Here is a 115343-nt window from a genome sequence, read left to right on the forward strand (position 1 = left end):
CATTTCATACGGGAAATCTTCTTCAAAGCCCCAATCTTCCTCGAAACCAGGAGGAGCATCTTCTGCGATAAACTCAACGTCATCCGCTGAGGCCGTCAGTAAATTTTCCAACTGGGCTGGTGAAAGAAACGGATTGATCGATTTCAAGACACCTGCAACGGCCGCGACGTGAGGAGCTGCCATCGATGTTCCAGACATCAACGTAACATTGCCGTCCGGCAGCAAGCTCGGGATGTCTGTACCCGGTGCGACGAGGTCAAGATCTTTGCCATAGCTCGAGTAATCCGATACCAGGTCAAGTTTGTTCGTTGCGCCGACTGCGATCGCGTATTTCGATGACGCCGGGTAAGAAACTTCTTCCCATCCGTCATTTCCTGAAGCTGCGACGATTGTAACGCCACGCTCGTTTGCGTATCTCATAGCGTATTCCAAGACACGGCTATAGCCGCCGCCAAGGCTCATGTTGATAACATCGGCTCCTTGGTCTGTTGCGTACAGGATGCCGTATGCAATTTGTTCTGTATCGCCGTAACCTGACGCATCAAGCACTTTCACCGGCAGGATTTTCGTCGACTGGTTAATGCCCGTCATCGAATAATCGTTGTCCGCTTCCGCTGCAATGATGCCGGAAACGTGCGTGCCGTGTCCTTGGTCATCGAATGCCTCATTGTCATCATTGATGAAATCGTAGCCAGTGCTGATCATTTGGTTCTTCAAGTCAGCCAGCGTGTAATCAACGCCGGTATCGATGACCGCGGTGACGATTTCTGCATGCTTTTGAGGAGCTGCCAGCTTCGTCATTTCCTCGAAATCGATGTCAGCGTCTTCGATGCCAAAGCCGCCGCCTTTGTTTTCAAGCGACCATTGCTCGTCATAATAGATATCTTCTGAATGAAGCTTGTATTGCTGTACCGGTTCGATGAATTCAACTTCCGGCAAGTCTTCAAGCGACTGCAAAGTTTTATTCGTTGAAGCAGCTGACATGCCTGACTTCAAATCCACCACGAAGAACTGGTCGAATTTCGGCGCTTCGGCGTCAAACCCAGAAACCGACTGGATGCCAGCCGTTCCAGCTTCCGCTTTTGTCAGCGTTTCGCCTTCTTTTACTTTTACAATGACTTTGTTCATGGAAGCATCTTTTACGACGTATGGAGTCGGAAGCATTGCCGACATGACTGATTTTCCAGCCAGTTTGTTAATGTTGATTGCTTGTCCTGCCGCTTCCACATCGTCTTTCAAATTCGCAGGCGCTGTTTTCAACGCGAGCGTGTACAATTCGCTGATCGCTTTCTGGTCAGCTACGGTGATCGTTTTCGAACTTTGGAAGCCATTTTCCGCAATGCTCGTGATCAAGCCGTCGAGCTGATTGAGGTTTTTCTTCAATGAATCACGGACAGATGCTTCCGTCACGGCCTGATAACCGATAAACGGCGCCAGTTTATAGTAAAGCTTCGTCAATTCTTTGCCGCTTTCTGTTTGCGAAAGCACTTCGCCGCGGATCACGCGCAATTGGTCAAGCAGCGCCTGGTCTCCAGCTGCGTCGCCCATGACAAGTTCTGCCGGGCATTGCTCGTCGTTTGTCGGTTTTGATGCTTTTACAGTGACGCCGTCAAAGCCGATTGTGTAGCTTGCTTCTTCGGCTTCTTCGCCTTCAGGCAAATCCACCGGCAATTCTTCAGCGTATGAAGATACCTTTATGTAATAAGGGCCTTCCCAAGCGATCGGGAATTTAACAGTCGATTTCATTTCTGCAAAACTGTAGTTGCTAAATGGGTCAAATGGCTGGTCGGCGGTCGCGCGTTCTGCGTCCGGGTAGACGGTAAAGGTCAATTCATCTTCTGACTGAAGAGAAACTTCGAAATGCGTATGCGCTGCGACTTGTGCAGGATCGACATCGATCTTGTACCAATGTTCATTGTCCTCTGCAGAAAACGTATCGCTTACGTCATCTCCTTGCACCAATACGTCTGCATCCACTAAATCTTCGGCTTGCGCCGTTTGTGTAGCCGGTAAAACGCCAAAAAGTGATACACCCATCAAAAAACTCGTCGCAATCTTGAACGCGCGGTCCATCCTACCATCCCCATTTCAATTTTTTTACATTTACTTTAAATCCATTAAAGCACATCGGAAGACATAAAAATAGATGGTTTTAAAAATATTTTTCCGGGACTATTGATGTGCTTAAAATTTGGTGTCTCGATCACAAAAAAGAGGGAAAATCATACCCGAATCGGCATGTCTTCCCCTCGTTTATTACTTTATTTTTTGGCGCGTTGTTCAGGCATATCAAGCGGCGTAAAATAATACGAACAGTCCGGCCAGCCCAATTCTTCGCTAAGGATGTCAAAAGTCGAACGGAAAAATTCCTGCATCGCCCGCGTAGGCTGCGGTGAACCTGCGACTTTGTCGAGCATCAGGAAATACTCGCTCAGCGACGCTTCAAAATACGCATCGGCAGGCTTTAATCGCTCGCTGTCGAGTTCTTTGTTGACGAACGGATACGGCAGCACGAAAAATGCGGGTACATCGACATGGCCGTCGCCGAGCCAGAACCCGTACTCGATAAAATGTTCATCGAACGCCGCTTTTTCGATGACTTTGTCTTCCGGATACGGCTGGTGGATGCCGGGCAAAACGAGCGAGGAAACGTCAAAGGTTCCCCAAAACAACGCGGGCTTCATTTTTCGGGAGCGCAACGGGCCGATAAACTTCAGCTGTGCTGCGGCCGCAAAATGAAAGAGTTTGAGCCCGCGTATCGCCTGTTCCCAATTGAAGGTCAGCGGCGTGGCGTCTTCGTTGAGATTGTTCTTATACGCCATCTCCTGCGGCCTCGGGTTGATTTTCAACTCGACGCCTTTCGATGCCAGCGCTTCGAAGATCTCTTCGAAATAGGTTTTGATCGACTTGGCCGTTTCGATCAGCACAGCTTGCATATTGCCCTCGACATTGATAAGAATGCGGCTTTCGTAAATGTCCAAGTCGACTTGAAACGCCTGATCCTGATGGAACAACAAACCCGTTGTGAATCCGTTCGGCGTGATGGCGAGCGTCACATGTGCCCATTGTGGCTCCTGCTCGGCGGTTTCGAGCTTGATCTTGCCGAGGATCTGTGACAGCAAATGCAAAGTGAACTTCGTATCGGCCCATTCGGAATGCTTGATCACGTCCATTTTATTTTCCTCCTCTGGATTTCAAATCCATAAGCGTCGGCAGTTTCTATTCCTCCTTGTATTCGACATGCGTGCTGACTTTCCTATCTTTTCTTTAGAGAGACATCAATTAACTGATTCACGACAGAAAAACCGCTTCAGCTGAAAGTGCTGAAGCGGTTTTCCACAATGCTTACCCCCACCACATCGCTGTGACAAAAAAAGCCCATAATGAAGCAGCTGGTGCCACAGTGAATAAAACGATTGCATATAATTCCCGATGAGTGCGGACTTTTTCCTGCCGTTTAATCAACAAAAGCAATAAGAGCCCTGACACGACGTATAAAAATATTCCCGCCACCGTCAATCCCGTCAGATAATAGATAGGAGCAACCGATACCGCATACTCACTCAAAAAATAAGCCATACCTTGGCCGAATATACAAAAACAACTAGCCAATAAAAAACTCAGCAGTAAACTCCAGTGAAGTTTCTTCACTCGCGCACCCCAATTTTCTATATTCTATTTTTCATACTCTGCTACTGATTTCTTACAGAAAAAGAAAGACAGAATATCTTATAAAATTATCCAGCATTATTGAATCTCCCAATACATCGATGAGCCTATTTCTTTTGTTCTTTTCATCTTTATTTTTTCAAGCACGCGAATGGATGCCTGATTGTCGCGATCGGTTTCCGCATGCACTTTTTCTACCTCTTCTTGTGCCAGCGCCCATTGCATCAAGGCGTTCATCGCTTCAGTCGCATAGCCGTTATTCCAGTACCGTTCGAGCAACCCATATCCGATCTCCACTTGCTTCTGGTCATCAGGTTTACCTTTAAATCCGGCATCACCAATTACCTGGCCATCTGATTTGCGGATAATCAACCAGCTCCCCCATGTAAACAGGCTGGGGTCTTTCCGCAACTCTTGTAAGTGGTGGGCAATTTCGGGGCCGTTGTCGTACTGCTGGGTTTGAAGCAGCTGAGTCACTTTTGCGGTGCAAGGAATGATTTCCAATCGGTCGGTTTCCAGTTTCTTCATTGCTTATTTTTATCCGCCGCTGCAATATACTTCTCAGTCAGCTCCAAATACTCTTCAATGGCAGAACTCAATGATTTCTGTGCATCCTGCCAAAATGCCACTTGCGTGATGTCTGCCCCCAGATAACGTTCGCCCAATTGTTCGACGGTCATTTTTCCGGAATCGCGCAATAACGCATCGTATCTCTCCGGGAATCCATCCGGCTGCTGTTTGGCTTGTTCATATACGCCGTTGCTGAATAAATAGCCGATCGTGTACGGAATGTTGTAGAACGCTTTTTCGGCATCGTAGAAATGGCCGATGAACATCCATTTGTGAAGCGCCAGTTCCTCAACCAATCCGCCGTAAATATCATTTTCCACATCGGCGATCATCGTTTTGATATCGTCCGCAGAAATCATGCCCTGTGCCCGTTGATCGTAAAATTTCCGTTCGAAGCGGAACATATTCGGCACGCTCACGACGTACTTCAAGCCGTCACGGATCTTCATTCCGAGCATGGCGAGCCGTTCGTTTTCGTCTGTCGTCTGTTCGATCACTGCATCCAACACCAGATTCTCCATGAACGTAGAGGCCGTTTCCGCAACACTCGTGCCTTTTTGCTGCGCCAGCGCCGGTTCGTCGTGAATGATGTGGTTATGATAGGCGTGGCCCAGTTCATGCGCCAAGGTCACCAAATCCTGATACGTGTCGCGATAGGTCACAAAGATCCGGCTTTCCTTGGCCAGTGGCATCGAAGCACAAAAGCCGCCTTCTGCTTTGCCCGGCCGGTTCTCGGCTTCGATCCAATCCTGTTCAAATGCACGGTCAGCAAAATGCCCGAGCTTGTCGCTGAAGTGGTGGAATTGCTTGCTGATGACGGTTTTCGCCGAAGCAAAATCCACTTTGTCCGAAAGCGAGAACGCCGGAGATTCCAGATCAAACCAACTGGCTGAATCTTGGCCCGCCACTTTCAACTTCCGTTCGATATACGCTCTGTACAAATCCTTATTGCAGTCGATGGCTGTGAGCATCGCATCGATTGAGGCTTCCTGGATCCGATTGTGCTCGAGCATCTCTTTCAATTTATTGTCCCAGCCACGCTGTTCGTAAATCGCCAAACGAGATCCCGCCACACGGTTCAAAATCGCTGCCACTGTATCCGCGTGTGCTACGCACGTTTCGTCAACGGCTTCAGCTGCCCGCTTTCGGCTGGCACGGTCTTTGCCGTTTATCGTTTCATTCAATGCCTGGCCGATCGATACGTGCTGCAGTTCCCCGTCTACTTCAATCGGAACTCTCAATTTAGTCAAAACCAATTCGTGCTGCTGTTCCCAGCCCGACAAGCCATTGACGGACAGTGCGCTAATCATCCGCTCCAGTTCAGCCGGCAAACGGTCTTTGACCATCCGTCTTCTTTCATTCAAATAAAACGACGAAGCTTCAACGCGGCCGGAAGCAGTGAACGTTTGCCACTCTGCCTCGGTAAATTCAGCAAATACTTGGTCCAACTCGATCTGCAAGGAAGCGAGTTTTGCTTTTAGCACGGCGCTTTCATCCATCAAAGCGATCGCCGCCTGATCCGCCACATTTTCTGCGTATGCACAGATGGCGAAATCATCGAGCTGCTCCCAGGCTAGCAGAGCATACTGAAATTGATCGATGATTTCCAACAAGGCATCGTTATCGCGCACGTCCATCTCACGGTAGTTTTGCAATTGCCCAGCTGCCTGCTCGAGCGTATTTTGCAAGTCTTTCATGAACGCTTTCAGTTCTTCTGATCGGCTCGTTCCGGCATATAAAGAAGTTAGGTTCCACGTTTGTGCAGTTGTCTGTTCCACGAATAATCCCCTTTTTATCTGCGGCAGCATCCTACTGCCTTATTTGCGCATCTTTATACTCATTCTTCTTTTTCCTGAAAATCCCTTTTGTAAATGAATATAAGACAAACAAAACTATTGCGGCTCATTGCCTGGACGTGTGGCTTCGCTTTCCACTTCTATCATCCAGGACAAAATCGTGGTGCTGTCCCGGACATTTTTTTCTTTGACTTCTTCCAATAAAGTCGTCACGCCTTCAGCGTTTGACACCGCATCAAAGCGTTTTGCCACTTTCAGCGGATCCGAAAAATCGGTATTCGGGCATTCCACAAGCCCATCGGTCGTCAGCAGGATGTGATTTATGCCTTTTCTTAATTCTTTGGCGCCTGTGCTAAAGCAAGGCACCGGCAAATCGAAGGTATTCACTTTGCCGATCCATTCATAGAAACTGCGATGATTTTGCTGCATCTCCCCAAGCGCTTTGAGTTCAGGATGAAACAAGTACAATAGGCAGTCGCCGACAGAGAACCACCAAAGAAACTTGCCTTTTCTTGCGGTACATAAGACGGCCGTCTCGCCTTGCACTTCGCTGCACGCTGCTTTAAAGCGTTCGCTGTCAAAGCTTGCCAACAAAATTTCCGATAGCTGACTGAATGCTTGTTTTACCGGCAGCTTTAAAGCTTCATTGATCGAAGGTTCCAAACCGCCAATTTCCGCAACGACGAGCTCCGCGCTTTCGGCTGTTTGATGGGCGTCGAGCAAGACAGTGAATTCCCAGTCTTCCTCTGCGTTCGCCCAAATCATACAGCCATCTTCGTTTTTCGTTTGCCCGGCCGCTGAATTGCCGCCAAACCGCCCTAGCGTCACAGGACCGATTTGCTGAATGTCCAGCTGGTCGACAAAAGACTGCTCGCTTCCGATCCAGCTGAACGACATTTGCTCTTTGCTATTTTTCATATGTATTTGCCTCCTGTTACTTATTGAAACGACTCATATTATTTGTCCAGTATACGTGAAGCTCCCCTTTGTCTGCATAAAAAAAGAAGAGTCTGCTTGTGCAGACCCTTCGTTTAACATGACGCGCTATTCTTTTCTCCGGTACAGATACATGGTCAGCGGCGCAAAAATCACCACGAAAATCGCGGATACGACCACCACCCAGCCGATTTGTTCCCACGTGCCGTTGCCATGCATCAAGCCGCGCACCGCTGTGGCGAGTATGGAAATCGGATTGATGTTGACAAATCCTTGCAGCCAGGACGGCAAAGTCGACGGGTCGACGAAGACGTTGCTGACAAAAGTGAGCGGGAACACCACCAAAAAGCTGACCATCATTAAGGATTTTTCGGAACGCATGATGATGCCGGCAGCCGTCCAGATCCACGAAAAGCTGAACGAGAACAATAAGATGACCAATACTGCACCCAATACGCCCATGGCACCGCCTTCCGGGCGAAATCCGAGTGCTAGCCCGAGGCCGATCATAATTGCCGAAGCCAGCGAGTAGCGGATGACGTCGACGAGCAATGCCCCGACTAAAGCAGAGGGCAGCCAGATCGGCAAGGTACGGAAACGGTCAAAAATACCTTTTCGGATATCATTGTTCAAGTCGATGCCGGTGTACATCGTAATCTGCGATACCGTCATAACCAAAATGCCAGGCAACAGAAACTGCAGGTATTCGCCTGTCGAACCAGCGATCGCCCCGCCGAACAAATAGGTAAACATCAATAGAAAAATTATCGGAAATACTGTCACATCAAACATTTGCTCTGGGACATGCTTGATTCGCAGCAATGCGCGGTGAGCAAACGCCATCGTCGAGGCCAAGGCATTCGGCGGATCCGGCCGTCTGCCCCCCGCGATGGCGTTCGACGGATGCACTTCCTCGTACGCTGTTTTGTCGTGTTCGATCTGCACGCTCATGAGTTCTCCTCCTCAGTCGGTTGATCGCTGGCGGATTGTCCGGTCAATGTCAAAAACACTTCATCCAAGCTCGGCCGCCCGAGCGAAAAATCGCTGATGCCGATTTTTTCTTTGCCCAGTTCGCCGAGTGCTTCTGCAACGATGGAAGAGTCTTTCGCCTGTGCACTCAACGTCACGCCGTCTGTCGATACGTGAACCGGGACACTGAGCTTCTGTTCAAGAATGGCCGCTGCTTGCGCCTGATCGGCTGCATCGAGCAATTGCACATTCAATGTGCCGGTCCCGACAGAGGCTTTCAATTCACTGCTTGTGCCTTCTGCGATGATTTTGCCTTGATTGATGACCGCAATACGGTCTGCCAGCTGGTCCGCTTCCTCCAAGTTCTGTGTGGTCAACAGCACGGTCGTTCCTGCCTGAACGAGTGCGCGCACAATCTCCCATACTTGGTTGCGACTGCGCGGGTCAAGGCCGGTCGTTGGCTCATCGAGAAACAATAAGTCCGGCGTCACGACAATGCTTGCGGCGATGTCGATGCGCCGTCTCATGCCGCCTGAATACTTTTTCACTTGCCGTTTCGCTGCCTGTTCCAATCCGAATGCCGACAGCAATTCCGCTGCACGCTGCTTCGCTTCCTTGGTCGTGTAGCCCATGAGCCTAGAGATCAGCACCAAGTTCTCAATCCCGGTCAGGTCTTCGTCGATCGATGCATACTGGCCCGTTAAACTGATGCGGCTTTTGATGGCGGCGCTTTCGGTCTTCAAATCATGCCCGAAAATGGTCGCGCTGCCGCTGTCCGGCTGGATCAACGTGGCGAGCATGCGGATCGTCGTCGTTTTTCCTGCCCCGTTCGGCCCTAAAAATCCGTACACTGTGCCTCTTGGAATCGCTAAATCCACGCCGTCTACTGCCCGTTCTTTCCCGTATACTTTCACCAGTCCCGCTGCTTCTACAGCCAATCCGTTCGCTTGCCGCTCCACATTTCTTGTTTCCATGCTCCTCACCTTTTTCTTTGCAGGATACATTCACGTGATTATGGCTTTCATTATAAACCCATTGGCGGAATATTCACTCTTTTTATCTCATTATAGAACAAACGTTCCTATTAATCCACTATTATTTTTCCCATAAAGAAAAACTCCTGCATCTTGGCAGGAGTTTAAAAATTCCATTATTAAATCGACCATTTCACTAGCATCCCGGCATGGGTCAAGCCGCCGCCGAATCCGTACAGCAGCAATTGATCGCCTGCTTTGATGCGGCCGTCTTTCACGCCTTCAGCAAGCGATAGCGGAATTGAACCGGCAGAAGTGTTGCCGTAATACTCAAGTGAATACACCGTCTTGTCGAGCGATAGCCCGCTTCTCGTGCAAATCGATTCGATGATTCGCAAATTGGCGCTGTGAGGCACGAACCAATCTACGTCGGATGGTGCTACGCCTGCTTTTTCCATCAAGGCGTTGACGCCTTTTGGCACTGTATTGACCGCCCATTTGTATACTTCGCGGCCATTTTGCCAAACGACATTGCGGGCAGCCAAATCTTCTCCGAACATTTCGCCCGCCAGGTCTGTACAGTACAGGTTGTTCGCTAATGCGCCGTTGGTTCCCATATGCGACTCGACAAAGCTTGGATTGTCAGCGTCGTGCTCGACCAGCACTGCCCCGCCGCCATCCCCGAACAAGATGCACGTCGAACGGTCGCCGTAATCGAGGATCTTCGAGAAAGTCTCTGCCCCGATCACCAGGATTTTCTTATGCAATCCGGAAGTGATCAAGCCGTTTGCCATCTGCAAGCCGTAGGAAAAGCCTGCGCAAGCCGCGTTCAAATCGATTGCGCCGGCGTTCGGTATGTTCAGTTTGGCTTGAACCATCGCGGCTACGCTCGGCGTTTTGAAGTCAGGCGTCATCGTGCAAGCAATGATCAAATCGACATCGTCGAACGATTTTCCATAGCGCTCCGCCAAATCCTGTACTGCACTCACACTTATATCACTCGTAAATTCGTGTTCTCCCGCAATGCGGCGCTCTCTGATGCCGGTGCGCTGGAGAATCCACTCGTCATTTGTTTCAACCAATTGTTCCAGGTCTAAATTCGTCAGCCTCTTTTCGGGTACATACGATCCGATGGCTGTGATTCGTGCTGCTGATCTGCTCATTCATACACCCCTTTAGCTTACTCACCTCATTTTAGCACCTAACATTAGTATTAGGTACCAATAATTTAAATGAATGCACAAATACTTTTACTTGTATAGTATTTATATCTTTATTCCAATCCATAAGACTCACAAGAAATAGGTAAAAAGAACACCTCAATTGGCAGGTAACCCCCCTGTCATGACAGCCTTTTTAGCGTGACATTACCGACCATTATAAACATGTAAGTAACATACTAGTTTCGAGAGGTTTTAAATAATATTAAATCGTGAATAGTAAATAGCAGAAAGGAGAAAACTGGCAAAAGGAATTTACTGTAAGATTAAAAAATAGACTTGGAGATGAACTATGAAAACTCGCAGAAATTTTAAATCGTATCTCGCCCCTGAAACGGACGATGCAGGCCGCAACATTTCCTGGAGCTCCATTTTCGCTGGAGTCGTGACGTTTATCGCATTCTTAATTATGTTTAGTTTGATCGGTACTGCTATTGGCCTTGGGGTAACAGACGCTACTTCAAATGATCCATTTGCCGGTGTAGGAACCGGATTAGCCATTTGGGGCGTTTTGACACTGCTGATTTCGTTATTGGCAGCCGGATTTGTCACTGGGATCACGGCGGCGCGCGCTGGTTTGGTCCACGGATTCTTAACTTGGGCGACTAGCGTGATCATCCTGTTTGTACTATTAACATTCACGACCATCAACACATTCCAGACAGTCGGTTCGATTTTCGGCAGCGTCGGAAGCGCAGTCGGCCAAGGGGCTGGATCTGTCGCATCTACTGCCGGTGACGCAATTCAAAGTACATTCGACAACGTTACGGAAAACTTCTCTGGCGTTGATACGGCTGAATTGGAAGGCAATGTGAACGAAATCCTCGCTGATACGGATATTCCTGAATTGCAGCCTGGCTATTTGGAAGGCGAATTGGAAGAAAGCCGCAATGAAGTGCTTGATGCAGGGAAAGAGTTAGCTGTAAACCCTGAAAACTCAGATGCCATTCTTCAAGACCTAGGTGATTCCTTGACGGCCAGAGCCGAAGAAATCCAAGAGTCTGTCGATGAAGATGCCGTTGCGGAAGCTGTTGCTGCCAACACTGAATTAAGTGACGCAGAAGCAGAAGAAGCAACCAATAATATTGTCGATGGCTTAAACCAAGCGACGACTGAAGCCAGCCAACAGATTGAAGATGCACAAGTTGCCTTGGAAGACGCATCTCAAGAATTGGAAAGCACCATCGCTGATGTACGCCAGTCTACAGAGGAAGCGACTCAAACCGCTTCAACTATCTCCATCTGGGGATTTGTCGCTCTATTGTTGACAATGGTCGTCACTTCCCTCGCAGGAATTTTCGGATCTAGCTTTGTCCGCAAAGAACGCACTGTAAACAAATAATCTTGAAACCGACACCCTTCCGCTTCTACGCGGGAGGGTGTTTTGCGCGGCCAAAGACCCTCGAATTTTGGGTAAGCGGACGGCTGGGAGTCGCCCTTCAAAAACAATCTGTGGAATAATAGCCATATGAGAACTTATTCGTCAGGAGGCGCTGGAATGAAACGAAACCGAACCGCAAATAATAGTGAATTCCGCCAGCTCCTCAAGCAGGCTTTTGCCATCAACCAACGCCCGCTGCCATGGGCTAAAGCTTTGGCCGCAGGCGTCAGCTCAGGGCTTCCCGTGCTGATCGGCGTCTGGTTGGGGCAGTTGCAATACGGGCTGATTGCAGGGCTCGGCGGCTTGGCATTTCTTTATATGTTCAATGAACCTTACGCGCTGCGATCGAAAAAAATATTTTTCGCCGCCCTTGGCTTAGCGTTTTCAGCGGGCCTTGGCGTCCTGCTGTCACAGCAGCCGTTTCTCGCGGCCGCAGCAGTCGGTGTCATCGGCGCTTTGGCGGTCTTCATCTTCGGCGCCTATCAATTCACAGGGCCCTCCGCCATTTTCTTCGTGTTGGTATTTTTGATCAATAATAATATGGCCGACAACCCGGCCTTGTTCTTACTGAACGCATTCCTGGTCTTTCTGGGCGGCATGCTGTCCTGGCTGATGGCAATGTGGGCTTATCCTTTCAAGCCTCACGCCGCCGAAACGAAGGCAGTGAAACAAGAGTATGCTGAATTGGCGGCGCTCGCTGAATCTGCCGGCTCCGCTGAATTCTACGCCATGCGCCAGCGCACCTGGTCCGCTTTGAAATCTGCCGAAACGGACCTCGGCTACGCCTCTGCCAAATGGACACGCTCGAACCGGCTCGTGCAGCTGAACTTGCTGCATCTGCAGGCAAAAGCGGTCTATGCCGAAATCATTAAACTCGGCGACCGCTATTCCGCTGTCTCGAAAGAAACTGCTGATAATTTGCGGCTCATCGCTTCCTCGGTTGAAGCGTCCGGCAAAAAATCCTTTGCTGCCGCACCGCGACTGCAGACTGAAACCGGCGATGCTTTAACTGAAAGCACACGGAAAGCCTACGATATCCTCAGCGGCCAGCGCGATAAACGAACGCGCGATACGGAGCTTACCGCAGAGCCATTCAAAGCTGTCTTTACGGGTTCCTTCAATAAACATTCAATGGTATTTTTTGCAGCCATTCGTTTTGGCATTGTCTTGGCATTTGCCGCATTGATCGCCTATTTTCTCCCGATCAATCCGTCTTATTGGGTTCCGTTATCGGCCGCAGCAGTGATGTCCGGCGCTACCATCCTGTCGACATTCAACCGCTCCATCCAGCGTTCAGCCGGCACCATTGTCGGCATTGTAGTGGCGGCGATCATCCTGTCTTTCCAACCGGATGGGCTGTCTATCGCATTGATCATTTTCGCATTGACGACACTGACGGAGCTCGCCATCGTTTTAAACTATGCCGTTGCGGCATTCTTCATCACGCCAAATGCTTTGATGATTGCGGAGAGCACTTCACAGATCGGAGACCTTTCCTATTTTGCTTCTGCGCGCATTGTCGATGTCTTGATCGGTTCAGCGATTGGGCTCCTCGGGGTCTTATTGATCGGCCGGCGACGTGCTTCCAGTTTGATTCCCCAGCATTCGGCGAAGACATTGCGAAGCCAGCAGCGCTTCATGAGCTTGCTGTTTTCACCTTACAGCCCGGACCTTGAAGCGCAGCCGATTGAATTGAAGAAAATGCGCACCAATTTAACCAACTTGAAACTGGTGCTCGATACGACACAAGGCGAATTGCCACAGCGGCCGGAAAATCTCGAGCTCTTGCAGCAAGTATTCTTTGCAGCCGAACAACTGGGCTTCCTGCTCGAGAACGCGGCGCAAAAAGACAGGCTCGCCTTGTCTCCCGTGCAACTCGGACAGCTCTACCTGTTCTTTGAAATGATGGCCAATACGATGGAAGGCAAATGGCCGTTTGCGGAGCATGTGATTCCTGAAATTCCGGGATTCCCCGAAATCGAGCAGGAACTCGCTGCCTTGCAGGAAACGGTTCGAATGAGCCGCCGCGAGCCTGATCTACCCCAACAAGACGAAGCCCTGGAATAGGCTTCGCCTTTTTTTGTGTGTAGAACTTCTGGCAATTCTCTGTAAAGTTAACTTGACGTAAAGCAAACTTTACACATAAAATAGAGCCATAACTACGAGGACGTGATTGAGTGGATAATAAATTGAAGGAATTGCGGGAGGCACACGGTTATTCACAAGACCAACTCGCCCAAAAACTAGGCGTCTCGAGACAGACGATCATTTCAATCGAAAAAGGGCGCTATAATCCTTCCTTGCCTCTTGCCCTGCAGATGGGCCGAATTTTCACTACCCCCGTCGAGAACATCTTCTTTTTAGAAGAAGGATCGGATTGAATTATAGGCACTGGGTTCAGCACCTTATTTATACCTTGGATTCTCCTGAGTAGGCGTTATAGATATAACGATCACGACCACTTTATAGCAAAAATGTATAGTACACTAGATAAAAATAAAAACGAATCAGCTGTGCTTGAAAAGGAGCGGATTAGGGATGGATCCTTTAACATCGATCAAAGAAAATTTGTCGAAACTGACGACTGGCCAACGTGCTATTGCAGATTACATTATGAAAAATTCCTCAGAAGTCGCTTTTTTAACAGTGTATGAATTGGCGCAGCGTGTAAATACCAGCACTACAACCATTATGCGGCTGACCGCAAACCTCGGGTATAGCGGCTACAGCGAATTTCAAAAAGGCTTACAGCAAATTTTGCGGGATCAAACCGCTCCGCAGAACCGCCTGAAATTAAACCTTGAAAGTCCTACTGAAGGCGACCTGTGGGAAAATACCATCGCTCATCACTTGCATCATATCCGCAACTTAGCAGAGCAGCTGCCGAAGGCCCAACTTGATGCAGCTGTCCAAAAGATTATATCTGCACGCCACATTTACTGCACCAGCGTTCGCAGCGGACTGCCGGTTGGCCAATACTTAAGCAACGGCTTGAACCGAACATCCGGAAACGCAAAGCTTGTCATCGCCGATACGAGCGATTGGGTGGATGAAGTCATCACCATGAATGAAGGTGACTTGATCATTGCCACCAGTTTCCCGCGCTATGCCAAGCGCATTATTGACTTTGTAAAAGCGGCAAAATCACGGAAGGTCCAAATTGTGGCCATCACCGATAGCTTTTCTTCGCCTATTGTTGAGTTCGCCGATCTCACTCTCATCTGCGAATCGGATAGCCTCGCTTTTCATAATTCACCTATCTCGGCGATGGTTGTCGCAGACTACTTGATCAATGCGACAGCCATTACACAATCCGAACAAACAAAAGAACGATTGGACCTTATTAACGACGTACTAACCGGCATGGATTACCACTACAATAATTCCTCGAAAGATTCATAACACTGACTTTGTGCAGGCATCTAAACTTTTCAGCAGACCTCAGCCGTCTTCTGAAAAGTTTTTTTATTTTGTGATTTTCTCAATGAAAGGGTTTACACAAGAAAAATCAATTGGTATAGTAATAAAAATTACTTTAAATTAATTTTAAGTAATAAATATTACAAAGGTGGTTTTTCATATGACTAAGCCTTCACTGGAACAGGATTCACAGTTGATTGAACAGATGGCCAATATAAGCTCTTCCATCTTCGCGGATGTAATGGATATGAACAATGCAATGGATTACCGTTTAAAGCCGATGAATTACAAAAAGCCGCTAGTTGGTCGGGCACGGACGGTCTCCCTGCCAAAAGGCGATAATTTGTTTTTGCACCACGCTATTTATGAAGTGGAGCCGGGCGACATCATCGTGGTGGACGGGCAAGATCATAAAGACTCTGCTTACTTAGGGGAGTTAATGGCTGGGGCTGCAGAAGCATTAGGAATCCAGGGAATCGTGATCGATGGCTTGGTGCGTGATAAAAAAGAGCTCGAGCAACTGGATATTCAAATTTACGCAAAGGGATTCTTGTCGACAGGCCCCAAAAAAGAAGGCCCCGGTTCGTTCGATACAGACATCACATGCGCAGGGGTATTTGTCTCTTCGGGCGATTATATTGTGGGGGATGAGGATGGCGTCGTCGTTATTCCACGTGCACTTGCTTCCGAAACTATAAAAAAAGCTGAACAGAAATTGGCCTATGAACAAAACCGCCTGGACGTCATTCGCCAATACAAACAGCAATCCGGGACAAAGCAAAAATCCGCGATCGCCCCGAATTGGCTGGAAGATAAATTAAAAAAACACGGCATACCAGAAAGGGTTTGAGTTTATGAAAATAGGATTTATCGGCTTCGGTGAAGTTGGATTCGAGATGTCAAAAGGGTTTCATCATCTCGAGAGCGGCCTTCAACTTTTCGCCTTCGATCAACAGCACACAGACCCCAGAATGATTCAGCGAGCTGAGGAAGCGAATGTGTCCTTGCTCGACAGCCCTTTGAAAGTGGCAGAGCAAAACTTAGCGATCCTTTTTGTCGCAGTTCCCGCCCAGTATGCAGAAAGCGCGTGGGAATCTATTCTGCCGGCGTTAAATAACTCTACACTGTACGTAGATTTAACGACCGCTTCCGCTAATATTAAACAAGGCATCAGCGATAGATTGGCGGCCACGCAAAGCCTGTTCGTAGACGCGGCCATTATGGGGCCTTTAAAAGGCAACCAGCATAAAGTGCCGATGATTGTCAGCGGCACTGCAGCGGAAGCCTTCATAAGCCAGGGAAAGAATCTGGAGATGAACTTGGAGTATGTCAGCGAAGCCGCAGGTGACGCTACCAATATTAAATTCATCCGCAGCATCTTCACTAAAGGCCTATCGACCCTCCTCCACGAAGTGATGGAAGTGGCAGAGAAATTGGACCTTGATGAGACGATTACCGCGTCGATTACTGACACCATCGACAAGGAACCGTTCGAAAATGTGATCAATCGCTTAATCACCGGCAACGTGCTCCACGCAGAGCGGCGCGTCAAAGAAATGGACAATGTGCTTGAATTTCTGAACGAAAATAAAGTGGACACCTTAATGACTAAAGCCACACGCGATAAATTGCAGTTGCTTACCGATTCAAAACTCAAAGAACGATTCAGTGGAGAAGCGCCTCAAACTTGGAAGCAGGTCATGGAGAAAATCAATCATTCCGATTGAGACATAGAAGGGAGACCGCATAATGGGAATTATTGCACTCGTTATTTTTGTAAGCGTTTTAGTTTTCTGGAGCGTGAAACTGAAAAGAAACTTGGGAGAAGCGGCCCTGATTGGGTTTTTGGCCATTGTCCCCCTCGGAGGATCTCAAGCCTTTGCGCTGTTCATGCAAGGCATCGAATTCGCTTCTACATTTTCAGTGCTCTACGCAGCTATCGCTTTCGTGTTTATGGCTTATGTGATCGACAAATTCGGTATCGTCGAGCGTTTATTGGCTATTTTGAACTCGCTGGTCGGCCGTTTGCCCGGCGCTCCTGCTCTCATGGATGCCGTGGGTTCTTCCGTGATGGGCACTTTATCTGGGGGAGACTCCGGCAATACGGCTGCCACAGGCTCCATCACAGGCCCTTGGATGATGCGCAATAATTGGAACAAAGAAATCGCCGCATCGGTCATGGTCGGAAATGGCGGAATGGCGTCTGCCCTCCCTCCCACTTCTTCCATGTTCATCATTTTGGGGTTTGCTCCCGTCGCTGCCGCCATTACAACCGGTGAATTTTTCATCGCTTTATTGATTGCCGGTGCTTATCAATTTTTACACCGCTTGATCATGATTGGGTATTTCGTCAAGAAACAAAACATTAAAGCATTTCCGCCGGATTCGCTTAACCCATTAAGCGTTTCATTAAAAGATGGCTGGACATCGATTTTGATTTATTTAGGCGCTATCATCCCGTTAGTGTTAACGATCGGGCCAATCAGTGAATTCATCATGAATGTCCCTACACTCGGTGAAGAAGCACTCGACAGCATTGACATCGTCATCTGGATTCCAACCTTGATGATCGCAATTGCTTTCTTGTTGGCTGGCAAATCAGCGCCACGTTCTTTTTCGGAGGTATCTGCCTTCATACAAAAATCAATTCCACGTTTTACCGTGATTGGAGCACTGATATTTTTTGCCGTGGCGTCCAGTGAAGTTCTTACTTCACTTGGCCTATCCGACAATATTGTCTACATGATGAGCTCTGTTGACACGCCCGCTTGGTTGACGCTTCTGTTGATCGGAATCGGCGTCACCGCCATTGCCGGCCCATTGACCTCAACGGGCACATTGACCGCAGTGGGGCTAGTCTCTTACGAAATATTGGCCGCATCCGGCTTCTCGCCACTTATTTCCGCTGTAGCTGTCATGACGTTCGCTTCTACTTCAGCACAAATGCCGCCGGCTTCAGGATCCATCTACATCGCTTCCGGAATTGTCGGGGCACGGCCTGAAAAAACCTTCGTCATGCTAATTGTGTATTATGCTTGCCCTGTGGTGTTGATTGGTTGGCTCATCGGCATGGGCATTCTACCAATATAAGGAGGATGAATAACAATGCAAAATTTATTTGAACGCCTTTTCACGATTTGCTTATTGCTGTCGATTTCATTGGGGCTCATCATGGTATTAAGCCAATTAGTGGGCCTTGCGATCGGCAACGGAGAATTTGTCATCAAAGTCGGTGAAACGTTGAAACAACCGACGATTGTGTTGGCAGCGATTTTCTCGGCTTTCGCATTTATCTTGGGGTATTTCCCTAAATACCGCGAAGCCGCAAATAAAGAATAAATCTCAAAAACGGCCCCGCTGCTTATTTGCAGCGGGGCCTTTCTTCATCATTTGGTAGAACGAGCCGAATTTTGTTCCATGCGAGCTTGCTTTAAATCCGAGATGCCGATCAATGGGCAAATAATGAGGCCTGCCACCATAATCCATGTCAGCACCCAATTATTCCCCCATGAAATGATGAGGACGATCAAACAGTTGAAGGCAATGATGAAGCTTCGGTATTTTTCGGTTGCGGCCATATATGATTTGAACATGTTTGCCTCATTCTCCTGTCATTTTTTTATCTTAGTTCTGTTGTATGCCTAGTGGGATGTCCATGTATTTCCGATAGGCGCCACTACCGTTTTCCTGATAAATCCGAATAGACTCAACCTTAAAGCGGCAAATTTCCAGCTCTTCGTTAGCAAGTTGCGCCATCTCTTTTAACTGTCGTACCGACAATCCGTAACTCGTTTTTGCCAGAGTCAGATGGGGAACGAATCGATCAAGTTCGAAGTACTGTGCAATCATTTCATCTGTTGGTTCAACTACCGCAACAAGCCGTTCGTGCAATTTCTTCAGCCCCTGCGATTCAACCTGTAAATACAGAATTTCTTCCCCAAAAAATGCCGTTCTTCCAATAATCACTTCAAAACGCTCAGTTTCCTTACTGGCTTTTCGCACATCTTCAATCCAGCTCTCATCGGTTGTTAAGCCCCCTTGTGCCTTTAAGGTAATATGCGGTTCAACTGCTTCATCAATTTGGTTATCCGGCCATTTCTTTCTGAACCGACTCACTTAGTTCGCAAAATTTCTCGGTGGTGAAATTCCGATAAAATACTGCATTGCCTTTTCCCCTTTTGCAAATCACTATGGATGCACGTAGATTTCTTTAATTGATATTAACATTAATTCCCATCAATTTGGATTTCTTTTATATTCCTATTACAAAAGCGGAAACTTTTAAAATCCACAGTGATGAATTCAAAAGCGTTTTTGTCAAAAAAACAAAGCGCCTGGAAGAACGCATTCTTCCGGGCGCTGTTTTCAATTGACGAAACGGAACTGCTGGCTCGAAATGAGCGGGTAAGAGACGAGTTGTGCGCTGTCCAGATCTTCGGCGTGCATATCCACCGCCGTAATCTGGCTATTGTCGTACGTTGTGTAATAGTAAATCCCTTTGTCCATATTGCAGCAGGAAGAGTACAAAGTGTATTCGAATTTCCCGTCCTCTAGCGCATTGAGCCCTTTCGGCTGCGCCACCGAATTCAGGATATGAAAGAACTGCCCAACACTGTCAGCTTCGCTGCTGCCGGATGCCGAGTTGAATTTGGCGAATGTGGCCCTTACAAAACGCGAAGTCGAGGACAAATCCCCCGGCAAGCCGATGCCGCCCATCCCAAGACTGTATGGCTGGAGGTCTAATAGTTTTGAAAAGCGATTTTCAGGAGCGGAAGCTGTCACAGATAAATACTGGTTCAAATTGAACAAATGGTAGCCGAATTCGGGATTATTCGCCAGCACGCCGGGCAGATTATCATAAACTTTCAGCCCTTCTTTTACAGACTCCACGACGATCGACTGCTGCTGGTCGGAAATCATCCAGTGAAGCGGTGCGATTGGGAGCTGTTCACTGAAAGGAATGTCAGCCAAATTCAGTTTCGACAACAACATTCTTGCTTCCTCGACCGTTTCGCATTGCCCTAAAATCCATGGAATGAATTCAAAAGGCGCGATATTGTCTTTGTCCGGGTCCTCCCGATGGAAATGAGCATTTCCCGGGAAATTCAACCCCGCCATGCTCAAGCCCTTTTCATTGGTGGCGTCGTAGTATAACGGATAATGGTCGATAACCGCTGCCATGCCAATCAAGGCGTAATGATTGCTCGTGTCCTGGGCTTTACGAAAACGAAAATGAAAATTCCGCGGCGTGATGGTCACCATTTCGTTATAGGAAATATCTAAATCGAGATTTCGGCCAAAATAATGGTCTTTCGTTTCGAAACTGATCGCTGTGCACATAACTGTCCGCCCCGCTTTCTAGTTTGTGGCATTGTTCGCTACTCTCTTTATACCCAAAGTTCCATTGACTAACTATTCATTCGTTTTCCCTTCCGAAACTTTTTTTCCTCTCTCCTTTTCAGTTGCTATACTGAAAAAACTTTGCCATAGACACACTCGATTTCGGGGTGGTATCCTACTCAAGTACTTGCAGGACGGGGGAATTAAAGGTGGAACAGGAACGATTCGACAATCTGAAATTAGGCGAGCGGGGCGCGATGCTCAGCATTGCTACATATATTATTTTATCCATCATTAAATTATGGGTTGGCTACCTGGCTGGGTCGGAAGCGTTAAAAGCGGACGGCTTGAACAACGTCACCGATATAGTTGCGTCAACGGCGGTTTTGATCGGCTTGAAATTATCCCAAAAGCCAGCGGATGCCAACCATCCTTATGGGCATTGGCGGGCAGAAACGGTGGCTTCCTTGGTGGCGTCGTTCATCATTGTCGCAGTCGGGCTACAGGTCACCTACTCAGCCGTCGTGTCGGTTTTCCAAGGGACCAGCGAAACGCCTGGGCTGCTTTCGGCCTGGACCGCAGGATTTTCGGCTATCGTGATGTATTTGGTATATCGATATAACAAAAAACTAGCCGAGCGCATCAATAGCAAAGCCGTTGCAGCAGCCGCTAAAGACAATTTATCCGATGCCTGGGTCAGCATCGCCGCGGTCGTCGGAATCGTCGGTGCGCAGTTTTATCTGCCATGGCTCGATCCGCTTGCAGCGCTTCTTGTCGGCGTGTTGATCGTCAAAACGGGCTGGGGCATCTTCTGGGAAGCGACACACGAACTGACGGACGGCTTTGATGAAGAGCTCATCAAGTCGTTCAAAGAAACTGCGCTTAATACAGATGGCGTCACCGAAGTCCGCGAAATCCGCGCCAGAAACTACGGCAACCGGGCCGTCGTCGATGTCACCGTCTTAGTGCCGGGCGATTTAGACATTGCCGTTGCACACGATATCTCGACCAAAGTGGAAGTCAAACTCATGAAACGCTATGATATCTCGGCAGTCCATGTGCATGTGGAGCCAAATTAAAAACACCAGCAGCCGCTGGTGTTTTTGTCATTCTTCCTGTATATCTATGCTCGCGAGATACGCTTGAAAATCCTCTTTCCGAAAAACATGTAAAACGCATGGCTGTTTTTCCTTGTTCTCGAGTGCTTGATGCTCTTCCGGAAATTCACCTTCTACATGCAGACTGATAAAAGGCAGTTTTTCCTGCGCTTTTTGAGAGCGGATGTTCACCGTTCTTGCTCCTGCAAAAACACGCGATAATCCCAGATCTTCAAAAGCGATTTTCAATATCTCGACTTTGGATGCTTCGTTAAACCCTTGCCCCCAATATTCCTGCCCGATCCATGTCCCGATATGGCAAGACCTTTTAGCGTGGTCGATGAACATCAAATCCGTCAGGCCGACCAATTGGTTGTGCTCGTTTAAAATGACGCGCGCTATTCGTGTTCCCGCTTTTTCCTCTTCCCTCACCAGGCGGCTGAAATGGATCGTATCGTCCAGTGTGCCGTCCGGCAACCCTAGAGCGTCTTTTATCGCCGGCATCGAAGACAAGCGGAAAATTTCTTCGCAAAATTCTTCTTTATGCGCAACCAATTTCACTTTCTTCATATTCATCGCCTCCACTTGTTCAAACCTTCTCCACAATCCTTCTACGAGTTTATCTTGAGAAAAGTTTCTTGGCTTCTGTTGGCGCAGCCGCATTGCGGTAGCGCGGATGCTCAGGCAGCATGGCGTCCACCAGGTTCTTCACGGCAGGCTGCTGTGAAGTAAACACAGCGTCCTTGTCCTGGAACACTTCAGCTATTTGCCCCTTGTGCATGATCGCCATCGCATCTGAAATGGCATAAGCAGCGCGGATATCGTGCGTGATGAATAAATACGAAAGGCCATACCTCGTTTTCAAGTCCTGCAATAATTCTAAAATGGTCGTTTGGGTCACCATATCCAAACTGCTGACGGATTCGTCCAACACGATCATTTTTGGTTTTAACGCAAGCGCCCTTGCAATATTGATGCGCTGCAATTGCCCGCCGCTGAATTCGCGCGGGTATTTTTTCATGTCGCTGCTGCTAAGCCCGACCTGCTCCAGTAAACTTGCAATGGCCCGGTTCTGCTCGCCGGCGGACAACTTTTCGTAATTCTCCAAGGGTTCTGCAATGATTTTCTCAGCCGTCAGGCGCGGGTTTACGGAAGAATAGCTATCCTGGAACACGACTTGTAAATTCCTGCGCATTTGCTGGCGGCTTTTGGCATCCATGGCGTATACGTCCTGCCCTTGAAAAATCACCTGTCCTTGTTGCGGCTTCTCAAGCCCTAGAATGACTTTTCCGAGCGTGCTTTTTCCAGCTCCGCTCGATCCAAGAAGCCCCAGGCACGTTCCTTCTTCTATCGCCAAGGAAACGCCCGAAAGCACCGGCTTCACTTCTTTTTTACGCCAGAAAGAACGGGAGGCGCCATATGAATGGGTAATCTCTTTCACTTCCAATAAACTCATGGCTTGCTCCTCCTTGGCGGCTTTTATATAACGAGCCGGTTTAAGCTGTCGGTAAATGGCATTACAGGCCTTGCCTGCAGCAATTTCTTGGTGTATTCATGTTGCGGGCGATCAAACAAATCGCACACTTCCGCTTGTTCGACAATTTCTCCGCGGCGCATGACCGCCACTTCATCTGCCAGCTGTGAAATCACGCCTAAATCGTGGGAAATCAGCAGAATCGCTGTTCCGCATTCTGTCCGCAACCGGTCCAGCTCCTTCAATACTTGCAGCTGATTGGTTACGTCGAGTGCGGTGGTCGGTTCATCGGCAATAACGACAGCCGGGCGCAAAGACATGGAGATCGCGATCATGACACGTTGAAGCATGCCGCCGCTCAATTGAAACGGATATTTTTTCATCAGTTTAGCCGGTTCTTCTAAATTCATGCTCTCCAGTGAAGCGATTGCCAATTCGACTGCTTGTTTTTTTCCAAGCCCTGTATGTGTACGAATCGTTTCGACGAATTGATTGCCGATTGTGTAGACCGGCGTAAAGGCGTTCATGGGGTTCTGCATGATAAAGCCGATTTCCTTGCCGCGAATCGCACGCATCGCTTTCGTCGGCATGCCATTCAGCTCCTGACCATGCAGTTGGATGTTTCCTTGGACTTGCATTGCCCGCTGATCCAATAACTGCATTAAAGCCATGGAAGTGACCGTCTTGCCGCTTCCGCTTTCCCCGATCAGCCCGAGCACCTTGCCCGGCGTTAATTCCAAATTTACGTTCCGCACCAAAGGAAGAGCCCCTCGGCTGGATTTGGCAGCGATATTCAAGTTGTCGACTTGCAGGACATTTGGTTGTGTATGCATACGTCTTCTCCTTTCAGTAGCGCCGTTTGACGCCGAACTGCTCTGATAACGATTCACCAATAACATTGAACGAAATGACCACGAACAAAATCATCAATCCCGGATACAGCATCAGTTCTGGATTGCTTCTCATAAAGCTGGTGCCTTCGTGAATCATCGCGCCCCATTCCGGTGTAGGCGGCTGGATGCCGAGCCCAAGAAACGATAGCGCTGAAATGTCCATGATGGCCCAACCCATCTCAAGTGTGCCCATGACCATGATCGGCGGCAGCACATTCGGTACGAGATGGCGCCTGATGATTTTCCAATTGGACGACCCGCTGATGCGCGCCGCCGTAATGAAGTTCTGTTCTTTCATCGAGACGACCATGCCGCGGATCATGCGTGCGTAATACACCCATTGCACCATCATCAACGCCACGACCACTTGCCATAGCCCCGGCCCAAGAAGGCCAACGATCCCTAACACCAATACTAAATTTGGAAAAGCCATGACGCCGTCGCAAAAGCGCATCAATAAAGTATCGATCCAGCCGCCGCGATAGCCTGATAAAGTTCCAATGACCAGCCCGATGCCGAGCGAAGCCACAAAAATTAAAGTCGCAAACCCGAGCGAAACACGGGCTCCGAACAACAACCGGGACAAATTGCAGCGTCCGAGCTGATCCGTGCCGAGCGGATATTCGAGGGATGGCGGCATGAGCTTAAGTGCCAAGTTTACTTGTATCGGATCATTCGGGGCAATCCACGGCGCCAGGATGCTTACGAGGAAGAACACCACCAAAATGCCTGAGCAAATCGCGAATGGCCATTTGCCTTTTAATGCAGTTCGTATACGTGTCATCAAAATTGCGCCCTTCCTTCCCGTGAAATGCGCGGATCCAAATACAGCTGGATGATATCCACGATCAAATTGCAGACGATAAACAAGCATGCGGCAAGTACAACATAGCTTTGGATCACCGGAATGTCCCGGTTAAAAATGGCTTCGATGAAAAATCGCCCGAAGCCCGGCCAGGAAAAGACTTGCTCGACGATAATCGTCCCCGTGAGCAATTTCCCCAAGTTCATCCCAAGACCTGTCAGCATCGGCGAAATGGAAATTCTCAATACGTGTTTGGCCATGATGCCTTTTTCTTTTAAACCGCGCGTTCTGCCGTATAACACGTAGGCTTCTTCCAGTTCCTCCAGCACACTGGCGCGCAACAGACGCGTATAAATGGCGATCAAGGCAAGCGACAGCGTGATGCTTGGCAACACGAAATGCTGCCACGTTCCCCTGCCCTCCACTGGAAACAAGTCCAGTTTGACGGCAAAGAAGAAAATCAATACATAGCCAAGCCAGAACTGTGGAATCGATGCGCCTAAATAGGAAAGCAGCCGGCTGAAATGATCCAGCCAGCTGTTCTTATAGACCGCTGATAAAAATCCGAGTGGCACACTTACAATGATGGCGACTAAAATGCTGCTTAAGGCCAGTTGAAGCGTTGCCGGCAAACGCGTTGTGATTTCTTGCCATACTGGCGTGTTCGTTACGTAAGAGTTGCCGAAATCAAACCGCACAATATCTGCGACTGTCTGGAAATATTGGACAATCAGCGGACGGTCCAAGCCGAATTCCTGGCGCTTTTCAGCCAGCAATTCTTCTGTCGGATGAATATTGGAAGCTGCCAGATACGCTTGTGCGGGATCTACCGGCGACAAGCGCACCAACACAAACATCAAGAAAATCGCAAAAAGAATAATTGGAACAACCGCAAAAAGCCGTTTTATGAGATAGATGACCATTGGATTGCCCTCCTGTTATCACTTGCTTACTGAAATATCGTTGAATGGATGTTCGTCGCGGTTTGCCGGGAATTCAAAGGATTCGATATTGTTTTGATAGGCCACCGTCTTTTTCATATAAGAAATCGGAATGAAGACCGATTGTTCCTGTAAAGTCGTTAAAATAGTGCCATATAATTCTTGGCGTTTTGTTTCATCGGTAGAGGCCAGCGCTTCACGCACCTGCTCGTCCAATTCCGTTTTCATTGGCAGATTGGAATGCGCTTCTGCCACACCCCAGCCGTCTTCAGCGACGACATTGATCATGGAATGCGGATCATAAGGCGCCCCGTAATTGTACCAGAAATCCAAATCGAAGTTGCCCGCTTTGCGGCGCTCGATTTGCTCGGTCAATTCCAATCCTGCAATGTTCAATTTGACGCCGATTGCTGACCATTCCGCCTGAAGCGTTTCGGCCATCGCTTTTTGGATCGGGTCGGTCTTATCGTAGATCAATTCCAGTTCGAGCGGCTGTCCGTCTTTTTCACGGATAGCGCCGCCGGACTCCAGTTTCCAACCAGCTTCGTCCAAATAAGAAGCCGCTTTTTCCACGTCATACTCGATTGCTTCGATATCTTCTTGCGCATATGGGAAGTTGGATGACAGAATCGAATCCGCTTTTTCCTCAAGGCCAAGCGTGATGCCTTCGACCATCGCTTGTTTATCGAATCCATGATGGAGCGCCAGGCGCACATTCAAATCAGACAATTTTTCGCTCGTTGAATTCACAAGCATCGTTCTCGTCGCCACCGGATCAGATAGATCAGTCGTGTATTCACCGGTTTCTTTCAAATAATTAAACGAATCCATGCTGACGACGCCTTCACCGTAAATCAAGTCAAGCTCGCCTTTTTCAAAAGCAAGGACGCGCGTTTCCGCATCCGGAATGATTTTGATGGTCACTTCTTCTAATTCCGGGCTTTCTCCCCAGTAATCAGGATTGCGTTTGAAAACCGCATATTCATCTGTTTTGTATTCGTCCAATACCCAAGGGCCGGTCCCTACTGGTTCTGTGATTCCTTTGGATGTATCGCCATCTTCCGGGAAGCCTGCTTCACCAAGCATCCGCACCGGGCGCACGACCGCTAAATCCTGCAAAGCCGGATAATAAGCTTGTGTCAGCACCATTTTGAATGTCAGTTCATCCACGACTTCGATCTTGTCGAGCACATTGATGACGCCAAGCCAGCTGTGGGAATTTTTATTGGCCAGGACTGCATCAAAATTCTTTTTGACAACTTGGGAAGTGAGCGAAGAACCATCCGTAAACTTGACGCCTTCGCGCAGCTTGAACGTATATTCACGGCCGTCTTCCGACACGGTCCACGACTCGGCCAAATGGGGTTTTACCTCTCCGCCTTCTTCGTAGCTGACAAGCGGCTCGTAAATCATCGATTGCGTGATCAATTGTGACGGATTATAGACATGTGGATTCATCGGACCGATATCACGCGGCCAAGACATCGTAATGGAATTCGGGTTATCGCTTTCTGCATCAGCCGAACCCGCAGCATTGTCATCCGAGCAAGCGGACAATGCAAGCGCGGCACAAGCGGCCAGTGCTAAAAACAAGTTCTTTTTGCTGTTATGTATTTTCATGGTTAATGTATTCCTCTCTAATTTCAATTACTGATAATGATTCTCAATTTCACTTAAGTAAATATAATAATATATCGGCCGTTTGTCAATGTACATTTGTATTAATATGCACCATTGAACAGCTGTTTCATCTCCGGCAATGAAAAATCCCTCCAATTTTAAGGAAGGATTTCAAAAAGGCTATTTAATCTGGAGTGTTGAGCAGCAACTCGACTTCATCTCGCAAATAGTCTCGCACTGCCGATAAATCGTTTTGCACAAAAGCAGCTTCCGGACAATCCAACTCATAAGCTTCTGCTGCTTGTCGAATAACCGCCGTGAATGGTTTCGGTAAATTCAACTGCCCCCACTTGCCCGCTTCTTGTTTTGAGCAAATTTTGCCTTCTTTTACATACCGATACACACGAACTAAATTCAATGTGCAATACACTGGTTTTTCGTGTATCTTTTCCAAGCATTCTTCATAGTCTTCCAAAATGGAAGCCAAGTAGTCCTGCTGAGGGATACTCGGAAAAATTTCTTCAATCGGACGACCCGCCAGGCAAATGCCGCGATGCTTTAAGATTACGAAATGCGCAGCCAAATCGCCATCGGTCTTTTCTTTATTATTTATGTACTTGTTTAACTCAGTCTCATAGCGCTCACGCCAATACTCGCTGAAATGAAAATCATACGGCGTTGGATGACTCCAGCTTTCTAATTGCTCGAGAGTCAATGAACTGATCTCAATTGGGAAAGGCTTGCTGGATTTCTCCAGAAAGAAATGCGCCAATTCCTGCTTATGATGCATAGATAAGGGCCGCTTCGTCACCAACAGCAGATCAATATCGCTTCTGTTCGGATTGAATCCGCCCATTGCCAGGGAGCCGTGCAAATACATGCCCACTGGCGGTTGTTCAATCATATCGTTTATCCCGTCCATCAAATCAGCTATAAAATTTTTTAACTCCTGCGGGCAATTATTCCAATCATAACTCATTCGACTCGCTTCCTTTTATAGAGACATTCTTAAAATTCCACCTTATATACACAGCGGAATCGTTCAACTCCTGGATACTTCTCCCCTAAACTGGCAATAGAAAATCCATAGTTTCTGTAAAACCCCACTGTTTGCCGATCGGTTTCAGCAAAGATTTGATCCGGGTGATACAGCCGGCAGATTGCATCGATCATTCCACTCGCGATATTTTCCTCGCGCTGCTCAGGTAACACGGCGATATGCCGGATTTCGCAGTTGCCTTCTTCTAACAATGCGATTCCGATGCAAGCAAAAAATTCATCTGCAGCCGCTTCGCCGTATAGTTTGAGGTTTGGAGAAGCCATGTATTTCTCATACTCCCGCTCTACTTTTTCAGCAGAAGTGGCATAAGACAATAGCTTGTTTACGGAAGGATGCATTTTGTCCGAATCAATTTCTCTCACATCCTCACCTCCCACTTTTCAGTTTTTCGTCAACCATCCAATTCCATTTTCACAAAATCGAAATGCCCGCCATTCGTCGCCTGCACGAACGTTTCGACTTCCTTGAATCCAAGGTTTTCGTATAGCTTGATGGCCCGCTTATTGAAAGCCGCTACTGACAAAGTGATTTCTTGCGGATGGTAATTGCTTTTGGCAAAGTCTAACCCTGCCCTCAAAAACGCAGAACCTTGTCCGCGACCGGTCAAATCCGGCTTCATGCCGAGCCCGATATCCACCGTCTCTTGGTCCATTTGCCCGAAACTGTAGAAACCCACGGCTTCATTACCCCGAAAAACCATGAAATAACTGTCCTCACGTTTCTCAGAATCCAGAAACTCAGCCAAGTCTTCCGGATCTGCGTCCATATCGTAGAAGGAATAGTCTCCTTCATAACGCCAGTTTTCCGCAATGTCCTGCGCTTGCTCTTGCGTCATTTTTTGGAATCTGTATTCCATTTTTCTTCACCTCTTTGCACAAAATCGATTGTTTTATGTCGACCAGTGTATCTTATGGTCCTGCTCGCCAAGATTTTTCAGTCCTGCTTTTTCCAATACACGGATAGAAGCCTGGTTATCATTGTCGCAGCTCGCGATAATCCTTTTAATGCCGTCTTGTGTCAATCCCCAAGAGATAATCGCCTGCGCCATTTCCGTTGCGTATCCATGCCCTTGGTAAGCAGGCACAATACTATAGCCCAGCTCCAGCTCTTCCGGATTGTCCGTGCTTCGCCTAAAGCCCATGTCTCCCATAATGATTTGATCTTGTTGATGCACAATCAAGCCTTCCCATTCATTTTCTTCAGGATACTGGCTGTAGCGCTGAATTTTGAAAGGGAGGATTTCTTTATAGTCATCAGAAGGATAGCCATCGACGGCTTGATAACCGGCAGCTTGTTCTAACTCACGCTCGTTTAACATCGCAGCTTGCATCATTTCTGCAGTAAAAGTGATAAGCATCAATCTATCTGTCTTTATGTGCGTCATTTTCTATTCTCCTTTTCGTGCTTTTACAACCAGAAAGTTCGGCGCTTTCATCAAGCGTTCATAACGCTCCGTGTCCAGCTCTTTGAATTTTTCTGTCGGCTTCGGTTCGATGATATCTTCCAGTGAGAAATATTGAAGCGTTTTCGCTAAAATGTCGCCAAGCGGCCTTCTGAAAAACGGGACTTTATAGACTTTTCCTTCCTTTTTCCATTTGTCCACGATCAATTCAGTTGAAAAATAATTCATTTCCCGTGATAGCTTGATATCGGTGAATGGATGATGGACCGAGAACAGCAGAGTTCCTCCAGGTTTTAATATGCGCTGAAACTCTTTGAATGTGAAATCCCAGCCTTCTATGTAATGGAGCGTCAACGAACTGACGATACAGTCGAAACCCCCGTCTTCAAAGGGCAATTCACATGCCAAATCCAAACAGATGACATCCGCTTTATCGCCCACACGTCTCTTTGTAGCTTCGACCATTTCCGTGCTCATATCCACAGCGGTCACCTGCGCTCCTCTATCCATCAATTGCTTTGTGTACCACCCGGCTGCACATCCGGCATCCAATATTCTTTGTTCCCTTAAATCCTTTGGCAGCTGAGCCAGCATGGCCGGCCTTTCGTATTCGCTATTGTATAGGTTTTCTGCGTCTACTGAATGTTCGTATGCGTTAGCGAGACTGTTGAAGGTTTCTTCGATTTTGTCTTTCATGAGTCACCTCTGCTATTCATTCAATTAGCGTATTCAACTTGCTATTTGGGTTGAACCGATTTGTATAGCTCTTTAACTTTATTAATCACATGTTCAGAAGTCGATTCCTCCGGCGGCATCCACAAGTTTGTAATTGGCCCGTACACAACCGGATTTAATTCAACCTCGTATCCACCTTCTGGATAGGCTTCCTTTATAGGCAAATAGCCGAGATAACCGTTGGTATAGCCGCCAAAAAAGAATAATTCATTTTTCACTTCGTTTTTCAATTCAATAGCCGTCTCCACAAACGGCTCCATTGGAATTCCTGAAAACGCTCCTTCATTAATTTGAAAAAGTTGCAGTTCTAAATCGATTTCCAACTCGTTAATACTTTGGTTATGCATGTCGGTTAAAACATTTCGCCATTTCTCCGTCTTTACTCCCCACTCGACTTCCGTTACATCTGCGATTTCGTGTATTTTTTCCGGGACCGGTATGTCTTTTAGCCTCATCGGCAATTTGGCAGTTGCACATTCTAATGAAAAAATCGGCTTAAACTGGACTTCTGGAAGCATCTTTAAGACACATTCACTCAAAATAGTCCCCATCTTATTCAATGCTTCAACAGATCCGCGGTATTTTGCATTCACATTCCCTGCAGCCCCTTGGATCACCACGACTGGACAATCCAATGATTTTTGCAAGAGCTGTCTAGCGCGTCCTGGATAATCAGCGGATAAAATTTCACTTTCGCCTTTCAGCACATTCGGATGGGCTGTACAAAAAATGACAAGTCCCCCGATTTGTTCAGTCTGCCTATTCTTTATGGCCATTAATCCAATTCGCGAGTCCACTGCGCCCGCATCATTTACACCCATTTTCACTTTGCCGTTTGCCGTTCTTTCTCTTCGATTTACTCCCAAGTCCGCCTGGTTAACCTTCCATCCAATCTCTGAAGTGAACTTCTCTTTGTCTGCCAGAACTGCAGCTTTCACAGCATTAGAGATTAGTTGGTCTCTGTATGCTTTGATGGCGGGATTATTCCCGGCAGTTGCAGGGCCAGAGTGTGTGTGGGTAAAAGCCACCATGATATTGTCAGTTGCAACCTTCAATGCATCTGCAGTTTGCTTACGAATTTCATCTGTATCTTCGATTAGCATGCCGATATTATCGATGCTAATCAACACTGTTTTATCCTGTGCCGACTCAAAAACAATCGCCGTTGCATATATTCGTTCGTTGATATTTCGAATTCCGTTTTCTCGATGGTAACCGATAAACTCCATTCCGATCGGCGGAGTGATATCCACCGCATAAACGCCCGCTCTACTCATTTTCTCCAACTCCATATCTTGGTCTTTTAAAATTTTTTCTCGATTTTCGGTTCTTTTCTGAAGTTGTCTCTTTCATTTATTACACCAATAATTCCCACAAATTATTTAAAATAATTGAATGTTGTGTCTTCCCAAAATTTCTTAAGATATTCTCCAATAAAAAAAGACATTCGCATGGAATGTCTTTTCACTGAGTATGTTCTTTTGCTTCAATATCTTTCACGATGTCTTCAAGCGTCAGGTTCTGAAACACTTTTTCCATTGCCGACTGGGCGGCCATGAAGATTGGTTCGATGGTGCTTTGGATGTTTTTACCGACTACGCAATCGGGATGCGGCTTATCGTGGATGCTGAATAATTCGTTCTCCTCAACCACGTTCACTGCCTTGTATATATCGAATAGCGTAATCTCCGACAATTCTCTCGAAAGTTTAGCGCCCGCCACCCCTGGCTGCACGTCGATCAACCCCGCTTTTTTCAGCATTCCCATAATCTTTCGGATGACCGCTGCATTGGTATTGACACTGCCCGCGATAAATTCGGAAGAGGAGGCGGTTTCTTTATTCAAATCAATTAACGCCAGTATGTGGATTCCGACGGCGAATCGGCTGCTGATTGACATGTTGAGCCCTCCATTGCTTATTTATGTTGAATTTCACATGATGTAATTGTTCCGGTTACAAGTAATTGTATCAAATTTCGAGCTGAAAATATATTAAATCCAACCTGCTGACAAGATGGTTACAAGTGAATAAACTAAACATGTAATCAATGCAGTTACAACAAATGAACAGAATGAACAGGAGGAATTATTGATGAAAATTTTGGTAACAGGGGCTACAGGAAAACTGGGCTCAAAAGTAGTGGCATCTTTATTGAAACAAGTACCTGCTAGCGATCTTGCTGTAAGTGTCCGCAATCCCGAAAAGGCTGAAGAGTTGCGCGCTCAAGGCGTAGACGTTCGCCACGGTGATTTCGATGCTCCGGAAACATTGGATCAAGCTTTTCAAGAAATCGACCGCTTATTGATCATCTCAACTGACGGCGACAACGAGACAAGAATCCGCCAGCACGAGAATGCGGTTCACGCCGCTGAGCGCGCAGGCGTTAAATTTATCGCCTATACGAGCCTCGCCAATGCGACAGAAAGCCAAAACCTGATGGCCCCGCCGCATGTAGCGACAGAAGCGGCCATCATCAAAACGGGCATCCCTTATGCATTCCTTCGCAATAATTGGTATTTGGAAAATGAACTGGGCAGCATTCAAGCTGTAGAAGCAGGCGCGCCTTGGGTCACTTCGGCTGGAGAAGGAAAAGTCGGCTGGGCTCTGCAGCAGGATTATGCCGACGCAGCTGTTTCCGTATTGACTGGCAGCGGCCATGAAAACAAAACTTACGAACTTTCTGGTCCCTTGTTAACACAGGAACAGCTGGCTTCGGCACTTGGTGAAGTGCTGAAAAACCAAGTTTCGGTCCAACAAGTAAGCGACGAAGAATACGCAGAGGTCATGAAGGGTGCAGGCGTTCCAGACTTCGCCATCCCGATTGTCGTCGGCATCCAGGAAAGCATCCGCAACGGTTCGCTCGAAGTCGCAAACAGCGATTTTGAACAAGTGCTCGGCCGCCCGCTAACACCGATCAACGATGCCCTCGCACAACTGGTTTCAAAATAAAAAGCAATACAAAAAACGGAGCTGATCTTGTCGATCGGCTCCGTTTTTTATTTATTATTGTTGAGCTGCCAGCTCAGCTTCAAACTGTTCTTTCAACTCGATCAATGCGGTTCTGTTTGCTGAGAGATCTTCGGGGTATCTTGCTAAAACGACATCGATCAAGTTCGCTTTTTCGTTTGTAGAAAATAATGCAGTTACAGTATCTTCTCCTTCTAACACACCACGATAACCTTCGAGTGGCTGGCCACTTTCAATGTCGTTTGCCAACTCCGATACTTCGGCAAAGAGCTTTTCACTCCAAGCACGCTCCCATTCCCCCGCTGAATCAACGCCCATTTCCGCATACTTTAATGCTTCGGAAACGTCCGTAAATAACAAATCCTGAGTAATGTAATTATAAGCACTTGATACTCCTGTTATGCTCTCTGGATTGACGAGCCTCAGCTCATTCTGTCGATAAAGGTTTGTATTTTCGTAGTCGCCTAACTCCCTATACTGGCTTGCAATCTGATGGTTAAGCGTTTCTAAATTAGGTGCAGATTCTGCAATTTCCAGAAAAATCTCCAATGCTTCTTCTGACTTCCCTTGTTGCTGCGCTAATAAATCTGCTCTTTTCCATAAATCACTCAGCTGTTCAAAACTCACAAAAAACTTAGCCTCGTAACTTTCTAGAGTTTTTCCGGTCGCTTTTTTAAAACTCGATTCGAACGAAGAATGTTCCATCTCTGCGAAAATTCCTGGAAGAACGCTTTCTCCCTCCTCTTCTAGCACGAATTCTAAAAAGGCACGGCTTTGAATATACGGATTAAAGGGATCAGACAAATGATTTTCCCAACCACCTGGGTTCTCCAAGTTTTCAAAAGCCACATGTTCATATGGGTCATGTGCATTGAATGGCAGTCCCTGCTCTTTTTCCGACAAATAAGTAGCCACACCCTCTATAAACCAAACAGGAATTTCAGTACTATACATCCCCCGCTCTTCGGCGATTCCGAAGAACAGATGGTGTGTATATTCATGCATAGCCGATACTTTGTCGATCGGCAGAGGCAAATGAATCGTCTGATCGTGTTCTTTGTAAAACCCGCTGTACTCCGCCTCAATCGTTTCCCGAATCGGCATGTCGAGATTCTCTCCATAGAGAACGAAAGACACTGGGGCGTCGGTTTCACCGCCCAGCTCATGCTGCAGTTGTGGACGATTGGTTTCTACAAGGCCTACCAATAGTTCCATTTCTTCTAATGGCTCGCTTCCCGGCGCAAAATAGAATGTGATTCCATTGATTTCTTTTGAATCCAGTGTAGCTAAATCAATGGAATCGTCCTCTCCTGTGATCATTCGGCGGTAATAAGTTACCTTCTCTTCAGGCGTCAGCTCCGTTGCTTCTGTCATGTCGTATTCGACATCATAGAGCAGAAAGTTTGTGGCGAATAAAAAGAGCGTAAAAATCCAGAACAAAATAGAAGAAGCTATCAGAAAGACAGCATTCGTTATTTTTTTCTTGCTATCCCCCGCTTTTGCAATCCAGACAATCGCCAACACAATGCCCGCGATTACGAAGACACTTACACCAAGCCAGGCAATCAAGCTTTGCCCTACATCCAAATACAGCAGCAAAACCCCGAATCCACCCGTCAGCAAAAACAAACCAAGGAAGCTCAAAATAATATTTTTCAATATGTGCATAACTCACCTCTAATTAAATTGAACATCCTAATTTGATTTCTTCGTAGGTTTTAGTAAGAAAAAGGAGCTGCTCCCCATAAACCACCCACCTGCTACAGCAAGCGCAGTACCAACAGCCACCGCAAAAGTGGATAAGTATGTGGATATATACATACCAGCCATAAACATTAGTAAGCCTGTGGAAAACATAATTATGCTTTTTGTCATTTTTACAGCTCCTTCAACAGTTTATCCACCGTTTCAGGGGAAAAGCAGCTCGATTTCGATTGCCAAGCTGCCCCATTCTTGTTCACGCGCTGGTGAATAGAGGGTGTGGATGGATTCAACGCGTTTTTCAATATTGTTATCCACAATTCCGAATTTCTCAGCGGGAATGTCTTCGAACATTTCTCGAAACGTCGGATATGTGCATAACTTTGTGATTTTCACTAGTAGTTTTTCGTCTTCGCTGGGCAGTTTCGTGAATTCTATCGTGTCGTTCTCTTTTAATTTTCTTCTCTTTGGATCATGAAGCCTGATTTCCACCGTTTTCTTTCCGGACTGGATTGCCCGGAAAGGTTCTTCGTAAAGTTTCATTTTGTGCTCCATCGCTATCCTCCAAAGTCATTGTTTATTGTCAGAGAAAAAAGTTTGAGAAATTTATTCTTTATTACCAAAGGCCAAGCGCTTTCCACCATAGGCCGCCTGCGCCAAACCAGACCACAATGTGGATCAGGGAAATGATGAACCCAAGGCTCCACCATTTCTGTTGGCTGACATAGCCGCTTCCGAAAAAGACCGGAGCCGGACCTGCGCCGTAATGCGTCAAGCAGCTGAACAAGTTCGAGAAGAACGCGAGAATCAGTGCTGACAATAGCGGTGGTGCGCCTGAAGCGACGATGACCGACAAGAACGCCGCATACATCGCGCTGACGTGAGCCGTGTTGCTGGCAAAGAAGTAATGAGAGTAAAAATAGACGATCGCCAAAATAACCAAGGTCATCATCCACGACAGTTGTCCAACAGCATTCCCCATCAAATCGCTAAACCAAGGAATCATGCCCAATTCGTTCAAATACGTCGCCATCATGACAAGCACAGAGAACCAGACGAGCGTATCCCAAGCACCTTGTTCTTTTTTGATATCCGACCAGGTCAACACCCCGCTGAGCAGCAGCACACAAAGCCCGACGAACGCACTGGTCGTCGCGCTGATGCCGAAGTTTCCGCCAAAAATCCAGAGTGATAACAGCAGGACGAAGACGCCGATCATATAGCGTTCTTCTTTTTTCATCGGCCCCATTTCCTTCAATTTCTCTACCGCAATGGCAGAGGCTTCCGGTGTTTCCTTTAATTCCGGCGGGTACAATTTGTAAATCACAAAAGGAATGAGCGCCAAACTGATCAAGCCAGGCACTAATGCGGCGAGCGCCCAACCGCCCCAGGTGATTGTTTCCCCGGTAATTTCCTGAGTAATCTGAACAGCGAGCGGGTTCGCGGCCATGGCCGTGACGAACATCGCCGAAGTAATCATATCTCCTTGGAACGAGACTTTGACCAAAAATGCCCCGATGCGCCGCTCCGTGCCGTCTCCGACTCTCGATTCGTATGTTTCTGAAAGCGAGCGAATGATCGGGAATATGATACCGCCAGCTCGCGCGGTATTCGATGGCATGGCTGGTGCCAAAATCAAATCACTCAGCAGCATCGAATACGACAAGCCGAGCGTTTTCTTGCCGAACAGCCGGACAAACAGGTAAGAAACACGTGTCCCCAAACCGGTTTTGATAAATCCGCGTGAAATGAAAAAAGCGATGACAATCAACCAAATGGTCGTGTTTTGAAATCCGCTTAACGATTGTTCCAAGGTAAGAATTTGGGTTAGCGCAATAATTGTCAGCGCGAGAATCGCCGTGCTTCCCATCGGTATCGGTTTGATCACCAATGCCACAATCGTAGCCACAAAGATACTGAACAAATGCCAGGCATCCGTTTCCAATCCAGAAGGTGCGGGAATGAACCAGATAGCCGCACCGATAGCGACACAAATCAAGAGCAACTTCCAGTTCACTTCTCCTTGTTTTTGAGTATTCATCCTACTTCTCCTTTTTAAATACGGTATTTTATGCAAGGAGGATTATACGCCTTTCGGGCTGTTGAATGAATACATCCGCTCGGCTGTTTTATGTGGATCCGGAATAAGAATACGCTTACTTTCACACGACAATTGCCCTTAACCCCCGAACGGCGGGAACTGCATTTAACTGCTTTTGTGTTGTTGTAAATTTTGACTTTTTGTTCACAAAAAATTGCTCTAATCTGTCAAATAATTCTCAATTCACTGCTATTCTTCTAACTAAAAGCATTTACTGTGAGTTGCTAAATTCCATCAACCATTTCTTTCCGCCATTTATCTTTCTCACTTTCACAAATCCGCATTTTTCATAACAACGAATCGCTCTTGGATTGGAAACCTCGGGGTCTAAAACTACGGTGTCTGTGGGCAAGTCCATAAGATAATCCAGGAAAGACTTGACCATCAATGTTCCGATTCCCTGATTGAAGAGTGCAGGATTTCCGATGAATTGATCGATACCCTGTACATTTAACACAAGTGGGTAACCATAGTCGACTTGCACTTCTTTAGCCAATTGATAATGCTGCATAAAACCAAAAGGTATGCCGTTTCGCTCCGCAATATATGGATGGACAGCTACTTGCCCTTGGATTCTTGGCCCGTATTTCTGTTTCACTTGTTGTATCGTGAAGGGTGAATTCACATCTCCGTAAAATTCCAGTACTTCTCTTGTGCTAAGCCACTTAGCCATTATCGAAAAATCTTCTTCATTCATCTTTCTAATCGATAGTTTAGGTACGGCCTCTATGGTACTCGCCACCTTTCTCCATGATGTGATCGGCAAGGCTCTCAATAGTTAAAGTTCCATCTACAAGTAAATCAGAATCCGGCTGAATAGTTTCAATCATGTTGAGATAAGCGCGCCTTCCGTGACTTGCATAATGATTCACTTGTGCCACTATTTCTTCTCCGGAACTATTTTGAAAGTCTCTACTAACCCGCCTGGCCAAGGCAAGATCGAGCGGTGTCTCAATGAAGACAGCCAGATCAATAAATTCTTTCATTTGCGTATGTTGATACGCAAACGGATAGTCTAAAAATATGTATTCCAACGGTTGCTTCAGCAATTCCATGAAATCCGCAACAAACGGCTCGAGGTTCCACTCATGCGAATTGGCGCCGCGATTGATCCATTCCAATACATCATCCGGCCCGTCCAAGTCGTAATCATCAAAGAACAGCGCTTTGGCGTTATTTGTATGTGTGGCCAAATGAGTGGTGAGCGCAGTTTTACCGCCCCCTGAAACACCAGCGATTGCTATAGTGATGGGTTTATTCAAATTGTTCACCGGCTCTCACTCATGGAACTATCGGTTTCCGATTTTTTTCTGTTCCATCTAGAGATAATGACAAATAACACAGCTATTAGATTGACCAAAAACATAATGATGTAATAGAGGTGTGTGTCGCCTTCCATTAGATAAGTGCCGTATCTTAGCGTGTTGAGCGCTAGGACAATGACTAAGAATATATGAGTTTTGTTATTCACGATCGCCTCCTTCCACTCTTCTATTTACGGGAGTGTATAAGGATCAGTTCCCAAAACCGCATTAAAGAGTCTTTAAATTTCTGACAGACAGGCCCCTATGCTTTTTTGGAGCGGTAGTAAGTCAGGATCATTATCAATCTCTACATAGAAGCTTTTTAGGAATTTCTTGCAGTTGGCGTATAGGTACCAATAGTTTTCTTCTGCTAGTTGACCTTTTTGCCCTTCCAATTCAACAGGAATATTTTCTACGAACCCTTGCATCACTTCGTATGGCAACCCCTGCTTTAACGTTTCCAATAGAGGAATCAGGATCCTTTCTTCTTCGTCGTGAATGTAGATATAGTCTGTTATAAATATTTTTTTCCATAAGACATTTGCTAACTCTTCATAATCATCAGCTGTGATTTTTTTATTTTTAGTGAGTTCATCAAAGGCATCCGCAATATGAGCGATGCTATGCGCCCAGCCTTTATCAACGACAAATCCCCTCAAGTCTTTTTCGAGAGTGATATAGGAAATTAATTGATCCTTCACTTCGAAAATTAACTCTCTTGAAAGAAAATCTTTCTGGTTATCTGAGTGCAGAATGAGCGCAATTAACAAACTGGTGAACGACCTCGTAAAAACGCTGTCTGTTCCGGATTCACCTATCCCTTTAAACAGCATTTGTTCGTTTAAACAAGACTTGAGCATCTCGCTCAATATGTTCGCTTCTATTTCATCTCCCAAAACCAGATCACAAAATGCACCGTATATTAACCTGTCGCGCAGCTCACCATCTGGGGAACCGATATGTACCATCATTGATTTAATTAATACCAATTCATTTTCTTTATCCCAGCCTTGTTTATCTATTAATGTCTTCTTTAACAAGTTCGCTTCTAATGGAACTACAGTATTTAAGCTGGCCATAATTCAACTCCATTTTCACCAGTAGTTAAACTAGCTCTTTCTAGCAGAACGTTATGCACTCATTAGAGTTTTAATGAGTTCAGTGATAGCTTTTTTAACCTTTAATGGATTTACATCGCCCATCAAAGCAATTTGAATCCAATTGCGCTTCAATAAATAATCACTCTCGTAGCTGATCTCGATTCCTTTGGCTTTGAGTGCATCACCCACCGCACGTGCTTCGATTTTACTTGGCAAGGCGATTGTCAGGATGCCAGGCGAGTACCGGTCATGTCCTAAAACTTCCAACCCGGCATCCGTTAGCCGGTTGCGGATTTCCGTTGCAAACAGCGGGTCGGGAAAGCGATGATGAGTGATGGCTGCTTGAAGCGCAGAGACGCTATTCGAAGAATGGGTGAATGGCACCGTGCCACTCTTTTCATACAAGCCTAAGTCCAGATACGCAGGCAAGCTGGCATCTGGAGAAACGCTGTCTTGATGAAGCACGATCGCTAGGCCGGGATAAGAACCCAAACCTTTTCCGCTCACAGCGCTTGCCATGTACACATTCGAAAAATCCGATGGGACGGTCCCGAAACTGCTGCAAGCGTCCAGGCACAGCCGAATCTCCTGTTGTTCACACAATGATTTTAATTCTTCTAATGGATAAAGGTACCCGGTCGACGTTTCGCAATGGACCGTCCATAGCCAGCGAATATCCGGATGCTGTTTCACTAGTTCTTCCACTTCATTTACAACAAGCGGTTCATCCCAGCGCTTTTGCATATGGAGCACATCCAATTGCCAACGCTTTGCCTGTTCTGCCAAGCGTTCACCGAATTCGCCATTCGATAGGATGAGCCCTTTACCGCCAAGCCGGCTCAGCTGTGCTGCGATCAATTCATTCGCGAGGGTGCCCGTTCCGATAGCCAGTTGGACATGAGTTGCACCTGTTAGCTGCTTTAGCTCCATCTGCAAAGAGCTGATTTCTTTACAAAAGCTGTCCGAACGATGGGACGTTGCAGGCATTGCCCAGGCTTCTTCGACTTTGGGGTGCATCGAGACCGGTCCTGGCAGAAGACGGATTGAAAACGGCTCCTTCTCCACTTGAGTCATTTGATCGAAAAGCTTCCCGGCTGAAGTAAAATACTCTTTGGTTAACAGCATCGGCTGGTACTTTGCATTTTCTGTGCCGATCAGGGGTCCAAACGGCTTAAAGCCTATATGTCGGTAAAGTCGCGCCTGCCGCACTGTCCCTGAAATGAGTACGCAAGTATAATCTTGCTGTAAACAGGAAGCTACGACTTGCTGGAGAAGACCGAAAAAAACTCTCTTGCCGCGATACTCTCGCCGCACAGATAGCAAGCGAACTTCACACGGCTTGGCATCATCCGGCAAATAATGATCCACAGCCCCGAGTTTCTGATCTAAGGAGAATGGGCGAATGCCACGGAGTGCCACCATCCCGATTAAGCGGTTGTCTTGTTTAGCAATCCAATAGGTATTCTCTTCGTGGAAACGGTCTACTAGCCGTTGTTCTTGGCTCTTGTCATGCTGAGGAATTTCCTCCACGAAGGTTTCATAATTTAAACGGTGGATTTGTTCCATCTCTTCTTGTGAATCTGCAATTTTATAGTAGATAGACGGTTTGTTATTCATTGAAGACACTCCTTTTGTGCGCAAAAACCACAATAATAAGCATAAGACTGAAGACGCAGGCTGCCTGCCATTCATGTTGGACGAACAGAATAATCGGCGCTGGAACTAAAACCAGCAAGCCCACACCCGTCAATTTCACTTTTAATAGTTTCACTATAAGCAACAAGAGGAAGGAGGCAAAAAGGGCGACTGGCACCATCACTAAGGCAGATGCCAAGTAAACGACAACTCCTTTACCACCCTTACCTCCCAATTGAATAGGCCAAATATGTCCGATAAGGACACTCAAGGCAAGCAAGGCTTGCACCCATGGTGACAGACCAAGCATGTAACCAATCCCTAAGGGCAGAAACGTTTTAAACGCATCGACCAGGAGGGCGCCGGTAAATGCGCCTTTGCCAAATAAGCGCCCAGCATTCCGTGCCCCCGCAGTAGTGCTGCCTAATTCTCTAATATCTTTTCTAAAATAGATTTTGCCAATATAGTATGCACCGTTTATCGTTCCACATATGTATGACCCAATTATGAGCAGGACAATTAACAAGCACTTCATCCCTTTCATCACATTTTAAAAACTATTCATTTCTTTCACGGTTTGAAGAAAACCAGTGTCTACTTTTCCCACTCTTCTCGCAGCATCCCCATTTTGATGGCGTCGAAGTACTGTCCTTCTACCATCCGCGCATTTCGGATGCGCGCTTCTTCTCTCATCCCAATTCTTTCCGCAACTTTCATCATTCTTTCATTGCCTGACCAGGTCGACATTCCAATCCTGTGCAAGTCCGTCGATTCGAAAAGGAAATCAATCCATAAGGTATAAGCTTCTCGGCCATAACCGCCATTCCAGTAATTTTTATCGTAGATGACGATTCCCGTTTCGAGCCAATTGGTGTTTTGGTCCACCCAGTATGCTCCTACATAACCGATCACTTGTCCTTCAGCCCTAATCGCAAGAGACGTCGGAACGCCTGAAGCAATCTCCTCATCATTCAGCCATTTTTCCCTGTGCCGTTCTTTGCTCATATATTCTTCAGGAATATACGGCCCATTCCATTTTTTCGCTTCTTGCTCTTTTTCTTCAAACCGCCAGAAGTATAGTGCATCCAAGCTCTCTGCCGTATTTTCGATTAACTCCATTTTTCTTCCTTTAATTTCAATCATTTTTATCTACCTTTCTGCATCCGCTTACCCCTAAAGTTTTACTCTCTCATCGTTGTTTTCTTTATGTACTGTACAGCCTTCCAAGCTTACTCGATAGCCTGTGTCATCGACTTCTATGATAGTGAGGCTGGTGTCCTCAATATACGGCGGTGCCCAGAAGTGTTCGATTTCTGTGTCGTTGAAAATCATGAATAGCGCTTTGATGACGACCGAATGCGTGACGATCAAGACGTTGCCAGAAGAATGTTTCGCTTCGATTTCTTTTAAAGCTGCCCGGATTCTCTCGATCAATTCAGGGAACGATTCACCGCCACTTGGCTTATACGAGGCCGGCTCATTCCAAAATGCATGGAAGCTTGCTTGATCCTGTTCTTTGATGGCTGATACATTGTGGCCTTCCCACTCCCCCATATTGATTTCCTTCAAATTGGGATCAAATACGATCTGAGTTGGCTTGTTTCCACGGATCAGTTCCGCAGTATGTTGTGCTCTGCCACTTGGACTCGCATAAATTACATCTATATCGACTAGCTCCATTCTTTCACTCAGCCATAATGCATTTTGAATTCCTTTCGCTGTCAAAGGGGAATCCTGCCATCCTTGCATTTTCTTTTCAATATTCCACTGTGTTTCTCCGTGCCTCGTAATATAGAGTCTTAGCATTTGCCCACCTCATAATTTTGTGAATTAGTTCCTCCTTTACTATATCCAATTATTGTATATACATCCAATCAATTTACAGAATATTGTAGTATAATTAGGGAAATATTTTTTCACGCATTAATTCAGAGGAAGTGCTCGATGAAATGGAGGAAACTTATGACGAAGCAGATGGAAGATGCACGCGTTGATATCGGAGGAATTCAGCTTTATTGCAAAGTGTTAGGGGAAAGTACGGATGGACCTGTAATTGTTTTCGATTCAGGGTATGGGGTGCCCACGAGGAGATGGAACAGCGTCAAGGCGGAAGTCTCTTCATTTTCCCAACTGCTCATCTACGACCGAGCTGGTCTTGGACGGAGCACTGGAGACTCGCGTCCGCACCATAGCCTTCAAAATGTTGCGAATCTGCGCAGCTTGCTTCAAGAAAAGGAAATAAAACCTCCATATATACTAGTCGGCCATTCTTTCGGCGGCTTGAATGTCCGCCTTTACGCAAGCTTGTACCCGGAAGAAGTAGCTGGACTGATTCTTTTGGACTCATGCCACGAAGATCAAAATAAACTGATGGCTGATGAATTATCTCCTGACATGCAAGCTGATTATTACGGACAGTTTGGAGCAGAAGGCACTTTAGCGGAATTCGAAGAAAGCTTGGAGCAAGTGCGGAAATACAAAACGCTCGGCAACATCCCCTTAACCGTCGTAACCGGCGGCAACCAGCCTGATCATACTGAAGAGTCCTGGAATCACTGGATGAATTTCCAGAGAGACCTAGCCAGTCTGAGTACCAATAGCCGTCATGTCATTCTCGAAGATGCGGGACATTCCGTTCATATCGATAATCCCGAAGCGGTCGTCAGTGAAATCCGAGAGATGGTGAACTCCCTGAAGAGTCCAAATCATCTTCTGAAAAGAAATTCTTAACCATGGCCAAATTTCAAAATTCGATTCGAAGGGGAACAGTGAACTATCATGAATTCGGGAATCCCGATCAGCCGACCGTTCTTTGCCTGCATGGCCTCGGTGGAAATGGGCTTTACAGTTTCGGAGAGCTTATTCCCTATCTGTGTAAAGACTTTCATGTCATTATTTTGGACAATCCAGGCCATGGAAAAACGGCTCCTTTGCCGAAAGAAGAGGATTATTTGTTTTCAAATTTGGCCGCTTGGGTCGATCAAGTAGTCGACCGGATTATTGATGGCCCGTTCTATATCATGGGACATTCTTGGGGAGCAGATATCGCTCTTCATTACACTCGCTTTTATCCAGACAATGTAGCCGGCTTGATCTTGTTGGATGGCGCGTTTACTTTTCCTCACAACCAGCCGGAAATGAGCTTCGATTATGCTTATACAGGTTGGAACGACTATATGGACCGTTCGATATTTAATAGCGAAAAAGAAATCTTTGAGGAATACCGGATATATGCGAGGCAGTGGGATATTCAGAAAGAACGTTATGCGGCTTCGCTTTTCACCAAGACACCAGATGGAAAATTCGAGCTTATCGTTTCAAAGTTTAGCGTGCTCGCCATCGTCAAAGCCTTTTTCAAAGAGCCTTTCAGAGAAGCATATCCATTCATAAAGGCGCCCACATTGTTGATACACGCTGCACATCCCAAAAGCTTAGAGCAAGCCAGAATCGAGGGGGTTCGCCAGCTCTCTGAACATATCGAAAACCTGTCCGTGCAGTCCTTAGAAAATGCAATGCACATGATTCAGTGGGACGAACCCGAAATGACTTCGCATTCCATTATCCAATGGCTAAATAAGAAATAGCCGTAACCCGTTTAACTAAGCGCAAATATTCTTTTGTTGAGAGGAGGCATAAGCCAGTGGAAAAATTGCGTTCACGCTCTTCAAAATAATAATTTTGAGGAGGAAAATTAATGGCCGTTATATTCAAAGAACATAAGCAAATCCCACGCGAGCAGTTGAAAGCCCTTTACGAAGATGCTGAATGGTATGCCTATACAAAGGATATGGATCAGCTGGAACAAGCCCTATCATGTTCGTTGTATGTATTATCTGCATGGGAAAAAGACAAGTTAGTCGGGCTGATTCGTGTAGTCGGCGATGGGTTAACGATTGTTTATATCCAAGATATTCTCGTGTTAGCAAGTCAGCAAAACAACGGAATTGCTTCAGATCTTATGCACCAAACCTTGTATAAATTCAGCGGAGTGCGCCAAAAAGTACTATTAACCGAAGAAGCGCCGAATGTTCGTCATTTCTACGAAAAGAACGGATTTCGTTCATGTGATGTAGGGACGCTCGTAGCTTTTGCTAAAATGGATTAATGTGAATTTGAAATAAGAAAAAGCGCATTCGATTTTACCGAATGCGCTTTTTGTTGATTGTATAAAAGTTTTTAATGTTCAGGGCAAAGCCAGTTCACCCCTACCTATTCATTTTCTAAAATGCTTTAAAGAAGTGAATCTCTAGCTTCCTGAAAAGAGTTTCAAACTGCCTTTATTTCATTCGGACAACGACTTTTCCTTTTGCTCTTCCCGTTTCAAGATAATCGAGTGCTTGCAATACATCTTCAAAATCAAATACTTTATCGATGACAGGAATAATTTCTTTTGATTCCAATCGTTTGGTCAGCAGCTCTAATTGCTCGCCGCTATGCTTCATAAATAGAAAAGTGTAGCGGGTGTTATGTTTTTTCGCCAATTTCATCACTTTTGCGCTGGCTAGTGAAAACAAGAACTTCTTCATCCCGCCCAATTTTTGTTCTTCTGCAAATCGGCCGGTCGGCGCACCAGAAACCGACACGACCTGTCCTCCATCCTTCAAGACGGCAAAGGATTTCTCCAATGTCGCTCCCCCTAAAGTATCGATAACCGCATCGTATTCCCGGAGAACGTCTTCAAAATTTTCTTGTTTATAATCAATCACCCGGTCGGCACCAAGGGTTTTTGCCAACTCGCTTCCACTGCTTGCTGTTGTGGCCACAAACGCTCCCATTGATTTGGCCAGTTGAATGGCAAAGGTGCCAACTCCGCCGGATCCGGCATGGATCAATACCTTTTGTCCTGATTTCACTTGCAAGATGTCATGCAAAGCTTGATACGAAGTCAATCCCACCAAGGGCACTGACGCCGCTTCTGCAAAATCCAAGTTGGAGGGCTTTAACGTGATATCGTCTTCGTGAACGGCCAAGTATTCCGCAAAAGTTCCAATTTTACTGGCTCTGGGACGGCCGTAAACCTCATCCCCCACTTTGAATTTAGTAACATTCGCGCCCGCCTGGATGACCTTGCCGGCAAAGTCGTTGCCCAAAGTTAACGGCATGTCGTACTTCAATACCAATTTTAAGTCTCCCTTGCGGATTTTCGTATCGAGAGGATTTAAACTGGCCGCATATATTTCAATCAACACTTCATGGTTCCCTGCAACTGGCATTGGGCGATCTTGGAAAATCGGCTTTTCCCCATACTTTTCAATTACTAATGCTTTCATCAGAAGCCCTCCGTTTCTTGGAATGGAAAAATCAGCTATCGAACTCAAGTTTCTATGATCAATCAATAAGCCTCTGAGTCGAGGAACTGATTCACATGTTTTGCGAATTCTTTCGGGAATTGGAACAAGTGGCCATGGCCCGAGTCAGGGTAAACGATAAGCTGGGCATTCGGCAGTTTCTCTGTTAAAACATAGCTGTTGGCGGTTGGCACCATGACGTCCGTGACTCCATTTGTGACAAGGACAGGATGGGTAATTTGTTGAAGCCACTCAAATTGCTGAGTTTCTTTTGGTTGCGCCCATTTAGCGATTGCCTGCAATTGTGCTTGCTGTACCTGGTCGGAGCTATTGATCGTCTTCTGCGCGAAGATTCTTTGCAGTGAAGCCATGCCCCGCGCTCGGCTGCTTTCAGTCGGTCTGTAGAAGAAGAACATGAAATCTTCAATTCCTTCTTCTTGTGTCCCTCCATTTTTATTCATTCTCTGAAAAATTTCGGAGTCTGGGTTGATTCCGGCTTCCGGAGAGGTTCCTGCCAAGATGAGGCGTCTTACCAACTGCCCTTGTTGCAGCGCCACTTCTTGCGCTACCATCCCGCCGATCGAAAAGCCAAGGATATCAACTTTCCCCAGTTCCAGGGCTTTGATGAATTGTGCTGCATCGCTTGCCATCTCGGCTATGGTAGTAGGTGTTTCGCCATTGGTCTCACCTACGCCTTTATTATCGAACAGAATTACCGGACGTTCTTTCGCAATAGGTTCGATCATGTGAGGATCCCAATTTTCGATCGTCCCTCTAAAGTGAATGAAAAATACTAGCGGCACTCCTGTGGCTGCCCCCAATTTTCTGTATGCATAGCGTGTCCCGCCGACTTCGATAAATTCAGAAACGCTTGGAATCGTAAAGTTTGCCATAATGATATTCCTCCTATAAAAAATTTTAGTTTATCGGTGAAGAAGCAAGAAATATTTATTTTTTTATTCTAGAATGAACGTTCTAATAAAGATAAAAAAAGAAAGCTAGTCTAGCACCGAAAGTGTGACATCGATGATGCTTTCTAATTCTTTTTTTGTGTAATCGGTCTTGATCAAAACTCTTATACCGAGAAGGTTATTATGCAAAAAACGGGATAGGCTGTCTGGGTCGAGCTGCTTGGATAATTCGCCACTCGCATGGCCTTGTTCAATCAGGCGGCCGAATAGTTTCTCGGTATCTTTGAACATTCTGGTCGACAGTTCCGCAATTTCTCTGTCCAGAAGCGATAATTCAACAGCTGTATTCACCGCCAGGCAACCCGCCGGATAATGTTCAGCTGCGTTCAGCGCAAATTCAAATACTTCCCTGACCGCCTGTTTAGCCGGCAACTCACTCGCAAGGATCTTTTTCATTTCATTTGCGACGAATTCTTCGTAATAAGCTAACGAGCTCAAGAACAACGAACGTTTGTCACCGAATGTATCATAGATGCTTCTACGGTGGATTCCCATATGGTCAACCAAATCCTGCATGGACGTCTTTTCATAGCCTTGTCCCCAAAACAACTCCATTGCTTTTTTTAACACTTCTTTTTCATCGAATGCTTTGTTTCTAGCCATGCCAATCTCTCCATTCAGAATTGATACTTGAATTGAGGGACGTGAAAATCATTCCTCACTCATCACTTTATTAGAACGTTCATTCTAAAAAAATTAAAAAAATATGTTCTTCAAACTAGATACTACTCTTTCTAGAACGATTAGTAAAGAATTAAATCGCGCTTTATCATTATCTATGAATGCGCTAACTTACTGAGAGCGTCATTGCCCTCGTATTTCTTCGCTTCGTCTTATGCGCTCAGAAGTATTCCGGTTATAATGGACTTAATCGATAAAAGTACGTATAGAGGTGGTATAACATGATGAATACCTTCCGCAGACATAAACTCCACGAAGTTGCACCTAAACCCAAAAATACACTTCAGTTTAATGAGCAGACTGCACCTGAAGCATTGCAGGCAATCATCGACAATTTGTCGGCGATCCTCCGCGACGCACGTTCCGAGCAGCGCGAAATCGTTTATTTGTGCATCGGGTCTGACCGGTATATCGGCGATTCCTTGGGGCCTCTCACCGGAAGCATGATTGTAGAAAATGCCAAAATCGAGCGTGTATATGGGACATTGGAAGAGCCTATCCATGCGTTCAATTTAAAGCCTGCTTTAAAAGATATTCAAAAAACCTATCACCATCCGCTCATCATCTGCGTCGACGCGAGCCTTGGTGCGAAAGAACAAGTCGGCGATGTGCTATTTGTAGACGCTCCGCTGATGCCAGGAAAAGCACTGGAGAGAATGCTTCCGGAAACCGGCGACTATCATTTCCAGGGAATCGTGAATTATTTGGATCCCCTCCCGACTTCCCAGTTCCTGAACGACACGCGCCTTCATACCGTCATGAAGCTGTCCCGATTAATCGCTCGCGTCATCACCGAAAGCGAACAACAAGCAAGCCAATAAAAAAGATTCCGTCCCAGCCGGGCGGAATCTTTTTTTTAGTATGGAAGAAGCCTATAATTCGCTATGAGTTAAAAAGAATTATCTTTTCTACATTCAAAAATCAATGATCTACCTAAGTATTTGGAGAAGCGTTCGCTCGACTCCTGCGGGAAAAGCGGGTTTGAGAGACCCCGCAGGAACGAAGTGACGAGGAGGCTCGATTCCCGCCCGCGGAAAGCGAGCGATAAGCTTCGGAAAATACGAGTTCTTAAAATTCCCTAAAGTTAAATGGCCCCAGTAATGAAAGCCACCGCAATAATGGATAAGCAGCAAAGGAAGGCCCATTTGAATGCGAATTTCTGCATTTCCCCGAAATCCTTTCTGATCATCCCCACTACCAATAAGGTCGAAGCCACCAATGGGCTCAAAAAGTGTATCGGCTGCCCCAAGACGGAAGCACGTGCGATTTCAAGAGGGCTCACGCCATACGCAGCGCCCGCTTCTGCCAAGATGGGCAACACGCCGAAATAATAAGCATCATTCGACAAAGCAAACGTAAACGGCATGCTCGTAATGGCGACGATCAATGGGTAATAAGAGCCGACAGACGCCGGAATGATCGAAATCAGCGAGTTGGAAATGGCATCGACCATTTGCGTGCCGGAGAAAATTCCAGAGAAGATACCGGCCGCAAAGACCAGTACGACGACCGTGATGGCATTGCCCGAATGCGCCAGAATGCGTTCTTTTTGCATTTGCAGGTCGGGATAGTTAATGGCAGCTGCCAACACGAAGCCGATCAGGAAACTGACGGCAGCGGGCAAGATCCCCGTTACCAAGACGCTCATGACGGCCAGTACCAATACGAGGTTGACCCAGATCAATTGCGGCTTTTTTAAATCTTCGTCCAAGGCATGGGTAGCGGCAACTTGAAGCATGCTTTCGGAATTAGCAGGAATGTTTTCCACTTTGATGATTCCAAGACGTTCGCGTTCTTTTTTCCCCATCATATACGCAATCCCCAAAATGCTCAGGATTCCCGCAAACATCGTCGGAAGAATCGGAATGAAAAACTCATTGGCATCCAACCCTAACGCAGCGATAGCCCTTGTCGCCGGACCGCCCCACGGCGTCATGCCGCTGATGATACTGACGGACATAATGGAGATGGTCGCCAACACCAACGGGTTCATGCCGAGACGAATGTACAGCGCGAGCATCGCTGAAATGGTGATCATATGTGTCGTCGTGCCATCGCCGTCCAATGACGCAATCATGGCGATGACCGCTGTCCCGATCGCAATCTTCACTGGATCCCCTTTCACCAGCTTCATGACTCGATTGATCAATGGATCAAACAGTCCGGCATCGATCAAAATCCCGAAGAACAAAATCGCAAACAGCAACAAAGCTGCGGACGGGGCGACTTGTTTAAGCCCGTCCATCATCATTGTCCCTAAACCGGACCAAAATCCGCCGATGACGGCAAAGACGATTGGCACCACCACCAACGCGGAGACCGGCGACATTTTTTTCGCCATGATCAAATACGTAAATACAATTACCATGGAAACCCCTAATAGTGTAAGAATATAAATTCCCCCTCTAAATGTATTCGCTTACATAACAATTAAATTTCCCACCCCTTGGCAAATTTGCGATACGAATTAGTTTTAAGAATATTCCATTACTTAAAATAAGTAAAATAGAGAGAATTTATAATAAAGACACAAAAAAACTTATAACCTAAACTTCGGACAGAAGCGACGGGTGGTTTTTCAAGAATTCCACAAACTTCTGGACAGTCGACAGCTTCAAAAATTCATGGTTGTACATCAGCCACGTATCCCGCATAACCGGTTCCCCGTCTTTATAGAACAACGGGTATTTATGGATCTCGTCGGAAGGGCGCAGGCAAATTTCGGGAAGGATGGCGATTCCTAAGTCGTTCTTGACCATTTCCTTGCACGTCTCCTGCCGGTCAGTCTCCATCGTAATGATCGGCGGCTCGTTGTATTGATCGTGCCACCATTTATTGATGATATCTTTCAAGGAGCTGTCGGTTTTGTAATTGATAAACGGCAATTCAGGCACTTCTTCCATATTCACTTCATTTTTCGAGATTAAAAACAGTTGTTCCGTATGCAACAGCGATTTTGACCCGGTCCAGTTATAGTCGCCGCGCAAAATCCCCAAATGGACTTCCGATGAATTGAGCAATCCCATAACGTCCGCACTCCATCCCGTGTTCACGCTGAACTGCACTTTCGGATGGGCCGTGATGAATTCCTTCAATAAGGCAGGCAATTTATACTGCGCGAAATTGCTCGATACCCCGAGCCTCAGGATCCCCTGGATTTCCTGGTTCATATTCTGGATATAATCTTTGGCGTTTTGCAATTTCGTAATCATTTCATCCGCGTATTGGGCGAGATAGACTCCCTCTGCCGTCAGCTCGATGCCTTTTTTGGTCTTGAAGAAAAGCTTTGTCCCCATATCTTCCTCCAGATTCTTTAAGCGATACGTCAAAGCCGGCTGCGAAATATACAAGCGTTCCGAAGCGCGGCTGATGTTTTTCTCTTCATGCAACACTTGCATGGCTTCCCAATCTTTCTCATCCATTCTGCCCACTCCGATCAGGTTATAAGTTTTTTTTAGAACAACACCTTAATAATATCTATTTCACTTATGACTAAAAATACCATAAGCTTTTTTCATAAGCAATCGAACTTACGAAAGGTGGCTGCAGCATGAAAGTACCAATATCAGTAATGCGTGGAGGAACCAGCAAAGGGATTTTTATTAATTTTGAGGATATGCCCGTAGACCGAACTCTGTGGGATGGTTTTCTGTTGGATATCATGGGAAGCCCGGATCAACGGCAAATTGACGGTTTGGGAGGCGGCAATTCATTGACGAGCAAAGCCGCCATCATCAAAAAGTCAGCGATTCCAGGCATCGATGTGGAGTATACGTTTGCGCAAGTGAGCATCGAAAATCAATTGGTCGATTTCCGCGGCAATTGCGGCAATATTTCTTCCGCAGTCGGCCCTTATGCTATCGAGCAAGGGCTCGTTCCGGCAGTAGAGCCGATGACGAGCGTCAAAATCTTCAATACCAATACACAAAAAGTGATCGTCGCCGAAGTGGAAGTCGAACACAGGCAAGTGAAAACGGAAGGTGAATGTGAAATTCCAGGCGTCCCGGGCACCGGCTCGCCCATCTATTTATCTTTCACCGACGCGCAAGGCGCCGTCACGGGCAAGCTCTTCCCGACCGGCTATCCAGTCGATCACATCAAGACCGCTTTCGGCACGGTTGCCGTCTCGATTATCGATGTGGCCAATCCCTTGGTATTCGTCAAAGCGCAGGATGTGGGATTGACCGGCTCTGAACTGCCTGCCGATTTCACTCCGCAATTGCTCGGGCAGCTGGAGGAAATCCGGTCAGCTGCGGCAGAATTATGTGGATTCTGTTCGAAAGAAGAAGCAACAATCAAATCCCCCGCAGTGCCAAAGTTGACGCTCGTAGCCCCGCCTGCCGCTTACTCGGACGTCAACGGCATCCGGCGGGAAGCCGATACTATGGATTGCCGAATCCGGATGATGTCCATGCAAAAACCGCATCAGGCATTGGCCATAACCGGCGCTATCTGCACCACAGCAGGCGCGTTCTTGCCCGATACGATCCTAAATGACTTGATCCGGATCGATGCCAATATCGTCCGTCTTGGCCACCCATCCGGAATCATCGAAACGAAAGTGGACCTCATTGCCGGGCACATCAGCAATATCAAGGTCGTCCGAACCGCCCGCCTCATCTTGGAAGGCTATGTCCATACTAAAGGCAGCTATCATCACGTTATATCAGCCGTCTGAAAAAAGGCTTCCCGCAAGATCATCTTCATGATCTTTTCGGGAAGCCTTTTTATGTGCTTACGAAGTCATTTATCTTCCGGTTGTCTCATTTACTACAGGGCGCTGGGAGCTGCGTGTCCCCCCTAAAAACAGGATTTCTTCATCTTCCATTAGGTAGTCGTGGTACAAGGCAAGCTTATCCTGCAAATGCTGCTCGACACGGATGGCGTCGTATGCACATACCGCAATCAAATTTTGTGCTGTGATCAACTCGTCTACCTGCTCTTCGTACGACAACAGCTCTTCTTCCAAGCCGTCACCTGTGTTCCATTCGATATGTCCCCAAGTCCGAAAATACTGGCAGGACATCGCGGAAACGTCGAAGCTTTCCTGGAAGTATTCGACGATCGTGCTCGGATGGAAATTCCCTTTATGCCAATAAAGCTTGTAGCTGTCGAAAAAATAAACCTTGGCCAGTTCATCGGCCGTCAAGACTGCTTGGAGCCGTTTCTGGATTAATGGGGTCAAGCGCTTGTTTTCCACAATCAATACATGTTCCTCGCTCTTTAACCCATCCAAGATGAAAACGACGATATTATCAATATAATGCTTAGTGTCTTTTGTCAGATAAAAGATATGGCCGCCGGAGCTGTTTCTGATTTTCAACGCGAGTTCTGGTATTTTTTGTTCCATGTTCCACTTCCTTTTCCCCGTACTTTTGCGATACTGCCTATAATCCTGACGCTCCGGCATTCGAAATTAAATCTAAAACTGAAATGATTCTAACGAATACACGTTCTACCGCTTTCCCAAAATATATCACATTTTGGGAAAGGACTAAAGAGATTTCGGCTCTTTGCCTGGCAACTCATCGCTTTGCTGAGCCATTGAGTGAAATAACGGGCATTGGAATCTTGAATCATTTTATAGAGATCGAATTCAACTAGTGTTATTCAATTAGGCAAACTCCACACCCATCACTTTTCTCTCGCTTCCCATACGTAATAGACAAAACTCATTTCTTGGCCATTCATCTCAAATGTTTCTTCGCCCATGCCCACTTGCTTAAATCCATTTTTCGTCAATATTCTTTGAGAGGCATGATTAACGGTCGTCGTCTTTCCGTGTATTTGCCTCAACTCCAAATCGGTATTGAGCAACAGATTCAAGGCCAGGTTTCCGATGCCCTGCCCGCCGTAGTTGGCCCCAATACGAAATCCGATTTCTGCCGTTTGATGGTTCCTGTCCATATCCACTAAGTTGATTCTTCCTAGAATGTCTCCTGAATCGTTCTTGATCAGGTAGAAGTTTGCAAAGCCTTCTTGTTGTTCTTTCAATAACTCTTCATGCCTCGAGAGAAAATTTTCGAAGACGTAGAAATCCTCTCCTCGGCTTGGCACCAGCCGCTCGAAAAACTTCCGATTCTCCAATTCAAACTGAAACAATCCGGCCGCATCCTGTTGTTGGAGCAAGTGCAACGTGATTTCCATATACTTCCCTCCTGCTGATTGATCATTAGCCTGATTATACCTAAAAAACCTTTTTCGCCAGAAGATAACTGGATTCCCCCGCATTGTTCACTACCATTTGTAAGCAGGATTGCATTCTATTTTCACGCAGGAATGAGTAGATCGATATTTTTGAGATGGAAAATGTTTATAATGATGGAAAGGAACCAAAAATTCTCAATTTCACAGGAACTGTTAAATTCCTTCCGATAATACTCGAACAGAAAGAAGTGATGGCGATGAATGAAGCGATTTTGCTGGTGGAAGACGATCATCAAATTCATGAAATGGTATTGAACCATATGAAAAAAGAAGGGTATGCCGTGACGTCCGCATTTGATGGCGACGAAGCATTGCGCTTGTTCTCAACAGGCAGCTTCGATTTGGTCATTCTGGATTTGATGTTGCCGACTGCGAACGGCTTGGATGTTTTGCAGTTGATGCGAAACGACAGCACCTTGCCGATCTTGATCATGTCGGCAAAAGGCAGCGACTTGGACAAAGCCTTGGGACTCGGATTTGGGGCGGATGATTATATCGCCAAACCGTTTTCGTTGATTGAAATGACGGCACGCGTCAAAGCGGCTTTACGCCGCGCGAAGCAGTACAGCCAAAGCGCTCCGGACCAGCCGGAACAAATTGTGAGAATGGATGGCCTCGAGATCCATTTGGCTAATTTCACGGTCATCAAGAACGGGCGAGAACTGAGTTTAACGGCGAAGGAATTCCAGATTCTGTCGTTGCTTGCGACCAACCCCAACCGTGTGTTTACGAAAGGCCAATTGTTCGAAAGCATCTGGAAAGAAGCCTATTACGGAGATGATAATGTCATCAATGTCCATATCCGGCGTCTCAGAGGAAAAATCGAAGAAGACCCCTCTTCACCCAAATACATAAAAACCATTTGGGGCATCGGCTATAAAATCGAGGCAGCAAAATGATTTATGTGTCCGCAGTCCTCGCGCTTCTCTTGGCAGTTGTCAGCTATCGCTATTACAAAATCAAACAGACGATCACGAAAGACCTTCCCTATATTTCAAACAAACTGGACGATATCCTCGAAAAACAGTCGACCGAAAGGCTGCTCGTCCGGACCGAAGAACAGTCGTTGAGGGAGTTGCTCGTCAGCATCAATTCCTTGCTTGATTACCACCAGGAATACATTGCCGATGGCACCCGCTTACGGATGTCGATGAACCGGATGCTGTCCAATGTTTCCCACGATTTGAAAACACCTTTGACGGTAGTGCTCGGCTACATCGAAACGATTCAGCACGACAATAGATACACCGACGAAGAACGGGAACGGCTGCTTTCGAAGGTCAACGGCAAAGTCATGGAAGTCAGCCACCTCATCAGTAAATTTTTCGATTTGGCGAAGCTGGAATCGAATGATTGGCCCATTGAAATGAAACACATCAATGCCAGTGAAGTTTGCCGCGAAGCCATTTTGGGCTATTACGACACCTTAAGTTCTACAGGTTTTGAAGTCCTCATCGACATTCCGGAAGCAGCGGTTTTCATCGAAGCCGACCGGGACGCCTTGATGCGCGTCCTGGAAAATTTATTGTCCAATGCAATCCGCTACGGCAAAGAAGGCAAAGTCTTGGGCCTTTCGCTGCGGCAGGAAAAGAATGACGTCATCATAGAGGTCTGGGACCGGGGCAAGGGCATTAACGAGAAAGACATCCATCAGATTTTCGAACGCCTGTACACTTTGGAAGATGCCAGAAGCTCTTCGGCAGAAGGCAGTGGGCTTGGATTGACCATCGCCAAACGATTGGTCGAACGAATGAAAGGCAGCATCCGCTTCACCAGTGTGCCTTTCAACAAGACCGTATTTGCTGTTACTTTCAAAACTTTGAAAACGTAAGGAATTCGTAAGGATTTAGTAAGTGGGGCGACAGAAGCGTTTGATAAAGTGATTCTAAGAAGAAAGAGAGGAGAATGCAGCATGACTCATATTCTTAGAACGCATCAGTTGACCAAAGCGTATAACGGCGAAGAAGTAGTATCTAGCGTTGACATGAATGTCCGCCAGGGGGAAATTTACGGATTTTTGGGGCCAAACGGTGCCGGAAAGACGACCATCATGAAGATGATTACCAATTTAGTGAAGCCTTCCGGAGGAGAAATTGAATTATTCGGCGAGAAAGTGCATGACACTTCGTATGAATTATTGAAAAGAATGGGCAGCATCATTGAATACCCTATCTTTTTCGAAAAGCTGACCGCCAGAAAAAATCTCGAACTGCATTGCGAATACATGGGCTATTACGATAAACAAGCAATTCCCGAGACATTGGCCTTGGTCAATTTAGTGAATGTGGAAAACAAGCCCGTGAAGGATTTTTCGCTCGGCATGAAGCAGCGGCTTGGCATTGCCCGCGCCGTTATCACAAAACCGGAAATTCTCATTTTGGACGAACCGGTAAATGGCCTGGATCCTGTCGGCATGCATGAACTCCGCGAATTGTTCGTGAAGCTAAGCCGTCAATACGGCATTACTTTGCTGATTTCAAGCCATAACTTATCGGAAATCGAGCAAATCGCCGACACAATCGGCGTCATCCGCAAAGGACAGCTGATCAAAGAAGCGTCGATGGAAGAAATCCGCAATACCCACGCCAATCACATCGAGCTGGTCGTGAAAGATTATCCAAAAGCAGCGTTCATTTTGGAAAATAAATTAAAGGCACGGAATTTCCGTGTCAGGGAAGATAAAAGCATCATCAATATTTACGATGACATTTCCCAGAATGCTATTTTCCAGTCCATGATGCAAAACGAAGTGGAAATCGAATCGCTCAATCATAAAAAACAGCCTCTTGAAGATTATTTCCTTCAATTGATAGAAGGAGAGGGTTCATATGCTAAATCTAATTAAACTGGAATTGAAAAGAATGAATTTGGTGGGGGTAGCTGTCACGTTCGTGCTGATCAACGCGGCGATTGTCGGCATGTTGATGCTGCTTGGCATCGAGCCGGAAGCAGTCACTGAATTTCTATCCAGCTCTGAGGACCTTCGCGTAATCATTGAACTCTTTGTCATTGCAGCCTTTGTCATCTATGCTTCTGTCCTGCTGTCACAGATCATTGTTGAGGAATTCAAAAACAAGACCATTTCGTTTCTCTTCATGTACCCGATCAGCCGAAAAAAGCTATTGTTCGCTAAGCTGATCATTGTCAGCGTACTCACTTTTTTTTTCGTCATAGCTTCAACATTGATCGTCTACTATAGTTTTTTAGCTTTCAATAAGCTGTATGCCTTTACGCCGGTTGATCTGGGACTGGCTTTGCCGTCTGGCTACCTATTGCATTTAGTGGTTCTGGCAATAGCCTGCTCCGGAATGTCGTTAATTCCACTATTCTTCGGCATGAGGAAATACTCCGTTCCCGCTACAATCGTTTCAGGAATCGCCATCGTTGCCTTGCTGTCGTCATCGGTGAATACGAACGATACAAACCTGTTTTCTGTTACCGCCGTTCCTGTTTTCCTCGGCCTGCTCGGATTTCTCATCGCTTACCTGGTGGTAGGGCGTGCTGTGAAACAGGATTTTTGAAGAAACTGATTTTATTTCGAAATAAATAAAAAGGCCAATTAAGGGGATTTTGCCTTAATTGGTCTTTTAAAATGTTTTTTTATACCCAGTCCTGTTACACCTACTATAGCTTAATGAAATCCGAGTACCAGATATTAAATCGGACAGTTAATATTTCTTCAAACTCGGTCAAATATCGATCGACTGCTTTCACTAGAACATCGGTGCTGATAATGCCTTCGTGTTCAAATTCTTGCCAAATGGAAAAGAGGCGCCATTTATTGTCATTTTCTCTAATAAAAGCTAAGATGGGGCCTTCTCTTTCATCATGTTCCATCGAAAAATAATAAAAGCTACTCGGTCTTTTTGAATCTTTCATCCGTCACTCTTTTAAACTCACTGCGAACTCCAGTAATGCAAGCGATGGTTCCCTAAAGAAGCAGGAATGATCGACGCTAATCCCCAACTCCCCCTCTACATCAAGTAATAGTTTTCCATTTCTTTGGCGAAGTAGTTTTTGATCCAGTCTTAATGAAGGATCTAATTCAAAATCGATAACTAGACTGGCCATGTGGACACTCCTTAAAGTTGTTGAACACATAGAATAATTACGCCATATGCATGAGCGGAGATAGCTCCTCACTCTCGATAACAATAGCCATCAAACCTGTGTCTGTCTTTGTTTCATGCCATTCACCCTTGTTCCAGGAAACTGCGTCGCCAGCCTCGACTTTGAAATATTCTTCTTGTTCACCCCTTACAAGCCCTTCTCCGCTTACGATTAAAAGCAACTGAGGGCTTACTGCTTGGTGATACCCTACTATCCCATTTTCTTCTAAATGCATGCAGCCGATGTGAGCGGCTTTTGTCGTCTGAGTAATTCGGGACATGATGAAATCTGAGTTGAACTTTGAAATCTGTTTGCCATTGCTTTTATCAAACTTGAAAAGCTTCATTTCGTCCCTCCTTCTGATGCTTTACCAATAACCGTTTATAGTGAATTGAACTATTTAACGGACTTATCAGAGGCCCGATTCATATTTATTTATTGATCGAGAAACCTTCCATTACTACTCTTCCCCAGTATAGAAAGCTCATAATTAAAAAAACCGCACCGAATGTGGTAATTGTTCTCGGCAATTTATTATGACTATAGATGAGTGCTATCCCTACTTGGATATGGATAACGGCAAATACGAAAAGATTGATACCTTACCCTCCTTTAATTTTTTATTTTTTTGGTGGCACTCATTGCCCATTCATTAGCCAATAGCGAAAAGATAAGCGCATCGTGGGACCGATCGTCCTGATAGAGATAGCCCCTTAGCATGCCTTCTTTTTCAAATCCTAATTTTTGCAGCAAAGCGATGGATGCACCGTTTTCCGGAAACGTAACCGCACCCAAACGGAATAATCCGAGCTGGCCGAAACAATACGCCAATACTTCTTTGACGGCTTCTGAAACATAGCCTTTGTTCCAATAGGAAGGATGCAGCTCAAAACCGATTTCCGCTTTTCTGCTTTTGAGGTTCAAATTGTTCAATCCAACCGTCCCGATGAAAGCCCCTGTCTCTCTCACGACGACGCCCCAGCGGATTCCTCTGCCACTTTCGAAGGTCTGCCTGAACGACTCGATTATTTTTTCAGCCTCGTTCATTTCCGTTAAGTTGCTCATGCCGTAATATTTCGTGACTTCGCGTCTCGACATGATGTCGAAGAAGCTTGCGGCGTGATGTTTTTCAATATGTACGAGTTCCAGCCTGTCTGTAGCCAATGCTTGAAAATCCATGCTTGCTTCCTCCTTCTATCATCAATTAATGGCTTTACGTTGTCGCTCTTCGGCTAAATTTGCAATTTCTGGGCCCATCGCCACTTTTATTCATTCGGATCCTAAAGTTTGAAGCAGGAATAATTGTGCAGGCTCCGAACTTAGACTTAGGTAGTTTAAGAACTGTCCTGTCTGTTTCATTCTAAAACCAAGAAAGGAGCCCATATTAATGACCAAGAATTTCTATGAAGTGCACGATGTTCTCGAAACGTATAAAAACGCAGTTCAAGAGAAAGATGAGGAAAAATTATTGTCTCTCTATGCTTCCGACATTCATATTTATGATTGTTGGGGGAGCTGGGAAAGCAAAGGTATCCAGTCATGGCAGGCAAATGTTTCCGAATGGTTTAACGGCTTGCGTAAAAACGATGTGCGCCTGGAAGTTGCTTTTACTGATGTGGTAATTGAAACAGTATCGACTTTGGCGTTTGTCCATTGTGCGGTAAGTTATACAGGGTACCAGCAACAAACTGCTGTTAAGCTGCAGCAAACGATCAATCGCTTCACCTATGGACTGAGAAAAACGCAAGATTCGTGGGAAATTGTCCATGAACATTCCTCATTGCCTATAGATTTTGAAACAGGAAAAGGGATGTTCGATTTAAAATGAAGAGCTCCCGGATATAAAAAAGATGAAAACTAAAGCGGCCGCAGCTGCTTTAGTTTTTCATATAGAAGGAATCAATGGCCCGAATTTCGATTTCCCAGCCTAATTGCTCTGCTTCCGTGACCTGTACTGTCGGATGCAGAGACGCTATGTCGATTGCTTCTTCGATATTTTGGGCTTCTATGATAAATGCGCTGCCAATCATTTTTTTCAGCTGAGTCAACTGGCTTTCTCCAACTTGGATATTGCCATCCACCCGCTGCAAGCTCTTTGCTTCCTGGGCAACGCCAACATCTGCCATTACTTGACCGCTTTTATAGAATTCTTCGAGATGCACCTGACATGTCTGCATAATCGCCTCTACTTTTTCTGTTGGCAATGCGTCCATTTTTTTCTTATCAAAATATCCCAAGCCCAAATATTTCATCAGAAAACCTCCTCATAAAAAACTCTGCCCAGCTTTTCGATAGAATTTATGGATATGAATTGAGCCGCTATAGATCTTTGTGAACTATTCTATTTCAGATAGCTTTCCAGCTCTTCTTTTTGGCGCAGATGATGGCGAGAGTGCATTTCCACTAAATCCAGCCATTCTCTTCCGTTCAGCCAACCGAACCCGCCATGCTTTGCTTTACGTTCTGGAGGAATTTCATCCACTTGTGATTCCCAGTGCTCGACCCTTTGAATTAATTTTTCCATCCTGTCGATCAGCTCTTCCTGGCTGTCTGAATTATTAGGGGGAGCATTCATTTCGTCCGGCAACCTGATTTTGATTGGCGGGAAGCCTTTATTGTTAAACAGTTCCTTGCCAGCAGGGGTTTTCTCTAAGAATGGATCCTCTTTTGCCTCAGCACAAACAGCTACATTGTCGATATACTCATGCGCCACGACGATTAAGTGGTCGTACATTTGGCCAATAGACCATACGCCTTCTTCGGGAATACTTCGCAATTGTTCAGGTGAATAAGCAGCGAGGTCCTGTTTGAACTTGGAAAGTACGTCTTTGCCACTCATATAAGCCCTCCTCAAAATTCCACTTCTCTAGCTTATCGCTTTATCTTTATCCATTTAAACGCTTCTACCAGTCTCTAATGCTTCCTCGAGGTTCATGATTTGCGATGCAGCTAATGCTTTCAATTCAGCGGCTAGTAGCCCCAACCTGTCTTCAATTTGCTGCTTGTCGCCGTAGCGGATGCGTGCCTCTTCCGGCAGCTTCCCAGTCAATAAATGAAAATGGCTGTAGCCGGTTTCCAGCAACTGCAGCAATTGTTCGCCCCTGACTTCAGCCTGAACCCGCTTGTCGCCGGCGCTATAACCGTCCAGGAATCCATCGGCAATTGCCTTTAAATTGTCCGCGCAATCGACAAACCGGTGCTTTCCATAACGCTCGGTATCCGACAGCGCGATAAAAAACGTCTCGTAAAGGTTCATGAAGTTCCCAGCCATTCCCCGCGGGTAATAAATATTCGGAAATGGATCGATGAGGCAAACCTGCGTGCCGTGCATCAAGATATTTTCAGGTGAAGCGTCTTGATTGCTTATGAGCGGCTGGGTGAATCCTCGCTCCCGGAGCTCCACTGCCAAATTGAGCGCATCGTTCACCCCAGCGTCCTGAAATTCAGGACGCGCCTCACTGAGTTCCCGGTAATCCGACAACTGCTCTTCACTTTCTTCTTTCAAAAAACGGCGGACGTCTCCGGTGATGCTGCCTCTCAGCCCGCTTTCCTCTGTCCAATGCAAGTAGCCAAAACCGTCCAAGCCGTGCGGGATTTCTTCTGTTTTCCGGTAAATCTCACCGAGTGCCTTTCCGGTCTCAACCGCTTGTGCCCGCGACAGTTCATGCAGGTCGATATGCTTTCCAGCGAACGACTCGAGCGTATAGCTTAATTGTTCAGAAACGTGGAACTGAAAAAACTCCGGTGCCGCGCCTTTTATTGCCTCATTGACCGAGCGGTAGTAAAGTTCTGTCGCTGCGTATTCTGCGGTCAATTCTTCTTCGTCGAATTCAGCCGGGTTGCCATATATAAGGTCCTTTGGAATCCGCAGCACCAGTTCACGGCCATCTTTTTCGACTTTCCATGCATGATGCCAGGCCCCTTCCCCTAAAAATTCCGGAGACTCTACTGCTGCGTGACGAACGGCTGCTTGTAACTTCGCTTTATTCATGTGATGACCCGCTTCCCGTTTCAAAGATTTTCTATAGTAAGTCATTAGCTTTGCTTCTACTATATCCAATATTTTCTTTCACCGCCATTTGTTTTCCAATTATTTAGAGTATAATGAATACAATCCATCCTGAAGATAAATTCCCCAAGCTTTATCTTCCTTACGAAAGGAACATCCGGCGTGACGATCAGTCCAATTTAAGTTATCCCCTGCAGTAGAAGTCATTTACGAAATTGACTCTTGGGGGATTCATCATGAAACTGAATAGAAATTTCCACTTATTGCTGACGGGCCAGTCACTTGCGAATATCGGCGATGTACTCTATATCGTCAGCATCATTTACCTGATTTTCGAATTGACCGGTTCTGCCACGGCTGCCGCAATGGTGCCGTTCGTCATCACCAGTTCGATGTTCGTCTCGAATACTTTAACGCCGCCGCTCATGCAGCGATTTGATTTGAAATGGCTGCTTGCAGGATCGCAACTGGGCAAGACTGGTTTGTTGATTGCCTTGGCATTGTTTCTGCCGCAGTTAACCACGGCCAATTTTATTGTGCTGTTTTTACTGATCAGTATGGTGGCACTTTTGGACGGCTGCGCCAATCCGGTGACACAGGCCTTGATTCCGCATTACGTAAAAAGTGAACAGCTGTTGAAAGCGAACGGCATCACCGAGACCGTTACGCAGCTGATTCAAACGGCGATGTGGTTTGTCGGCAGTTCCTTATTGATTTGGCTGTCCGCCATCGAACTGGTCTGGCTGACAGCGGGATTGTTCCTGCTTTCAAGTTTGTTGTTGAGCGGCTTGGATAGAGTCGACAGCGCCCCGCCAGAACCGCAAAACAAATGGCGCCAAATCACTAAAGGCTGGCAGACCGTCTCAAAAACGCCGGTATTAAAGCACATCGCTTGGATGGAAATGCTTGAGACGATTGCCGGCGCCGTGTGGATCGCCGCAATTTTGTATGCATTCGTCAGCGAAGCGCTCGCAGTCGATGAGAAATGGTGGGGCTTTATCAACGGTTCATTCTTTATCGGGTTGATCGCAGGAAGCCTCATTTGCCTGCGGTTTACCGAATGGGTCGAACGTAATCTCAGCCGCTTCATCCTAACCGGCGCGATTTTCAGCAGTGCGACGACTATGCTGTTCGGCTTGAACAGTGTGCCGCTCGTGGCGCTCCTATTGTCGGTTTTAGTTGGCGTCTTCAGCCAGCTGAAAAACATCCCGCAGCAGACCGTCGTGCAGACGAGCGTACCGAAAGCACAGTTGCCGACAGTGTTCACGACGCTTGGGGCAATCGGCATGGGCACATTCGGCATTTCCTCGCTGTTGATGGGGATACTGGCCGATCTGTTCGGCATCCGCTCAGTGTTTGTCTTGTCTGGTGTTTTGCTCGCTATCGCCAGCTGGATCGCTTACCGCGGCCGCAGCTCTTTTCAACGCACGGTTCAGGAATAAATAAATATACGAAAAAGGGACAGCCGGAAAATTTCGGCTGTCCCTTTTTCATTGTTAAATTTAATCTGTTAGGCTAAATCCCATAATATGATCTGAAAAAACGGCATAGCTTTCATATTCGATGACATTTTCAGGGTTTGCAAATGGCACGATCTTGACGTCATTCAAAACGATCATCCCAGAGATATTCGTGACATTGCTGTCTTTAATTAACGGAAAGATCGTATCTTCTGATTTAAGAATGGCAGAATCCAGTAATGGAAGGTTTTCTATATCAGGTGTTTGTGTGCTTATTTTTTTGGCGATGATCAACGCACTAGAAGTAGTGATCTGGATTGCTCTCTTTTTCTCCGTATCTTTCTGCAGTTCCTCAAGATGTACTTGCGCAATCACGATCGATAGTTTCTTCATATCATGAACAGAATTCAATTCATGGCCTTTTAAAGTAATCGTCAAAACTAATCCCCCTCTACCTTTTTTGTTCTTAGACTCCGCTAATTAAACGCTCCTAAATAAACCGAATTCGCGCCGCCGCTTTCAAACTCCTGGATCCAGCGACGGATGCCTTTCGGATAAATCCGACGCTCTAATAAGTCTCCGATCTCCACCCACTCAAAGCCGGTTTGCTGCGTATCAGGATTCGACGGTGCAGCCGATTGCAAGTCATCCAGCAAAAGGCATTCAAAATAATATTCGATTTGGTGAACGCCGCGATCGGTCTCGGCATATTCGTGGCGCTCGCCTATGTATTCACGGATATGGATCAAGCTTTTCACTTCGACGGCGCAGCCGATTTCTTCGATGCATTCACGTACGGCGGCTTCCGGCAAAGTTTCGCCGAGCTCCTGGCCGCCGCCGGGAAATAGATAATAGGTGCCCTGTGCGTCTTCATTGGTCGTCAGCAGCACTTTGCCGTCTTTGACAATGATCGCTTTCGCGGAATTTCTAATAGCCAATGTGTCCACTCCCTTGCCGTTCCTGCATTCCAAGAGACAGACATACGCGGACTGCCCTTTCTGTCGCGGATTTGATATAGCCGGTAATTTCTTCAATCGTATATATCTCCAAATCCTTGCTGGAAGATATTTTCGTTGAGTGGAAGTCGCCGAGCGTTTCTTCCGTGAACTTTCGCAAATTATTGATTTCAATTTCTTCTACAAGAGTCTCGGGAAGTTCGGCGGATGCCAGTTGTTGTTCTAGTCCTGCGCAATCAAATTGTTTAACGAGCATGCCGTTAAGCTTCCTAAAATCCGCATGCCATTTCTCGAGCACTGACGGGTCGGCATCGATGCGCTTTTTCATGTCTTTTTTAAAATAGATGTCTTTCATCCATACATCGTCACCCACTAAATGCACGACGTACCCGAGAATGAATTCGTCTTGTATCTCTTTCTGGTACTTCTCTATGAAGCCTTCATAATGTACGCGTCTCGTCCCATCGTCTACGCTGCCCTCGTAATAATGAGACTTGGTCTTTTGCTCTCTGCCGTGAACTGCATCTGGTGCAATGCCGCCCAGCATAAAACGCGGCCGATCGGAAATGTCGATTTTTTTCGCCACCTGCTCAGCAATGATCAAATGCATCATGCGCGATCCCATTTCGGCTCCCCCTTTTTACTTTTAGTTATCCAGCGCTTTTTCTACCGCTGCTTTGACGTGAATTCTTGCCGTATCAAATAGCGGCACCTCTACATCTTCATCGTGAATCAACAAACCGATTTCTGTGCAGCCAAGAATGATGCCCTGTGCCCCGCGATCGATAAGGTTTTGGATGGCTTGTTGGTATTTCACTTTCGACGACTCGTTGATTTTCCCTAAGCATAATTCATCAAAAATGATTTCGTTGATCATGTCGCGTTCTGCAGCTTCCGGAATCAACACTTCGATGCCGCTGTCGGCAATGCGTTCTTTGTAGAAATCCTGCTCCATCGTATACTTGGTCCCGAGCAACCCTACCGTATGGAGATGGTTTGCGCGGATTTCTTTTGCGGTTGCGTCTGCAATATGCAAAACCGGTACCGAAACAGCTTCTTCTATAGAAGAGATCACTTTGTGCATCGTGTTTGTGCACAATACGATCAACTCCGCACCGCCTTTTTCAAGCGAACGAGCGACATCCGCCAATCGCTCGCCTGCTTCTTCCCATTTCCCTTGTGACTGAAAGCGTTCAATTTCCTCGAAGTCAACACTGTACATCAGGCATTCAGCCGAATGCAGGCCGCCTAAACGCTGTTTTACTTGTTCATTAAGCAGGCGGTAATATTCCGCCGACGATTCCCAGCTCATCCCGCCGATCAATCCGATCGTTTTCATCGTCTTCCCCCTCCATCAACGAATCCATTGCTCCGTGATTTCAACTCGTTTTTCGGTTGCGTCCAAGGTGACGGTTTTGCCGATCGGCATCGTCAGCATCGGCTGGGTATGCGCGCAATCAAAGTCGGCAAGAATTGGCAGTTCGCGGTCTCCCAGTACTTCCAGCAAAATCTCATGCGGTTTTCTTCCCGTGCCTTGATCGTCAAATAGTTCGTGCTTGCCCAAAATAATTCCCGCTGCTTTGTCGAAAATACCATTGAGCTTCAGCAAATTGAAGTTCTTCTCCACGACGGCAGCCGTTTTCATCGTATCTTCCAACAACAAAATATCGCCGGTTTCAATCACCGGCATATACGGGCTCCCCATGATGCCGGCCATCGTATTGACATTTCCGCCGACCAGGCGTCCCGTCACCTTGCCTTTCGCCACGCACACCCACGCGTTGTTTCGTAGTTCCTTTTCCTGCGTCTTTTCTTCCCAATTGACCGGTTCATCGGTCCAGTATGGCGGCAATTCCACTGCATATGGAAGGTGTTGCTCATGCATCAATGCTTTTTCGAAATAATCATATGTATAATCCACGAACGGTTCATGTTCACCGAAAGACGGCACCAGCGCCGGGCCGTAAAACACAGGAATGCCGGTCTTGGCATAGATGGCGAGCAGCACAGCCGTCGCATCCGAGTAGCCGATCATGATTTTCGGATCTTTTTTAAACGCTTCGTAATCGAGATACGGCAACAGCGCATTGGAATTCGTCCCGCCAATCGTCGACATGATGCAGCGGACGTCCGGGTTGCGGATCAATTCGTTCAGCTCTTGTGCCCGCTCCTGTATCGTGCCCGATCGGTAATGGTCCCGCTTGCCCGTCAAGCTGCCCTCCACGATTCTAAAGCCTTTGGATTCCAGAAAATCTTTTGCCCGCTTGAAGCGCACCGGTGAATTATAGGTAATCGGAGACGACGGGGAATAAATACCGATCTGGTCCCCTGTTTTCAATCGATTGAATATGGTCATGTACTTGCTCCTTTGCTCTTATTGACTCTCTGATGCTCTTCAACCTGTCTGCAAATCAATTCGACGATCGCTTGCTCAGACATTGCCTCTGTCAGCAATTGTTCGCCGGGCGCCCCCAAAACGTCTTTCGGGGTCCACCATTTTTTCAGCGATGCTTCCCCGAAGTCCTGAGATTGAGAACGTGTATTGTGGCGCTCCAGCGTTTTTTCGAAGGGCAAATCGAAATAGTAGATCATTGCTTCATTGTTATAAAACCGGATCAAGTCGAGCAGCATTCCTTCATAACGCTGCTTCATGAAGATTCCTTCTAATATGACGATGGGGCATTTGCCTTTGCCGTATTCCGTGATCTGCCGGATCAAATCTGTCGATAGGTTGCCATCCCGGTCCTGTACTCTCAGCATGTCGCGGCGAACCACATCTTGCGACACCAATAAGGTGCCCCGCCCAAAATGATCTTGCAGATGTTTCGCTATCGTCGTTTTGCCGCTTGCTGAATTTCCCCTTAACACGATTAGTTTGGTTTCCACTGTGGTCACACTCTCTTCGGTCCTGTATTTCAAGGCATTTGGGTTAATTTTTGCGCCATCGCAATGATCAATTCTGGCCGGTCGAGATGAACCATATGGCCAGCTCCCTCTGCAAAAACCAGTTCACTGTTTTCGGAAAGGGCCGTTTGCTCCAGGATCAGTTCATGCCATAGATGTTCCTGTGCTATCAATTCTGCCTCTGGCCACCCTTCTTCTATTCCTTGCTCTACGGCATACTTCTTGTCACGTCCGATAACTATAAGCGGAATGCCCGGAAGCGAACCTAAGCGTTTGATGGTGTTGGCGTCCGCTCTCCAGTTTTCGACTTCAGACTTCATGGTTTTGTACAGATTGGGTTTTTGCTGAAATTCAATCAACCGTTGTTGTATAGGGCGCGGCAATTTTTTCTGGTTTTCGCTTAACATGGGCCGGATCATTTTTTTCAATTCACTTTCATCCAGTGCGGCGAATTTGCCGCACTCCTCCAACCATTTATCGTCAGAAGCATCTTCAGCCAAATCCGGAAGTTCGTCGAGTTTTTCCAGGCTATCCGACGTGGAATCCACTAACAGCAGCCCTTTGACTTGCTGCGGATAGAGTTTTGAAAAATGCTGCGCGCATAAACCGCCGTACGAATGGCCAATCAGCACGACTGGCTGCGTCACTTCCAGCATTTCCAAGAGATCCTTGGCATCTTGTGCCGCAGCGGCTGTCGTGCGCGGCTCTGTCCCCAATTCACTCGCGCCAAGCCCTGGTCGATGGAATAGGATGACGGTGTGGGCTTTACATAGAACTTCTGTTACGTTGAACCATTCTTCAAATGAGCAACCCATGCCCGACATGATGAGAATCGGCGTCCCACCCCCGCCTTTTTGGAGAACTTCCATTGGCCAGCCGTTGAGGTTCACAAAACTTTTCATCTTTTTCTCTCCTTCTATTGAAGGGATCCGACGAGCCGCAACCTTCCCAGTCCTCAATGGTTCAACTCGAAATGTGCTTCTTTCAACTCTTCAATCTCAACATCCGGGTTCATTTCAGCAATTTTTTCAGCTAAGCTGGCAACACCGAAAATCTCAGTGAAGGTGTGGCTGCCAACCAGTAAATTGATGCCCGCAAACTGCGCATACTGAATGGTGTACAGCGTAGCTTCTCCGGTGACATACGTATCGCATCCTCTTTCAGCGGCCTCGCGGATCAATGCAGAGGAATGGCCCGCTCCGGTCAAGACGCCGATCCGTTTAACAGGCTGGGCATTATTTTTCCACGCGCGCACCGGTTCGTTCAAAGCGCCGCGCATTCTTTCAGCCAATTGCTCAAATTCCACAGGAGCAGCGAATTCCGCGATGCCTGGAAGTTCGCCTTCCGCTTCGCTATAAGTGGAGTAGGCCTTGATATCGTCCACTTCCAACACCTTCATCAATGACGTGCAAGTGCCAAATTCCACGAAATCCAGGGGTGCATGGATCCAGAAGTGGCTGATGTTGTGCACTTTCAGCTTATTGATGCATGCTTCTCTCAAGCCGTAGATGAAATCCCAAGCATCATGATGCGTCACCATCAAATCGACGCCTTGCGCGATGGCCATCTCTACGGTTTCAATGGATAAATTGGTCGCATAGCCAATCTTGTGGATCTCCTTATCCGTTGTGTGTGTGAAGCCGTATTCGTCGTCTTCTTTCAATAATTCCTCGCCGAACAATTGCTGGATCGTTTTCTCGAAATCGTTTAGTTTCATCGTAAAAGCCCCACTATTCTGTTTTTTCTTGATTTTACCATATAACGTTCCTTACATAATATTGGCAATTGAATTTGTTTAAGAATTTGCTGGCCTGAAACGCTTTGTTTTGACATATCGAATAGTATCGATATAAGATAGCCCCATGGAAAATTTAAATGTTATTGATGTATTCAAAGCGTTGTCGAATGAAACCCGTTTGAACATTTTAAAATGGCTGCGGGAGCCCGAGAAGAATTTTCCTGCACAGCAAGCGCATCTGCCCAAGGAGGTCAACATTGAAGGCGGCGTCTGTGTTGGCGATATTCAAGAAAAGGTGAATTTGTCCCAATCCACCGTCTCGCATTATTTATCGCTTATGCAAAAAGCTGGATTGCTTGAGGCTGTGCGCTACGGGCAGTGGACGTATTACAGGCGCAATGAAGAGACATTAGCGAAGGTCGCAAAATTCATCAACGAAGAAATTTGAGACCGGGCTCGTCTCTTTTTTTGATTTCTCATATCGATAATATTAGATATTTCTATATTACAATAAACCGATTTTCCCAATGAATTACATAGAGGAGTAGATTATTATGGAAACAGCTTCAACACCAGAATTATTCACCACTAAACAGAAAGTATTGGCGTTCACTTTGACCTTATTGACGTTCGTCATGGGCACGAGTGAATTCGTTATTGTCGGCCTGCTCGCCGAAGTATCGGCTGACTTGAATATCAGCTTGGCAGTTGCAGGGACGCTTGTTTCGGGGTTTGCGATCGCTTATGCTATCGGAACTCCCTTTTTGACCGCTTTTGTCAGCCGCTTTCCCAAATATCCGCTGATGCTGACCTTGATCTCCATCTTCACAGCCGGCAACGTCCTCAGCGCCTTATCCGGATCGTATGAATTGCTGATTTTCTCACGTATCATCACAGCCGTCGTCAGCGGCGTCTTGGTCGCTTTATCGATGAGCATTGCCAGCGACATCATGCCGGAAAACAAAAAAGGCCCGATCATCGCCCTTGTTTTCGCCGGCTTCACCATTTCCAATGTCATCGGCGTCCCGCTCGGCACACTCATCGGCCAGCTCGGCAATTGGCAGCTGACGTTTTGGTTCACGACCTTGCTCGGCATTATCAGCTTAGTAATGGCCATCTTCATCCTGCCGCGCAAGTTGAAAGTCGTTAAAGCCTCCGCTAAGGATCAGCTCGGATTGTTGGCCAATCCACGGATGATTTTGGCTTTCTTTATCCCGACCTTTTCAATTGCCGGCACCTACACCATTTATACGTACATCACGCCGATCTTGGAAGACGGCATGGGCATCCCGACACGCTATGTGAGTGCCGTCCTGCTCGCATACGGTGCCTTCTCCATTCTCAGCAATGTATTGGCTGGCAAGATCGCCGGGCGCAACGGCGTCAGCAAGCTGCGCTATGTCTTTATCGTACAGGCAGTCATATTGGCTTCCTTGTATTTCACGATAGGAACGACTTTCGCAGGGCTCGTCAGCCTCATGCTGATGGCGATTATGATTTACGCAATGAACGCCACCATCCAAATGTATTTGATGAACTTGGCTACCATCTACTCGCCCGCAGCTAAAGATTTCGCTTCTTCGCTGACGCCTGTCGCTGTCAATATCGGCATCGCGCTCGGTGCAACACTCGGCGGATACGTCGTCGCACAGGGCGGCTATATCCATCTGTCCTGGGTCGGCGCATTATGCGCATTGCTCGCATCAGGGCTAGCGTTTCTCAGCACCCGCTTGGACCGGGCGGATGATTTTTCCACAGCACGCGCAAAGGCTGGCCTCGAGCAATAAGCGAGACAGCGTTATATAAGAACTCCCCTTGCCGACAGATTTATTTTTCGCCATGCGAAATGTTTCTCTTGACCGCAATTCCTGATTTCTATAGCCTTAAAGGCAGAAACACGAGGGGCTTCCCTACTGACTGGACGATTAAACTGGAGTTTTTATGAAAACTTGAATAACATCAAGTTGCACGTAAAGGAAATGACTCTATACATCAAAGATGACTGGCAGGGTCCCCCAGGAGATGGGGAGGAACGAAAGATGAACGATAAACAAAGCATGACTACACACGATTCATTGAAAGCCGTTTCCTACAAGCTATTTCAAGTAATCAGTAATGAACTCGGTGTCAACACCGCTTATGTAACCCAGAGGGGTCCTACATCGATGAAAATTATCAGTTCATTCAATAAAGACCACTACATCATTCCAGAGGGCTATGTTGTGGATTATGACAGCGCGTATTGCCGCTTAATAATCCAAAGTGATCAGGAAGCGATGCACATAAAGAATTTAGGCTCATTTACGCTTACAAAGGACATGGAAGCGACAGAGGAACTTGAAGTTAAAGGATTTTTGGGCGTGACTTTACGCGATTTCTACGGTGAAGTCTTCGGCACATTATGCGTCATGGACAAAGAAGAAAAAGATTTTAGCGATAAAGACATCCATTTCCTCAAGCAAATGGCGGAAGTGCTATCATATGTCATCCATTTGGATTCTACCTTGGCAGACATCGAGCTGTTGAGCGTGCCGATCATCCCGATTAAAAAAGGCTTAGCGATTTTATCGCTGCAAGGGAATATTAATGAAGCACGGTCCCAGAAAATCATGGAAGACACTTTGCATTATGCGGCCGACAAAGGCATCCATTCGTTTGTCATCGACTTGTCGCAATTGATGCTGCTGGAAAACCAGTTCCCGGATGTCTTAAAGAATTTGGTGTCAGGCTTGAACGTCATGGGCGTCCAGGTCATGATGACCGGCCTCCCGCCTTGGCTCGTTCAAATGCCGGGCGTCAGCGAGCACTTATCACAGTTGAAAACCGAGTATGTCGCCGACATTGAATCAGCGTTGAATAAAATCGGTTACAAACTGGAAAAATAAAAGGAAGCGAAAAGCTCAAGGGCTTTTCGCTTCCTTTTGTTATGGCTGGAAAGGCAAACACTCACCTAATGTCAGTGTCTATTTCCCCTTAAAAATCAAAGTTATCCGGATCGGGGCCGACGCGGCGGTCTTCGTTCAATGCCGTAATCTGCTGCATGTCTTCCTCCGTCAATTCAAAATCGAACACTTGTGAGTTTTCCACGATGCGCCCTTTATTGGTCGACTTTGGAATGGTCACGACGCCGTTTTGCAGATTCCAGCGCAAAATAACTTGAGCGACCGATTTATCGTATTTCGCTGCGATTTCTTTCAGCTCCGTCTGTTCGAGCGCTTCGCCTGCCATGAGCGGCGACCAGGATTCCGTCTGGATGTCGTTTTCGCGGCAGAACGCGAGCAACTTCTCTTGCGTCAAACGCGGGTGGTACTCGATTTGGTTAACGACCGGCTTGATGTCCGCGCCTTCCATCAGGTCTTCTAGATGATGGATCTGGAAATTGCTGACACCGATCGCTATGACCTGGCCGTCCATATAGAGATGCTCGAGCGCTTTCCATGCTTCTTTGTACTTGCCTTCAACGGGCCAGTGGAGCAAGTACAGGTCCAGGTACTCCAGCCCCAACTTCCTCAAGCTCGTCCCATAAGCTTGGATGCCGGACGTGTAGCCGAAATCGTCGTTCCATAATTTTGAAGTGATGAACAAGTCTTCCCTCGAGATCCCCGCCGCTTTCATTCCTTGGCGGATCCCTTCCCCGACACTTTCCTCGTTTCCGTAAATAGCAGCGGTATCGATGCTGCGGTAGCCGTTGACGATTGCCGTTTTAACGGCTTCAGTCGCTTCAGGTCCGTCTTCTACTCGGAATACGCCCAGGCCAAGCCAAGGCATTTCGCTTCCGTTGTTTAACGTGACAGTAGATTGTAAGTTTTTCATGAATGGTATCCTCCTATTTCTCGTCTAAAGCAATAAACTTACTATACCCACTTGCCTAAAAAACTATCGTCCGTAAATGAAAGTACGGTAGTTAATTCACATTTTTTCTTTCCAGCTAAACTTTTTGTTATTTAAAAATAATTTCTCATCACCTCGTTTCAATACCGCAAAGTTTAATATTCAATTAATAGTTTCATTTCGAGACAATTGTGGTATTCTAATGAAAAATAGCTTTATTTGGGTATTTTTAATGTCAAATGGACCTTTTAAGATTAGAATTAATCATTTTGCTTAAGTCTTATGACCTTTGAAAATCTTGGGTTTTTTAGTTGTTTTTTAACATTACATTGTGTTTTCGGGATGCCGCAACCGTTTCAGCTATTTCGTAGCTGGCGGTTTGTTTCTATTAACTTAATAGCATTCGCCCCTCAACACATTAAAGAAAGAGCGTGAGTCCCATAACAGATCTCGTCAGTTCGTATAACCTTCCCCTCGTCGCCCTTTCCATCTTGGTTGCCGTGTTCTCTGCCTCTGTTGCACTCGATATCAGCAGCCGCTTAAAATACGCCAAAAACGTATCGCACCTGCGCTGGATTACAGCGGGTGCTTTTATTCTGGGGCTCGGCATCTGGTCGATGCATTTCATCGGCATGCTGGCGTTTCATTTGCCGGTCGAAGTCTCTTACCATTTCGGCCTGGTTTTATTGTCGATTGTACCAGCGGTTATTTCTTGTGCAATCGCCTTCTACCTCATTAGCAAGCCCTCCGTCACTTGGCGCAACCTGTTCACGGGAGCGTTTTTCATCAGCGCCGGAATCGTATCGATGCATTACATCGGCATGGACGCTATGCGCATGGATGCGATGATTTCCTACGACCCGTTGATGTGGGCTTTGTCAGCGCTCATTGCCTTCGCCGCTTCGTTTATCGGTTTGGCATTGCTGTTCTACATTCCAAATGTCCCGAGATTTCACTGGCGCAAGCTAGCTGGTGCAGTTTTGATCGGGCTCGCGGTTTCCGGCATGCATTATACCGGCATGGCCGCAGCGGATTTTTCACAAATGGATCACTCAGCTATCGGCCATAGCGCACCATTCTCGGTCAATAGTACGCTTCTCGCCTATGGCATCGGGGGCGGCATGCTGATGCTTTTCGTACTGACGCTTGCAAGTGTACGGACGGATCGCCGTTTGGAGATGCAATCGGAAGAATCCGAGATGAAATTCAAATCCGTCATCGAATCTGCAAAAGATGCGATTATCGTAGCGGATTTTCAAGGCGCGATCGTTCAGTGGAACCAAGGCGCTGAAATGATTTTCGGCTATAGCGAAAAAGAAATTCTGGGACGCAATATCAGCGTCATCATTCCGGACCGCTTTAAGGAAGCACATGAAAAAGGCATGGAAGCCTATCGCAAGACGCGTGAGCCCCATGTCATCGGAAGCACCGTCGAATTGACAGGTTGCCGCAAAGGCGGCAGCGAATTCCAGCTCGAGATGTCGGTCGGCACATGGGAAACGGAAAAAGGCGTCTTCTTCAGCAGCATCCTTCGCGATGTCACCGAACGCAAAGCGTCAGAAGACAAAATCAATGATCTTGTCTATTTAGACCCTTTGACTGGCTTGCCAAACCGCCGTTTGTTCAATGACCGCCTCGATTCGTTGCTGCGCCAAGCAGATGAGCGCGGCTTGAATTTTTCGCTCTTCTATATGGATTTGGATAATTTCAAGATGATCAACGACCGCTTCGGGCATTCCATCGGCGATCTCTTTTTACAAAGTGTCGCCAGCCGCCTCGAAGCCCAAATCAGCCCGAAAGATACACTCTCTCGGCTGGGCGGCGACGAATTCATACTGCTTTTGCCAAACACCGAATACAACAAAGCCGCCGATCGGGCACACGAACTGATCAACGCTTTAAATGCCCCGTTCCGCTTTGAAAATGAAGAAATCTTCACGAGTGTGTCGGTCGGCATCAGCATGTTCCCTTCAGATGGTGACGATTCCGAGACTTTGGTGAAGAACGCCGACATCGCGATGTATCAGGCAAAAGAAGGCGGAAAGAACGCTTTCCAATTTTTCACGCGTGAAATGAACGAAACGATCGACCGGAAATCGAGGCTCGCCACAGGCTTGCGGAAAGGCTTGGAACAAGGTGAATTCACCATCCATTATCAACCGCAAATCAGCCTGAAAACCGAAGAAATTATCGGCGTGGAAGCCTTGCTCAGATGGAATCATCCTGAATGGGGGCCGATTTCGCCTGCAGAATTCATTCCAATTGCTGAAGAAACCGGCAGCATCACGAAAATTGGTGAATTTGTATTGGAAGAAGCGTGCCGCCAAAATAAATACTGGCAGGACATAGGGCTCGCCCCGTTCCGCGTAGCGGTCAATATTTCCGCTCGCCAGTTTGCGCAAAAGGATTTGACCGAGGTCGTCAGCACAATCTTGAAAAAAACCGGTTTGGCCGCACGGTATTTGGAACTGGAACTGACGGAAACGATCATTCAGAATGCGGATAGCGCACTCACCACCATGGAAGAACTGGCGGCGCTCGGCGTCCATTTATCAATCGATGATTTTGGCACCGGCTATTCGTCACTCAGCTATTTGAAACTGTTCCCGATCGACAGCTTGAAGATCGACCAGCACTTTACCCGAAATATCAAAAGCGATTCAAAAGATGCCGCACTCGTCAAAACCATCATTCGCATGGCGCATGACCTGGAATTGAACGTCATCGCAGAAGGCGTAGAAACAGCCGAACAGCTGGACTTTTTGAAATCCGAACAATGCAACCAGGCACAAGGCTATTACTTCAACCGCCCGCTGCCGGCACAGGACATTGAGGAAATTTACTATACGACGAAACTAGCTTGATAGTTGTGGTTATATTTGCAGAGCAGGTTTGTTGCTAATGAACTGTAGACTATCCAGCACTCGCCTAACCTATAACTCTTCACCAAGCGTCTATTGTTTCAACTAGGGGGATATAAACATGAAAAGCTCAATGTTTATTTTAGTGATTGCCCTTCTTGTTATTGGTGGTTATTTCTATTTGGAGCACAAGGCAAATGAAACGGCCGCATTCAACCACGCCAAAGAGCATGTAATCACTCATTACAGCGAAGACGATAGTTTATTTCATGGCGGCACGAGATACGATTATGGGGGAGGTAATTATTTCGTCATTGTCCAAAACCTACAAGATAAGAAATATTATTTGGAAGTAAAAATTGATAGCGACCGCTTTTTGGTATCAATTTCGGACAACTCATCTAAAATAACGAATTCCAAAAAATAATCGATATTCAAAGGGGAAGTAGCTGATGGCAGCGGACCAAAAACCATTCAAGCCCAATCCAAAGATCGAATATCCTCTGTACGCTCTATATATCTTTATGATGATCTTGTCATTTTACTGGAGAGAATTATTCCCCTTCACCTTCCTTGTCCCTGCAGGAATTTTTTTGATCAGGAGGTTCCAAACCCTTCAGATGAACAATAAAAAAGAAATGTATGGCTTCTTGCTAATAGCCATTATTTTTTTCATAGGCGCTCTCGTTGCAAAACCGTAAAGAATTTACTTATATTATTTAAAAAAGAAGCCAGGAGACACTGCCACAGACAGCGTCTCCTCGCTTCTTTTTAATGTGTTTACTCTTCTTCCCAATTCCACAATTCGACTTGTCCCAATTGCTCACCGGCTACCATCGCTTCCTCTTCCAGCTTCAACAATTCTTTGACCGGGCCCGTGACCACAGCACCGTATACCATAAAGCCGTTTTCTTCCATATACTCATAGCGTTCGTTCAAATAACTCAGGCCTAAAAATCTTTCATAATAAGAGGCAGATTTTTCTTCGAGCAAAGTTTCCATATTGGCCATCATCATCTGTTGGCTGTCTTGTATAGTCTCAGAATCAAGCCGGTAGATAGAAGAAAAAGATCGGAAATCATCGGAAACGCTTTGCCCTCCTGTCAGGCCGAAGAGAGTGTTTACGGATAAATCGTCACCGCCGCCTCCCCAGCCATCTGGCGTGAACGTTTCAAATTCACCCGTATGCAGCGGCATCCACAAAACGTCGATATCATAAGGTTCCAATTGCGCTACCAACTCTTCAGGTGTCATGAAGCGATCTGTTGAAAAGGCTACTTCCGCCACGGTGCCTTCGTGCAGCTTGTCCAGTGTGTTCCAGACATCAGGCTGGCCGTAAGCTTTCAGTGAATTGCCGTTGCGCGGATCTTGCGGATAGAAAAAGAAGAAACGATCGAGTTCATCTCTCGAAGGGGTTTGGTACTCGATAGACGACAGGCTGTTTGCTAAGCGCTTCGTCACTTGCGCTTCCCCTACAACCATTTCCTTCTTGCCCACTGTCCTGACCAAAGGATAGGAAAATGCACTGGTCCCTAAGGGAGAAATTTCTTCTTCTTCGAACCCAAACGCCCCGCGGACATTGGGCACCGTCCAATCCAAAGCAAGTTTCGTATAGTAGTCATTTTCTTCTGCCACATGCAGCCCATCCGTAATAAATGCCAAAGCGATCATATAAGCGCCGTATAGTAGCACCCCAATCATTAATATACGGAGAATGCGAACAGTTAAAACAAAACGGGATTTCTTCAGTATTTTCTTTTCCAAGGCTTCATTCCATTCTGTCATCATGCCACCCTTTCTGTTGTGCAATCGTCTCCAGTTTTTTTCGTGACCGATGTAACATAACTTTCACTTGATCCACTGATAAATCCATCGCTGTTGCTATTTCAGAATAACTAAATTCCGCCACTTCCCTTAAATAGAGAATCGTCCGGTAGTGTTCCGGCAAATAATCGAACAGCATATTCAAGTCGTCCCGTTGCTCTTGCGCCAAAGCGGTATCTTCCGGTAACCCATACGGGCTGATCATTTCCTCAGCCGGCTTGAATCTATTCACTAACGGAATGCTTTCCCTTCTCTTGCGTTTGCGCCATTCATCAATATAAATATTACGCGCCACCTTAAAAAGCCACGCCCGCGCTTGTTCTCCTTGGTAGGTGTGAAGTGAAATCGTTGCCCTGACAAATGTTTCTTGGGTCAGATCTTCGGCCAGGTGGGAAGAACCTGATAACTTCCAAAGAAAATAATAAAGGGGTTTTGAGTACAGTTTAAAAAGCTGTTCCAGCTGTTGATTTTTCATCCTATCCCCCTTTATCGACCTCTACTGTTTACACGTTCACCTTTCAATAATGTTACAGTTTTCTTGAAATAATTTGTAAAAAGAATACTTTCCCTCTTCCTGTAACTGGATAAAATTATTTTATTTCGGCACACAAAATTGTGTTGACTTTTCCAAATAGAGGCGTATATTTTAGCTTGTACAACAGAATCCACCTTTTATATCGCTGAGACAGAATGAATTTCTGTGCGGGGGAACCAATTCGATCGCAACTTGATCTCGGGGTGAATCTTCATTTTTGAAGAAGGGGTACTCTCCATCCCTAATCCGACAGCTAACCTCGTAAGCGTAGAAAAGAGAGAAAAGGTCTATCTCAGACCGTTTCTTTGAAATGGTTTTTTTGTGCTCAAATTTAAGAGAAAAGAGTGGAAGAGAAATGAGATGGAACAAGAAGCAGTTCGCAGTGATCGGATTAGGAAGATTCGGGGGCAGCATTTGCAAAGAACTGCATCAAATGGGTCACGATGTACTGGCAATAGACCGCGACGAGAAAAAAGTATTGGAGTTCGCGGCGTTTTCTTCCCACGCACTTCAATTGGATTCGACCAACGAGTCAGCTCTGAAGCGATCGGGCATTACCAATTTTGAAAATGTCATCGTCGCAATCGGCGAAGATATCCAATCGAGCATCTTGACGACACTCGTTTTGAAGGATTTGCAAATTCCGAAAGTGTACGTTAAAGCCCAGAACCATTATCACCAGAAAGTTTTGATGAAGATCGGTGTGGAGCAAGTCGTCCAGCCAGAGATTGAAATGGGCAAGAAAATGGCTGAACATCTAGGGTCTCAAAAAATCATCGATTCGATCGATCTTTCTGCAGACTATAGCATTACCGAATTAATGGCTACGCCGAAAGTTAATCGGAAGTCTTTGAACGATCTGAAGATCCGCTTGAAATTCGGCGTGACCGTCCTTGCCATTAAACGCGGGGAGAAATTGAATGTTTCCCCTTTGCCGGATGACATCTTGCAGGCAGGAGATGTTTTGACGGTGCTCGGAACAAAGAAAGATATCCACCAATTCGACCGGGCAGGTTTATAAAATGAAACGATCCACTTTATTTAAAAAAATTAAAATATCACCGCCTCAAATATTAACGATGACCTTTCTGGTGGCGATTTTATTTGGCACCATCTTATTGTATTTGCCAATCTCTACAGTGGAACCGATTTCCTGGATCGATGCATTATTCACTGCCACGTCTGCAACGACGGTAACCGGGCTAGTTGTTGTCAGTACCGGCAATGATTTCACGATGTTCGGCCAATCTGTCATCATGGTCCTCATGCAGGTCGGCGGGCTCGGCCTCATGACATTCGCCATTTTGATCGTATTGCTGCTGGGTAAAAAAATTGGCCTGCGGGGACGGATTTTGATCCAGCAGTCGTTCAACCAGTATTCACTTGGCGGCATGATCCGCCTCGTACAGGTTCTCCTATTTTTCGCATTCGGCATTGAATTATTGGCCACTGCGATTTTAGCGGTTCGCTGGGTTCCGGAATACGGCTGGACATACGGGCTTTTCACCAGCGCTTTCCACGCTGTTTCCGCATTCAATAATGCAGGATTCTCTCTGTGGGATGACAGCCTGAGTGGCTATGTCGGCGACCCGACAGTCAATATCTTGATCACCCTCCTGTTCATTTCAGGCGGGATCGGCTTTACGGTTTTGTATGATTTGTGGAAAACGAGAAACTTTAAGCAGTTGTCGCTCCATTCCAAAGTCATGCTGACGGGGACCTTAGCCGTGAATCTGATCGCGATGCTGTTTTTATTCGTTTCGGAGTACGGCAATATGGAAACCATCGGCGCGCTGCCGCTTGGCGATAAACTATGGGCTTCGTATTTTCAGGCGGTTACCCCACGTACTGCAGGATTCAATTCCATCGACATCGGCAGCATGGAGACCGGCTCAATTGTACTGATCTCGCTGCTTATGTTCATCGGAGCGGGCAGTGCCTCGACCGGTAGCGGCATCAAGCTTACGACTTTTTTGGTTATCATTTTAGTGACTACTTCCTATTTAAAAGGAAAAAAGGAAGCGGTCATTTTCAACCGCGCGATCCCTTCCCACTTGCTGGAACGGTCTTTGGCGATTGTGTTCATCAGCATGGCCGCTGTTTTCGCCGGTATTCTCATTCTGTCCTATACAGAGCAGGCACCATTCGAGTGGATTATTTTTGAAGCATTCTCTGCTTTCGGGACAGTTGGGCTGTCGATGGGCTTGACTGGAGATCTTTCCACTATCGGCAAATTCGTCATTATGGTGCTGATGTTCATCGGCCGAGTCGGCCCTGTGACGCTAGCATTTGCATTGGCCCGCCAGCACCGTGAACAAATCAGCCATCCGAAAGGCGATATTTTCACAGGCTGATTGGGAATCTGCGCATATCAAAAGCTGCCCCCCCAAAATTTGGGTGGTGCAGCTTTTTTGTTAACCTCTTAGAAACCCGCCTTCCGAATGCATCACTTGCCCAGTAATCCAGCCGCCTTCTTCGCTGGCAAGAAACGCGATCAAGTTCGCCGCATCTTCGGGTTTCCCGATGCGCCCCAAGCCGAATTTCGGCCGTAAATAATTCCTGATCTCGTCATCCATCCAATTGGTGTCGGTCGGACCTGGATTGACAGCATTCACTGTGATGCCCAGTTCCGCGAGTTCTGCGGACAAAGAGGAAGTGAATGCCGAAATCGCGCCTTTTGTTGCTGCATACGCCAAATTCCCTGGCATCGGCCCCTGATCTTGTCCGGAGGTTAAATTAATGATGCGCCCATCTTTTCGGCTAGTTTGTTGAAATTCTTTTGCGAATTCTGTGGACAATAAAAACGTTGCTCTCATATTCACCATATAATGATCGTCCAAGATCTTACCGGTCAAATCCATATAGTTGGAATCGATCGAATGCGCCGCGTTATTGATAAGGATATTTGGGAATCCGACGGCACTTTTCACATGCGTCAGAATAGCTTCTTCCGCATCCCGTTGCGCTAAATCGACCTCCAAAAACTCACAGCGTACACCAAGATCCATAATTTCTGAACGGAAGCACTCTGGAAAATCCGACGCTGCTTGCCAGTGGGTGAAGAAAATATCCGTTTTTTGCTGTGCCAGTTTCCGGCACACAGCCGCGCCTATTCCGGTGTCGTTGCTGACGCCGGTGATCAATGCAATGCTTTGGGATTTCGCCATGCTACTAGCCTCCTTTTGTGCAGCTTATTAAAGCAGCTTTGCCATATAATACTCATCCACATAGTCATCATTGATGAAAAGCGAATCCCGTTTCACGCCTTCAATTTCGAACCCCATCTTCTGATATAAAGTAACTGCTGATGCGTTTTCTGCTATCACGGTCAGTTCCAAACGATGGAGATCGACGGATTTTGCCCAAGCGATGACATGGGAAAACATTGCCTTTCCGACACCTTTGCCGCGGCTATCGCTATGAACACCCATCACTGTATAAGCGCGATGTGAAATTCGTCGGGGGTTCTCATTTTGCACAATCAAGTATCCTAGAACTTGATGTTCTTCGCACGCAATAAAAACACCTGACTTTTCATTGGCACTCAACACATCGATGAACTTTGCGAACGATTCGGGTGAAATTTGCCGTTCACCGGGATTGAACATCATATATCCTGAATCCTCAGCGTTTTTGATGACCTGCACGATTTGTTCTGCGTCGCGGTTTTCAGCTTTTCGAATTTTAATCACGATGCACACTCCTATTCGTTTAAAAAGCGGTTCAAACTCATCCTGCTTAAATATTTCCGGGGAAATAATCTGTATATAAATATATACCGCTTTTCTACGCTAGAATCGATTTTATATTTCAATATCTCGAACTACTTCTTGATTTCAAATTCTGCCGCTAGAGCAATCTCCTCTACTCCTTCATTAATATAATAGTTTTTAACGATTCGATATGTGCCAGTCGTCAACTCATAGTCCAAAAATTCAAGAGGCATCTCCTGCTCCAGGTTCTCTCCCGCCCCCAAACCAATATCCGTAAAAGCAAACTGTTCTCTGTAAGGAATTTCATACCATGTGCCTTCTTGTAATTTTTCCAAGGTTCGATGCTCACCGAACCCGACAGTACTTGAACCCGAGTTGGAAATGATTAATATTATCTCATCGACAGGAAAAGCGTAATTTTCTTCATCGCTTTGCATTGAAACTGTAGTTTCTCCATTGATGAAGGTATTTGGCAAGTTTCCGTAGGAGGAATTATTTTCCAGAACTTCTTTCTTTTGATTTGTTTCAAATAATGAACAGGCTGACAACAATAAAAGCGAAGTTAATAAAATGCTCGTTAAATTTTTTCCAGTCACCATATCTTCCTTTCAACGATTATTAATTAACTAATTCTACCATTTTCCGAACACAATAGAATCCAGTTTTTCAAACCTTCTCCGATTCTCTTTGGCTTAAATATATTACCCAACAAAAAAGCACGAAAGAGAATCTTCTCTTCCGCACTTTCATCTTATAGAGCCGATTTTACAGTCTTTCTGTAATACCCGACCGCCAGTACAGCGAAGACCAGATAAATCAACGCATAGACACCCATCGCAACCGATGCCGGGAACAGGATGTCGGTGCGGAACAGGAACGATGCCGCTTGAATCGCAAAGATGGAATGCGCCAAGCCGATCGCTAGCGGCAGCCCGAAAACAAAGGCTTGCTTGCGGACGATGCCGCGCATGATGTCTTTGACCGTAAAGCCAAGCTGACGCAATGTGGCGTAGCTTTGTTTTTCGTGTTCGGCTTCGGTCATTTGCTTAAAGTATAGGATACTGCCGGTCGAAATGAGGAACACCAGCCCTAAAAATCCAGCGATGAATATGAGCAATCCGTTTGATTGGACAGATCCTTCATAAGACGAGTAATAGTCGACATGCGGTTCCGAAACTTTGTACTTGTCCTGCTGGTAAATGGCAGATGCCGCGGCCATGTCCTCTTCTGCAATATGGAACCCGTCCATTTGCTGAAGAGCTGAATCCCCTGTCTCACTCACCAATTGCGCTTTCAACGATTGGTAGGTTTCTTCGTTCACCACGATTTGGCTTGTGAAGAATGACCAATTGAGCACATTGTATTGGGCGATTTCCGTAATTGACAAAGTGGTTGGTACTTCGTCTTGGAAGGTGAGGTCAAACGGCAGGTCCACCGAATTGAAAAGCGTCGAGACCGATACGTCATGGAAGCTCGCTTCACCGTTTGCCGGCACATCAACGTCGAGACCAGCTTGCTGCAATTGTTCGCTGCTGAGCACCGCGATGTCTGTTGCCCGTTCTAAAAACGGAGCTGGCTTTTCTTCGAATTCAGCGGGAACGACAAAAGTTTCCACCGCTTCGCGTTGATAGGAAATCCCATTGTCGTCGAGTTCCTGGCTGATGTTATCCGCCAGTCCGGCTTCATTTTCAAACATAAAATCAAATGGCATGATGGACTGCGTTTCCTGCTCCGTCGAATAGTACATGGAATAAGCTGCAGCAATCATCGTCAAAGTCATCGCCGATAGCACCGTGATGATCGTCAATGAATTGGCGTTGCTTTTCATGCGGTGCATGAGCGGCGCCAACGATAAGCTATTTTCCAGTCCGAGATGGCCGTTTTTATTGCGGCGGATGCGGTACAACAGCCAGCTGATCGTCACCCGGAACACCAAATAAGTGCCGAGGATGACAGTAGCCAAGACCGCCAGCATATTAAAGAACAGCATCTCGTTCAGCATGCGGCCAGATAGCCAATAGCCGAATGCGATGAGCCCGATACCAAGCAATGCCAATATAGCAGAAACGGCGGTCTTCGGCTTGCGAGGATGCTGCCCTTGCTTTTCGGAATTGAACAAAGACAGCAAGGAATTGCGGTATACCGTAAACACCATCTGAATGGTCGTCAACACGAAAATAGCGAGAAAGACGAAGAAGGTTTGTATGACTGCCGCTGTGGAAAACGATACTTCAATAAACGCCTCGTAGCCGATCAGCTTCATGAGCAGCAATAAAAAGACCCGTGAAACGAGCATGCCGACTGCAATTCCGACAATCAGCGCCATGATGCCAAGAAGCATGTTTTCGAGGATCAATAGCCTGGCGACGGCGCGCTTCGTCAGCCCAATCAATTGGTACAAGCCGATTTCCTGGCTTCTTCTTTTCAGGAAAATGGCATTGGCGTAGACGATAAAAATGCCGGCGATCACAATCAGTAAAATTCCAGCCACCTGGAATGCGGTGCCCATCATTCCTGTGCCTTGTTCAGCTACTGCCGCATCGTGCTGCAAGGTCGCGAACACGAAATACAGCACCACACTGAGGATCAATGCGAAAAAGTACAGGTAGTAATGCTTGATGTTTTTACGCATGCTGCGCTTGACGAGATCAAAGAGCGTCAACGCTGTCACCCCCGAGCACAGCCTGGACATTCAGGATTTCCTGGAAAAAGGCTTGTCTCGTTTTGTCTCCCTTGTACAGCTCTGAATAGACATTGCCGTCTTTGAGAAAAACGACGCGGCTGCAATAACTCGACGCGAGCGGGTCGTGTGTCACCATCATGATGGTCACGCCTTGCTGTTTGTTGACATCAGCCATCGTCCCGAGAAGCGATGAGGCAGATTTCGAGTCGAGTGCGCCTGTCGGTTCGTCGGCAAATACGAGTGATGGCTGGTTGATGAGCGCACGCGCTGCCGAGGTGCGCTGCTTTTGCCCGCCTGAAATTTCATGCGGGTATTTATCTGCGAGTGCTTCGATATCGAGGATTTTTGCAATCGACTGGAACTGGGCCTCCGCCGCTTGTTTTTTCATCTTCCCGAGCGATACCGGAAGCAAAATGTTTTCTTTTACCGTCAATGTATCGAGCAAATTATAATCCTGGAAAATGAAGCCGAGTTGGTTTCTGCGAAAAGCAGATAGTTCAGCATCTTTCATCTTGGAAATATCGACGCCGTCGATCAAGATCGTGCCTTCAGTCGAACGGTCGATGGTGGCGAGAACGTTGAGCAAAGTCGTCTTGCCTGCTCCCGACGCGCCCATGATGCCGACGAATTCCCCTTCTGCCACACGCAGATCGATGCCTTTCAGCACTTGCTGGACATTGCCTCGCGCACCGAAGGATTTACGGACATCGTGCGCTTGCAACACGGTTTGCTTGCTTGTTTTTGGTGTGATTGTTTTATTTTCTGTCGTCATATTATGGCCTCCCTGTAAACTTCTCCCCTTATCTTACTGCGCAACAGTGGCCGGGTCGTTTGATTTGTGTGACAAACCGGGAGGCCAATGTGACGATGATGTCACTTACGGATATGGTCGAAGTCATTTTCCAGCGGGAAGGCTATTTCCATCGTAGTACCATGCCCGGTCCGGGAATCTGCTGAGAGCGTGATGCCGATTTTATCCGATACCGTTTTCGCCAAATAAAGCCCGAGCCCTGTCGCTGCATTATGGAGCCGCCCTGTGCCGCCCGTAAAGCCTTTGTCGAAAATGCGCGGCAAGTCGTGTTCCGGTATCCCCGGCCCCTCGTCTTGAACCCTTAGGATGCTATGGCCCGTACTGTCTGTGCGCGCTGAAATGTGGATCGTTCTACCTTCGGGGCTGTACTTCACTGCGTTCGATAAAATTTGGCGCAAGACGAAGCGGCCCCATTTCTTATCGCTTAAGACGTTTATGTCCAACCCGTCCAATTCAATTTCCAAATCTTTTTCCCTGCACCAAGCCATCAATTCACGGACCTCAGGAGCCACAACATCTTTTAACATCAAACTATCCACTGCGTAATCGGCCTCTAGAGAAGACAGCCGCGATATGTATAATTGTTGGTCGACCAGCAAGAAAAGGCGCAACCATTCCGCTTCGATCCGCTGCATGCCGGGAGCTGAGCGATTCGAGTCGATCAACAGGCGGATCGCCGTCAACGGCGCTTTCGCTTCATGGACCCATGCCGCTGTGTAATCTGCTTGAATGAGGTTCTGCTGGCGCAATTCATTTAATTGCGCCGCCATCGATGCGGCAGCTGCCTGCAGCACTTGGTTCATCTGCTCATCTCGCTTGAACTTCGCTTCAGGCAACAGTTCATGCCAATCGGCTGCCGCTTCGCCTTCCAAACGCACCAGTTGCCGGCTATAGGCCGTTTCTCTTCTGTAGCGCCAGATGATGAACAGCGCCAGTGCAATGAGCAGCAACGCATTCATATAAAGCAGCGAAGAAAGTTCGACCGCAAGGCCTGCATCGAGCCACAGCAATACGTCCGCTGCTCCCAAAGCCGCAATAAAATAGAAGACCCAGCTTTTCATATCGTTCACATAAGCCCAAAACATCGAATCCCTCTTTTCTATAAGGTGACGGCCACGTAGCCCAAGCCTTTTTTCGTCAAAATGGCATCGCCGAGTCCTAAATCCGTCAATTTTTGGCGCAGCCGCGTGACGTTGACAGTCAAGGTGTTGTCGTTAACGAACCGCTCGTCATCCCATAGCTTGCGGATGATCTCATCACGGGAGACGATTTCATCTTTCGCTTCAACGAGGACCGTTAAAATGAAAAATTCATTTTTCGTCAGTTCAGCTTCCTTGCCGTCGAGCCGGATGATGCCGCGCTTCAGATCGATCATAGCCCCGTTCCATTCCAATACGTCTGAAGTTTCTTCGCCGTATGAATACACCCGTCTCAAGGTCGCTTGGATTTTTGCCAATAACACATCGGAGTGAAACGGCTTTTGGACATAATCATCTGCGCCCATCTGCATCGACATGACCATGTCCATCGGGTGGTCGCGCGAAGACAGGAAAATGATCGGCACTTTCGAAATCGCCCGGATTTCACGGCACCAATGAAAGCCGTCATACACCGGCAACTGGATGTCCATGATGACCAATTGCGGCTGCTCAGTCATAAAACTACCCAGGACATCGTCGAAAGAATCAGGGCCGACCACTTGCATCCCCCATTTGCCCAAGCTTTCCTTCAACGATTGGAAAATCGCCTGATCGTCTTCCACGATGAAAATCTTCATGTCCATTCCGCGCACTTCCTTTCGTTCCGATTGTCTCCTTCATTCTAATGGAAATTCGAATGGACAGGAAATGAGAACCCAAATACGCTCTGCTTACTATGGCGAAAAGGAGCATTATCTTATTTTCTGCTAAGCCTCTTATTCTATTCATAAAAAAAGACCGGAAATGAACTTCATTCCCTGTCTTTTCTATGTGGTTCTATTGGAGAACTACTGGTCAAAAAGCCACCGCTCCAACACTCACCCTACGTCAGTTTTCAAATTCTATACTTATGCGCAAGCGATTCCGCTAGGTTATTTCACCGCCAGCCAAATCTGATTGGATGAATCGTCTTTATACGAATCGGGATCTGTGTAAGCTTCAATAGCTGGGATATCAGCTACTTCATAGCCGTTGGAGGGGATCCATTCTGTGTATATTTGGTTCCACGCTTCGGGCATTGCAATCGGGGCGGACCCTCGCACTTCAAAAATAGCCCATTTGGATTTCGGTACCGTGAATTCACGGAAATCGGCCGGCACTTTACCGGCATGCTCTACTGCAATCCAATAATCGACCGTATTCTTCTCTTCATTATAGTTATCGGTAATTCCGAGCAAACCTTTGATTTCGCTGTTCATCAGCTCCGCTAACTCAGCGGATGTTCCATTAGCATTGGCCTCCATCCAAAATTCGGCAACTCCGTTCACTTCACCGGTTTCACCACAAGGACATTCCCGTTTAATTCCAACGACTTGAAACGCATCTCTTTCAACGATTTGATAGTTCATCGGCTTGGCTCCTTTCAAATTCACTTGAATCATTAAACGGTTATGCGATTGCAATGCTCCCCTCCCTTTTCGCGCCTCACTCGGACTGAGCCCATGCTGTTTACGGAATGCTTTTGTGAATGCTTCCGGTGATTCATAACCGTAGCGATACGCGATATCGATGATTTTATGATCGGTGTTGAGCAATTGTTGGGCGGCTAATGTCAGACGGCGGCGACGCAGATATTCCCCGACGGAGATATCGGTCATGATCAAGAACATGCGTTGAAAATGGAACGGAGAGACATTTGCCTGTTTTGCGATTGCTTCGATGGATAGCTCATTCAGCAAATTCGCCTCCATATAGTCGATCGCTTTTTGCAAAGACTGCGCCAAAGCCATGCTTTCAACTCCTTACTTGAATAATAACCGGGCGGCGGTTCGGTTTCCTGTCATTTTGTGCGCTGTTCGGACAGCTTTTGTCTTCTTGCCTCCAATTACTTGATGCAAGGCTTTAAAAATTCTTCAATCAGTCCCCTGCCTGTTTACTTTGTAATAAACCTCCATTTGCTCATCCGTCTCGATCGCCCGGATTTTTTCCAAATGAATCTCCAGACCTTCCAGGTGGTCGAACATGCGGGTTCCTGTCCCGAGCAGCAACGGGGCGATGGCGATTTGCAGTTCATCCACTAGATTTGCACGCAATGCTTGCTGGCCGACATCGGCACCGAGTACGACGACATCCCGCTCCCCTGCAGCAGCTTTTGCTTTCCGGACTGCTGTCTCGATGCCATCCGTCACGAAAGTGATGCTCAAATTGTCATTTTCTTTCGGATGCTTGGCCGGCGGATGATGCGTCAGGACAAAAATAGGCACTTGAAATTCATAATCGTCGGCATAGGCGTCCGGGTCGTCCGTCATGTCGTAAGTTCGGCGGCCCATCACGACCGCTCCTGTATTCGCCATCACTTCGTTGATTTCATCATTGGGCTTGAAACTTTTGTAAAGCTTGTCGAGTTTTCCATGCCGGTCGCTGATGAACCCATCGAGTGAAGTGATCATTCCAAAACAGACTTTTGCCATATTGCCTCCTCCTATTCTTTTAGTAATTCTTTGGCTATCGTTGTTACTAATTCCTCCTATCGCTGCATTCTCCTTCTTCACGAAAAAAAGAGAAAAACTTCAATTGAAGTCTTTCTCTTTCGAAATTGATATCATCCGATAATGACGCGTTCTTTTGGATAATGAAAAGCTTCCCGAATTACTTTGCCTCTGATGAGGAATAAAAAGGAGAAAATACCGATACGACCGACGAACATCAAAAAGATGATGATGCCTTTACCCGCCGTGCTGAGATCGGCAGTGATTCCCATCGACAGCCCTGTCGTCCCAAACGCTGAGGATACTTCAAAAACAATGGGCAGAATAGGAAACGGTTCGATATAAGTCAACGCAATCACAGCAGCTGTACAAAGCATTGCTGCTGTAGTGATGACGATAAAAGAACGAATGATATCATCGTTATCCAGTTCTCTGCCGAATACCTTCACTCCACTACGGCCTTTGGCAAAATTATAAATGGCCAATAGCATGATCGCAAAAGTTGTGGTCCGGATTCCCCCGCCCACACTGCTCGGTGAAGCCCCGATAAACATTAAAGCGCAGAACAATATTAATGTCGGGTCGGAAAGCTCGCTGACATCCATTGTTGCCAACCCGCCATTTCGGGTAGTTACCGATTGGAAAAGACTATAGAAGATTTGCTCATGCCAGGATTTATCTGCCAGGAAATTGCCTTGTTCCAACAACAGCATCGCTATAGCCCCTACTGCAATCAATGCAAAAAAGGTTGTTACAGTCAGCTTTGTAAAAAGCGAGAAGCTATTGCTGCGCTTGCCCCTTGTATGATCGCCTTTCAAAAAATCCTGCAATTCAATCAACACCGGAAACCCGATGGCGCCTAGGATCAATAAAGACATATTTACGGTCTGGACAAAATAATCATTGGAAAACTGAACAAGCGAAGTGCCCGTGATGTCAAATCCTGCATTGGTCGTTGCACTAATTGCACCAAAATAGCCTTGCAACAATGCTTCTTGCCATGTATCAAAATAATTCAGGAAATAAATGCTGAGGATAATGGTCCCGATTAACTCAATGAAAAGGATAGTTCTAAGAATCTTAAGTAATAATTTCACCAGCCCCGACATGGACAATTGATTTTGATCGATTTGAATCAATTGCCGCTCCCGCAAGCCTATTCTCCTCCGGAAGATGACCCAGATAAATGTTCCGAGTGTCATGATTCCAATGCCTCCGAATTGCAAAACAAACGTCAACGCAATGATGCCGGCCGTATTGAATGTATCCGGAGTCGAGACCACGCCAAGACCCGTTACACTGATGGCACTAACTGTTGTGAACAATAAATCGATAAAGGTCAACTCCACACCTTCATCATGAAAGAAAGGAAAACTCAATAATATTAAGGAGAAAATAACCGCCAAAGCATAATACAATACAATCAATTGAATTGCCGAGAAATGGGCCCACTTTGAAACCAAATTGAAAAACTTCACTGCTGTTGCTCCATTCTGTATCAAATCTACGTACGCTCTTTAATCTTATACACCCTTAAATTACTAAACTCCTTTTTCCTCAAAACGTTTCAGGTCTTCTCGATGGCCCATCACCACAAGAATGTCATCTAACTTTATTAAGTCATCCGGCATCGGCGCGACGTTCACTTCGTCCCCTCGCTTGATGGCGAGAATCGTGCACCCATATCTCGCACGGATATCCAGTTCGAGCAAGCTTTGGTCCATCAACTTCTCTGAAGCTACCAATTCCACAATGCTATAGTCTTCCGATAAATCGATATAATCCACGACTTTCTCCGAGTCCATATGATGGGCGATGCGGATGCCCATCTCATTTTCCGGCTGGATGACGCGATCCGCCCCCACTTTTTCAAGAATCATCTGGTGCTGTACGTCTTTCGCTTTGACCCATACGAGCGGAACGCCAATTTCCTTAAGCATCAATGTGCATAATACGCTCGTCTGCATATTCTCGCCGATCGCCACGACCGCGTGTTCAAAATTCCGCACCCCAAGTTCCCTCAAGCTCGCCTCATCTGTCGCATTCGCCACGGCGGCATGGGAAGAAAAATTCCTCATCGAGTCTACACGTTCCGGCGATGAATCGATCGCCATGACATCATGTCCCAGCTTGAACAGCTCTTTGCAGATGCTGCTGCCAAATCTCCCAAGGCCGATTATGATAAATTGCTTTTTCAAGTCATTTCCTCATTTCTATAATCCTTAAAAAAAGACCCACTTTAAAGCTTATTGCGCCTGTGATGGACCTTCGTTTAATTCCGTATCAGCCTCTGCACCATTTACCGGCTTTAATGTTTCAATTGACTAAAATCTACATCTGTTGAGTATTGTTGTCAATATTAACAATAGAAAGTTTTTTCCGTTTTCAGCTTTACCGATTAGAAAAAGATTCCTATCAACAACGCGCAGCGCAGGGATAGGAATCTTCTATACAATATCTAATGGATTAGCAATAATAGATAAAAACTTAATTTAATTAGTAATATTATTCCATTTTATAAAAAATATTCAGCTGCATGTCTTTTCACTATGCAGTTGGCAGCTTTTCATTCGCTTCCTGCATCTTATTTTGCCATTCACACATTCAATCAAATAGAACACCAGGCGTTTATCGCCGCTGAACTGCTGCGGATTTTCCCACAATTGTTGAAACACTTCTGTTAGGACGTTTTCACACACCTCGTGGTCGTTAAATTCCCGATAACAGACTTTCCAAAGCAATAAATAGTATTCATCGTATATTAACTCCAAGGCGGCTTTGTCCCGAAACTTCAGTCTTTCCAACAGTTGTCCATCCGTAGTCATTTAGCACCTCTCTCTTCTTATTCAAAATACCCATAAAAAGATAAAAGAAACCCTATATTCATTATAATATTAGGATAATAAATTAGCTCCCATAACTAAAAGGATCGGCACTGATTAGACAGTGCCGATCCTTCACCTCCTATTATTCGCTTATGACTGAACGGGATTCTCCAAGCCTTTGTGAATCGTCACCTGATGTGGGAAAGGGATCTCGATATCATGGGCATCCAGTGCCTCTTTGATGGATTTGCGCAGCTCGCGCTCGACTCCCCATTGTTCTCCGCTTTTCGCTTTGGCAATGATGCGCAACGTGACATCCGATGCCCCGAACGCCTGCACACCAATCACATCCGGCCCTTCGACGACGGCGGCATTGTCTTTTGCGACTTTTTCGCATACTGTTTTCAGCACGGCCATCGCTTCGTCGATGTTTTCGTCATACGATACGCCAATATCCACGAGTGCACGCATATTCCCGCGCGAATGGTTGCTAACCGTCGTAATATCGCGGTTCGGAATGAAATTCAAGGTACCGTCGAAACTGCGGATTTGCGTCGTCCGCAACCCGACTGATTCGACCACGCCGTCAATGGCTCCAACCGTCACATAATCGTTAACGTCAATTTGTTTCTCCAGCAATAGGAAGAAGCCGGTAACCACGTCACTGACCAGTCCCTGTGCGCCGAAACCGATCGCCAGGCCGACAATTCCTGCGCCGGCGATAAGGCTCGCGACGGAAAGCCCAAAAATATTGAACAAAGTTGCCACCAATACAAAGACTAATGCGTACGAGAAGACGTTCTCGGACAATGAACGAAGCGTCAATGCGCGACCGTTCGTCACGTCGCCTTTTTTCGTCAAGCGGTCAAACGAGCGGTTGATCAATTTTTTCCCGATCGCCCGCACAATCGCAAATGCGATTAAAATTCCGATGACTTGAGCGGCAATGATTCCCGCCTCAACTAATAGATTTCCCCAGTCAATATCAATGAAATCAAACAAAAAATCATTCCTTTCAAATTCTTGCGCTGCATTCAATAAACTCCAAGCCGCGCAGCTTCTATGTATTTACCTGTCTCTTTATAACATATATGCGGGGATTATTTCATTTCCGAGCTCTATCACTGCAACTTAGAACCGCCGCTTCACATCTTTATTAAAGTTTTTCACTAAAAAGCTTGCAGGTTACCTTGCGTCACCACCTATGGTTGAAATAGCTAATCAAACAGGAGTGATGAAAATGACGACAGCTTTTTTGGGAAGCAAGGGAATGTGGAGTTGGAAAGAACTAATATACTTATTGACCGTTGTATTGGTAGCTATACCAATTTTTGTGGAATACAGCTTATATCATTACCTCGTGAACTTTTTCGGCAATGAATTGCATGCAGGTACAATGATTGGCTTGGTCATGTCCATTATCTTTATGGCTGCTCTCTATTTAATCGTACTTAAGCCAAATGGACAGTCTTGGAAAGCGGTAGGTGTCCAAGGTTTCTCATCCGAACACTGGAAGAGGATTGTAGTTTGGACAATTGCATTGATTGTTGTAAGCGTCGGTTTAGTAATTATCATGTCGGAGTTTGGCGTTGGAACCGACAACAGCAAAACCGACAGCCTGCAATCACAATTGACACTCTTGAATTTCTTCATCGGATTTGTTTCCGCCGCTGTCATTTCACCAATTTACGAAGAAATTTTCTACCGCGGCTTTCTGTACCGTTTTTTCAGCAGCCATTATGGAATAGGAGCAGGCATGCTGCTGAGTGCTTCCATATTTACTTTAGTGCATATCCCAACTTTCAATACACTTCCGGTGAACTTTGTTTCTGGCCTTATTTTTGCATGGATCTATCAAAAAACAGGTTCTGTCCTTCCATGTATCTTGATGCACGGACTTTTCAATGGCATTGCTGTAATCCTCACCGCTACCGCTTAGCCTTGTCCGCCAATTCGAGGAATTCAATTATGGCTGGATTGATGGCGTACAGCCCGAGATCTTCGGAAGCTTGCGCCGATTTCCTGGCTTCCCAAAAAGCTTCTGACAATTTGGGATCATTGCCGAATGTTTCTGCCGATAAAATATCAACGTCAGCTAAAATCAATTGCCCCTCTTTTGAAGAGGGAGAAATCCCTTTGTCCAAGCACAGTTCAATTCTTTTGATGATATTTATCCACTTTTTGGTAGCCAAGTCGCCATTTTCAAGTTTAGGCAAACCCTTCTCCAAGATCTCTTGTTGCTGTGATGAAAAATAATGGCTCCAATTTTTTTCATTCTGCGGCCCAGCAACCAGCGAAATAAGGTCTTCCCAATGAATTGTCTCTTCCAATTCCAACAGGTTGAGTAAAGACTGTGTGTGCTTTAATGACTGTTGAAGCTGGTCGATTTCGTTCATCAACAAAGGTTTATGCACAGCTAAAATCGAATCGATCGATTGCTCTGCCGAAATTTTGCGGCTGTCTTCTAACGATAAATTCAGTGACTTGAGCAGCAGAATCTTTTGCAGCTTCAAAATATCTTCTACTGAATAGCAGCGCTTTCCGCCCGCTTCTTTTCTAGAAGGCTCAACCAATCCAATTTGATCGTAATAGCGTATGGTTCGGACAGATACATTCAATCGCTTAGATAATTCTCCAGTCGTTAAGTATTCTTTCTCCATACGATGTGCCAAATCACCACTCCCTTTAATTCAGATCCATGTTTCATCCAATTTATCTGCATAGAATCCAATTGCCTTCTTATAAGCTGAAATGTTTTTATCAGCAGAAGTTTCCGCTAAACACTTGAGCAATATTTCCATTGCTTGCTGATGTTCTGCTGAGTTATACAAAGTCATTGCCAAAAAAACTTTCAATGCCTGATTGGCTGGAAAAAGTTCTATTCCTTTTGCAAAAGTGCTTCTCGATTTTTCGTATTCCCCTAAGGTCCGGTAAGTGCTGCCTAGCCCCAGCAATGCACCTTCTAAATCCTCTTTTTCGAGCCCGAGTTGGATAGCTTTTTCGTAATAGGGAATTGCCTTTTTTTCTTCTCCAAGCAAATCAAAACTCCAAGCACACTGGTAATTGATTTGTGGGTGTTCTGGGAAGTGCTTTGCCAGTGCCGCCAGCAATTGATTTGATTCTTCTTGTTTACCCGCAGCTCTTAGCCCAATTGCTTTATTCAAGTCTGGATTCATCTTTTCATCCCCCTAGATCCTCATATATTCAGTTTACCATTTGGAAATAAGTTGAAAGTAACTTTTCGCCGTGTGCTAGCATCAACTCGTTTTCAAAAAAAATTTTGATGGAACGCTTACATTTTCAAAAGAGGTTTCACTCTAGTTTCAAGTGGTAGATAAAGGTAGAAACCAACTATTACCAACCTGAGGAGAGATTGAAATGGCGAATATCCAAAACCCTAGAACGCAATATACAACGGAAGAGTTTCCGAAACAATACCAGGAAGCCCCTGGCGTACAAAACCAAATGACTCCTGTACCAGACTGCGGCGAAAAGACGTACAAAGGTTCAGGCAAGCTTGAAGGACGTAAAGCACTAGTAACCGGTGGTGATTCCGGAATCGGCCGTGCTGCAGCCATCGCATACGCTAGAGAAGGTGCAGATGTGGCGATCAATTACTTGCCAGCTGAGCAATCCGATGCCGATGAAGTGAAACAATTGATCGAAGCAGAAGGCCGCAAAGCTGTCTTGATCCCCGGCGACTTGAGCGACGAAGCGTTCAACAAGGAAATGGTTGAAAAAGCCAACAGCGAACTTGGCGGATTGGACATCTTGGCACTCGTTGCCGGCAAGCAGCAAGCCGTCAAAGACATTGCCGACCTGCCGACAGAGCAGCTTGAAAAAACATTCCAAGTCAATGTCTATTCCATGTACTGGACAGTGAAAGCGGCGCTACCATACCTTCCAGAAGGCGCGTCGATCATCACGACGAGCTCGGTTGAAGGTTTTGACCCAAGCCCGATGCTATTGGATTATTCAGCAACGAAATTTGCGATCATCGGTTTCACGAAATCCTTGTCCAAACAATTGGCGGACAAAGGCATCCGTGTCAACTCCGTCGCACCAGGCCCAATCTGGACAGCGCTTCAGATTTCCGGCGGACAGCCACAGGAAAACATTCCGGAATTCGGCAAAGGCACACCTGAGACGCCAATCGGCCGCGCAGGCCAGCCGGCAGAACTTGCTTCTGTCTATGTCTTCCTGGCTTCCATCGAATCCAGCTATGTTACAGGACAGATCTACAGCATCACTGGCGGCATGACGACCGCTTAAGTTTATATTCAAAAAGCGTGGGGCACCGAATCAATCGGTGCCTCACGCTTTTTTCATTAAATATTTTTCAGCCACGTCATCAGGCGCAAAATCTCAAATGGCTCGGCCCACGTGATGACAAAAAGGATGACGAAGAAAATAGAGAGCGACCAAACTTTCAATTGGCCTGGCTCTCTTTTCAACACGGCAATGAAAACGGCGCCCGCCGCTGCAAATAGCAACAGAAAACCGATAAGTGCAAGCGGCTCGGAATACCCAGACATCAGCCGGTTGAACATGAGCAATAGACTCCCTAAAACGATGAGTCCCATTGAATATTTACCGAACATCTCGTCTCCTCCTTTTTCAAGAAAGCCCGCGGCTTGGCTTGCCATCACGGTGCAAAGCCGTAGTAGAACAGGATATGTGCATAAAAACCGAAGAATGTGAATATCAAAGTCATCAGGACAAATAACGCCATCATGGTGATTTTAGAGATTTTACCGATATCAAGCCGCCATACGCCTTTATAGACCTGCACCCATAGCGCAACGACAAACGGAACGACCATCAATAGATAGAAAATCACGAGGCCGTTCACAAATATATCGTAATAATCCCGGTTCACACTGTCACTGGTCCTGAAATAACGGCTCATCCTGAAAAAGAACACGAGAAACGAAAGTTGCACCACAAGTCCGTAGATAAACAAAGGTACCCTGAATTTCCCCAGGTTTCGCAGCATCCATAAGACTACGCAATAAATGATGGCAATGATAATGGCTATGTACAAACTGACTGGATAAAAAATAAACGCACCCCCCTTTAGGCTATTTATGTTTCAGCGGAAAAATTGGACGTGCTAAATCCTATCGTAACAATCCTCGATTCGATTAATTGCCTTCTGTACTGAATTTTTTGTATCCATCCCACTCATAAACGGCCTCATGCTCTTCCCCGTTCACTGTGTAGTTGATCTTGGCAGCACGATGGGGATCTTCGGATACTTCACCGAGCCTCAATTTGAGAACAATGCGCCCGCTCCCGTCAACTTCATAGCCGTTGACATCCTCCACTGCACCAATCTCATGCCCTTCGCCGTAAACACCAACTTGCTTCAGAGGATCGGCCCCATGCGCTTCATAGGCAATGCCGTCCTCCTCAAATGAAACCGGTTCGCCCTGTTCTTTCACCAAGTCGAAAGAATTGATGGTAGCAGGGTTTTCACCAGTCCATTCTATTTCGTGAATCATGGAATACGTGGTGTCTGCTTCAATAGAATCTACGTAAATGTTGTCCAACAGAAATTCCCCGCTTTCTTCCTGTGCGTCTTGTTCTGAATCACTGCAGGCAGTCAATGAAAGGATTAGTACTGAGGCGAATAAGGCTGTGGATTTTCCCATGACATTCATCTCCTTAAATGAAAAGTTCAAATGGCGAATCCCTAAAAACGCAAGCTACCAAAGCGGCTCTTCTTCATCGGTCAATTCGACTAAAAATGGGTACACAGCAATAGCGGCAATAAAACTGGCACCCAATAGAATCAATGCGGTAACCAGTGATAGGTCAACAAAAATGTTCAACAGAATGATAGTTGGTGCGAAGAAAGCGACTATACTGCTTCTTATCCTTGATCGTGTGGTAAGGAATTGTCTGTTTCTGCAGTAAGGACACTCTATCCCTGTTGCAAGTGTAAACATCTTTTTAACCGTCTGCTTCCAACTCCAGTGCTTGTGGCAATTTTGACAAATCGGCATGGACTCCCCCCCAGTCAGTTATTTGTTTAATTCTCACTTTTTAAGACCTTGTCCTTATTAGACTAACAGAGATAACCAAAAATTCCCACAAAAAAAATTCCAATTAACTGGGTTTCGTCGTTTCAGTTAAGAGCTCTTCCGAATCTATCTTCACTAAAAAAAGAGCAAGAACTGGATGTCAGTTCTTGCTCTTGATGCGGTTAATTCATATAGCGATGCTTTCTTAAGCTGTTCAAATTGGCAATTTCCTGCAGGAGCTCTTCCCCGATATTCGTCTCCCGTACCTTTTTGCGCTCGAGTTCTTCGTCGACCAATCGTTTGATCGACAAGACGTCGGTCCCGTTTTGCAGTACCTCTTCTTTGGAATTAAAGCGCTGGTGGGCGACGAGCTGCATGCCGTAAGAATTATATAGAAGCGTATAGCCCGCGATGCCCGTCGTCGATTGATAGGCTTTCGAAAACCCGCCGTCGATGACGATCATTTTGCCGTTCGCTTTAATCGGGTCTTCGCCGTCCCGTTCCTTGACCGGGGTGTGCCCGTTGATAATGCGGCCGTAGTCAGGGTTCAAATCGAATTCTGCAAGCATTTTGCGGCACATGTCTTCGTCTTCACGCAAATGGTAATACGGATTTTTCCGTTCTTTATGCGTTTCTTTGTCTTTGATGAAATAGCGTTCGAAGGTCGTCATTTCGCGTTTGCCGAACAAGGAGGAGTTTTCGCCTGTCCATTGGTACCAGACCATATCGGTCGCGAAATCATCGGTCTCTTCCGGATGCGCAAACGCATAGCGGGTATACTCTTCAAAAACGTCAAGCAGTTCCCGTCCTGCATAGCTCTCGCCTTCAATTTTCATTTGCTTCATATCGCCGTTCTCTTCGAGCGGGATGCAGCCGTGAATGAGCAAATTGCCGTTGTATTGAAGATACAGCTTGCCTTTTTTCATAAGGAAGTTCATATGCCGCGACAGTTTTTCGGAATGCTGGATGGAGAATAGCAATTTATCGATGACTTGCTGCTCTTCATCGAGCAAGCGGTCCGGATGTTTCGGGTCGATCGTAGCAAAGCATGTGTTCTCCAGTGGATAAGTTTTGCCGTGGATCGTCGCTTCGTTTTTGTCGTAATCGACTTTCTCCAAGAGCAAGCGGTCTTCCATGGCGAAACAAGAACGCCGTTTGATGATCGGGCTTTCCAATTTAAACTGGATGATCGAAATCGCCTGGTGGATTTTCGTGATCTGCAGCTGCTCCTGCTCTGTTAATTGTTCATCTGAAATGCGCTTTGGATGGAATGCCGGATTGTCCTCATAATATTTCTCAGCCAAATTCAATAGCGGGCGCAAGTTGATGCCGTACACATCTTCGATAATGTCCAAGTTGTTATAACGCGCACAAATGCGGATGATGTTCGCAAGGCAGACTTTGGAGCCTGAATAAGCGCCGATCCATAAGACATCGTGATTGCCCCATTGAATGTCGACGGAATGGTAGTCGATGAGCGTATCCATGATTTTATGCGGATCCGGCCCCCGGTCGTAAATATCGCCGACGACGTGCAGATGATCGACGGTCAGCCGCTGCATCGTATACGCGAGACCCACGATCAGCTTGTCTACTTGCCCGAGTGAAATGATCTGCTCAAGCATTTTCGCGTAATAATCTTTCTTGTTGGTGAATTCATCCGTTTTGTACAGAAGTTCCTCAATAATATAGACGAATTGCTTTGGCAAAGCTTTGCGCAATTTGGAGCGCGTGTATTTAGACGATGCGTAAGATACCAGCTTCAAGAGCCGCTCGATCGTTTCGATATACCAGTCCTTCAATTCTTTCTTGCTGCTGAAATGGCTTTTGATCAGGCTCAATTTCTCTTCCGGGTAATAAACGAGGGTCGCGAATTCGTTGAGCTCTTCTTCCCCCATCTCGTTGTTGAACAAATCCCTGATTTTCACTTTGACGTTGCCGGAGCCATTGCGCAACACGTGCTGAAATGCTTGGTACTCGCCGTGGAGATCGCTGACGAAATGCTCTGTTCCTTTCGGCAAGTTCAAGATGGCTTCCAGATTAATGATCTCCGTTGCCACTTTTTCTTCGCTGTCATATTTTTCTGCCAGTAGATCCAAGTATTTTGAACTGATCATACGGAACCCTCCTTCAAGTAATGTGTCTTAATCGAATTCAATTCAAAGCAAATTCCCGTAAAGCGTATTCATTAAACAAACTTACGGAAGAAACTTCTCTATATTTCCAGTCTATAGCAGTTTCAGTGAAGGCTCTAGTATTAATTGAAGGGCGGGAGAAAATGGGCAGGCAGACAAAAAAACTGTCCCCTGCACAATTCAAGTGCAGGGGACAGTTTCTTAAAAAGCCGTCTATTCTTATTCAAATGCAGCTTGAAGCACTTGTTGGTGTTCTGCACCTCCTAAATTCTTGTTTACTACGCGGTCCGCTTTCATATCCAGTTCATCTTCGAGCAAATTGACCGGCCGTTGATGCCCAATCAACACCAGTTCGGACCAGCCATAGTCTTTGTGCAACTTCGCCAGTTCAGCGGAAAGTTCACGGTAAAACCTGCGGATCTGTTTTTCTTTCCGGTTGTCGAACTGGTCGACTTGGCTGCTCGACGAAGCTTGGCCTTTGGCGCTTCTTCCTTGAAATTTTCGCCAGTCATCGGTGTCCAAATCCAATTCGAATACCCAGCTTTCGTCAATTTCACCCAAGCTGGAATTGTGCACCGTGACGGTTTCCGTTTGTGCAACGACAATGCCGGTCTGTGGAAACTTCCGGTCCAAATTCTCTAGTTGGGATGTGCTTGCTGAATCGCCGTAAACAAATTCGTTGTCGACATCCAATTGCAGGAAATGCACTTCGAAAAGCCCGTCCCCGCCTTCTGCAAAAACAACGAGGCTTCGCAGCAAACGCGGTTCGCTATGTTTCAGCTCCTGTTCGACTTTGCCCTTTAGTTCTTGGAAGGCCTTGTGTTTTTCAGCATTCCCTTCGACTTGCTGTTCGAGTTGCTTGAAGCCGTTTTTTAAATGGGTTTTCCATTGGCTTCGAACTTCCGGCTTGGTGCTTAGATAAATCGACAAGACGCCAGCTTCGGAATTTTCAAGTTTTTTCAGCTGTTTGATTTCCGCAGATAGTCCCACTTGAATTCCTCCTTCATGATGTACAGAACTTCGCTTGGCTCACAGTTCTTCATCAGTTCTCGTCACTTTGCCGCCCAGTTCGTCCACCAATCCGTCCAGCACGGATTCTTCGTATTCTTTTCCGATCGCGATGATGCCCGTCGTCCCGAGCTCAATATTGCCAATGGTCTTTTTGAACAATTCTTCAGTGGATTTCAATCGTTTCAATTCCTTACTGGTTCCGATCATTCCGCCTGTCAGCGTACCGAAAAGCACGCCGAACGGCCCGCCCAAAATCCCGACAGCCATTCCGATCAACGCCCCTTTAGTGGCTGTGTTCGATCTGGATAAATCAGCCGCATCTTTAAAAGCGAACGACCCGTTTTCTTCCCGTTCGATCACGACAATTTGCTGCAGCTCGATCTGTCCTTCTACGTGATATTGCTTGAGCTGGCTGAATAGTTGATACGCCTTCAAATTATCTTCAAATGATAAGGTGATGATGTGAAAATGCTCGGACTTCTTTCTAGCCATCGATATCTCCTCCATTTTTAATTTTCGGCGGCAGCAGCGGCTCAATCAGTAAATAAATGATGCCAATATTCCTGTAAGGAACACCGAGGTGATCGTGACCGTCGAAAAGCCGGCAACGACCATTTTCGGCAAGATTTCGTCTTCGATGATTTGGATTTCATCTTCCGTTTCGCCGATATTCTTGGCTGCTTCCTCGCTCAAAATCAAGGTCCCCGGGAATCCGTAAAGCGAGGACAGGCCGATTGCGACGGCCATCGGGTATGTGTAGCCCAAAAGTTTTCCGGCCAGCATCGCAAATAGCACGATGCCGATGACTCCGAGACTGAACGCGATCAATAGCGGCACCAATAACTCCACGAGATCCGCAAACGAAGTCGTCGCGAGCGGCCCGAAAATGATCAGGAGAATCGCTAGCATCATGAGGCCGTATGCATCGATGCCGTTCAAAACGTTCGGCTTCAAGACGCCGGTGGCTCGCAGCGCAATTCCCAGCAGCAACGCGATAACAAAAGTGTTCAGCCAGCCATTCGTCAGCCCGCTCAAGAACATCGCAAGTATCACAACGAGCCCGACCACAAAAAGAGTGCCAGCCGTCGTCTGGAAAGCTTCCGGCAAGATCGTCTCCTTGGCGTCTGTCTGCTCTTCTTCGACAGCTGCTTTTCGGGTGATGCTGCCGTCACGCACACCGTCCCGGATCCGCATGGCCTCTTTTCGCAAAATGATGGAAGTGAGCGGGAATCCAATCAGCCCTTGCAAAGCAGCAATCAGCACCGGGAACACAGCGACCGAAATCAAACCGGCATTCAAGGCTTGCTCTTGGACGATGATGACTGAAATGGTCCCTCCGCTAATCGCTGCAATGGCGCTCAGCACGTAATTCGTATCAAGCAACAGCCTGCCGACAGTAAACAGCATGATGGCGATCCCCAGGACGGCAGATACGCCGATCAAGAACGTCCGCCATTGCCGCTTGAATTCATCCAAGCTGATCAAGGTGCCCAAATGGACGATGATCATCCCGACCACGGTTTGCCCAAGCGGCAGCAAAGCTGAGGTCGGCAATAAATCTTCCGGAAATAAATTGGTCTTGAATCCAATCAGGAAAATGATCGAGGCAACGAACAGCGACGATAATAAGGCTTTCGTTTTCTTGGAGATGTAATCACTGACTGTCCAAATGAGCATGATAAGGGTAAAGGCAATGATCGGTGTCATGCTGATTCCTCCCTTTTACACTGCGGGTAAATCATTGAAAGCCCATGGATGGACGCAGAAGTTGAACGGAGCATTGCTGACATTCGTTTCTTCCATTCTATTCGCCTGATTCAACATGGAAATCGGGCATCCCCTTCACTAATTGCAGCGCAAATTCTACCGCACCCTCAAATTCGTCAATCGGGATATATTCTTCGACTGTATGGATGTTTTCATAGCCAATGGACACATTGACTACGGTCTTCCCTTTTTCATTGAAGACATTGGCATCGGTCCCGCCGCCACTCCGTTCAAAACGCGCTTCGCGCCCTAAAAGCTCTAGGCTGCGCTTGGCATGGGCGAGCAGTGGATGCGCTGAATCAAATTGATAACCCGTGATCAATTGAGTCGCCAGAAAGTCGAGCTGCGCCCCGGAGCGCTCCACTTCCTCTTCGAGCGCTTTTCGCATCGCTTCCACTTGATCCAGGCATTTCTGATGATTTAAAGAACGCACTTCCGCAACCAGCTCCAAATGGTCCATGACAATGTTCATCGCAGTCCCGCCGTGGATCTGGCCGATATTGGCCGTGGTCTCTTCGTCAATGCGCCCAAGTTTCATCCGCACAATTGCTTGTGACGCCACTTCGATGGCGGAAATTCCTTTTTCCGGCTCCAACCCAGCGTGCGCCGCCTTGCCCGTCACACGGATATTGAGGCGCTGCATCGTCGGGCTTGCGGTGATGATGCCTCCGACCGGGCCGCCATTATCCAGCACATATCCGTACTTCGCTTGCAATTGATCCATGTCCGCGGCTTTCGCGCCAAGCAAGCCGACTTCTTCACCAGGCGTCAGAATGAATTCGAGCGGGCCATGCTGGATATTTTGTTCTTTCAAACGCTTGATCAGCTCAAGCATGATCGCAATGCCGGCCTTGTCATCGGCTGCCAAAATGGTCGTCTGATCCGATACGACGCGTCCATTTTCTTCGATCGGCTGGATCCCTTTTCCGGGAGAAACCGTATCGATATGGGAAGAGAAAAACAACGGTTCGATGGAAGCCTCCCCGTCGAGTCGGGCAATGAAGTTATTGGCACCAAGCCCCGTCTGCGCCATCGTATCGTCTTCCCAAATGTGCAGGCCAAGATCCTTGAATCTTTGCATCAAGTGTTTTTGAAATGCGCCTTCCGCGAACGATTCCGAGTCAATGCGGACAAGCGCCTTGAATTCCGCGACTAAGCGTTCTGTCGACATGGTTGTCCCTCCTGTTCAAGATGCCGCTATTCAATTTTTAAAAGCTTGCTGCATTAGACGGGCTGCTACTTTGCCGGAAACAGTAATGAATTTTTGCTTGCGATTTATACATGCAAAAACGCACCTGCGCTCTACAGGACTGCATTTTTTGTTTTGGAGCTATTTTGGATTCCTAAACCCATGGCTATGTCAGTTGAAATCATGCATTCGATTTGAGGCGCTAAATTCTGGATAATAGATTGTGAGACGAAGAGTGTGTGATGAGGGGAAAGACACAGTATGGGGAAAATATTTTTGTCGATTCGACTAGTTATAAATTAAATGTAAAAAAATTGAATAAAAAAGAATCTAATTATTCTAATAAGATTATACAAAAAAGGGTATTTTCTAATAAAATAGAACTATAAAAAATAATATATCCTTAGTTACCCGATAATTCAGAAAAATAACTCGTTTTATAACTGGAAACACTTTTTATTTTTATTACTATATGTGTGAACCAGAAACTTTTCATTCCTAAAAGTTCAGCGTGATTCCCCCATTTACGGGTAAGGAAGAATAACAGGAAATAACTTTTAGTGGAAAGGACTTGTTATGACACAATCTCTTATCAGCTTGCTCATTCTTGGTTTTATCGTGATAACCCATATTCTAGTTTGGAAATGGGCCGCTTATATACAAGAAAAATATGCCGACGATGCCAGGAAGAGGCGGATTGCTGGGTGCATCCTTTTTATGTCCCTTGCAGCATTGTTCGGTTTGTCCGCGCTCTTTCTCATGCAATCTTCTTTTTAAAAATCACGAAATCAAGAAAGGATAGGATAGAATAGGACGTGACACAGCTTTTTATTTCATTGGGGCTTTTTGGTTTTATTGCTATGACTCACCTTCTGGTCAGCAAATGGGCTCAATATTTTCATGAACAACACGGAAACGATTCTTAGCAAACACGAAAAGGCATCTTAATGATCACACTGCCCCTAATAGCCGTTTTCCTGATTGCGACTTTCTTTTGTTTCAAATTTCTCAATAAGTGTCACGTAAAAGCTTTAATAGGTACATAGTTACTATTTTAATGCAACATACTGGAATTATAATAAGAAAAAAACTGAAAAAGGCAAACTTACCTGAAAAGGAAGGACGCAAAGCCATGAGCCTACCCACTGCTTAATCAGTGCACGGTCGTCAGGTTGCCAGGTACCCATTCTGTGGGCCTCGGCTGACAGAATGGAGGAACAGAATATGTTGAAGAAAGCGGCGATGTTAATGTTCGCGATGTCTCTTATGCTGGCGTTCAGCCATGCAGGAAACGCACAGGCAAGCGGCGATGCGCCTGATACACGTGCCACTTGGCTATGGAATCCGTGGATGTTTGTGGAAGATGAAGGCGCGGTGCTGGCTTTTCTAGAAAATAAAAACATCAATAAAGTCTATGTCCAAATCGACCGCGACATTCCCAAAAACACGTACCGCAGCTTTGTCACACAAGCGCATGCACGCGGCATAGCTGTATTTGCACTCGACGGAGCACCGGCCTGGGTTGCGCCAAAAGGCTATACGAACCAGAACATGTTGATGAACTGGCTTGGCAATTACCAAAGCGGATCGACAGAGCAGGCAGATTTTGATGGCATCCATTTGGATGTGGAGCCTTATTTATACAGCGGATGGAATTCGAAGCGTGCTGCTACCGTGAAGTCGTATCAATCTCTTCTTCAAAGAGCCGCAGTGAGCTCTGCGCAGTTGAACTTGCCGCTTGAAGCCGATATGCCTTTTTGGTTCGACGAGATTCCTTATAAAAATACATTCGGCAGCGGAGTCTTGGCCGAATGGGTGATCGCCAATACAGACGGGGTAACACTGATGGCTTACCGGGATTCCGCGCCTATGATCATCGAAATCGTCAAAAACGAAATCGCCATGGCCGAAAAATATGGCAAACATGTAGTCGTGGGCGTAGAAACAGGCGTCACCGATGAAGGCAGCATCATTACGTTTGCTGAAGAAGGCGAAGCGTTCATGAATTTGCAGTTGGCTGAAGTAGCCGCCCATTACTCGGCGTACCCTGCCTATGAAGGAATTGCTATCCACCATGTTGGCAGTTGGATGACGCTCAAGCCATGAAAAGATCAGACACTTCTCATGATTTTTGGAAGTGTCTTTTTATTTTTTTCATTTCTGGCACTCTTTTTTGCAAAGAACTTTGAAAACGTCATTGGAAAGTCATGTTTCAAAGGATAAATCACTTACTCGGAAGCCGATTGATGTTATTCTATAAGTGGAAAATATTATCTATTTAACTATTCAAATGACATATTACGAAACCTCATTTATGAAACCAAAACTCCGCATATCGTCCCACATCAAGTTCGGGACATTCTTTTAAGGACGGTGAAAGAAATTGGCCCAAACAGATTATAAAGCTTTACTTGCCACACGAATGGAACGGGATTTCTCGAAATGGGCTGGCCAAGGCACGATCCCAGAACGCGAAGTCTACCGGTTTTTGCATACGATGAAAGGCACTGCCGGAACGATTGGCATGATGGAACTGTCCGAGTTTTGCGCACGCGAACTGGACGTTTTCTCGGAACACAGTACCGAGTTGCTTGCTGTCGATTCGCTCGAAGGATTCATGTCTTCATTCCGAAACTATTTTGCAGCTGATGAGTCTGCAAGCCAACAAGAGACCGAGTTGGAGACACCGGAAATCGAAGCCTCGAGTGAAGAAGCCCTCGTATTGGTCATCGATTCCGATGCTGAATTCGCCGCGAAGCTTAAAGAGACATTGGAGCCTAAAGGCATTCCTGTCGTCATCGCTTTGGATGGCCAAAAAGGTACGGAATTATTTTACACATTGCATCCGCAGATGGTGTTATTGGATGCAAAACTGCCTGATGCAGATGGGTTCAGCCTGGCAGAAAGATTCGCTGAAGCTGGCAGAAGCCGCCATCTTCCACTCGCCATCCTGAGTGAAGATGACCGGATTGATCACCAAATCCGGGCAATGGAAGTGGGCGCCACTGATTTTTTGGCCAAGCCATTGAATATGGCGTATTTCCTTCCCTATTTAGCCAATCGCCTGCGCAGCCAGGAAATCGTCTTGCGCAGCACGCGCATCGATGAATTGACGGGAGCCGGAAACCGCCAAGCTTTTGATGAGTTCCTGCTGCAAATGACCAACCTCGCTGAAAGAACCGGCAAGCCGTTTACATTGGCCTTGCTCGATTTGGATCATTTCAAGAAAATCAATGACGACCACGGGCATTCAGCCGGAGATGAGGTTTTGCGTTCCTTCAGCCAGTTTGTGTTGAACTTGAAGCGTGAATCGGACTCGTTCTTCCGTTACGGCGGAGAGGAATTCGCCTTGGTCCTTCCTGAAACCAAGCCGCAGGAAGCTGCCGCACTCATCGATCGCTTGCATAAGGCGCTATCTGAAACAGAATTCGCCGGCATCGCCCCTGCGCCGATTCGCTTAACATTCTCTGCAGGAGTCAGCGAATACCGGCTCAAGCAGGAAACGATTGTCAATAAAGCCGATAAAGCTTTGTATCAAGCCAAGCGAAACGGGCGCAACCAGACGATGGTTTATGAATCCGAAGAACATGACTTGAAACGCAAACTGAATATTGTCATTGTTGACGACGACTCACTCGTGCGCAAATTGGTCGCCAAGCAATTTTCCAATTGGAAAGCGGAGGATTTCGATATCCAGATCGAAGAATACGCAGACGGTCTCGCGCTGGTCGATTCCGACTGGTACCGTCCGGATGAGAATTACATGATCCTGCTGGACGGCGTCATGCCAAAAATGGACGGGCTGGAAGTGCTGAGCCATGTACGCTCGCAATACCCCCATGACAATATCGTTGTCTCTATGCTCACTTCGCGCAACAATGAATCCGATATCGTATTGGCCTTGAAGAGCGGAGCTGATGATTACATCGTCAAACCGTTTTATGCACAGGAAGTCGTAGCCCGTGTCCAACGGCTCACGAAGAGGATGTTCCAGTGAACTTGTCGCATTTCTGGATCCTCATCGCCTCTCTGTTCCTCGGCCAATTGCTTCTCTTATTGATCTTAGCTTGGCGCAAGCAGCAATCGAATAAACGGGAAGCCGCAATCAATAGCCAATACGATGCCCTTACCGATTCGTTCAGCTCATATATGATGGACCCTTCAGACGAACGATTCATCGAAGAACTGAAAGCTTCCCCTTACCAATTGGTCGTGCTTGAACGCCTATTGAATCATTACGTATCCGTCACCAAGGCGGGCGCTGATTCGCCTGCTGTTTCACGCCTGTCGGAAGAATTCCTTTCCACGCGCTATATGAAGATGCTCAAGCGCGGAAACTGGGCGATGCGAATGAATACTTTGTATTTCATCGAAGATTTCCGGATGGAATCGCTCGTTCCACAACTAAAGGAAAAACTAGCGAAAAGTTCACGGCTCGACCAGGAGACGCAGCAATTGATCCGCACGCTCGCTTCTTTAAACGAGACGGTGGCCATCGAGGCGCTCGCAAAACACCCCGATGCCCCCGCCCGCCTGTATATCGATGTTTTTAAACGGTTGGATGAACTGACGAAACTGGACGAGTTGAATGCTGCCTTAAACGAAGAAAACGACAACCAGACGTTGAAGCATTCGGCCATCTCCTATATCGGCATGGCCGGCATGACGCTGTTTCTACCGCGCATTGAAGAAGAGTTGCAGCATCCTGAGATGGAAATGCGCATTCAGGCATTGAAAGCGATCCTTCATCTGCAATACATGAATTCCCCGAGCGCCCTTGCACCGTTTTTCCAGTCGGCTGCTTGGCCTGAGCGCATGTTTGCCGCCCAAATTGCCGGAAAGCTGCAATTGTCGCGCTATAAAGAAACGCTAGGCGAGTTGCTTGGGGATCCGGTCTGGTGGGTCCGCTACTCATCAGCTGAAGCCTTGACGCAGTTTTCAGAAGGGGATATCGTCCTGACCCATTTCGCAGAAAGCCATCCCGACCGCTATGCACGTGATATGGCGAATCAATGGAAAACCTCCCTTTTAGGAAGTGAACAATAATGCAGGAAGTAGCGCTGATTTTATCCTATATCGTCATCGCCTATATGCTTTTTTCAAGTCTGAGCTACCTCGGGCTCTTTGCGCTTGCCTATGGGAAAGTCAAAAAAGAAAATAAGCTCGATAAGCGAGAGTCTACAGAAGATTTTTTAAGAAACCAATCGACTTATCCGGTGTCGATCCTCGTGCCTGCGTACAATGAAGAAGTCGGCGTTGTCAGCACGGTGCGTTCGCTATTGGCACTGGAATACCCTGAAAAAGAAGTCATCGTCATTGATGATGGCTCGAAAGACAGCACATCGCTGCGCATGATTGAAGAATTCAAAATGAAGAAAATTCCTTTCGCCGTCCGCACACACATCGAGACCGCGGAAGTCGAGGCCATTTACCAATCCTCGATCTTCCCTTATATCCGCCTCATCAAAAAAGCGAACGGCGGCAAGGCGGATGCATTGAATGCCGGGGTCAATCTCTCTTCCTTCCCGTACTTTTGTGCGATTGATGGAGATTCCATTTTGGAAAACGACGGTCTGTTAAAATGCATGAAACCGATTATCGAATCAGACGGCCAAATCATCGTCACCGGCGGATCTGTCCGAATCGCCAACGGCTCGACCATCTCCAGAAGCAAAGTGGAAATTGTCGGACTTCCGAAAAGCCCGATCGTCCTCATGCAGATCGTCGAGTACTTCCGCGCCTTCTTGATCGGCCGCCTGGCACTTAGCCATTTGAATATTTTACTCATCGTCTCCGGGGCTTTCGGCGTTTTCAATAAAGAACGCGTCATTCAAGCCGGTGGATACAATAAGAACACCGTCGGCGAAGATATGGAATTGGTCGTCCGGCTGCACCGTTTGCTGAGGGAAGAAAAATCCAAGCAGCGCATTGAATATATCCCAGACCCTGTCTGCTGGACAGAAGCCCCTGAATCACTGGAAGTGCTCAGGTCTCAGCGGATCCGCTGGCAGCGCGGGCTGCTTGAAACTTTGTGGAATCACAGAAAAATGATGCTCAATCCGAAATACGGCTCGATCGGTTTGTTTTCGATGCCTTATTTCCTGTTTGTCGAATTGCTCGGCGCCGTATTCGAATTTATCGGCTACTTCATCATTTTCGGCGGCTTTTTCTTCTCATTGGTCGATCCGCAAGTCGCCGGCGTCATGTTCTTGGTGACGGTGTTCTACGGCTCGCTCATTTCGGCACTCGCTGTATTATTAGAAGAATTAACGCTCCACAAATACCCGAAGGTTTCCCATTTGATGCGCCTGTATTTCTGGGCATTGACTGAAGCCTTTTGGTACCGTCCGCTTATGGTATTGTGGCGAGTCAGAGGAATTATTGCCACTTTCCAAAAGAAAGCACATTGGGGCGATATGAAACGCAAAGGAATTTCGACTTAATTGCAAGGAGGATACTTATGAAGAAAATATTGATCGCAGATGACGAAGATATTTTGCGCATCCTGATCGCGGATACATTGGAAGATGACTTCCTGATTGAAGAAGCAGAAGACGGCAAAGAAGCCCTGGAGAAGATCCGGGCCAACGACTACGATCTGGTCGTGCTCGATTATATGATGCCTTATTTGACTGGCATGGAAGTGCTCGAGGAAGTCAGAAAAGACCAAAACGACACGAAAGTTTTGATGCTGACAGCAAAAGCGCAAGACGCGGACCGCGAGAAAGCCATCTTGAACGGGGCGGATTATTTTATGTCCAAGCCGTTCAGCCCGATGGAACTCTTGGCGCTTGTGGAAGATATATTGGTGTCCTAGTAAACCATGTTCTCCCAACACTCGGATAGTCCACTGCTTCTTTGAGATGAGAAGAGCTTTCGCACACCATATCTAGCTAAAACAGAAAAATATTTAACACTACAAAAAACGACCAGCCCCTATCTTAGGAGCTGGTCGTTTTTTAATTTCGCATACTATTTCTCAGCTTTCAGGCTCGTCGTCCAGGCCGTATGTGGCGTAGAAGATGACGCCGTTTTGCTCTTGCCCGTTTTGCAGGTTCTTCATCACTTTCGACAAATTCACCGGCGCATACGGTTTGGTCAGGTAATGGTTAATCTTGCTGATTTTATTGGCATCGGTTGATGGATCGAGTGCGGAAGAAATGACGATCGGAATATTCTGCGTTGCCGGATCTTCTTTCATCATATCGACCAAGTCCCAGCCGCTCAATTCCTCGCCGAGCATAATGTCGACGACTGCGCCGACCAAAGGCGTACGCTTCGCTTCTTTGAAGGCTTCCCTCGGTGAGGTGTGGTAAATCACTTTGAAGCCGTTGAGTTTCAGCTCTTCCGATAACAGCAATGCGAGGCTCATATCGTCTTCCACGATCATCACAGGCGGATTTTCTTCTGCGCCATCTTGCGGGACATACTCCTGCATGCCGGAGACAAGCGGCAATTCAAAGTGAATGGTCGTGCCGTGTCCTTCCTGTGATTCGATCCAAATCTTGCCGTCGTGCTTGACGATGATTTCCTGGCAAATTGCGAGTCCAAGACCGGTTCCGCCGATTTTGCGGCGTGAACTATTGTCGATGCGCTGGAATTTGGAGAACAGCTTCGGAATGTCTTCAGCCGGAATCCCGATTCCTTCGTCCTGAATCGACACGCGCAAACTATTGGCATGGTTCTTCATGCAGATGGTCACATTGCCGCCTTCCGGGGAAAACTTGATGGCATTGCCGACCAGGTTCATTAATACTTGTGCCAGGCGCTCTCGGTCGCCTTCCACTTTGACATCCGATGCATCATCGACCAAGACAACCGAATGCGTCGACTGCGTCCTGAATTTTTCCGCCGCTTCGATGACCAGCTCATTCATCGACAGCTTATCCATTCGGTACACCTGGTCCCCGGATTCCATCCGCTGCAGATCCAGGAAGTCGTTGATCAAGTTGGTCAAACGCATCGCTTCTTTATAGATCGTCTTCAAGTAGCGAACTTGCTTGTCCGGTTTCAATTCCTTATTGAGCAGCAGCTCCGTAAAGCCAAGTACGCTCGAAAGCGGCGTCCGCAGCTCATGGCTGACAGTGCTGACCAATTCGGATTTCATCTTGTCGACTTCGTGCTCCCTCGTAATGTCGCGGTGCACAAAGATCGTCCCTGTGCGCTCCCCGTCGACAATGACTGGGGTGCTATAAACATCGATGACCCGTTCATACGGGGCTTTGACCGTATATTGGAAGGTCTTTGCTTCGCTTTCTTTTTCATGGATGCAGGCGCTGAGGAAATCGACCATCGCTTGTGGATCCGTCGTTTGTTCGGCCATCCGGTGAATCCACACGTCTTGCGTAATGACCGCGTCCAGCGGCGCATTGCCGCAGCTCAACATCGTGCACATCGTTTCATTGCGCTGCACCATGCTGCCATTTTTTGCGATGAATTGGATACCTTCATTGATATTATTGACGATGCGTTCGTTCAATGTCCGTTCATGTATTGCCGCGTCGTACAATTGGATCCGGTCGATTGCCAAATGAATGCGTTTCAGCAATCCGTCGATATCGGCTTCTTCCTCTTTTGAAAAGGCTCTGCCGACGCGCGACAAACCAATCAGCGCGATACCTTCGTTTTGCTCATTCTTTACAGATGCGTATAGGTCATGGATATAAACCGGGCCGTCCACAAAGCCTTTTTGCTCCAGCGCTTCCCTTGTGACCGTAAAGGATTCATCTTCTTTCAAACGGGCCGATAGATAAGGGATTTGCTGCTCCTGGAATTGCTCGAACATGTTCTCCGTGAAGCCCTTGAGCGCGTATTCGCCAGAACCCGGCAACCACAGCACCCCCGTATCGATCTCGTACGTGTCAGTAAAATACTTGAGCGTGGCATTGATCAATTTTTGTTTATCCAAGGTAAACGACAGGATATGGTTCAAATCGTTGAAGCGAATCAACCGGTCTTTCGTCTTCCCGGTTTCTTCCAGTGCCTCTTGAAGTTCTGTCTGCTTTTCCTGCAGCTGGCCCTTGTTCACCAATAATGCCTGGTTTTGGGCAGTAAGGTCTTCCTGATTTTCGCGGATGGTATTCATCATCCGGTAAAAAGTCATCGACAATAAGCCGATCTCATCTTTCCGTTCAATAGGAGTATATGACATTTGCTCGCCATTGCCGAACCCTTCGATGGATTCGCGCATCCCTTCCAGCGGCTTGACGATATCGTTCATGGCTCGATAGATGATCAAGGCCGTGGTAATGAACAGCAGGATGAACAATAAAATCAACGCGAACGAAAAATTCTCCGACTGCCTGATCATGTCTTCGTTCATTTGTTCCAATTCTGCTTCGGATGCGGTTTTGTATTCGTCGGCGAAAGCGACAAACTCATTCACTGCAGCATTGGTGCCATCATTGGATAGATTCCTCAAGGCTTGATAATCATCATTTTGCACCGCTTCAAGCGCATTAGGGAATACTTGTTGCTCGAATGTCGCTATAAATGTAGACAAATCCGAAATTTCCTGTTGTTCTTCACTCGTAATCGACAAACTTTCCAGCCTTTCAATCGCACTCTTCAAGATTTCCAGCTCTACATACGCCAGTCTCAGCTCTTCCTGATTTTGAAAAGCATAATACCCTCTTGTTCGGAAAAAAAGCTGGTTCAAGGATTCGGAAAGCCCTTGCAGCGTCTCCTGTTTTTCAGCAAGCAAATCGTATTCCGCCTGCCTGTCCTGTTGCTGTTTGTTCATATAGAAATAAATACCCGCAATCAATAATGAACAAATAAGCAATGAAGATAAGGTTAATCGAAGATATTTGTGCCTGATGCCTTTTTCCGATGATTTATGCATGTTGCCCCGCCCCCAGTTCTTCGTTGGTTTTATATATCAAAAAAAATTTCAAAATTTAACCTTCATTGTAAATATTCTTCTCTTGTCATAGTATACGATTTTGGGTATTTATAGAATCTTTTTTTCAAGCCTGGGTTCCTTTAAAATCCTCCGTCAAAACAATAAAAAAGCTCGAGGCAACGAAAGCCTCGAGCTTGAATGATTTTTTCCGCAACAACGATAGCGGGCTTTATAAAATTGGCGACACCAATTTGGCAATGTCCTGTTTGGCTTTTTCAATCCAATGCTGTTTCTTGAAGTCCGCTTCGGTTAATTCGACACAGAGCTTGCGGTCCTGCAGAAACAGATCCGCCATTTCCTGTGCCGAGCCAGCATCGTAAACGAAGGCGTTCAATTCAAAATTCAAGGCAAAGCTGCGGACATCCATATTGGCAGAGCCGACCGAGAATGCCTGTCTGTCAACAACGAGTGTTTTGGCATGCAGAAACCCGTTCTGGTAGCTATAGACTTTGACGCCGTCTTCGAGCAATTCGCGGGCAAAGGACAGCGTCGCCGAATGGACGAAGAGGTGATCCGCCAAATGCGGAATCATCAACTGCACGTCCACCCCGCCGAGCGCCGCCGTCCTAAGTGCATCCATGATGGATTTATCCGGGATGAAATAAGGCGTCTGCAAATAAATCGATTCCCGGGCATGATGAATCATCTTCAAATAGCCATTCTTGATGTCTTCATGCGTTTCCAGTGGACCGCTTGCCACCAGTTGCATCGGGACACCGGACGGATGATCCATTTTCGGAAAATAGGTTTCCGCATACTTCATCGGATATTTTTCAGCGGCCTGGTTCCAGTCGATGAAAAAGCGGTTTTGCAGGGAATGCACCGCTTGCCCTTCAATGCGCAGATGTGTATCGCGCCAATAGCCGAACTCTTTTTTCTTGCCGATGTATTCGTCACCGACATTAAAGCCACCGGTGTAGCCGACACGTCCGTCAATGACAACGAGTTTCCGGTGGTTTCGGTGATTGAGCCGCGGATTGATGCTCGTCAGCATGGCCGGCAAAAATGCAGCCGACTTGCCCCCTGCTCCGTGGAACGCATCAAAGAAATGCTTCGGCAGGCTGCTCGATCCCAAATCGTCGTATAAGACCAGGACTTTGACACCTTGCTGCGCTTTTTCAGTCAGCAGTGCCAAAAGTGCTTGGCCAAGATCGTCGTCATTAAG

The 115343-nt window shown here is 46.6% G+C and carries 119 protein-coding genes, 1 pseudogene and 2 riboswitches (2 of these 122 only partly in view); of the genes and pseudogenes, 36 read left to right on the top strand and 84 right to left on the bottom strand.

Translation table 11 applies throughout. The features are described 5' to 3' along the window. The 9 genes from AUC31_RS14015 to AUC31_RS14055 all read right to left on the bottom strand — a co-directional run. Positions 1 to 2073, bottom strand: the 5' portion of a protein-coding gene (locus AUC31_RS14015) for a cell wall-binding repeat-containing protein (protein ID WP_058382593.1). Its footprint begins 981 nt before the window's first position; the window shows 2073 of its 3054 coding nt (coding positions 1–2073); it begins with the start codon at positions 2071 to 2073; its stop codon lies off the left edge, out of view. A gap of 188 nt (positions 2074 to 2261) precedes the next feature. Further along, a complete protein-coding gene (locus AUC31_RS14020) occupies positions 2262 to 3173 on the bottom strand; it encodes a DUF5996 family protein (RefSeq protein WP_058382592.1) in 912 nt (303 codons plus the stop codon). A 172-nt stretch (positions 3174 to 3345) separates the two neighbouring features. Beyond that, on the bottom strand, positions 3346 to 3651 hold the full coding sequence (locus AUC31_RS14025; RefSeq protein ID WP_058382591.1) for a hypothetical protein: 306 nt from the start codon (positions 3649 to 3651) through the stop codon (positions 3346 to 3348). A gap of 96 nt (positions 3652 to 3747) precedes the next feature. Next, positions 3748 to 4197, bottom strand: a complete 450-nt coding sequence (locus AUC31_RS14030; RefSeq protein WP_058382590.1) for a GNAT family N-acetyltransferase — start codon at positions 4195 to 4197, stop codon at positions 3748 to 3750. Further along, on the bottom strand, positions 4194 to 6017 hold the full coding sequence (locus AUC31_RS14035; protein ID WP_058382589.1) for a M3 family oligoendopeptidase: 1824 nt from the start codon (positions 6015 to 6017) through the stop codon (positions 4194 to 4196). Before AUC31_RS14035 ends, AUC31_RS14030 begins: the two co-directional genes overlap by 4 nt. A gap of 114 nt (positions 6018 to 6131) precedes the next feature. Beyond that, the gene (locus tag AUC31_RS14040; RefSeq protein ID WP_058382588.1) at positions 6132 to 6953 is read right to left on the bottom strand and encodes a PP2C family serine/threonine-protein phosphatase; all 822 of its coding nucleotides are present in this window, start codon (positions 6951 to 6953) and stop codon (positions 6132 to 6134) included. Between the two features lie 126 nt (positions 6954 to 7079). After that, on the bottom strand, positions 7080 to 7922 hold the full coding sequence (locus AUC31_RS14045; RefSeq protein ID WP_058382587.1) for an ABC transporter permease: 843 nt from the start codon (positions 7920 to 7922) through the stop codon (positions 7080 to 7082). Then, positions 7919 to 8914, bottom strand: coding sequence for an ATP-binding cassette domain-containing protein (locus AUC31_RS14050; RefSeq protein WP_058382586.1), 996 nt, complete (start codon positions 8912 to 8914; stop codon positions 7919 to 7921). The genes AUC31_RS14045 and AUC31_RS14050 overlap by 4 nt, the downstream gene beginning before the upstream one ends. Before the next feature lie 179 nt (positions 8915 to 9093). Continuing rightward, a complete protein-coding gene (locus tag AUC31_RS14055) occupies positions 9094 to 10077 on the bottom strand; it encodes a ketoacyl-ACP synthase III (protein WP_058382585.1) in 984 nt (327 codons plus the stop codon). Between the two features lie 349 nt (positions 10078 to 10426). On the opposite strand from AUC31_RS14055, the gene AUC31_RS14060 reads away from it, so the two are divergent. From AUC31_RS14060 to AUC31_RS14095, 8 genes are all read left to right on the top strand, one after another. After that, positions 10427 to 11476, top strand: coding sequence for an APC family permease (locus tag AUC31_RS14060; protein WP_058382584.1), 1050 nt, complete (start codon positions 10427 to 10429; stop codon positions 11474 to 11476). 156 nt (positions 11477 to 11632) lie between these two features. After that, positions 11633 to 13582, top strand: coding sequence for an FUSC family protein (locus AUC31_RS14065; RefSeq protein WP_058382583.1), 1950 nt, complete (start codon positions 11633 to 11635; stop codon positions 13580 to 13582). A gap of 110 nt (positions 13583 to 13692) precedes the next feature. Beyond that, the gene (locus AUC31_RS14070; RefSeq protein ID WP_058382582.1) at positions 13693 to 13896 is read left to right on the top strand and encodes a helix-turn-helix transcriptional regulator; all 204 of its coding nucleotides are present in this window, start codon (positions 13693 to 13695) and stop codon (positions 13894 to 13896) included. A 157-nt stretch (positions 13897 to 14053) separates the two neighbouring features. After that, on the top strand, positions 14054 to 14917 hold the full coding sequence (locus AUC31_RS14075) for a MurR/RpiR family transcriptional regulator (protein WP_058382581.1): 864 nt from the start codon (positions 14054 to 14056) through the stop codon (positions 14915 to 14917). Positions 14918 to 15095: 178 nt separating this feature from the next. Continuing rightward, positions 15096 to 15785, top strand: coding sequence for an RraA family protein (locus tag AUC31_RS14080; protein WP_058382580.1), 690 nt, complete (start codon positions 15096 to 15098; stop codon positions 15783 to 15785). 4 nt (positions 15786 to 15789) lie between these two features. Further along, complete coding sequence (locus AUC31_RS14085; protein WP_058382579.1) at positions 15790 to 16662, top strand: DUF1932 domain-containing protein; 873 nt, start codon at positions 15790 to 15792, stop codon at positions 16660 to 16662. A gap of 22 nt (positions 16663 to 16684) precedes the next feature. After that, entirely contained in the window at positions 16685 to 18025 is a 1341-nt protein-coding gene (locus AUC31_RS14090; RefSeq protein ID WP_058382578.1) for a TRAP transporter large permease subunit, read from the top strand. A gap of 15 nt (positions 18026 to 18040) precedes the next feature. Then, positions 18041 to 18274 carry a hypothetical protein gene (locus tag AUC31_RS14095; protein ID WP_058382577.1) on the top strand — a complete coding sequence of 78 codons (234 nt, stop codon included), beginning with the start codon at positions 18041 to 18043 and terminating at the stop codon, positions 18272 to 18274. Between the two features lie 47 nt (positions 18275 to 18321). On the opposite strand, the gene AUC31_RS14100 is transcribed toward AUC31_RS14095, so the two are convergent. From AUC31_RS14100 to bsh, 3 genes are all read right to left on the bottom strand, one after another. After that, positions 18322 to 18528 carry a hypothetical protein gene (locus AUC31_RS14100; RefSeq protein ID WP_058382576.1) on the bottom strand — a complete coding sequence of 69 codons (207 nt, stop codon included), beginning with the start codon at positions 18526 to 18528 and terminating at the stop codon, positions 18322 to 18324. Positions 18529 to 18559: 31 nt separating this feature from the next. Then, positions 18560 to 19051, bottom strand: a complete 492-nt coding sequence (locus AUC31_RS14105) for a 2'-5' RNA ligase family protein (RefSeq protein ID WP_058382575.1) — start codon at positions 19049 to 19051, stop codon at positions 18560 to 18562. A 249-nt stretch (positions 19052 to 19300) separates the two neighbouring features. Beyond that, a complete protein-coding gene (gene bsh / locus AUC31_RS14110) occupies positions 19301 to 20275 on the bottom strand; it encodes a choloylglycine hydrolase (RefSeq protein ID WP_058382574.1) in 975 nt (324 codons plus the stop codon). 209 nt (positions 20276 to 20484) lie between these two features. Here bsh and AUC31_RS14115 point away from each other — a divergent pair, with 209 nt between their 5' ends. Continuing rightward, complete coding sequence (locus AUC31_RS14115; RefSeq protein WP_058382573.1) at positions 20485 to 21354, top strand: cation diffusion facilitator family transporter; 870 nt, start codon at positions 20485 to 20487, stop codon at positions 21352 to 21354. 27 nt (positions 21355 to 21381) lie between these two features. On the opposite strand, the gene AUC31_RS14120 is transcribed toward AUC31_RS14115, so the two are convergent. The 13 genes from AUC31_RS14120 to AUC31_RS14180 form a co-directional block, all read right to left on the bottom strand. Then, a complete protein-coding gene (locus tag AUC31_RS14120) occupies positions 21382 to 21942 on the bottom strand; it encodes a GNAT family N-acetyltransferase (protein ID WP_058382572.1) in 561 nt (186 codons plus the stop codon). A 49-nt stretch (positions 21943 to 21991) separates the two neighbouring features. Next, complete coding sequence (gene nikE, locus AUC31_RS14125; protein ID WP_058382571.1) at positions 21992 to 22828, bottom strand: nickel import ATP-binding protein NikE; 837 nt, start codon at positions 22826 to 22828, stop codon at positions 21992 to 21994. 23 nt (positions 22829 to 22851) lie between these two features. Beyond that, complete coding sequence (locus AUC31_RS14130; RefSeq protein WP_058382570.1) at positions 22852 to 23679, bottom strand: ABC transporter ATP-binding protein; 828 nt, start codon at positions 23677 to 23679, stop codon at positions 22852 to 22854. A 13-nt stretch (positions 23680 to 23692) separates the two neighbouring features. Further along, a complete protein-coding gene (nikC, locus tag AUC31_RS14135; protein WP_058382569.1) occupies positions 23693 to 24526 on the bottom strand; it encodes a nickel ABC transporter permease subunit NikC in 834 nt (277 codons plus the stop codon). Then, positions 24523 to 25467, bottom strand: coding sequence for a nickel ABC transporter permease subunit NikB (gene nikB / locus AUC31_RS14140; RefSeq protein WP_058382568.1), 945 nt, complete (start codon positions 25465 to 25467; stop codon positions 24523 to 24525). The genes nikC and nikB overlap by 4 nt, the downstream gene beginning before the upstream one ends. 18 nt (positions 25468 to 25485) lie before the next feature. Next, positions 25486 to 27105 carry a nickel ABC transporter substrate-binding protein gene (gene nikA / locus AUC31_RS14145; protein ID WP_058382567.1) on the bottom strand — a complete coding sequence of 540 codons (1620 nt, stop codon included), beginning with the start codon at positions 27103 to 27105 and terminating at the stop codon, positions 25486 to 25488. A gap of 184 nt (positions 27106 to 27289) precedes the next feature. Next, positions 27290 to 28084: an aminoglycoside adenylyltransferase domain-containing protein gene (locus AUC31_RS14150; protein WP_058382566.1), complete on the bottom strand. Its 795-nt coding sequence runs from the start codon at positions 28082 to 28084 to the stop codon at positions 27290 to 27292. Positions 28085 to 28113: 29 nt separating this feature from the next. Further along, positions 28114 to 28527 carry a GNAT family N-acetyltransferase gene (locus AUC31_RS14155; RefSeq protein WP_058382565.1) on the bottom strand — a complete coding sequence of 138 codons (414 nt, stop codon included), beginning with the start codon at positions 28525 to 28527 and terminating at the stop codon, positions 28114 to 28116. Positions 28528 to 28556: 29 nt separating this feature from the next. Further along, on the bottom strand, positions 28557 to 29021 hold the full coding sequence (locus AUC31_RS14160; protein WP_058382564.1) for a GNAT family N-acetyltransferase: 465 nt from the start codon (positions 29019 to 29021) through the stop codon (positions 28557 to 28559). Positions 29022 to 29054: 33 nt separating this feature from the next. Beyond that, positions 29055 to 29549 (bottom strand): GNAT family N-acetyltransferase, encoded by a 495-nt coding sequence (locus AUC31_RS14165; protein ID WP_058382563.1) that lies wholly within the window; start codon positions 29547 to 29549, stop codon positions 29055 to 29057. Between the two features lie 3 nt (positions 29550 to 29552). After that, a complete protein-coding gene (locus AUC31_RS14170) occupies positions 29553 to 30263 on the bottom strand; it encodes a class I SAM-dependent methyltransferase (RefSeq protein WP_058382562.1) in 711 nt (236 codons plus the stop codon). 41 nt (positions 30264 to 30304) lie between these two features. Next, entirely contained in the window at positions 30305 to 31579 is a 1275-nt protein-coding gene (locus tag AUC31_RS14175; RefSeq protein ID WP_058382561.1) for a neutral/alkaline non-lysosomal ceramidase N-terminal domain-containing protein, read from the bottom strand. A 187-nt stretch (positions 31580 to 31766) separates the two neighbouring features. Next, positions 31767 to 32201 (bottom strand): Rrf2 family transcriptional regulator, encoded by a 435-nt coding sequence (locus AUC31_RS14180; protein ID WP_058382560.1) that lies wholly within the window; start codon positions 32199 to 32201, stop codon positions 31767 to 31769. 193 nt (positions 32202 to 32394) lie between these two features. On the opposite strand from AUC31_RS14180, the gene AUC31_RS14185 reads away from it, so the two are divergent. Then, positions 32395 to 33252 carry an SDR family oxidoreductase gene (locus tag AUC31_RS14185; protein WP_058382559.1) on the top strand — a complete coding sequence of 286 codons (858 nt, stop codon included), beginning with the start codon at positions 32395 to 32397 and terminating at the stop codon, positions 33250 to 33252. Between the two features lie 54 nt (positions 33253 to 33306). Here the strand turns inward: AUC31_RS14185 and AUC31_RS14190 are convergent, their stop codons facing one another. From AUC31_RS14190 to AUC31_RS14245, 10 genes are all read right to left on the bottom strand, one after another. Next, entirely contained in the window at positions 33307 to 34938 is a 1632-nt protein-coding gene (locus AUC31_RS14190) for a hypothetical protein (protein ID WP_058382558.1), read from the bottom strand. Between the two features lie 240 nt (positions 34939 to 35178). Next, positions 35179 to 35526 (bottom strand): ASCH domain-containing protein, encoded by a 348-nt coding sequence (locus AUC31_RS14200; RefSeq protein WP_058382556.1) that lies wholly within the window; start codon positions 35524 to 35526, stop codon positions 35179 to 35181. Positions 35527 to 35587: 61 nt separating this feature from the next. Then, positions 35588 to 37012, bottom strand: a complete 1425-nt coding sequence (locus AUC31_RS14205; protein ID WP_058382555.1) for an anion permease — start codon at positions 37010 to 37012, stop codon at positions 35588 to 35590. Positions 37013 to 37283: 271 nt separating this feature from the next. Continuing rightward, positions 37284 to 37745, bottom strand: a complete 462-nt coding sequence (locus AUC31_RS14210) for a GNAT family N-acetyltransferase (protein WP_237150622.1) — start codon at positions 37743 to 37745, stop codon at positions 37284 to 37286. Between the two features lie 40 nt (positions 37746 to 37785). After that, positions 37786 to 38343, bottom strand: a complete 558-nt coding sequence (locus AUC31_RS14215) for a nucleoside/nucleotide kinase family protein (RefSeq protein WP_058382553.1) — start codon at positions 38341 to 38343, stop codon at positions 37786 to 37788. Between the two features lie 272 nt (positions 38344 to 38615). After that, positions 38616 to 39455, bottom strand: a complete 840-nt coding sequence (locus AUC31_RS14225; protein ID WP_058382551.1) for a DUF2785 domain-containing protein — start codon at positions 39453 to 39455, stop codon at positions 38616 to 38618. Between the two features lie 51 nt (positions 39456 to 39506). Next, positions 39507 to 41093 (bottom strand): GNAT family N-acetyltransferase, encoded by a 1587-nt coding sequence (locus AUC31_RS14230; protein WP_058382550.1) that lies wholly within the window; start codon positions 41091 to 41093, stop codon positions 39507 to 39509. Continuing rightward, entirely contained in the window at positions 41086 to 41637 is a 552-nt protein-coding gene (locus AUC31_RS14235; RefSeq protein WP_157073507.1) for a glycerol-3-phosphate acyltransferase, read from the bottom strand. Before AUC31_RS14235 ends, AUC31_RS14230 begins: the two co-directional genes overlap by 8 nt. A gap of 68 nt (positions 41638 to 41705) precedes the next feature. Continuing rightward, positions 41706 to 42254 (bottom strand): GNAT family N-acetyltransferase, encoded by a 549-nt coding sequence (locus tag AUC31_RS14240; protein WP_058382548.1) that lies wholly within the window; start codon positions 42252 to 42254, stop codon positions 41706 to 41708. 30 nt (positions 42255 to 42284) lie between these two features. After that, positions 42285 to 42917, bottom strand: a complete 633-nt coding sequence (locus AUC31_RS14245) for a histidine phosphatase family protein (protein WP_058382547.1) — start codon at positions 42915 to 42917, stop codon at positions 42285 to 42287. Positions 42918 to 43073: 156 nt separating this feature from the next. Between AUC31_RS14245 and AUC31_RS14250 the strand changes: the two genes are divergently transcribed. The 3 genes from AUC31_RS14250 to AUC31_RS14260 all read left to right on the top strand — a co-directional run bounded on the left by AUC31_RS14250 (position 43074) and on the right by AUC31_RS14260 (position 45216). Beyond that, positions 43074 to 43841 (top strand): alpha/beta fold hydrolase, encoded by a 768-nt coding sequence (locus tag AUC31_RS14250; protein ID WP_058382546.1) that lies wholly within the window; start codon positions 43074 to 43076, stop codon positions 43839 to 43841. A 38-nt stretch (positions 43842 to 43879) separates the two neighbouring features. After that, entirely contained in the window at positions 43880 to 44695 is an 816-nt protein-coding gene (locus tag AUC31_RS14255; RefSeq protein ID WP_237150624.1) for an alpha/beta fold hydrolase, read from the top strand. Between the two features lie 110 nt (positions 44696 to 44805). Further along, positions 44806 to 45216: a GNAT family N-acetyltransferase gene (locus AUC31_RS14260; protein WP_058382544.1), complete on the top strand. Its 411-nt coding sequence runs from the start codon at positions 44806 to 44808 to the stop codon at positions 45214 to 45216. Between the two features lie 172 nt (positions 45217 to 45388). On the opposite strand, the gene AUC31_RS14265 is transcribed toward AUC31_RS14260, so the two are convergent. From AUC31_RS14265 to AUC31_RS14275, 3 genes are all read right to left on the bottom strand, one after another. Next, positions 45389 to 46381 (bottom strand): NADP-dependent oxidoreductase, encoded by a 993-nt coding sequence (locus AUC31_RS14265; protein WP_058382543.1) that lies wholly within the window; start codon positions 46379 to 46381, stop codon positions 45389 to 45391. A gap of 62 nt (positions 46382 to 46443) precedes the next feature. Further along, on the bottom strand, positions 46444 to 47292 hold the full coding sequence (locus AUC31_RS14270; protein WP_058382542.1) for an alpha/beta fold hydrolase: 849 nt from the start codon (positions 47290 to 47292) through the stop codon (positions 46444 to 46446). Positions 47293 to 47397: 105 nt separating this feature from the next. Beyond that, complete coding sequence (locus AUC31_RS14275; protein WP_058382541.1) at positions 47398 to 47973, bottom strand: TetR/AcrR family transcriptional regulator; 576 nt, start codon at positions 47971 to 47973, stop codon at positions 47398 to 47400. Between the two features lie 299 nt (positions 47974 to 48272). Here AUC31_RS14275 and yyaC point away from each other — a divergent pair, with 299 nt between their 5' ends. Beyond that, the gene (gene yyaC / locus AUC31_RS14280; RefSeq protein ID WP_237150625.1) at positions 48273 to 48872 is read left to right on the top strand and encodes a spore protease YyaC; all 600 of its coding nucleotides are present in this window, start codon (positions 48273 to 48275) and stop codon (positions 48870 to 48872) included. 263 nt (positions 48873 to 49135) lie between these two features. Here the strand turns inward: yyaC and AUC31_RS14285 are convergent, their stop codons facing one another. Next, positions 49136 to 50443: a CitMHS family transporter gene (locus AUC31_RS14285; protein WP_058382540.1), complete on the bottom strand. Its 1308-nt coding sequence runs from the start codon at positions 50441 to 50443 to the stop codon at positions 49136 to 49138. A 154-nt stretch (positions 50444 to 50597) separates the two neighbouring features. Then, positions 50598 to 51473 carry a LysR family transcriptional regulator gene (locus AUC31_RS14290; protein ID WP_058382539.1) on the bottom strand — a complete coding sequence of 292 codons (876 nt, stop codon included), beginning with the start codon at positions 51471 to 51473 and terminating at the stop codon, positions 50598 to 50600. A gap of 128 nt (positions 51474 to 51601) precedes the next feature. Between AUC31_RS14290 and AUC31_RS14295 the strand changes: the two genes are divergently transcribed. Then, the gene (locus tag AUC31_RS14295) at positions 51602 to 52729 is read left to right on the top strand and encodes a 2-methylaconitate cis-trans isomerase PrpF family protein (protein WP_058382538.1); all 1128 of its coding nucleotides are present in this window, start codon (positions 51602 to 51604) and stop codon (positions 52727 to 52729) included. Positions 52730 to 52798: 69 nt separating this feature from the next. Here AUC31_RS14295 and AUC31_RS14300 read toward each other — a convergent pair whose 3' ends face one another. After that, on the bottom strand, positions 52799 to 53401 hold the full coding sequence (locus tag AUC31_RS14300; RefSeq protein WP_068347052.1) for an MEDS domain-containing protein: 603 nt from the start codon (positions 53399 to 53401) through the stop codon (positions 52799 to 52801). 284 nt (positions 53402 to 53685) lie between these two features. Beyond that, entirely contained in the window at positions 53686 to 54198 is a 513-nt protein-coding gene (locus tag AUC31_RS14305) for a GNAT family N-acetyltransferase (protein WP_058382536.1), read from the bottom strand. A gap of 257 nt (positions 54199 to 54455) precedes the next feature. Here AUC31_RS14305 and AUC31_RS14310 point away from each other — a divergent pair, with 257 nt between their 5' ends. From AUC31_RS14310 to AUC31_RS14325, 4 genes are all read left to right on the top strand, one after another. After that, on the top strand, positions 54456 to 55157 hold the full coding sequence (locus tag AUC31_RS14310) for a response regulator transcription factor (protein ID WP_058383765.1): 702 nt from the start codon (positions 54456 to 54458) through the stop codon (positions 55155 to 55157). Further along, complete coding sequence (locus tag AUC31_RS14315; protein WP_058382535.1) at positions 55154 to 56089, top strand: sensor histidine kinase; 936 nt, start codon at positions 55154 to 55156, stop codon at positions 56087 to 56089. The genes AUC31_RS14310 and AUC31_RS14315 overlap by 4 nt, the downstream gene beginning before the upstream one ends. Before the next feature lie 81 nt (positions 56090 to 56170). Continuing rightward, complete coding sequence (locus AUC31_RS14320) at positions 56171 to 57103, top strand: ABC transporter ATP-binding protein (protein ID WP_058382534.1); 933 nt, start codon at positions 56171 to 56173, stop codon at positions 57101 to 57103. Then, positions 57087 to 57779 carry an ABC transporter permease gene (locus tag AUC31_RS14325; protein ID WP_058382533.1) on the top strand — a complete coding sequence of 231 codons (693 nt, stop codon included), beginning with the start codon at positions 57087 to 57089 and terminating at the stop codon, positions 57777 to 57779. The genes AUC31_RS14320 and AUC31_RS14325 overlap by 17 nt, the downstream gene beginning before the upstream one ends. 103 nt (positions 57780 to 57882) lie before the next feature. Here AUC31_RS14325 and AUC31_RS18055 read toward each other — a convergent pair. From AUC31_RS18055 to AUC31_RS14345, 3 genes and pseudogenes are all read right to left on the bottom strand, one after another. Next, positions 57883 to 58359 (bottom strand): annotated as a pseudogene (locus tag AUC31_RS18055) (DUF7878 domain-containing protein). 7 nt (positions 58360 to 58366) lie between these two features. Further along, complete coding sequence (locus tag AUC31_RS14340; RefSeq protein WP_058382530.1) at positions 58367 to 58714, bottom strand: cupin domain-containing protein; 348 nt, start codon at positions 58712 to 58714, stop codon at positions 58367 to 58369. A gap of 266 nt (positions 58715 to 58980) precedes the next feature. Further along, positions 58981 to 59547, bottom strand: coding sequence for a GNAT family N-acetyltransferase (locus tag AUC31_RS14345; protein WP_058382529.1), 567 nt, complete (start codon positions 59545 to 59547; stop codon positions 58981 to 58983). Between the two features lie 208 nt (positions 59548 to 59755). On the opposite strand from AUC31_RS14345, the gene AUC31_RS14350 reads away from it, so the two are divergent. Then, positions 59756 to 60196, top strand: a complete 441-nt coding sequence (locus AUC31_RS14350) for a YybH family protein (protein WP_058382528.1) — start codon at positions 59756 to 59758, stop codon at positions 60194 to 60196. A 49-nt stretch (positions 60197 to 60245) separates the two neighbouring features. Here AUC31_RS14350 and AUC31_RS14355 read toward each other — a convergent pair whose 3' ends face one another. The 3 genes from AUC31_RS14355 to AUC31_RS14365 all read right to left on the bottom strand — a co-directional run bounded on the left by AUC31_RS14355 (position 60246) and on the right by AUC31_RS14365 (position 62359). Beyond that, entirely contained in the window at positions 60246 to 60620 is a 375-nt protein-coding gene (locus AUC31_RS14355; RefSeq protein WP_058382527.1) for a YciI family protein, read from the bottom strand. An 89-nt stretch (positions 60621 to 60709) separates the two neighbouring features. Continuing rightward, on the bottom strand, positions 60710 to 61207 hold the full coding sequence (locus tag AUC31_RS14360) for a DinB family protein (RefSeq protein WP_058382526.1): 498 nt from the start codon (positions 61205 to 61207) through the stop codon (positions 60710 to 60712). Between the two features lie 54 nt (positions 61208 to 61261). Further along, on the bottom strand, positions 61262 to 62359 hold the full coding sequence (locus tag AUC31_RS14365) for a hypothetical protein (RefSeq protein WP_058382525.1): 1098 nt from the start codon (positions 62357 to 62359) through the stop codon (positions 61262 to 61264). A gap of 254 nt (positions 62360 to 62613) precedes the next feature. Here AUC31_RS14365 and AUC31_RS14370 point away from each other — a divergent pair, with 254 nt between their 5' ends. Then, positions 62614 to 63819, top strand: a complete 1206-nt coding sequence (locus AUC31_RS14370) for an MFS transporter (RefSeq protein ID WP_058382524.1) — start codon at positions 62614 to 62616, stop codon at positions 63817 to 63819. A 60-nt stretch (positions 63820 to 63879) separates the two neighbouring features. On the opposite strand, the gene AUC31_RS14375 is transcribed toward AUC31_RS14370, so the two are convergent. Genes AUC31_RS14375 through AUC31_RS14410 form a run of 8 tightly spaced genes read right to left on the bottom strand, consistent with a single transcriptional unit; the run spans position 63880 to position 69414 of the window. Further along, positions 63880 to 64275: a hypothetical protein gene (locus AUC31_RS14375; protein ID WP_058382523.1), complete on the bottom strand. Its 396-nt coding sequence runs from the start codon at positions 64273 to 64275 to the stop codon at positions 63880 to 63882. A 38-nt stretch (positions 64276 to 64313) separates the two neighbouring features. Then, positions 64314 to 64784, bottom strand: coding sequence for an NUDIX domain-containing protein (locus AUC31_RS14380; protein WP_335339104.1), 471 nt, complete (start codon positions 64782 to 64784; stop codon positions 64314 to 64316). Continuing rightward, complete coding sequence (locus AUC31_RS14385; protein ID WP_058382521.1) at positions 64765 to 65418, bottom strand: zinc dependent phospholipase C family protein; 654 nt, start codon at positions 65416 to 65418, stop codon at positions 64765 to 64767. Before AUC31_RS14385 ends, AUC31_RS14380 begins: the two co-directional genes overlap by 20 nt. 21 nt (positions 65419 to 65439) lie before the next feature. Beyond that, a complete protein-coding gene (locus AUC31_RS14390; protein ID WP_058382520.1) occupies positions 65440 to 66132 on the bottom strand; it encodes an aspartate/glutamate racemase family protein in 693 nt (230 codons plus the stop codon). Positions 66133 to 66147: 15 nt separating this feature from the next. Further along, positions 66148 to 67149: a S66 family peptidase gene (locus AUC31_RS14395; protein WP_058382519.1), complete on the bottom strand. Its 1002-nt coding sequence runs from the start codon at positions 67147 to 67149 to the stop codon at positions 66148 to 66150. Further along, a complete protein-coding gene (locus AUC31_RS14400) occupies positions 67146 to 67679 on the bottom strand; it encodes a kinase (RefSeq protein ID WP_058382518.1) in 534 nt (177 codons plus the stop codon). Before AUC31_RS14400 ends, AUC31_RS14395 begins: the two co-directional genes overlap by 4 nt. Before the next feature lie 29 nt (positions 67680 to 67708). Next, the gene (locus AUC31_RS14405) at positions 67709 to 68599 is read right to left on the bottom strand and encodes an alpha/beta fold hydrolase (RefSeq protein ID WP_083509195.1); all 891 of its coding nucleotides are present in this window, start codon (positions 68597 to 68599) and stop codon (positions 67709 to 67711) included. A 53-nt stretch (positions 68600 to 68652) separates the two neighbouring features. Next, positions 68653 to 69414 carry a Nif3-like dinuclear metal center hexameric protein gene (locus AUC31_RS14410; RefSeq protein ID WP_058382517.1) on the bottom strand — a complete coding sequence of 254 codons (762 nt, stop codon included), beginning with the start codon at positions 69412 to 69414 and terminating at the stop codon, positions 68653 to 68655. A gap of 145 nt (positions 69415 to 69559) precedes the next feature. On the opposite strand from AUC31_RS14410, the gene AUC31_RS14415 reads away from it, so the two are divergent. From AUC31_RS14415 to AUC31_RS14425, 3 genes are all read left to right on the top strand, one after another. Further along, positions 69560 to 69883 carry an ArsR/SmtB family transcription factor gene (locus tag AUC31_RS14415; RefSeq protein ID WP_058382516.1) on the top strand — a complete coding sequence of 108 codons (324 nt, stop codon included), beginning with the start codon at positions 69560 to 69562 and terminating at the stop codon, positions 69881 to 69883. 106 nt (positions 69884 to 69989) lie between these two features. Next, positions 69990 to 71222 carry an MFS transporter gene (locus AUC31_RS14420; RefSeq protein ID WP_058382515.1) on the top strand — a complete coding sequence of 411 codons (1233 nt, stop codon included), beginning with the start codon at positions 69990 to 69992 and terminating at the stop codon, positions 71220 to 71222. Positions 71223 to 71474: 252 nt separating this feature from the next. Next, a complete protein-coding gene (locus AUC31_RS14425) occupies positions 71475 to 72320 on the top strand; it encodes an STAS domain-containing protein (RefSeq protein ID WP_058382514.1) in 846 nt (281 codons plus the stop codon). A gap of 88 nt (positions 72321 to 72408) precedes the next feature. Here AUC31_RS14425 and AUC31_RS14430 read toward each other — a convergent pair whose 3' ends face one another. Next, positions 72409 to 73248, bottom strand: a complete 840-nt coding sequence (locus AUC31_RS14430; protein ID WP_058382513.1) for an aldo/keto reductase — start codon at positions 73246 to 73248, stop codon at positions 72409 to 72411. A gap of 449 nt (positions 73249 to 73697) precedes the next feature. Here AUC31_RS14430 and AUC31_RS14435 point away from each other — a divergent pair, with 449 nt between their 5' ends. The 3 genes from AUC31_RS14435 (at position 73698) to AUC31_RS14445 (ending at position 76828) form a co-directional block, all read left to right on the top strand. Then, the gene (locus AUC31_RS14435; RefSeq protein WP_237150627.1) at positions 73698 to 76130 is read left to right on the top strand and encodes a bifunctional diguanylate cyclase/phosphodiesterase; all 2433 of its coding nucleotides are present in this window, start codon (positions 73698 to 73700) and stop codon (positions 76128 to 76130) included. Between the two features lie 118 nt (positions 76131 to 76248). After that, positions 76249 to 76554 carry a hypothetical protein gene (locus AUC31_RS14440; protein ID WP_058382512.1) on the top strand — a complete coding sequence of 102 codons (306 nt, stop codon included), beginning with the start codon at positions 76249 to 76251 and terminating at the stop codon, positions 76552 to 76554. A 25-nt stretch (positions 76555 to 76579) separates the two neighbouring features. Then, entirely contained in the window at positions 76580 to 76828 is a 249-nt protein-coding gene (locus AUC31_RS14445) for a hypothetical protein (protein WP_058382511.1), read from the top strand. A 79-nt stretch (positions 76829 to 76907) separates the two neighbouring features. On the opposite strand, the gene AUC31_RS14450 is transcribed toward AUC31_RS14445, so the two are convergent. After that, positions 76908 to 77915, bottom strand: coding sequence for an anti-sigma factor (locus tag AUC31_RS14450; RefSeq protein ID WP_237150628.1), 1008 nt, complete (start codon positions 77913 to 77915; stop codon positions 76908 to 76910). After that, on the bottom strand, positions 77896 to 78426 hold the full coding sequence (locus AUC31_RS14455; RefSeq protein WP_058382510.1) for a sigma-70 family RNA polymerase sigma factor: 531 nt from the start codon (positions 78424 to 78426) through the stop codon (positions 77896 to 77898). The genes AUC31_RS14450 and AUC31_RS14455 overlap by 20 nt, the downstream gene beginning before the upstream one ends. 193 nt (positions 78427 to 78619) lie before the next feature. Next, a riboswitch (cyclic di-AMP (ydaO/yuaA leader) is annotated at positions 78620 to 78769 on the top strand. Positions 78770 to 78841: 72 nt separating this feature from the next. Between AUC31_RS14455 and AUC31_RS14460 the strand changes: the two genes are divergently transcribed. Then, positions 78842 to 79507, top strand: a complete 666-nt coding sequence (locus AUC31_RS14460; RefSeq protein ID WP_058382509.1) for a potassium channel family protein — start codon at positions 78842 to 78844, stop codon at positions 79505 to 79507. A 1-nt stretch (position 79508) separates the two neighbouring features. Beyond that, complete coding sequence (locus tag AUC31_RS14465; RefSeq protein WP_058382508.1) at positions 79509 to 80840, top strand: TrkH family potassium uptake protein; 1332 nt, start codon at positions 79509 to 79511, stop codon at positions 80838 to 80840. Positions 80841 to 80900: 60 nt separating this feature from the next. Here the strand turns inward: AUC31_RS14465 and AUC31_RS14470 are convergent, their stop codons facing one another. From AUC31_RS14470 to AUC31_RS14530, 12 genes are all read right to left on the bottom strand, one after another. Further along, entirely contained in the window at positions 80901 to 81653 is a 753-nt protein-coding gene (locus AUC31_RS14470) for an SDR family oxidoreductase (protein WP_058382507.1), read from the bottom strand. Between the two features lie 27 nt (positions 81654 to 81680). Next, on the bottom strand, positions 81681 to 82178 hold the full coding sequence (locus AUC31_RS14475) for a GNAT family N-acetyltransferase (protein WP_237150630.1): 498 nt from the start codon (positions 82176 to 82178) through the stop codon (positions 81681 to 81683). Positions 82179 to 82309: 131 nt separating this feature from the next. Then, positions 82310 to 82798: an immunoglobulin-like domain-containing protein gene (locus AUC31_RS14480; RefSeq protein WP_058382506.1), complete on the bottom strand. Its 489-nt coding sequence runs from the start codon at positions 82796 to 82798 to the stop codon at positions 82310 to 82312. Positions 82799 to 82950: 152 nt separating this feature from the next. Further along, positions 82951 to 84870 carry an FtsX-like permease family protein gene (locus AUC31_RS14485; RefSeq protein ID WP_237150631.1) on the bottom strand — a complete coding sequence of 640 codons (1920 nt, stop codon included), beginning with the start codon at positions 84868 to 84870 and terminating at the stop codon, positions 82951 to 82953. Further along, positions 84848 to 85654: an ABC transporter ATP-binding protein gene (locus AUC31_RS14490; protein ID WP_058382504.1), complete on the bottom strand. Its 807-nt coding sequence runs from the start codon at positions 85652 to 85654 to the stop codon at positions 84848 to 84850. The genes AUC31_RS14485 and AUC31_RS14490 overlap by 23 nt, the downstream gene beginning before the upstream one ends. A 101-nt stretch (positions 85655 to 85755) precedes the next feature. Next, the gene (locus AUC31_RS14495; RefSeq protein ID WP_058382503.1) at positions 85756 to 86778 is read right to left on the bottom strand and encodes a sensor histidine kinase; all 1023 of its coding nucleotides are present in this window, start codon (positions 86776 to 86778) and stop codon (positions 85756 to 85758) included. Positions 86779 to 86792: 14 nt separating this feature from the next. Continuing rightward, on the bottom strand, positions 86793 to 87476 hold the full coding sequence (locus AUC31_RS14500; protein WP_174520007.1) for a response regulator transcription factor: 684 nt from the start codon (positions 87474 to 87476) through the stop codon (positions 86793 to 86795). Positions 87477 to 87764: 288 nt separating this feature from the next. Further along, positions 87765 to 88622, bottom strand: a complete 858-nt coding sequence (locus AUC31_RS14505; protein ID WP_058382502.1) for an AraC family transcriptional regulator — start codon at positions 88620 to 88622, stop codon at positions 87765 to 87767. A 123-nt stretch (positions 88623 to 88745) separates the two neighbouring features. Beyond that, on the bottom strand, positions 88746 to 89303 hold the full coding sequence (locus AUC31_RS14510) for a dihydrofolate reductase family protein (RefSeq protein WP_058382501.1): 558 nt from the start codon (positions 89301 to 89303) through the stop codon (positions 88746 to 88748). 131 nt (positions 89304 to 89434) lie between these two features. Then, positions 89435 to 90799 carry a TrkH family potassium uptake protein gene (locus AUC31_RS14515; RefSeq protein WP_083509196.1) on the bottom strand — a complete coding sequence of 455 codons (1365 nt, stop codon included), beginning with the start codon at positions 90797 to 90799 and terminating at the stop codon, positions 89435 to 89437. 63 nt (positions 90800 to 90862) lie between these two features. Further along, positions 90863 to 91519 (bottom strand): potassium channel family protein, encoded by a 657-nt coding sequence (locus AUC31_RS14520; RefSeq protein ID WP_058382500.1) that lies wholly within the window; start codon positions 91517 to 91519, stop codon positions 90863 to 90865. Positions 91520 to 92296: 777 nt separating this feature from the next. Then, positions 92297 to 93148, bottom strand: a complete 852-nt coding sequence (locus AUC31_RS14530; protein ID WP_058383759.1) for a mechanosensitive ion channel family protein — start codon at positions 93146 to 93148, stop codon at positions 92297 to 92299. A gap of 238 nt (positions 93149 to 93386) precedes the next feature. Here AUC31_RS14530 and AUC31_RS14535 point away from each other — a divergent pair, with 238 nt between their 5' ends. After that, a complete protein-coding gene (locus tag AUC31_RS14535; RefSeq protein ID WP_237150633.1) occupies positions 93387 to 94085 on the top strand; it encodes a CPBP family intramembrane glutamic endopeptidase in 699 nt (232 codons plus the stop codon). Here AUC31_RS14535 and AUC31_RS14540 read toward each other — a convergent pair. Together AUC31_RS14540 and AUC31_RS14545 are read right to left on the bottom strand one after the other, a co-directional pair. After that, positions 94075 to 94818, bottom strand: a complete 744-nt coding sequence (locus AUC31_RS14540) for a MerR family transcriptional regulator (RefSeq protein WP_237150634.1) — start codon at positions 94816 to 94818, stop codon at positions 94075 to 94077. The two genes, AUC31_RS14535 and AUC31_RS14540, sit on opposite strands and share 11 nt — an antisense overlap. Positions 94819 to 94836: 18 nt before the next feature. Then, positions 94837 to 95322, bottom strand: a complete 486-nt coding sequence (locus AUC31_RS14545) for a tetratricopeptide repeat protein (protein ID WP_058382497.1) — start codon at positions 95320 to 95322, stop codon at positions 94837 to 94839. A gap of 202 nt (positions 95323 to 95524) precedes the next feature. Here AUC31_RS14545 and AUC31_RS14550 point away from each other — a divergent pair, with 202 nt between their 5' ends. Next, complete coding sequence (locus tag AUC31_RS14550; RefSeq protein ID WP_058382496.1) at positions 95525 to 96418, top strand: SDR family oxidoreductase; 894 nt, start codon at positions 95525 to 95527, stop codon at positions 96416 to 96418. A gap of 56 nt (positions 96419 to 96474) precedes the next feature. Here the strand turns inward: AUC31_RS14550 and AUC31_RS14555 are convergent, their stop codons facing one another. The 9 genes from AUC31_RS14555 to AUC31_RS14595 all read right to left on the bottom strand — a co-directional run bounded on the left by AUC31_RS14555 (position 96475) and on the right by AUC31_RS14595 (position 104256). Continuing rightward, positions 96475 to 96747, bottom strand: a complete 273-nt coding sequence (locus AUC31_RS14555; protein WP_157073509.1) for a hypothetical protein — start codon at positions 96745 to 96747, stop codon at positions 96475 to 96477. 44 nt (positions 96748 to 96791) lie between these two features. Continuing rightward, a complete protein-coding gene (locus AUC31_RS17770) occupies positions 96792 to 97025 on the bottom strand; it encodes a hypothetical protein (protein ID WP_157073510.1) in 234 nt (77 codons plus the stop codon). 265 nt (positions 97026 to 97290) lie between these two features. Next, positions 97291 to 97800, bottom strand: coding sequence for a hypothetical protein (locus tag AUC31_RS14565; RefSeq protein WP_058382494.1), 510 nt, complete (start codon positions 97798 to 97800; stop codon positions 97291 to 97293). 54 nt (positions 97801 to 97854) lie between these two features. Then, complete coding sequence (locus AUC31_RS14570; protein WP_058382493.1) at positions 97855 to 98154, bottom strand: TIGR04104 family putative zinc finger protein; 300 nt, start codon at positions 98152 to 98154, stop codon at positions 97855 to 97857. 200 nt (positions 98155 to 98354) lie between these two features. Continuing rightward, complete coding sequence (locus AUC31_RS14575) at positions 98355 to 100286, bottom strand: fructose-bisphosphatase class III (RefSeq protein WP_058383756.1); 1932 nt, start codon at positions 100284 to 100286, stop codon at positions 98355 to 98357. Positions 100287 to 100526: 240 nt separating this feature from the next. Continuing rightward, positions 100527 to 101297 (bottom strand): VLRF1 family aeRF1-type release factor, encoded by a 771-nt coding sequence (locus AUC31_RS14580; protein ID WP_058382492.1) that lies wholly within the window; start codon positions 101295 to 101297, stop codon positions 100527 to 100529. Positions 101298 to 101336: 39 nt separating this feature from the next. Then, positions 101337 to 101810 carry a hypothetical protein gene (locus AUC31_RS14585; protein ID WP_058382491.1) on the bottom strand — a complete coding sequence of 158 codons (474 nt, stop codon included), beginning with the start codon at positions 101808 to 101810 and terminating at the stop codon, positions 101337 to 101339. A gap of 45 nt (positions 101811 to 101855) precedes the next feature. Beyond that, positions 101856 to 103025 carry a hypothetical protein gene (locus tag AUC31_RS14590; protein ID WP_058382490.1) on the bottom strand — a complete coding sequence of 390 codons (1170 nt, stop codon included), beginning with the start codon at positions 103023 to 103025 and terminating at the stop codon, positions 101856 to 101858. Positions 103026 to 103122: 97 nt separating this feature from the next. After that, complete coding sequence (locus AUC31_RS14595; RefSeq protein ID WP_058382489.1) at positions 103123 to 104256, bottom strand: M20/M25/M40 family metallo-hydrolase; 1134 nt, start codon at positions 104254 to 104256, stop codon at positions 103123 to 103125. 1106 nt (positions 104257 to 105362) lie between these two features. Then, positions 105363 to 105454, top strand: a riboswitch (cyclic di-GMP riboswitch). A 44-nt stretch (positions 105455 to 105498) separates the two neighbouring features. Here AUC31_RS14595 and AUC31_RS14605 point away from each other — a divergent pair. The 5 genes from AUC31_RS14605 (at position 105499) to AUC31_RS14625 (ending at position 111091) form a co-directional block, all read left to right on the top strand. Continuing rightward, complete coding sequence (locus AUC31_RS14605) at positions 105499 to 106380, top strand: amidase (RefSeq protein WP_237150636.1); 882 nt, start codon at positions 105499 to 105501, stop codon at positions 106378 to 106380. A 277-nt stretch (positions 106381 to 106657) separates the two neighbouring features. Next, positions 106658 to 108271: a diguanylate cyclase gene (locus AUC31_RS14610; RefSeq protein ID WP_058382487.1), complete on the top strand. Its 1614-nt coding sequence runs from the start codon at positions 106658 to 106660 to the stop codon at positions 108269 to 108271. Beyond that, on the top strand, positions 108268 to 109320 hold the full coding sequence (locus tag AUC31_RS14615) for a HEAT repeat domain-containing protein (RefSeq protein ID WP_058382486.1): 1053 nt from the start codon (positions 108268 to 108270) through the stop codon (positions 109318 to 109320). Before AUC31_RS14610 ends, AUC31_RS14615 begins: the two co-directional genes overlap by 4 nt. Then, positions 109320 to 110717, top strand: a complete 1398-nt coding sequence (locus AUC31_RS14620) for a glycosyltransferase family 2 protein (protein ID WP_058382485.1) — start codon at positions 109320 to 109322, stop codon at positions 110715 to 110717. Before AUC31_RS14615 ends, AUC31_RS14620 begins: the two co-directional genes overlap by 1 nt. Positions 110718 to 110734: 17 nt before the next feature. Further along, positions 110735 to 111091 (top strand): response regulator transcription factor, encoded by a 357-nt coding sequence (locus tag AUC31_RS14625; protein WP_058382484.1) that lies wholly within the window; start codon positions 110735 to 110737, stop codon positions 111089 to 111091. A 162-nt stretch (positions 111092 to 111253) separates the two neighbouring features. Here AUC31_RS14625 and AUC31_RS14630 read toward each other — a convergent pair whose 3' ends face one another. After that, positions 111254 to 114118 carry an ATP-binding protein gene (locus AUC31_RS14630; protein ID WP_058382483.1) on the bottom strand — a complete coding sequence of 955 codons (2865 nt, stop codon included), beginning with the start codon at positions 114116 to 114118 and terminating at the stop codon, positions 111254 to 111256. Positions 114119 to 114347: 229 nt separating this feature from the next. Then, positions 114348 to 115343 carry the 3' portion of a cardiolipin synthase gene (gene cls / locus AUC31_RS14635; RefSeq protein ID WP_237150639.1) on the bottom strand. The gene runs 477 nt beyond the window's last position, so 996 of the gene's 1473 nt are visible here — the last part of the coding sequence; its start codon lies off the right edge, out of view; the stop codon is at positions 114348 to 114350.

The organism is Planococcus rifietoensis, assembly GCF_001465795.2.
Classification (GTDB): domain Bacteria; phylum Bacillota; class Bacilli; order Bacillales_A; family Planococcaceae; genus Planococcus; species Planococcus rifietoensis.

Excerpts from the sequence above, each read along its gene's own strand:
- AUC31_RS14225 (WP_058382551.1), bottom strand. The coding sequence starts at position 39,455 with ATGGCCAGCTTAAATACTGTAGTTCCATTAGAAGCGAACTTGTTAAAG.
- AUC31_RS14240 (WP_058382548.1), bottom strand. The coding sequence starts at position 42,254 with ATGATTGAAATTAAAGGAAGAAAAATGGAGTTAATCGAAAATACGGCA.
- AUC31_RS14080 (WP_058382580.1), top strand. The coding sequence starts at position 15,096 with ATGACTAAGCCTTCACTGGAACAGGATTCACAGTTGATTGAACAGATG.
- AUC31_RS14495 (WP_058382503.1), bottom strand. The coding sequence starts at position 86,778 with ATGTTTTGGGCTTATGTGAACGATATGAAAAGCTGGGTCTTCTATTTT.
- AUC31_RS14420 (WP_058382515.1), top strand. The coding sequence starts at position 69,990 with ATGGAAACAGCTTCAACACCAGAATTATTCACCACTAAACAGAAAGTA.
- AUC31_RS14020 (WP_058382592.1), bottom strand. The coding sequence starts at position 3,173 with ATGGACGTGATCAAGCATTCCGAATGGGCCGATACGAAGTTCACTTTG.
- AUC31_RS14430 (WP_058382513.1), bottom strand. The coding sequence starts at position 73,248 with ATGAAAAACTTACAATCTACTGTCACGTTAAACAACGGAAGCGAAATG.
- AUC31_RS14545 (WP_058382497.1), bottom strand. The coding sequence starts at position 95,322 with ATGAATCCAGACTTGAATAAAGCAATTGGGCTAAGAGCTGCGGGTAAA.
- AUC31_RS14130 (WP_058382570.1), bottom strand. The coding sequence starts at position 23,679 with ATGCATACACAACCAAATGTCCTGCAAGTCGACAACTTGAATATCGCT.
- AUC31_RS14270 (WP_058382542.1), bottom strand. The coding sequence starts at position 47,292 with ATGGCAAACTTTACGATTCCAAGCGTTTCTGAATTTATCGAAGTCGGC.
- AUC31_RS14275 (WP_058382541.1), bottom strand. The coding sequence starts at position 47,973 with ATGGCTAGAAACAAAGCATTCGATGAAAAAGAAGTGTTAAAAAAAGCA.
- AUC31_RS14250 (WP_058382546.1), top strand. The coding sequence starts at position 43,074 with ATGACGAAGCAGATGGAAGATGCACGCGTTGATATCGGAGGAATTCAG.
- AUC31_RS14590 (WP_058382490.1), bottom strand. The coding sequence starts at position 103,025 with ATGACACCGATCATTGCCTTTACCCTTATCATGCTCATTTGGACAGTC.
- AUC31_RS14440 (WP_058382512.1), top strand. The coding sequence starts at position 76,249 with ATGAAAAGCTCAATGTTTATTTTAGTGATTGCCCTTCTTGTTATTGGT.
- AUC31_RS14470 (WP_058382507.1), bottom strand. The coding sequence starts at position 81,653 with ATGGCGAAATCCCAAAGCATTGCATTGATCACCGGCGTCAGCAACGAC.
- AUC31_RS14585 (WP_058382491.1), bottom strand. The coding sequence starts at position 101,810 with ATGGCTAGAAAGAAGTCCGAGCATTTTCACATCATCACCTTATCATTT.
- AUC31_RS14295 (WP_058382538.1), top strand. The coding sequence starts at position 51,602 with ATGAAAGTACCAATATCAGTAATGCGTGGAGGAACCAGCAAAGGGATT.
- AUC31_RS14165 (WP_058382563.1), bottom strand. The coding sequence starts at position 29,549 with ATGACGCACATAAAGACAGATAGATTGATGCTTATCACTTTTACTGCA.
- AUC31_RS14060 (WP_058382584.1), top strand. The coding sequence starts at position 10,427 with ATGAAAACTCGCAGAAATTTTAAATCGTATCTCGCCCCTGAAACGGAC.
- AUC31_RS14305 (WP_058382536.1), bottom strand. The coding sequence starts at position 54,198 with ATGGAAATCACGTTGCACTTGCTCCAACAACAGGATGCGGCCGGATTG.
- AUC31_RS14210 (WP_237150622.1), bottom strand. The coding sequence starts at position 37,745 with ATGGCTAAGTGGCTTAGCACAAGAGAAGTACTGGAATTTTACGGAGAT.
- AUC31_RS14465 (WP_058382508.1), top strand. The coding sequence starts at position 79,509 with ATGAAACGATCCACTTTATTTAAAAAAATTAAAATATCACCGCCTCAA.
- AUC31_RS14510 (WP_058382501.1), bottom strand. The coding sequence starts at position 89,303 with ATGGCAAAAGTCTGTTTTGGAATGATCACTTCACTCGATGGGTTCATC.
- AUC31_RS14605 (WP_237150636.1), top strand. The coding sequence starts at position 105,499 with ATGTTGAAGAAAGCGGCGATGTTAATGTTCGCGATGTCTCTTATGCTG.
- AUC31_RS14390 (WP_058382520.1), bottom strand. The coding sequence starts at position 66,132 with ATGAAAACGATCGGATTGATCGGCGGGATGAGCTGGGAATCGTCGGCG.
- AUC31_RS14050 (WP_058382586.1), bottom strand. The coding sequence starts at position 8,914 with ATGGAAACAAGAAATGTGGAGCGGCAAGCGAACGGATTGGCTGTAGAA.
- AUC31_RS14320 (WP_058382534.1), top strand. The coding sequence starts at position 56,171 with ATGACTCATATTCTTAGAACGCATCAGTTGACCAAAGCGTATAACGGC.
- AUC31_RS14385 (WP_058382521.1), bottom strand. The coding sequence starts at position 65,418 with ATGGGATCGCGCATGATGCATTTGATCATTGCTGAGCAGGTGGCGAAA.
- AUC31_RS14550 (WP_058382496.1), top strand. The coding sequence starts at position 95,525 with ATGGCGAATATCCAAAACCCTAGAACGCAATATACAACGGAAGAGTTT.
- AUC31_RS14090 (WP_058382578.1), top strand. The coding sequence starts at position 16,685 with ATGGGAATTATTGCACTCGTTATTTTTGTAAGCGTTTTAGTTTTCTGG.
- AUC31_RS14315 (WP_058382535.1), top strand. The coding sequence starts at position 55,154 with ATGATTTATGTGTCCGCAGTCCTCGCGCTTCTCTTGGCAGTTGTCAGC.
- AUC31_RS14300 (WP_068347052.1), bottom strand. The coding sequence starts at position 53,401 with ATGGAACAAAAAATACCAGAACTCGCGTTGAAAATCAGAAACAGCTCC.
- AUC31_RS14120 (WP_058382572.1), bottom strand. The coding sequence starts at position 21,942 with ATGAAGAAAGTGAAATTGGTTGCGCATAAAGAAGAATTTTGCGAAGAA.
- AUC31_RS14040 (WP_058382588.1), bottom strand. The coding sequence starts at position 6,953 with ATGAAAAATAGCAAAGAGCAAATGTCGTTCAGCTGGATCGGAAGCGAG.
- AUC31_RS14570 (WP_058382493.1), bottom strand. The coding sequence starts at position 98,154 with ATGCCGATTTGTCAAAATTGCCACAAGCACTGGAGTTGGAAGCAGACG.
- nikB (WP_058382568.1), bottom strand. The coding sequence starts at position 25,467 with ATGGTCATCTATCTCATAAAACGGCTTTTTGCGGTTGTTCCAATTATT.
- nikE (WP_058382571.1), bottom strand. The coding sequence starts at position 22,828 with ATGAGTTTATTGGAAGTGAAAGAGATTACCCATTCATATGGCGCCTCC.
- AUC31_RS14045 (WP_058382587.1), bottom strand. The coding sequence starts at position 7,922 with ATGAGCGTGCAGATCGAACACGACAAAACAGCGTACGAGGAAGTGCAT.
- AUC31_RS14370 (WP_058382524.1), top strand. The coding sequence starts at position 62,614 with ATGAAACTGAATAGAAATTTCCACTTATTGCTGACGGGCCAGTCACTT.
- AUC31_RS14365 (WP_058382525.1), bottom strand. The coding sequence starts at position 62,359 with ATGAATAAAGCGAAGTTACAAGCAGCCGTTCGTCACGCAGCAGTAGAG.
- AUC31_RS14595 (WP_058382489.1), bottom strand. The coding sequence starts at position 104,256 with ATGTCGACAGAACGCTTAGTCGCGGAATTCAAGGCGCTTGTCCGCATT.
- AUC31_RS14325 (WP_058382533.1), top strand. The coding sequence starts at position 57,087 with ATGCTAAATCTAATTAAACTGGAATTGAAAAGAATGAATTTGGTGGGG.
- AUC31_RS14405 (WP_083509195.1), bottom strand. The coding sequence starts at position 68,599 with ATGAAAAGTTTTGTGAACCTCAACGGCTGGCCAATGGAAGTTCTCCAA.
- AUC31_RS14245 (WP_058382547.1), bottom strand. The coding sequence starts at position 42,917 with ATGCTAAGACTCTATATTACGAGGCACGGAGAAACACAGTGGAATATT.
- AUC31_RS14395 (WP_058382519.1), bottom strand. The coding sequence starts at position 67,149 with ATGACCATATTCAATCGATTGAAAACAGGGGACCAGATCGGTATTTAT.
- AUC31_RS14355 (WP_058382527.1), bottom strand. The coding sequence starts at position 60,620 with ATGAAATATTTGGGCTTGGGATATTTTGATAAGAAAAAAATGGACGCA.
- AUC31_RS14490 (WP_058382504.1), bottom strand. The coding sequence starts at position 85,654 with ATGACGACAGAAAATAAAACAATCACACCAAAAACAAGCAAGCAAACC.
- AUC31_RS14290 (WP_058382539.1), bottom strand. The coding sequence starts at position 51,473 with ATGGATGAGAAAGATTGGGAAGCCATGCAAGTGTTGCATGAAGAGAAA.
- AUC31_RS14350 (WP_058382528.1), top strand. The coding sequence starts at position 59,756 with ATGACCAAGAATTTCTATGAAGTGCACGATGTTCTCGAAACGTATAAA.
- AUC31_RS14310 (WP_058383765.1), top strand. The coding sequence starts at position 54,456 with ATGAATGAAGCGATTTTGCTGGTGGAAGACGATCATCAAATTCATGAA.
- AUC31_RS14455 (WP_058382510.1), bottom strand. The coding sequence starts at position 78,426 with ATGAAAAATCAACAGCTGGAACAGCTTTTTAAACTGTACTCAAAACCC.
- AUC31_RS14075 (WP_058382581.1), top strand. The coding sequence starts at position 14,054 with ATGGATCCTTTAACATCGATCAAAGAAAATTTGTCGAAACTGACGACT.
- AUC31_RS14150 (WP_058382566.1), bottom strand. The coding sequence starts at position 28,084 with ATGAGTTATGATTGGAATAATTGCCCGCAGGAGTTAAAAAATTTTATA.
- AUC31_RS14630 (WP_058382483.1), bottom strand. The coding sequence starts at position 114,118 with ATGCATAAATCATCGGAAAAAGGCATCAGGCACAAATATCTTCGATTA.
- AUC31_RS14200 (WP_058382556.1), bottom strand. The coding sequence starts at position 35,526 with ATGGAGCACAAAATGAAACTTTACGAAGAACCTTTCCGGGCAATCCAG.
- AUC31_RS14425 (WP_058382514.1), top strand. The coding sequence starts at position 71,475 with ATGAACGATAAACAAAGCATGACTACACACGATTCATTGAAAGCCGTT.
- AUC31_RS14460 (WP_058382509.1), top strand. The coding sequence starts at position 78,842 with ATGAGATGGAACAAGAAGCAGTTCGCAGTGATCGGATTAGGAAGATTC.
- AUC31_RS14565 (WP_058382494.1), bottom strand. The coding sequence starts at position 97,800 with ATGGGAAAATCCACAGCCTTATTCGCCTCAGTACTAATCCTTTCATTG.
- AUC31_RS14450 (WP_237150628.1), bottom strand. The coding sequence starts at position 77,915 with ATGATGACAGAATGGAATGAAGCCTTGGAAAAGAAAATACTGAAGAAA.
- AUC31_RS14265 (WP_058382543.1), bottom strand. The coding sequence starts at position 46,381 with ATGAAAGCATTAGTAATTGAAAAGTATGGGGAAAAGCCGATTTTCCAA.
- AUC31_RS14500 (WP_174520007.1), bottom strand. The coding sequence starts at position 87,476 with ATGGACATGAAGATTTTCATCGTGGAAGACGATCAGGCGATTTTCCAA.
- nikA (WP_058382567.1), bottom strand. The coding sequence starts at position 27,105 with ATGAAAATACATAACAGCAAAAAGAACTTGTTTTTAGCACTGGCCGCT.
- AUC31_RS14055 (WP_058382585.1), bottom strand. The coding sequence starts at position 10,077 with ATGAGCAGATCAGCAGCACGAATCACAGCCATCGGATCGTATGTACCC.
- AUC31_RS14445 (WP_058382511.1), top strand. The coding sequence starts at position 76,580 with ATGGCAGCGGACCAAAAACCATTCAAGCCCAATCCAAAGATCGAATAT.
- AUC31_RS14185 (WP_058382559.1), top strand. The coding sequence starts at position 32,395 with ATGAAAATTTTGGTAACAGGGGCTACAGGAAAACTGGGCTCAAAAGTA.
- AUC31_RS14205 (WP_058382555.1), bottom strand. The coding sequence starts at position 37,012 with ATGAATACTCAAAAACAAGGAGAAGTGAACTGGAAGTTGCTCTTGATT.
- AUC31_RS14160 (WP_058382564.1), bottom strand. The coding sequence starts at position 29,021 with ATGGAATACAGATTCCAAAAAATGACGCAAGAGCAAGCGCAGGACATT.
- AUC31_RS14030 (WP_058382590.1), bottom strand. The coding sequence starts at position 4,197 with ATGAAGAAACTGGAAACCGACCGATTGGAAATCATTCCTTGCACCGCA.
- AUC31_RS14190 (WP_058382558.1), bottom strand. The coding sequence starts at position 34,938 with ATGCACATATTGAAAAATATTATTTTGAGCTTCCTTGGTTTGTTTTTG.
- AUC31_RS14345 (WP_058382529.1), bottom strand. The coding sequence starts at position 59,547 with ATGGATTTTCAAGCATTGGCTACAGACAGGCTGGAACTCGTACATATT.
- AUC31_RS14340 (WP_058382530.1), bottom strand. The coding sequence starts at position 58,714 with ATGAAGCTTTTCAAGTTTGATAAAAGCAATGGCAAACAGATTTCAAAG.
- AUC31_RS14535 (WP_237150633.1), top strand. The coding sequence starts at position 93,387 with ATGACGACAGCTTTTTTGGGAAGCAAGGGAATGTGGAGTTGGAAAGAA.
- AUC31_RS14415 (WP_058382516.1), top strand. The coding sequence starts at position 69,560 with ATGGAAAATTTAAATGTTATTGATGTATTCAAAGCGTTGTCGAATGAA.
- AUC31_RS14480 (WP_058382506.1), bottom strand. The coding sequence starts at position 82,798 with ATGGTGACTGGAAAAAATTTAACGAGCATTTTATTAACTTCGCTTTTA.
- AUC31_RS14505 (WP_058382502.1), bottom strand. The coding sequence starts at position 88,622 with ATGGCTTTGGCGCAGTCTTTGCAAAAAGCGATCGACTATATGGAGGCG.
- AUC31_RS14555 (WP_157073509.1), bottom strand. The coding sequence starts at position 96,747 with ATGTTCGGTAAATATTCAATGGGACTCATCGTTTTAGGGAGTCTATTG.
- AUC31_RS14360 (WP_058382526.1), bottom strand. The coding sequence starts at position 61,207 with ATGAGTGGCAAAGACGTACTTTCCAAGTTCAAACAGGACCTCGCTGCT.
- AUC31_RS14100 (WP_058382576.1), bottom strand. The coding sequence starts at position 18,528 with ATGTTCAAATCATATATGGCCGCAACCGAAAAATACCGAAGCTTCATC.
- bsh (WP_058382574.1), bottom strand. The coding sequence starts at position 20,275 with ATGTGCACAGCGATCAGTTTCGAAACGAAAGACCATTATTTTGGCCGA.
- AUC31_RS14095 (WP_058382577.1), top strand. The coding sequence starts at position 18,041 with ATGCAAAATTTATTTGAACGCCTTTTCACGATTTGCTTATTGCTGTCG.
- AUC31_RS14065 (WP_058382583.1), top strand. The coding sequence starts at position 11,633 with ATGAAACGAAACCGAACCGCAAATAATAGTGAATTCCGCCAGCTCCTC.
- AUC31_RS14170 (WP_058382562.1), bottom strand. The coding sequence starts at position 30,263 with ATGAAAGACAAAATCGAAGAAACCTTCAACAGTCTCGCTAACGCATAC.
- AUC31_RS14175 (WP_058382561.1), bottom strand. The coding sequence starts at position 31,579 with ATGAGTAGAGCGGGCGTTTATGCGGTGGATATCACTCCGCCGATCGGA.
- AUC31_RS14085 (WP_058382579.1), top strand. The coding sequence starts at position 15,790 with ATGAAAATAGGATTTATCGGCTTCGGTGAAGTTGGATTCGAGATGTCA.
- AUC31_RS14180 (WP_058382560.1), bottom strand. The coding sequence starts at position 32,201 with ATGTCAATCAGCAGCCGATTCGCCGTCGGAATCCACATACTGGCGTTA.
- AUC31_RS14620 (WP_058382485.1), top strand. The coding sequence starts at position 109,320 with ATGCAGGAAGTAGCGCTGATTTTATCCTATATCGTCATCGCCTATATG.
- AUC31_RS14260 (WP_058382544.1), top strand. The coding sequence starts at position 44,806 with ATGGCCGTTATATTCAAAGAACATAAGCAAATCCCACGCGAGCAGTTG.
- AUC31_RS14230 (WP_058382550.1), bottom strand. The coding sequence starts at position 41,093 with ATGAATAACAAACCGTCTATCTACTATAAAATTGCAGATTCACAAGAA.
- AUC31_RS14625 (WP_058382484.1), top strand. The coding sequence starts at position 110,735 with ATGAAGAAAATATTGATCGCAGATGACGAAGATATTTTGCGCATCCTG.
- yyaC (WP_237150625.1), top strand. The coding sequence starts at position 48,273 with ATGATGAATACCTTCCGCAGACATAAACTCCACGAAGTTGCACCTAAA.
- AUC31_RS14410 (WP_058382517.1), bottom strand. The coding sequence starts at position 69,414 with ATGAAACTAAACGATTTCGAGAAAACGATCCAGCAATTGTTCGGCGAG.